The sequence below is a fragment of the Saccharothrix espanaensis DSM 44229 genome, from assembly GCF_000328705.1.
Taxonomy (GTDB): Bacteria; Actinomycetota; Actinomycetes; order Mycobacteriales; family Pseudonocardiaceae; genus Actinosynnema; species Actinosynnema espanaense.
Genome location: NC_019673.1, coordinates 7,069,882 through 7,182,877 on the forward strand (window position 1 = coordinate 7,069,882; position 112,996 = coordinate 7,182,877).

Consider the following 112,996-nt stretch of genomic DNA (forward strand, 5'->3'; position numbering starts at 1 on the left):
CGCCGGTCCCAGTGCACGTGGGAACCGAGGCCGGGCGGCAGGCCGTAGGCGATGACCTCGATCACGCCGCCGACCGTGTCGCCGGCCTCCTTCACCGCCTCCACCTCGGCCACCATCGCCTCGGTGCCGCGCGGGTCGAAGGCGCGCACCGGGCTGGCGTCCACCGCGGCCAGGTCGCCCGGACCGGGGACGGCCGCGTCGGCGGGCGTCTTCGCCTTGCCGATCGACACCACGTGGCTGACCACGTCGACGTCGAAGACCTGCTTGAGGAACTGCCGCGCGACGGTGCCCAGCGCGGTGCGCGCGGCGGTCTCCCGCGCGCTGGCCCGCTCCAGCACCGGACGTGCCTCGTCGAAGCCGAACTTCTGCATCCCGGGCAGGTCGGCGTGGCCGGGCCGGGGCCGGGTCAGCGCCTCGTTGCGGCCGGTCGGCTTGAGCTCGGCCGGGTCGACGGGGTCGGCGGACATCACCTTCTGCCACTTGGGCCACTCGGAGTTGCCGATCCGCACGGCGACCGGGCCGCCCTGGGTCAGCCCGTGGCGCACCCCGCCGAGGATCTCGACCTCGTCGGCCTCGAACCCCATCCGGGGACTGCGGCCGAAACCGAGCCGTCGCCGTTCCAATTGGACGGTCAGGTCGGCAGTGGTGACCTCCACCCCGGCGACCATGCCTTCCAGCACGGCAACCAGGGCCGGTCCGTGGGACTCCCCAGCGGTGATCCAGCGCAGCACGCGCCGAATCCTTCCACAGGCTCACCAGGGTCCCGACATCGACGTGAGCCAGGTCGCCGCCGCGAGGCCGGGTCCGTGCGGCAGCGCGTCGCGCGGCCGGCGCAGCACGCCGACCAGCGTGATCGCGCTCGCGAGGGCGGCCGCCACCGGCAGCGCGAGCCAGGACACCGCCCCGAGCACCGCGCCCAGCGCCCCGGCCAGCTTCACGTCGCCCCCGCCGAGCGCCGCCGGCCGCCACCGGTGCACCGCGAAATGGACCCCGAAGAACACCAGACATCCGATGATTGACCGTTCCAGGTGCGCGCCGGCGAACCACAACACGACTGCGACCGCCGGGTACGCGGGCAGCGTCAAGGCGTTCGGCAGCCTGCCGTGACGGAGGTCCGTAGCCGCGACGAGCACCAACAGCCACGAGAGGAGCAACGGGACGGGTAACCAGCCATCTGGGGCGGGCACCGACGCGGTTATCGCCCACAGCGCGGCTGTAGGCAATGCGCACCACAGCCATCGGACGTTCGCACCACGCGGGATCGCGCGCAGCAGGCTCGCACCCAGGGTGCCGGCGACCAGGCCGGACAGCGGAATGACCATGGGCCCACCGTGCCCACCAGGCCGTTCGGAGCGCAAGAACGGGTTCGACCGGATGGTCCATCCGGTCGAACCCGTTCACGGGCGACGCTGCCCTGGTGTCAGGTCGTGCTCAGCGCTGCCTTCGTCGTGCGCGGCGCTGCCGTGAGGTCGTGCTCAGCGCTGCCAGGAGAACAGCGCGTCACCCGCCGCGACCGGGCCGGGTTCGGCCAGGTCGAGCAGGGCGTCGGCCGTCGCGTCCAGCGCGATGACCGGGCAGATCGGGGCGAACCCGGCCGCTTCCACCTCGGCCGGGTCCCAGGTCACGACCGGCTGCCCGGCCCGCACGACCTCGCCCTTGACCACGTGCAGGGTGAAGCCCTCACCCTTGCGCTTCACCGTGTCGATGCCCAGGTGCACCAGCACCGCGGCACCGTCGCCGGTGGCCACCACGAACGCGTGCGGGTGCAGCGTCACCACCGTCCCGTCCACCGGCGACACCACCTCCGCCGCCGCCCGGTCGGGTTCCACGGCGATGCCGGGCCCCACCATGGCCTGCGAGAACACCGGGTCCGGCACCTCGGTGAGCGCCACCAGCCGGCCGCTGACCGGGCTCGTCACGCGCAACGTCACAGCAGGTCCTCGATGTCGCTCGCGATCGTGTCCGCCTCCGGGCCGACCACGACCTGGACGACGTTGCCCGACCGCATCACACCGTGCGCACCGGCCGACTTGAGCAGCTTCTCGTCCACCAGACTGCCGTCGGTCAGCTCACAGCGCAGGCGCGTGATGCACGGCTCGATCTCCACGATGTTGTCCGCTCCGCCGAGCCCGGCGAGGATCTGCTCCGCCTTGTCGTCAGCCACTTCAAGTCCTCTCTCGACACCTGGGGTGCGGGTGCCACCGCTCGGGCACGGTCCCGTAACGGCGGTTGACACCCGCTTGGCGCGCGGAGCATCCTCCCCGCACCAACTGGTCTAGACCGGAAAGTACCAATCCCGGTCAGGCTTCGCGAGCACCGGGGAGGTGTCATGAACCGCAACGAGATCGTGGACGGGCCCAAGCCCAAGCACGCCCAGCTCAGGGACATCCTGCGGCGCATGGCGGAGCAGGAACTCCCGCCGGGCTCGCCGATCCCGTCCGAACGCGACCTCGCGCAGCAGTACCGGGTGTCCCGGATCACGGTGCGCGCCGCGGTCGGGCAGCTCGTCGCCGAGGGTCTGCTGACCAGGGCGAAGGGGCGCGGCACGTTCACCGCGCGCCGGCGGATGGACGTCCAGCTCTACCTGGAGTCCTTCACCGACGACATGCGGCGGCGCGGCCTGACCCCCACCACCGAGGTACACCGGTGCGCCGACGAGGTCCCGCCGCCGGCGGCGGCGACCGCGCTCGGCGTGCCGCCGCACGAACCCGCGTGCCACCTCGTCCGCCTGCGCCTGGCGGACGGCGTGCCGCTGGCCGTGGAGCGCGGCTGGTACCACCCGAGGATCGTGCCCGAACTGCACCGGCACGACCTCACCGGCTCGCTCTACACGCTCCTGGCCGACACTTACGGCGTGCAGCTCGACCACGCCCGGCAGACCGTGTGGGCCGAAGGCGCCGACCCGGAGACGGCGCGGCTGCTCGGCATCAGGACCGGCGGCCCGCTCCTCGTCTTCCGACGGGTCACCAGCTCCGCCGGCCGCCCCGTGGAGGACATGACGTCCTGGTACCGGGGCGATCTCTACCAGGTGACCATGCAATTGGACCGGACCGACCCGGATTCCGGCCATTATTTCTCCGCCAAGGGAGGTAACCCATGAGCGCCAGCGCCCCACAGGCGGTCGGCGGTCGTGACATCAAGGGACTCGCCACGTTGCAGCGGTTCGGTCGCAGCCTCATGCTGCCGATCGCCGCGCTGCCCGTGGCCGGTCTCCTGGCCCGCCTGGGCCAGCCCGACCTGCTCGGCAAGGACGGGTTGGGCTGGGACAAGGTCGCGGCGGTCATCGGCAACGCCGGCGACGCGATCCTCGGCAACCTGCCGCTGCTGTTCGCGGTCGGCATCGCGATCGGCTTCGCCCGCAAGGGTGACGGTTCCACGGCGCTGGCCGCGGTCGTCGGCTACGTGGTGATGCAGGGCGTCTTCAAGGCGATGTCGCCGCTGGTCCTGGAGATGCCGACCGACCCCCTCGCGAAAGCGCCGCTGATCGACTACCGGGTGCTCGGCGGCATCGTGGTGGGTCTGATCACCGCCTTGCTGTGGCAGAAGTACCACCGCATCAAGCTGCCGCCGTACCTGGCGTTCTTCGGCGGTCGCCGGTTCGTGCCGATCCTGGTCGCGACCGTCATGCTCGTGGTCGGCGTCCTGCTCGGCCTGATCTACCCGTGGTTCAACAGCGGCATCACCGCCATCGGTGAGGCCGTGACCGGCAGCACGGTGATCGGCGCGGGCCTGTTCGGCGTGGTCAACCGCCTGCTCATCCCGCTCGGCCTGCACCACATCATCAACAACGTGGTGTGGTTCCAGTTCGGCGAGTACACCGACGCCGCCGGCAAGGTCGTCCACGGCGACATCCCGCGCTTCCTGGCCCACGACCCGACCGCGGGCACGTTCCAGACCGGCTTCTTCCCGATCATGATGTTCGCGCTGCCCGCCGCCGCCCTGGCGATCGTGCACACGGCACGTCCGGCGCAGAAGAAGCTCATCGCCGGCATCATGGGCTCGGCCGCGCTCACCGCGTTCATCACCGGTGTCACCGAGCCGCTGGAATTCGCGTTCATGTTCGTCGCGTGGCCGCTGTACATCATCCACGCGATCCTCACCGGCACCTCGCTGGCGATCACCAACGCGCTGGGCATCCACGACGGCTTCTCGTTCTCCGCTGGTGCCATCGACATGGCGCTCAACTGGGGCATCGCGACCAAGCCGTGGCTGCTGGTCCTCGTCGGCCTGGTCTACGCGGTGATCTACTACTTCGTGTTCCGCTTCGTGATCGCCAAGTGGAACCTGCGGACGCCGGGTCGTGACGACGACGAGGACCCGGAGGCCGACCCCAGCGTCGTGGAGACCGACGCCGCGGAGACGAAGGAAACCCGGGGCCGGGGCGCAGCACAGCCCTGACCGCGAGAAGCACACACGAAAGGGACGGATCATGCCTGAGCGACGGGTCACCGTGGCGAGCAAGGTCGGACTGCACGCACGCCCGGCCGCACTGCTGGCGAAGGCGGCCGCGGGCCAGCCGGTCAAGGTCACCATCCGCAAGCAGGACGGCGAACCGGTGGAGGCGGGCAGCGTGCTGGGGCTGATGACCCTCGGCGCGATGCACGGGGACGAGGTCGTGCTGGCCGCGGAGGGCGAAGGCGCGGACGACGCGCTGGAGGCCATCGCGTCCCTCATCGCCTCGGACCTCGACGAAGGCTGATCCGAGCGACCGAGGAAGGGCCCTGCTCACGGGAGACGCGAGCAGGGCCCTTCCCGTTTTTCCCCCGATCGTGTGCACTTCGCCACTGCCGCAACGGATGCTCGGGACGGTGTCGGACAGCGCGAAGCCGAGCGTCTTCCGGCTCGACGGCAACCGGGCCGCTCGCCGTCGAGTCGGCCGGCGACGCCTGTTTCAGTCCCCCAGGGGTAAGGGCAGGACGTTGTCCGTCGCGGCGCGCAGCGCGGCGCGCATCGCCGCGCGGGGCGCGGGGTGGCCGGTGAACTGCTCGGACTGGCCGAAAGCCTGGTGCAGCAACATGTCCAGGCCCGTGGCCAGCGTTCGGCCGCGCTTCTCCACGGCGTGGGCCAACGGCGTGGGCCACGGGTGGTAGATCACGTCCAGCACGCACGGCGACTCGGCCAGCGCCGACGCGATCGGCTCCGTCGCCGACGGGGGCACCGTGCTCACCAGCACGTCCGAGGACGCCGCCAGCGCCGCGAAGTCCGTGGTGTCCCAGGACGTCACCGACAACGACACCCCGGCCCGCGAGGCGCACTCCCGGGCCTCCGCCGCCCGCGCGGCCGAGCGCACGACGAGCGCGACCTCCGTCACCCCCACCGACGCCAGCGCGACGAGCGCCGCCGTGGCCGTGCCGCCCGCGCCCAGCAGCACCGCGCGCGACCCGCCGACGAACCCGCAGGCCGCGCGCAACGCGCCCAGCACGCCGTCCACATCGGTGCAGTCCGCGTGCCAACCACCGGGCAGTCGACCACCGGGCAGCTGACCGCCGGGCACCGGTACCAGGGTGTTCGCCGCGCCGACCAGGGTGGCGCGGGGCGTCGCGGACGACGCCACGGCCAGCGCCGCGCGCTTGCCCGGCATCGTCACCGACAGCCCGGCCCAGGACGCGTCCAGACCGGCCACCAGCGCCGGCACCCCCGCCTCGTCGCACTCGACCCGGGTGTAGGTCCAGTCCAGCCCGAGCGCCTCGAACGCGGCGTTGTGCAGCACCGGCGACAGCGAGTGCGACACCGGCGAGCCGATCACGGCGGCCTGGCGGGACATCGTCAGAAGACGCCTTCCTCGCGCGCCTTGTCGGCCAGCCGGTTGTGCTCGTCCAGGTTGTCCGAGAAGCACGACGTGCCGTCCTTCTGGCACTTCACGAAGTACTGCCACGGCCCCTGCTCGGGGCTGATCGCGGCGGCGATCGCCTCGCGGCTCGGCGAACCGATCGGCGTCGGCGTCAGGCCCTTGTTCTTGTAGGTGTTGTACGGCCCGGACCGGTCGCGGTCCTCGTCGCTGGTGGTCACGATCGGCCGGTCCAGCTTGTAGTTGACCGTCGAGTCGAACTGGAGCTCCTGGTCGACCGACAGGCGCTTGTAGATGACCCGGGAGATCTTCCCGAAGTCCTTCTCCAAGCCCTCCTTCTCGATCAGCGACGCGATGGTGAGCACCTCGTAGGGCCGGAACCCGGTGTTCTTGGTGCCCGCCGGGATGCCGTAGCCCTGCAACCGGGCGTTCGACGTCTCGATCACGCTCTTGATCAGCTCGGGGGCCGACGCGCCGGGCTTGAGGTGGTACAGGCCCCGGGTGATCAGGCCCTCCAGCCGGTTCTCCTTGGGCGCGCGGGCGAAGTCGACCTGCGCCCAGTCCGGGATGCCCAGGGCGGCGGCGTCCGCGTTGTCCGCGGCGTCGCGCAGCTCCTGCGCCGTGACGCACTTCTTGACGCCGTCCAGCTCCGCGCACGAGGCGTCGGCCAGCATGGACAGGATGCCCTTGGTGACGCTCTTGCCGTCCGGCGAGGTGATGTCGTGCAGGACGTTGCCGCCCTTGACCTCCAGCGGGACGACCTTGGCCTTGGGGTCGGTCATCCGGTCCACCGCGGTCTGCCCGGACATCTTGGTCTTCATCAGGTAGAAGCCGGGCTGGATGGCGGTGAGCCCGGTGTTCTCCTTGCCGGCCTCGATGAAGGCGCGCGCGCTGGCCACCACGCCCTGCTCCTTGAGCGTGTTCGCGATGGCCGAGACCAGGTCGCCGTCCTTGACCTCGACCACCACGTCGGCCTCGCCCGCGCCCGGGAAGTCCTCGTAGGAGCCGATGCCGCTGAGCACCTGGTACCCGTAGTACGCGCCACCGCCACCGACGACCAGGATGAGCGCGACCACGACCCACAGGATCGTCTTCTTGCGCCTGCGCTTGCTGCGAGCCGCGGCCTTGGCACCGCGGGGGCGTTCGTCGTGGTGCACGTCCTGTTCGCTGAACAACCCGAGGTCGTCGCTCACGTGCGGTCCTTAGCTCCGGGGGCCTGTTCCTCGTCGGCGGAACGGGCCACGTTTCGTGCCCGTGCGTCCAGCCAGGACTGGAGGATCTCGACCGCGGCAGCCTGGTCCACGACAGCACGTTGCTTCTTGCCTCGCACCCCCCGCTCGGCCAGCACCCGGCTCGCGGTGACCGTGGTCAACCGCTCGTCCTGGAGCCGCACCGGGACCGCGACGCGCGCGGCCAACGCCGCAGCGTACGCGGTCGCCGCCGCCGCTGCCGGCCCGTGTCGCCCGGACAGGGTACGGGGCAGGCCGACCACGACCTCCACGACCTCGTGCTCGGCGACGAGTCCGGCCAGGTCCGCGAGGTCCCGGCCGGTCTTCTCGTCCCGGGCCAGGGTAACCAGGGGGGTCGCCAGGAAGGCGCCCGGGTCGCTCAGCGCGACGCCCACCCGCACCGCTCCGACGTCGACGCCCAGCCTCCGACCGAGGCCGGGATCGTCGACGCCGGGACGGTCAGCGCTGGTCAACGGCGCGGTCCACCTCGGCCCGCACGGCGGCCAGGGCCTGGTCGATCCCGGCCGGGTCGGTGCCGCCGCCCTGGGCCAGGTCCGGCTTGCCGCCGCCGCGACCGTCCACGGCCGGGGCGAACGCGGGCACCAGCTTGCCGGCGGCCAGCCCCAGCGAGCGGGCGGCGTTCGTGGTGGCCACCACGAAGCTCACCTTGTCGCCGTCCGGGGCGAACAGCGCCACCACGCCGGCCTTCTCGCCGAGCCGGTTGCGCACCTCGCCCGCCAGCGTCCGCACGTCGCCGGCGGCGATGCCCTCGGGCAGCCGCACCGCGACGACGGCCACGCCGCGCACGTCGAGGGCCTGCTCGGCCAGCGACCCGGCGGAGGACAGCAGCTGGGCGGCGCGCACCCGCTCCAGTTCCTTCTCGGCCGCCCGCAGCCGCTCGACCAGGGCTTCCACCCGGGCGGGCACCTCGGCGTCGGGCACCTTGAGCAGCGTGGCGACGTTCTGCACCAGGGCCCGCTCGCGGGCCAGGTACTGGAACGCCTCGATGCCGACGTAGGCCTCCAGCCGGCGCACGCCCGAGCCCACCGACGACTCGCCGATCACGGTGATCGGGCCGATCTGGGAGGAGTGCTCGACGTGCGTGCCACCGCACAGCTCGCGCGACCACTCGCCGCCGATCTCGACCACCCGGACGGTGTCGTCGTAGGTCTCGCCGAACAGGGCGACCGCGCCCATCTCCTGGGCCTCGCCCATGTCGGTGTAGACCACGCTGACCGGCAGGTCCCGGCGCACGGCCAGGTTGGAGACCTCTTCGATCTCGCTGCGGGTGGACTCGGAAAGACCACCCGTCCAGGCGAAGTCCAGCCGCAGGTAGCCGGGCTTGTTGTAGGAGCCGCTCTGGAGAGCGGACGGGCCGAGCACCTGGCGCAGGGCGGCGTGCACGACGTGCGTGCCCGAGTGGCCCTGCCGCGCGCCGACCCGCCACTCCGGGTCGACCCGGGCCTCGACCCGCTCACCCTCGGCGATCTCGCCGGAGAGCACCCGCACCTGGTGCACCCACAGCTTGCGGGCCACCTTCTGGACGTCCACGACCTCCAGCTCGGCGCTGCCGGACACGATGGTGCCGGCGTCGCTCTCCTGGCCGCCGGACTCGGCGTAGAGCGGCGTGCGGTCCAGCACGACCTCGACGATCTCGCCCTCGCGGGCCGAGCGCACCCGCTTGCCCTCGCGCACGATGCCGCGCAGCGTGGCCTCGGAGGCCAGCTCCTGGTAGCCGGTGAACTCGGTGGCCCCGAGGTCGAGCAGCTCCCGGTAGACGGTCTGGTCGCCGTGGCCGGTCTTCTTGCCGGCGGCGTCGGCCTTGGCGCGGGCGCGCTGCTCGGCCATCAGCTTGCGGAAGCCGTCCTCGTCCACGGTCAGGCCCGCCTCGGCGGCCATCTCCAGGGTGAGGTCGATCGGGAAGCCGTACGTGTCGTGCAGCTGGAAGGCCTTGTCGCCGGGCAGCGTGGCCCGGCCCTCGGCCTTGACCTCGCCCGCGGCGGTCCCGAAGATCCGCTCGCCGGCCTCCAGGGTGCGCAGGAAGGTGTCCTCCTCCGCCTTGAGCACCTGGGCGATCCGCGGGAACCCGCTGACCAGCTCCGGGTAGGTCGGGCCCATGGCGTCGCGGACCAGCTCGGCGAACCGGACCAGCACCGGCTGGTCGATGCCGAGCAGGCGGGCCGAGCGGACGATCCGGCGCAGCAGCCGGCGCAGCACGTAGCCGCGGGCCTCGTTGCCGGGGGTGACGCCGTCGCCGACGATCAGCACGCCGCTGCGGGCGTGGTCGGCGATGACCCGGAAGCGGACGTCGTCCACCGGGTCGACGCCGTACTTGCGCCCCGACAGCTCCTCGGCCGCGCGGATCACCGGGAGCACCAGGTCGGTCTCGTAGACGTTGTCCACGCCCTGGAGCAGGAACGCGACCCGCTCGATGCCCATGCCGGTGTCGATGTTCCGGCTGGGCAGCGAGCCGATCGGCGGGTGGCCGAGCTTGGGGCTGAGCTCGCCGCGCTCGTCCTGCATGAAGACCAGGTTCCAGATCTCCAGGTACCGGTCCTCGTCGACGACCGGGCCGCCCTCCGCGCCGAAGGCCGGGCCGCGGTCGTAGTAGATCTCCGAGCACGGGCCACCGGGGCCGGGCACGCCCATGTCCCAGTAGTTGTCCTTGCCGTCACGGCGCTGGATGCGCTCGTCGGGCAGGTCGGCGACCTTCTTCCAGAGCTCGATGGCCTCGTCGTCGTCCAGGTAGACGGTGACCCAGATCCGCTCCGGGTCGAAGCCGTAGCCGCCGTCGTCCTGGGACTTGGTGATCAGCTCCCAGGCCAGCCGGATGGCCTCTTCCTTGAAGTAGTCGCCGAAGGAGAAGTTGCCGGCCATCTGGAAGAACGTGTTGTGCCGGGTGGTCTTGCCGACCTCGTCGATGTCCGGCGTGCGCACGCACTTCTGGATGCTCGTGGCGCGCTTGTACGGCGGCGGGGCCTCGCCCAGGAAGTAGGGCTTGAACGGCACCATGCCGGCGTTGACGAACAGCAGGTTCGGGTCGTCCAGGATGAGCGAGGCGCTGGGCACGTAGGTGTGGCCGGCGTTCTCGAAGTGCTCGCGGAAGCGCTTGATGATCTCGTGGGTCTGCACGGGTTGTTCCTCGGGTGCGAAGTGGGTTCGGGCGCGGTGAGGCGGGCGACCTCTAGTAGCGGTCGCCCGCCCTGCGCGCTCGCCGACCCGGCGTCTGGCCCGTCTGACGCTCCACGGTGTCGTGCAACTCCTGCTCGCGCTCGGACATCCCGGCGCGGACCTCCGCGCCGAACGACCCGAGCGCGCCGGCCAGCTCCCGCAGGCCCTCGCCGACGTTCGCGCCGATGCCCGCCGGGGTGGCGGCGTGCGCGGCCTGGCCCGCCTTGCGGGTGGCGAACACGCCGGCCGCGATGCCCAGGCCGAACCAGAACAGCCGCCTCATCGCCGGCCTCGCCGGGAGTGCTTCTTCGGCGACTGGCCGGCGCCGCGGCGGGCCCGGATGGCCTTGCCCACGCCGTAGGACAGCGCCGCGGCCTTCACCAGCGGGCCGCCCAGGGTGGCGGTGAACAGCGAGGTCAGCGCCGAGACGTTGCCGGTGACCGCGCGCGCGTTGGCGGTGATCCCGTCCACCCGCTCCAGCTGCGTGTTCACGTGCGAGATCGTGGTGTTCGCGCCGGTGAAGAGCGGGTCGCTGTTCTGGTGCGCCTTGCGGATGGCGATGGTGGCCTCGTCCAGCGTGCGGCCCAGCTTGATCAGCGGGATGGCCAGCAGGATCACCAGCAGCACGAACGCGCCGGCGGCGACCAGCGCGGCGATCTGCCCTGGCGACACGGATCCTCCTGAGAGCTTGCTGGGCGTTGGGGTGTCCAAGGTTACCGTGCGTCGCCCGAATGACGTCTGGTGGATATCGGTTGCGGCTGCCGGAGCCCCTGATCCACTTGTGAGAATTACTCGGATGACCGATGACCAGCGCCGATTCGGTGCCGTAGCGTGATCTTCGCTGTTGGGACCCCCACCAGAGGAGGAACGGCATGGCTCAGGAGAACGAAGCGTACGAGGCCCCGTCCAGCGGTCTGCTGCTCAGCGCGCAGGCGCTGACCGGCGCGGTCGACCGCGGCAAGGCCAACGGTGCCCTCGACGACACCGACGGTGGCCAGGACAAGTGACCTTCTCCACCCTGGCTGGCCTCGTCGCACCGAGCGGGGCCAGCCAGTTCTTCGACGCGGTGCAGGGCCGGACCCACCAGCGGTTCCCCGGCCGGGCGGGGCGGTTCGCCGACCTGCTGCCGTGGTCGGAGGTCAACCGGGTGCTGCGGCAGCACCCGTTGGAGCACCCCCGGCTCAGGCTCGCGCAGGGCGGCGAGGTCCTCCCCGCGCACACCTACACCGAGACCTCCGACACCGCGCCGGTCCCCCGGCTGTCACCCGCGGCGTTCACCGAGAAGATGCGCGGCGGCGCCACCCTGGTGATGGACGCCGTTCACGAACTGTTCGAACCGGTCGGCGAGCTGGCCGCGGCGCTGGAGCACGAGCTGCGCGAACGCGTCCGGGTGAACCTGTACGCGGGGTGGGGCGTCACGCACGGCTTCGACGTGCACTGGGACGACCACGACGTGATCATCGTCCAGGTCTCGGGGCGCAAGCGCTGGCGGCTGCACGGGTCGACCCGGCCCGCGCCGCTGCGCCGGGACGTGGAGCTGCCGCCCCGGCCGTCGACCGAGCCGCTCGACGACTTCGTGCTGGAGGACGGCGACGTCCTGTACGTGCCGCGCGGGCACTGGCACGACGTGTCCGCCGTCGGCGAGGAGTCGCTGCACCTGACCATCGGGTTCAACCGGGCGACCGGTGTCGACCTGGTCTCGTGGCTGGCCGACCAGCTGCGGGCCGAAGAGGCTTTCCGCACCGACCTGCCGCGGTTCGCGAGCAGGGCGGAGCAGGAGGCGCACGCCGCCGTGCTCAGGGCCAAGCTCACCGACCTGCTGGACGCCGGCGTGGTCGCGCGGTTCCTGGCCGACCGGGACGCGCAGGCCCCGGCCCTCCCGCACGTCGGGCTGCCGTGGACGGCGACCCCCGGCCTGCTGCCGCCGGGTGACGAGGCCGAGGTCCGGTTGCTGACCCCGCGCGCGGTGCTTGCCGTCGGTCCGGAGACCGTGACGTTGGCCGCGGCGGGCAAGAGCCTGGTGTTCGCGGCGGCGGCGGGGCCGGTGCTGGAGGTGCTCGTGGGCAGTCCTCGCCACACGGTGAAGTCGCTGGTGGAAGCGGGTGCACCGACCCTCGATCGGGCGACCGTGCGAGCGTTGCTCGCAGAATTGGTCACACAAGGTGTGGTGGGACCGGAGTGATCCGGTAAGCTTAGGTATGCCTAACGTAAGTTCGGGTGGTCTGCCGGGGTGCGCGATCCTCACGCGCCAGCTCGGTGGCGACCCGGCCGGCACAGCGGCGCTCATGACGTCGTGGCTGCTCGTGGAGCAGCCCGGCCCGTGGCCCGCGGACGCGTTGGAGCAAACCCTGGCCGCGGTGTTCGAGCCGGGCCGGTTGGCCGGGCCGCGCGCCGCGGGTCTGCGGACGCTGCTCATCCGGCGGCCCGGCAAGCACCGGCGCGCCGCCGACGCGCCCCGCACCGTCTACCTGGCCAGCGGCGTGCCCGGCAACCGGTGGCTGGAGCGGCTGGAGGTCGCCGACCTCGCCGAACTGGCCTCGCTCGACCTCGGCGCGCTGGCGGCCGGCATTCCCGGCCACGGCGAGCGGGTCGACGGGCCGCTGTTCCTGGTCTGCACGCACGGCACCAAGGACATGTGCTGCGCCGTGCTCGGCCGCCCGCTGGCGGGCGTGCTGGGCGAGAACCACCCCGGCCGGGCGTGGGAGGTCAGCCACGTCGGCGGCGACCGGTGGGCGGGCAACCTGCTGGTGGTGCCGGACGGCTTCCTGCACGGCCAGCTCGACCCGGGCGAGGCGGCGCTGGTGGCCAAGGCCGCGCTGAGCGGCCAGGTGCAGCCCGACCAGCTGCGCGGGCGCACCTCGGCACCGAGCGCGTGGACCCAGTACGCCGAGATCGCGGTGCGCAAGCACCTCGGGCTGCGCGGGCTGGACGCGGCGCTGGGCGTGGCCGAGCGGCCGATCGAGTCCGACGACGGCGAAGCGCGCGTGGTGACAGTGCAGGGCATGGACCACCTGTACGAGGTGACGGTGCACCGGGGTGCCGCGAGCGCGGCCGGCGACAGCCGCTGCTCCGGGCGGATCGCACCCCCCGCGTACACGGCCGGCACGATCAAGACCCTCGCCACCGCCTGACCTGCTTCGACGTGCCGTTCGGCGCGTGGCCCGGCCTGGGGGCAGGTGCGGGCGCGCTTCCCGGCAGGGGTGTCGCCCCGCCCGGGATCCCCGGCCGGACGGGACGACAGGTCCCTACCGGCGGGCCAGCGTGAGGTAGGCGAACCCCATGCTGGTCCGGTACCCCTTGAGCCACCCGTCGCGGTGGTCGTCCACGACCTTCGCGACCTCGGCGGCCTTCGGGTGGTCCGGGTTGGCCAGCAGCCAGCGCTCCCGCCCCGCGCACCAGCGCGACTCGAACGAGTCCCACTCGTCGCGGTTGGCCGTGGCCAGGTTGAGCAGCCGGTAGCCCGCCGCCATGGCGACCTCCACCAGCTCGTCCACCGCGAAGAACTCCTCGCGGGGGAAGATCTCCAGGGCGCGCGCGTTCGGCTCGCTGTCCCAGATGCCGTCGCCGAGCAGCAACCGGCCACCGGGCTTGAGGCGGGTGTGCATGGCCTCCAGTGTCCCCCGCGTGCCGCCCCAGGCGTGGGACGCACCGATCGACACGACCACATCCGCCGGTTCGGCCGCGTACGCGGTGACGTCGGCGCGTTCCAGCCGGACCCGTCCGGTCAGGCCGCGCGCGGCAATGTTCGCGGTGCCGCGGTCGATGGCGTACTCGTCGTCGTCCACGCCCAGGCCGGTCGCGCCCGGCGCGTGCTCGACGGTGCGCAGCAGGAACTCCGCCCAGCCGCAGCCGTAGTCCACGACGGTCGCGCCGTCGAGCGGACCGAGGGTGCCGATCAGGTCGTAGGACTTGCCGTCCGACAAGGGCGAGTTGAAGTCGAGGTAGGCATGGCCGTTGGCCGGAGCATCGATCACGGCGCACACCGTCGCAGATGCGCTGGTGATCGGCACCCGGTTTTTCGCCGGCGGCCTGCTCATGACCGCCTGCGCCCGGCTGCTTGCTCGTGGCGGCCTACTCCTGGCCCCGGATGACGCGGCGGAGCTTGGGCAGGCGCTCGGCGATGTAGCGCTCGGTGCCCCGGCCGGTCGGCTCGTAGTAGTCGCGGCCGACGAGGTCGTCCGGCGGGTACTGCTGGGTGAGCACGCCCTCGGGCACGTTGTGCGGGTACCGGTAGCCCTTCGCGTGGCCGAGCTGCTCCGCGCCCACGTAGTGCCCGTCCCGCAGGTGCGCCGGCACCGTGCCGACCGCGCCTCGGCGCACGTCGGTCATGGCTGCGCCGATCGCCGTGGTCACCGCGTTGGACTTGGGCGCGGTGGCCAGGTGCACGGTCGCGTGCGCCAGGTTCAGCGCGCACTCGGGCAGCCCGATCAGCTGCACGGCCTGCGCGGCGGCGACCGCGGTCTGCAACGCGGTCGGGTCGGCCATGCCGACGTCCTCGCTGGCGTGGATCACCAGCCGCCGCGCGATGAACCTCGGGTCCTCCCCCGCCTCGATCATCCGGGCCAGGTAGTGCAGCGCCGCGTCGACGTCCGAACCCCGGATGGACTTGATGAACGCGCTGGTCACGTCGTAGTGCTGGTCACCCTGCCGGTCGTAGCGCACGGCCGCGCGGTCGACCGTGGCCTCCAGCGTGGCCAGGTCCAGCGACCCGCCGGGGGCGACCGCGTCGGCGGCGGCCTCCAGCGCGGTCAGGGCGCGCCGCGCGTCCCCGCCGGCCAGCCGGACCAGGTGGTCCTCGGCGTCCTGGTCGACGGTGATCGCGCCGGCCAGGCCCCGCTCGTCGGCGACCGCGCGGCGGACCAGCGCGCGCACGTCGTCGTCGCCGAGCGGGCGGAGCTGGAGCACCAGGGAGCGGGACAGCAGCGGCGCGACGACCGAGAAGAACGGGTTCTCCGTGGTCGCCGCGACCAGCAGCACGATCCGGTCCTCGACCGCGCCGAGCAGGGCGTCCTGCTGGGTCTTGGAGAACCGGTGCACCTCGTCGATGAACAGCACGGTCGACTCGCCGGAGCGGACCAGCCGGCGGCGGGCCTCGTCGATGACCGCGCGGACCTCCTTCACACCGGCGCTGAGCGCGCTCAACGCGGCGAACCGGCGGCCGGTGGCCTGGGAGACGAGCGTGGCCAGGGTGGTCTTGCCGGTGCCGGGCGGGCCGTAGAGCATGACCGACGCGGGCGAGGAGCCCTCCACGAGCCGGCGCAGCGGCGCGCCGGGCCCCAGCAGGTGGCCCTGGCCGACCACCTCGTCCAGCGTGCGCGGGCGCATCCGCACGGCCAGCGGCGCGTTGGCCGCGATCCGCTCCGCGCGCTCCTCCTCGGGCACGCCGAACAAGCCCTCGTCGAACAGCCTTTCGTTCACCTGTTCGACTGTAGTCGCCCCGTGCACTCCCGCTGTCCCAGCGTGCAGCGCCGGTTCCCCCGCCGGTCCGCGCGGGCCAGGGTTGGCGGCATGAGCAGGCTGAGTCCGGAGCAGATCGCCCGGCACGCGCACGACGCGGGGTTCCGGGGCGAGGACCTGACGATCGCGGTGGCGGTCGCGCTGGCCGAGTCCGGCGGCGACCCGCGCGCCCACAACCCGAGACCGCCGGACGACTCGTACGGGCTGTGGCAGATCAACATGCTGGGGTCGCTGGGCCCGGCGCGGCGGCGTGAGCTGGGGCTCTCGTCGGACCGCGAGCTGTTCGACCCCCGGGAGAACGCCAAGGCGGCCAACCGGATCTCCGGCGACGGCCGGTCGTGGACCCCGTGGTCGACCTACACCAACGGCGCGTACCGCAAGCACCTGGACGAGGCTCGGCGAGGCGTGAAGGCGTTGGGGCGCACCAACTCCGGCGGCGGCTCCGGCGGCGGTTCAGGCGGGCGCGGCGGGTCGGGCGGCGGGTTCTCGGTCGACGTGGGGGTGTTGCGCGACTACGCGCGGCGCACCCAGAACACCGCCGACGACCTGACCGCGTTGGGCCGCACGCACGTCCGCGAGGTCCGGGAGATCGCCGAGGACAGCTTCGGCGCGGTCGGGAAGCAGTCCGGCTTCGCCACCGCCCTCGACGGGTTCGGCGCGGCGCTGCGCAAGCAGGTCAAGGCCGTCGCGCACAACACCGACGCGCTGGCCGCGTCGGCGGCCAAGTCCGCGCGGGCCTACCGCGACCAGGACGACGACACCGCCCGCTCGCTGAGCTGAAGGATCCGCCGTGGACACGAAAGCCGCCGCGCGGCACTTCGCGGAGAGCATGATCGGGCACCGCAACGCCCTGGCGGGCAAGGCGGAGGACGCCGTCAAGGTCCAGTACGCCCTGCACCAGACCGCGACCGGGCTCACCGACCAGCACGACGACCACGTCAAGGCGTCCAAGACCGTGCTGGAGCACTGGAAGGGCACCCAGTCGGAGGGGTTCGAGAAGCGCTCCGGCAGGCTCGGCCGGCAGCTGCGGGTCACCGCCGACGCGGCCCGCGACGCGGAGCAGGTCGTCGCCGGGGTGAGCGCCGCGCTGACCACCGGGCACACCAGGGCGCGGCAGGCCGTGGACGAGTACCTGGAACGGGCCACCCGCCTGCTCGACGCGGGCGTCGCCGTCGGGACCCGGGCGGCGCTGCTGAAGGCCGTCGCCGCCGCCGCGGACCTGGAACCCCGCTACACCAAGGAAACCGCTGCGGCGCTGCGGCGCGCGCGGGACGAGATGGAGGATGCGGCACGTCGGCTGCGCGCGTTGGAGAAGGAGGTCGAGCACGACGGCGTGGCCGACGCGCGGACGCACCCCACCAAGCCCGCCAAGGCACGGGAACGGGGCCGCGCCCGCACGATCGTCTCCGCCGCCCGGCGCGAGCTGGGCGTGCGGGAGAACCCGCCGGGCAGCAACCGCAACCCGTACGGCCCGACCGCCGCGTGGTGCTCGTCGTTCGCGACCTCCATGTGGCGCAAGGCGGGCGTGGACATCCCGCTGCTGCCGTTCACCGGTGACGTGTTCCGCTGGGGGCAGCGCAACGGCAAGGCGTACACCAAGCTCGGCGACGTGCGCCCCGGTGACGTGCTGCTGTTCGGCACCGGACCGCAGAGCACCGCGACCAGCAAGCACATCGGGATCGTGGAGAAGGTCTCCGGCGGCACGGTGACCCTGATCGAGGGCAACTCCGGCGACGCCGTGCGGCGCAACACCCATCAGCTCAGCTCGGCCACGTTCTACGGAGGGGTGCACCCGTGATCAGCGCGCACGCGCACGACCCGGACCGGGGTGTCGCGGTGGAGGTGGGGCCGGGCGGCGCGCTGCGCGACCTGACCCTGGACGCCCGCGCCCTGCGGCTGGGCCCCGACCTGGCCCGCGCCGTCCTCGACCTGGTCGACGAGGCCACCGCCAAGGCCAACGCGCGGGCCGCCGGGGCGCTCGGCGACCTGGCCGACCTCGGCCTGGGCGTGCCGGACCGGCGGGCCGACGAGGTCGAGGACACCACCCCGACGACGTGGAGGGTCTGATGCTGGGCGAACAGCTGGACGCGATCCGTGCGACGGCGTCCGACGGCGGTGTGACGGTGACCGTGGACCTGCACGGCAAGCCGGTGGGGCTGGAGTTCGCGCGGGAGGCGTTCGCCCGGACGCCGTCGGCGCTCGCGGAGGCCGTGCGGCGGCTGGCCGACCGAGCGGCGGCCGATGCGCTGGCGCAGGGCATGGCCGTGCTGACCGACGTGCTGCCCGCCGGTCTGATCGGTGATCGGTGATCGGTGACGACCCGACCGCCGTGCCAACTCAGGAGATGACCCAGCAGATGACCCAGGAGATGACCACCCGACCGGCGCGGAGCCGGAGCGGGTCTAGGCGACGCCGGCGAGCAGTTCGGACAGCCGGCGGGTGAGCCGGGCGCCGTCCGCCGGGGTGACCAGCACCCACGGGTCGCCCGCCGAGGTCTCGGTGGCCATCGCGTACCGGCCGGCGGTGGTGTCGGTCCAGCTCAGGATCTCCGAGCGGCCGCCCGGACCGGTGCACGCGACCTGGCCGGCGGCGACCCGGCCGGACTCGGCCAGGGTGCTGATCGCGCGGGTCGCCCGCCCGGTCACCCCGCCGGCCGCCAGCGCGCGTTCCAGCCCGAGGTGGCCGGACTCCGCGTAGCCGCGCATCGCGGCGGAGAACACCGCGCGCGGCAACCGCACCTGCTCGCCCGGCCCCGGCACGCCGTCGCCGATCACCCGCGCCATCGCCGCGACGGCGTCGGTGATCGGCTCCAGCGCGACCTCCCGGTCGTCGAGCACCGCGAGCACGCCGCGCGGGCCCCGCACCGACGCCAGCACCCGCCACGGCCGCGGCCGGAACACCAGGGCGTCGACGGACAGCGTGCTGCCGGTCAGGTGGCCGAACAGGTCCTCCAGCTCGGGCGCGGGGCCGCCGTCCTCGGCCAGGCCCGCCGACGCCAGCGCGTGGAACACGTCCACGCCCAGGTCCGCGCGCTCCTCGGCGGTCCCGCCGTGCGAGTCGACCTCCAGCGGGTACGGCGGGTCGCCCACCCCCAGGTCCTCCCACAGCAGGTCGAACTCCAGGTGCGACAGGACGACCGCGGTCGCCGAACGACGTGCCATGCGGGCCGAAGATAGCGGGTGAGGTGGACCGGGTCCGGGCCCGCCGGCCTTACCCTGGCCGGCGTGGACCTCGCCAACGGCCTGCTCACGGTGCGCGCGTCGGGTGCGGCGGCGGCCCGTGCGGCGCTGAACGGCACGTCGGGCCCGCCCGAGCACATCCAGCTGCTGATGGGCTGCGCGGTGCCGCGCGGGCTGCCGCACAGCGGCGCGGAGCTTCGGTTTCCCGATTGCTCGCTGCACGTGCTGCCCGGCGTGGTGCTGCTGACCGTCGCCGAGGCGAAGCTGACCGTCGGGTTCACCGAGCTCAAACCCCTGATGTTCCAACCGGTCCCGGTCGAGGCGGCGCTGCGCTCGGTGTTCGCCGGGGCGATCGCGCACGTCCTGGCCGCCGCGCACGTGCTGGACCCGCACGGCCTGTCGCACCACCTGCTCGGGCTGGCCGAGCTGGTGCTGCGCAGCGCGTTGAAGGCCGAGCTGGACCGGGTCGACGCGCTGGTCGCCCGCCGCCGCGAGGCGCTGGACTACATCCGCGACCACCTGGCCGACCCGAACCTGGGCGCCGACGTCGTGGCCGGTGCCCTGCACATCTCCCGCCGCCGCCTCTACCAGCTCTTCGACGACGGGCAGGGGGTGTCCGAGCGGATCCGGGGGCTGCGGGTGGACCGGGCCAAGGCGCTGCTGGCCGACCCGGCCAAGGCCGGACGGGGCATCGGCGAGATCGCCAGGGACTGCGGTTTCGTCAGCGCCGCGCACTTCTCCCGGACGTTCCGCCAGGTGGTCGGCCGGACGCCGAGCGAGTTCCGCGGCCGGTGAGCCCCGGGTCGTCGAACTCGATCCCGGACACGAACCGCCCGGCCAGGCCCGCGACGTCCAGCCAGCCCCGCCCGGTGGGCGAGTGCAGGGTGAACACCGCGACCCTCGGGTGCGCCGGGTCGGTCACCACGACCTGGAGCTGCGCGCCGGTCCCGGTCACCGGGATGCGTTCCACGATCACCACCGGGCAGCCGGTCGCCGTCACGCCTCTGGTCACGTCGCGGATGGCCGGCCCGTCGAGCCGGACGCCGAGATCGGGGTCGACCGGCCGGTCCACCGGCACCACGCCCGCCATCAGCAGCGCCGGGTCCGCGCCCGGGTGCTCGACCACGGCCAGCAGGCCGCAGCCCGGCCGGTGCGCCAGCTCCGCGGCCTGCGTCGCGGAGACCTCCAGGCCGGGGTCGCGGGTGCCCTTGATCCGGCGCAGCACCGCGAGCAGGTCCGCCGCGGTGCGCTCCGGGGAGCCGAGTGCCACCGGGGTCACCCCCGGCACGGGAGCCAGTCTCACCCGAGGCCCGCCGCGAACGCCTCGGCCGCGCCGCGCCCGGCGGCCGGTCCGGCGGGCCCGAGCAGCACCGACGCCAGTTCCGCGGTGAGCGCGGAGAAGTCGGCGAGGGTGTCCGCCAGCGCCGTGGACGGCTCCTCCGAGCGCAGCCGCTCGGCGACCCGCCGCGCCTCGGCGTGGTGGTCGCGGGCCAGCAGGCGGGCCTCCTCCAGCACCTCGTCCAACCGGCGGGCTATCCCGTCGTGCCGGGCCGTCACCGCCGCGTGCGCCTCGCCGTGGGCGGGGGTGAACGAGGCCAGCGCGGCGCAGCGGTCGACCTCGTCGGCGGCCTCGGCCAGCTCCCGGCGCAGCGCGGTGGCCCGCCGGTCCAGGTCCTCGGCCCGCCGCTGGTTGCCCAGCAGGGTGCCGGCCCAGGCGTCGAGCACCTCCGCCGCGGCCCGCATCGCGCGCCGCACCGCCGTCAACTCCGACACCACCGCCTCCAACCGGGTCCGGAACCCCTCCGCCGCCGCTCCTTCCCAGCCGACCGGGACACCGGGCACGGGCACGTCGAACGCGCAGCGCGCGGCGGCCGCCGCGACGGCACCGGCGTTGCCCGGCGCGGGGTCGAACCCGAGGCCCCGGTAGTCAGCCATGGTCGAGCTCGTCGGCCCGCCGGTAGGTCTCGCCGGTCGCCCGCACCTCGTCGGCGAGCACGCCGAAGTCCAGGCCCCGCACGGTGTCCGCCCACTCGGCGAACAGCCCGGAGACCGCCTCGGACACCCCTTCCGGGCCCAGGTCGCCGACCGGTTCGGCCAGCCCGGACAGCGCGGCGCGCAGGTCGTCGCCGGTGTCGGCGAGCCGGTTCGCGAAGCCCGCCAGCTCGTCCGGGTCGACCCGGAAGCCGCTCATTCGCCGAGCACCGGCGGGAACGCGGGCGGCAGGTCGTCGAGCAGGTCCAGGCCGTTGTCGTAGCGGTTGCGGTGCTCCAGGTCCTCGTCCCGGTTGCCCGGCGCGGCCGGCGGGAACATCCCGTACCCGCCCTGCCCGCCGGCGGTCACCGGCACGACACCGCCGCGCGCCGCGGCACCGCCGGGCACCGCGCCGATCACGCCCGACGAGCCGCCGGGACCGACCGGGCCGAACCCGGTGCCGTAGCCGCCGGAACCGGGGGCGAACCCGCCGTGCCCGCCGGGCGAGCCGGCCGCGTAGCCGCCGGGCACCGCCGAACCGCCGGGCAGGCCCGGGATGCCGAACCCGGCAGGACCGCCGGCCGCCGCGACCGCCGTGGTGTCCGTCGGCCGCGCGCCGGGCACGAGACCGGGCTCAGGCGTGGGCGTGGGCCCGGTAGCGGGTGGAGCCGGCGGGACGGGCGGGGTCGGCGGCTGGGGCGGGGCCTCCGGTCGGACGGGCGGCGGGCGGTGGTCGGGCTCGACCTTCGTGCCCGCGGGGGCGTCGTCGAACAGCGGCAGGCGGTCGTGCTCGTCGCGGCTGGCCTGCTCGTAGGCGTCCATCACCCGCACGGCCTCGGCCTTGGCCGCCCGCTGCTCCTTCTTGGACGGCAGGTGGTCGTCCAGCAGCTGGTCGGCCAGGTACGCGCCCTGCGGGCCGTCCAGGGTGGTCACGTCGTAGCCGTCGCGGAACCACCGCTCGGCGTCCGGGTGCACGGGCACGGGCATCCGCCGGGCCGCCTCGTCCACGGCGTGCGTGTACCCGCCCATCCCGCCGCCGACCTGGTAGGCGCGCTGGGACACCTCGGTCGCCCACTCGGTCAACCGGGACACCGACCCGGCGGCGGCCGAGGAGGACGGGCCGTGCCAGGACTCGACCAGCTTGCGGACCAGCTTCCCGACGTCCTCGGTGGCCTCGGCCACGTCCCGGGCGAGCACCTGCCACTCGTGCGTGCGCCGGCCCATCCGGCCCAGGTCGGCGGACTTGACCATGTCCCACAGCTCGCGGTGGCTGTAGGCGTCCCAGTTGATCTTGCCGAACCGGTCCAGCCGCCGGTTGGCCTTCTTGCGGGCGGAGACCTGGCGCTGGGCCCGGCGCTGCTTCCGGGTGGGCGGGTGGTCGTCGGAGTGCAGCCGGTGCCGGCGCTCCTGCCAGGGCGGGAGGGCGTTCACAGCTTCCTCATCCCCTCGGCCGCGGCCTCGTCCTCGGCGCGGTGGGTGCTGCCGACCTGGCGCAGCGCGGCGCGCAACGCGCCCAGCTCGTCCAGGTAGGACCGCAGCGACGACTGCACACCGCCGTCCTGGCCGCTGCCGCGCAGCCCGAACGCCCGGCGCATGTGCAGCGCGACCGGGCCCTTGCCGTCACCGAAGTGGTCGGCCAGGACGTCGGCGCGGCGCAGGTGCTCGCCCAGGGTGTCGTGCAGCTCGTCCAGTGTGGTGAGGGCGGCGTCGAGTTCGTCGAAGTCGAGCGCGATGCGGTCGCCGTCCTGCGCCACGATCGGCGTCGCGCCGGCCGTCGTGGGCGCGGCGACCCGGGGCGGCGGCGCGGGTCGTCCCCGCCGCTCGCGATCGAGCTCGTCGCGCAACCGCCGGGCGTCCTCGATGCCGCGCACCCTCTCCATGACGCACATCGTGGCGGGCGCGGCGCGCGGCGACCAGACCGGGTGCACAACGGGAGCAGGACGGGTGCACGCACGGACAAACACGAGGTCGCGTCGGGTATGCGGGACGTGCGAGAATCGTCTCCCGTGCCGTCATCCGCCGTTCACGCACGTGTCGTGTTGCTCGCCGGTCCGTCCGGGTCGGGCAAGTCCACCCTCGCCGCCCACCTGGGGTGGCCGGTGCTGCGCCTGGACGACTTCTACCGCGAGGGCGACGACCCGCTGCTGCCGCGCGACGACGCCGGTCGGCCGGACTGGGACGCCGAACAGTCGTGGAACACCGAGGACGCGCTGCGCGCGGTGGTGGAACTGGCCACCACGGGGCGGGTCGAGGCCCCGGTGTACGTGCTGGGCGAGGACCGGCGGGTCGGGTGCCGGGTGGTGGAAGCGGCCGGCCCGTTCCTGGCCGAGGGCCTGTTCGCGGACCGCCTGGTGGCCGGGTGCCGGGAGGCGGGCGTCCTGCTGGACGCGATCGTGCTGTCCCCCAACGCCGTCGTGACGTTCGCGCGGCGCTTCGCCCGGGACGTCGCCGAAGCCCGCAAACCCGTCCCGCTGCTGGTGCGGCGCGGCCTGCGCCTGCTGCGCGGGCAACCGGCCCTGGTCCGGCACTGCGTGGCCGCCGGGATGCGCCGCCTGACACCGCGCGAAGCCCGCACCGAACTCGCCGCCCACCCCACCCCGACCACCACCCCCGCCGACCACTGACCCACGGCCACCGGACCGCCCGCTCGGCGACCGGTCCGGCAGCGACCGGGCGTGCCCCTGAGCGGGTGTCGCTGGCCAGGGCGGGCGTCGCCTCACGGGACGGTGTCTCCTCACGGGACGGGTGTCGCCGGCAGGAACGGGGTGTCAGTCGAGGCGGAAGCCGAAGGGGAGTTCCAGGCGGTGGCGGGCCAGGAGTCCGGTGTCGGCGAGGAGTTCGCGGGTCGGGCCGTCTGCCACCACCACGCCGCCGTCGACCAGCACGCTGCGCGGGCACAGCTGCAACGCGTACGGCAGGTCGTGGGTGACCATCAGCATCGTGCGCTCCAGGCCGAGCAGGACTTCGGCCAGTTCCCGACGGGCCACCGGTTCCAGGTTCGCCGACGGCTCGTCCAGCACCAGGATCTCCGGGTCGCACGCCAGCACCGTCGCCAGCGCCACCCGTCGCCGCTGGCCGCCGGACAGGTGCAGCGGCGAGCGGTCGGCGACCTCGGCCATGCCCACCGCGTCCAGCGCCCGCGCGACCCGGTCGTCCAGCTCCGCGCCGCGCAGGCCGAAGTTCGCCGGGCCGAACGCCACGTCCTGCCGGGCCGTGGGCAGGAAGAGCTGGTCGTCGGGGTCCTGGAAGACCACGCCGACCCGACGCCGGATCTCCCGCAGGTGCGCCTTCGCGACCGGCAGCCCGGCCACCTCGATCCGGCCCTGCCCGCCGCCGAGCACCCCGTTGAGGTGCAGCACGAGGGTGGTCTTGCCCGCGCCGTTCGGGCCGAGCAGCGCGACCCGTTCGCCGGGCTCCACCCGCAGGTCCACCCCGAACAGCGCCTGGTGGCCGTCCGGGTAGGCGAACGCCAGGCGTTCCACGAGCAGCGCCGGCGCGCCCGGCGTCACGCGCACCGGTTCCACCGCCGCACTCCCCCGCCCGTCCGGCAGCCGCCCGGTCCAGCCGCGCGACACCATGGCCAGGTGGACGCGCTCGCCGCGTTCGTAGGAGCGGATGAACAGGCTGCCGACGCCGCGCGCGGTCGCGCCCAGCTGCCACAGGAAGCGCGGGTCGTCGCCGCGCGAGATGCGGGCGACCCGCATCCGCTTCGCCTCGGCCACCACCACGTCGGCGTAGCGGAGCATGAGGGTGGCGATGGTCACCAGGACGCTCGGCAGGCGCAGCCGTTGCAGGCCGAGCAGCAGGTCCTGCGGTGCGGTGGTCGCGGCGAGGGTCAGCGAGACCAGGACGCCGAGCGTGCCCTTGGCGAGGATGTTCCAGCCGGCCAGCGCGCCCTCGACCGAGAGCGGGACGCCCAGGACGTCGGTGGTCGGACCGTGCCCGGTGAACGGCAGCACGAGCGCGAGGACCACGAACGGCAGCTCGATCACCGCGCGCGCGGCGAACCACGTCGGCGGGATCCGCGCGACGAACCACACCGCCGTGATCGCCAGCAGGTAGCCGCCGAACGCCCAGAACGCCTCGCGCGGCGTGGCCACCACGCACAGCACGGCGACCACCGCCGCGACGATCTTCACCTGCGGGGGCAGCCGGTGGACCGGTGAGTCCCCGGCCCGGTGCAGGACCCCCGAGCTCACTCCTTCGCGCTTCTCTTGCGCAGCAACCAGAACAGGCCGCCCGCCACGAGCAGGGTGACCACGACGCCGATCACGCCGGCGAGCCCGGTCAGCCGGTCGTCGCCGCCCACGGTGTAGTCGGCGAGCGGGCCGTTCGCCAGCGGGTGGTCCTCGGCGTGCTCGGCGATGCCGTGCTGCTCGGTGACGTGGTCGAGACCGTCCGGGTTGGAGTCGGCGAAGTAGGAGACCGCGCCCGCGAGCACCAGGCTCACCACCGCGAACCAGACGAAGAAGCGCTTCATCCCTTGAGCTCCAGCTTCTGCGGCGCGCCGCGCACCAGGTACACCAGGTCCGGCCGGGCCGCCGCGACCGCCGTCACGGTGGCCGCGGTGATCACCCCTTCGCCGATCCCGATCAGCACGTGCACCCCGAGGATCGCCGCCGCGACCGTCCCGAAGCCGACCCCGCCCGCGCCGCCGATGGCGTACTCGATGACGAAGCCGAACGAGGCTAGAACGGTGTTGACCAGCGCGGACAGGAAGGCGACCAGGGCGAGGCCGCCTTTGTTGCGCTTGGCGAGCGGCCGCAGCGCCACGGCCGTGAGGTAGCCCACGGCGGTGCCGATGAGAGCCATGTTGGTGACGTTCGCGCCGAGCGCGGTGATGCCGCCGTCGGCGAAGAACAGGGACTGCACCACCAGGACGATCGTCACGCAGAGCGCCCCGACCCACGGCCCGACCAGGATGGCGGCCAGCGCGCCCCCGAGCAGGTGCCCGCTCACGCCGGGCAGGACGGGGAAGTTCAGCATCTGGGTGGCGAACACGAACGCCGCCACCAGCCCGGCCATGGGCGCGGTGCGGTCGTCGAGGTCGCCCCGGGCCTTCACCAGCGCGATCCCGACACCGATGACGGCCACGGCCACGAAGGCCAGCGAGGTCGGCACGTTGAGCAGACCGTCGCTCATGTGCATGGCTACCGGTTCGGACACGGCCCACACGGTAATTGCCAACGACCCGCTGTGGCCAGCGCAGTGCAACAACGAAACCCCCGTGGAGCAGCGCACCGGGTCAACGGCGGCGGAACCAGCCAGTTCACGACCCGGGACCACGTCGCCGAACGCCGTCAGCCGGGAGAACGGCCCTGGCCCGCGACGCCCACGACCCGACCGCCCTCCTCGCCCGCCCACCGCCACCGGCCCACCGACCGGCCCCGCAGTACGCCGGGCGGACCGACGACCGCCACAAGCCGGCCCACAGTGCCCCGACGGACCGCCACCGGACGCCCAGCAGTGCACCGGGCGGAACGCCGACCGCCACAAGCCGGGCTTACAAGTGCCGCGACGGACCGCCACCGGACGCCCAGCGGTGCGCCGGGCGGACCGACGACCGCCACAGGCCGGCCCGCAGTGCCCCGGGCGGGCCGACGGGCCGATCCGGACGTGAAGGAGCCCGAGCGCCGGGGCGGACGACGGGGGCCGGGAGCACGGCGGGCCGGCGGGGTCGCCCAGGGGCTGGTGTGGCGGACGCGACCAGGTCCGGGTGGGACCCCCTATGATCTGCCTGCGATGACTCTTACCGACCTGCTGCCGCCCTCCCCCGACCCCGACCTCCTCTACGAGACCTTCGCCGAGTGGGCGCACGGACGGGGGCTCGAGCTCTACCCCGCGCAGCAGGAGGCGCTGATCGAGATCGTCTCCGGCTCGAACGTCATCCTCAGCACCCCCACCGGCTCGGGCAAGAGCCTGGTCGCCATCGGGGCGCACTTCGCCGCTCTCGCCGAGGGCCGGAAGACCTACTACACCGCGCCGATCAAGGCGCTGGTGTCGGAGAAGTTCTTCGCGCTGATCGACACCTTCGGCGCCGAGAACGTCGGCATGATGACCGGTGACGCCAGCGTCAACGAGTCGGCCCCGATCATCTGCTGCACCGCCGAGATCCTGGCCAACATCGCGCTGCGCGACGGCGCGGAGGCCGACGTCGGCCAGGTCGTGATGGACGAGTTCCACTTCTACTCCGAGCCCGACCGCGGCTGGGCGTGGCAGGTCCCGCTGATCGAGCTGCCCCGGGCCCAGTTCCTGCTGATGTCGGCCACCCTCGGCGACGTCTCGTTCTTCGAGAAGGACCTCACCCGCCGCACCGGCCGGCCGACCACCGTCGTCCGGTCCGCCGAGCGCCCGGTCCCGCTGAACTTCCAGTACGTCACCACCCCGCTGCACGAGACGATCGAGGAGCTCCTGCACGGCCGGGAAGCGCCGATCTACGTCGTGCACTTCACCCAGGCCTCGGCCCTCGAACGGGCCCAGTCGCTGATGAGCGTCAACGTCGCGACGCGCGCCGAGAAGGACGCCATCGCGGCGATGATCGGCCGGTTCCGGTTCACCTCCGGTTTCGGCAAGACGCTGTCCCGGCTGGTCCGGCACGGGATCGGCGTGCACCACGCGGGGATGCTGCCCAAGTACCGCCGGCTGGTCGAGCAGCTCGCGCAGGCCGGCCTGCTCAAGGTCATCTGCGGCACCGACACGCTCGGCGTGGGCATCAACGTGCCGATCCGCACGGTCGTGTTCACCGCGCTGTCCAAGTACGACGGCACCCGCACCCGGCACCTCAAGGCGCGCGAGTTCCACCAGATCGCGGGGCGCGCCGGCCGCGCCGGGTTCGACACCATGGGCACGGTCGTGGTGCAGGCCCCCGATCACGTGGTGGAGAACGAGAAGGCGCTGGCCAAGGCCGGGGACGACCCGAAGAAGCGCCGCAAGGTGGTGCGCAAGAAGGCCCCGGACGGGTTCGTGTCGTGGAGCGACCAGACCTTCGAGCGGCTCAAGAACGCCGAGCCGGAGCCGTTGACGTCGAGCTTCGCGGTCAGCCACGCCATGCTGCTCAACGTGGTCGGCCGGCCCGGTGACACCTTCGCCGCGATGCGCCACCTGCTGGAGGACAACCACGAGGACCGGCCCGCGCAGCGCCGGCACATCCTGCGCGCCATCTCGATGTACCGCGCGCTGCTCGCGGCGGGCATCGTGGAGCGGGACGGGCCGCACATCCGGCTGACCGTCGACCTCCAGGTCAACTTCGCGCTCAACCAGCCGCTGTCGCCGTTCGCGCTGGCCGCGATCGAGCTGCTCGACCGCGAGTCGCCGGCCTACCCGCTCGACGTCCTGTCCGTGCTGGAGTCCACTTTGGACGACCCGCGCCAGGTGCTGTCGGCGCAGGAGCACAAGGCGCGCGGCGAGGCGATCGGCGCGATGAAGTCCGAGGGCATCGAGTACGACCAGCGGATGGAGCTGCTGGAGGAGGTCACCTACGCGAAGCCGCTGGCCGAGCTGCTCGAAGCCGCGTTCACCACCTACCGGCGCGGGCACCCGTGGGTCGCCGACCACCACCTGTCGCCGAAGTCGGTGGTGCGCGACCTGTTCGAGCGGGCCATGACGTTCACCGAGTACGTCTCCTTCTACCAGCTCGCACGCTCCGAGGGCCTGGTGCTGCGCTACCTCGCCGACGCCTACAAAGCCTTGCGGCAGACCGTTCCCGAGGACGCCAAGACCGAGGAGCTCAACGACCTGCAGGAGTGGCTGGGCGAACTGGTCCGCCAGGTCGACTCCAGCCTGCTCGACGAGTGGGAGAAGCTGCGCAACCCCGGCGAGGAGGCGATCGTCGACGACGCGCCGCCCGCGGTCACCCGCAACCCGCGGGCGTTCCGGGTGCTGGTGCGCAACGCGCTGTTCCGCCGGGTCGAGCTGGCCGCCCGCCGCAACTACTACGAGCTGGGGCAGCTCGACGGCGACTCGGGTTTCACCGCGCAGGACTGGCAGGACGCGCTGGAGCCGTACTTCGAGGAGCACGACGAGATCGGGATCGGTCCGGACGCGCGCGGCCCGGCGCTGCTGGTGATCTCCGAGGAGGCCGACCGCTGGGTGGTGCGGCAGATCTTCGACGACCCGGCCAAGGACCACGACTGGGGGTTCATCGCCGAGGTCGACCTGGTCGCGTCGGACGAGAACGGCACGGCGGAGGTGCGGGTCACCGAAGCCGGCGCGCTGTGAATCTTCGGTCCATCCGGTGGTACTCCGGCCCGGAGCGGGGTACCAGCATGTCAACGTCGGGAGGGAGCGGAGGCTGTTGACCCTGTCGCAGGACGAGTTCGGCGTGCTCGGGCCGCTGGTGGTCCGCCGGGAGGGCAGGATCGTCCCGGTCACCGCCGCGAAGCACCGGATCGTCCTGGCGACGCTGCTGCTGGGCGCGAACCGCTCGGTGCCGGCGGGCGACCTGATCCGCCGGGTGTGGGGTGAGACGCCGCCGGACCGCGCCGCGCAGACCCTCCCGGTGTACGTGATGCGGCTGCGCCGGGCGCTGGGCGACCCGCAGCTGATCCACACCACGCCGACCGGCTACCGGATCGACCTGCCGCACGACGCGCTGGACCTGCACCGGTTCGACGCCCTGGCCGAGGAGGGCGCGGCGCGGGCGGCGGCCGACGACTTCGCCGGGGCGTGCGCGGTCTTCGAGCAGGCGCTGGGCCACTGGCGGGGTTCGCCGCTGGCGGACGTGCCGTCGGAGTCGCTGCACGAGACCGAGGCGTCGAACCTGGCCGAGCGCCGGCTGCGGGTGACCTCCGAGCTGATCGACGTGAAGCTGCGGCTGGGCCGCTGCGACGAGGTGATCGCCGACCTGCGCCGGCTGACCGCGCAGCACCCGTTGCGCGAGCAGTTCTGGTCGCAGCTGATGGTGGCGCTGTACCGGGCGGACCGGCAGGCCGACGCGCTGGACGCGTTCCGGCAGGCGAGCACGGCGCTGGCGCGCGAGCTGGGCGTGGACCCCAGCGACGGGCTGCGCGCGGTGCACCACGCGATCCTGACCGGGGACCCGGCGCTGCACCAGCCGGCCGCGAACTCGTGGGCCCCGGTGTCGCAGCTGCCCGCGCCGGTGGGCAACTTCGTCGGGCGCGGGGCGGAGTTGGCGCGGGTGACCGGGTTGCTGACCCGGGCGGCGGCGACGGTCGTGGTGTGCGGGCCGCCGGGGGTGGGCAAGACGGCGTTCGCCACGTCGGTGGGCCACGCGGTGCGCGACCGCTACCCCGACGGCCAGCTCTACGTGAACCTGCGCGGGCACTCGACCTCGCCGCCGCTGCCCACCTCGGCGGTGCTGGCCCGGTTCCTGCGGGCGATGGGCGTGCGCGCGGACCACATCCCGGTGGACGAGGACGACCTGGTGCGCGGCTACCGGGCCCGGCTGCGCGGCCGGAGGGTGCTGATCACGCTGGACAACGCCGCGTCGGTGGAGCAGGTGCTGCCGCTGCTGCCCGGCGAGCCGGGCTGCTCGGTGCTGATCACCAGCCGCAACGAGCTGCGCGACCCGTTGCGCGCCACGCTGGTCCGGCTGGACGTGCTGCGCGGCGACGAGGCGTGGAAGCTGCTGGCCCGGTCGCTGGGGCCGGAGGCGGCGATGGCGCAGTTCGACGCGATCGCCGAGCTGGCACGGCTGTGCGGGTACCTGCCGCTGGCGCTGCGGATCGCGCTGGGCAACCTGGTCGGTCTGCCGCACGCGGACATCGCGTCCTACGTGGACGAGCTGCGCGGCGGCGACCGGCTCTCCGCGCTGGCGGTGGACAACGACGACACGGCGGCGGTGCGGCGGGCGTTCGACCTGTCCTACGCGGCGCTGCGGCCGGCCGCGGCGCGGTTGTTCCGGCTGGTCGGGTTGGCGCCCGGCCCGGACCTCAGCGCGTTCGGCGCGGCGGCCCTGCTGGACGCGCCGGAGGCGGAGGCCCGCCGGCTGCTGGAGGAGCTGGCCTCGGCGCACCTGGTGCAGCGGGTGGGGGTGGACCGGTTCGCGGTGCACGACCTGCTGCACGACTACGCGGCGGACCGGGCGGCGGCGGCCGGCGAGGACGCGGGGTCGGCGCGGCGGCGGCTGTTCGAGTGGTACCTGCGCACCGCGGCCGACGTGGGCAACGTGCTCTACCCGGAGCTGCGCCCGCCGTCCGCGCCCCCGGTGGGCACGGCGCTGACCGCGGACGCGGCGCGGGCGTGGCTGACCGCGGAGCGGCCGAGCGTGCTGGCGGCGACCGAGCACTGCGCGTCGGAGGGGCCGCTGGAGCTGTCGTGGCAGTTGATCGACGCGGTCAGCGGGTACTTCGGCACGCACGGGCACCACGTGGAGTTCGTGCGGGCGATCAGCGCGGCGCTGGGCGCGGCCCGGCGGGCGGGCGACGCGGACGCCGAGACGTCGATGCTGGTGTGGTTGGCGGCCGAGCACCGCAACCTGGGCAACCTGCGCACCGCGCGGCGCTACCTGCGCGAGGCGTCGCCGTCGGGCCGGACGCTGTGGCTGCACGCGGGCCTGGACGGCGTGGTGAACCTGGAGCTGGGCGAGTTCGGGGCGGCGGCCGACGCGTTCTCCCGGATGATGGACCTGACCTCGGTGCTGCCGTCGATCCCGCACATCCGGGTGGGCGGCCTGGCCGGGCTGGGCGCGCTGGACCTGATGCGCGGCGACTACCCGAGCGCCAAGGCGCACCTGCGGGAGGGGCTGGAGCTGGCCCGTGCGGCGGAGGGCGTGAACATGGTCGCGACCTGCGCCGCGTTGCTGGGCCGCTGCCACACCGCGGAGGGCGACTACCCCCGGGCGGTGGCGCTGCTGCGGCAGGCGTTGGCGGACTGGTACCGGACGGGCGCGCGGCACGCCCGCGCGGACGCGATGGCGCACCTGGCGACCGCGCTGTGCCTGGGCGGCGAGCACCCGGAGGCGTTGCGCACCGCGCAGCGGTCGCTGGCGCTGGTGCAGGAGCTGGGCGGCAGCCCGCGCATCGAGTGCGAGGTGCACAACGCGCTCGGCCTGGTGCTGCGCCACCTGGGCAAGCCGGGCCGGGCGGTGGCCGCGCACCTGCGCGCGCTGGAGCTGGCCACGGCGTGCGACTACCGCTACGGGGCGGCCGTGGCGCACCTGCACCTGGTGAAGGCCATGGCGTCCGACGGCCGGCGCGCGGACGCCACCCGACACGCCCGCATCGGCCACGAACTGGCCACCCGCAGCGATTTCGGCGGGATCGCGGCACTGGCCGCCGGCCTGCTCGCCGAGCTGGACTGACCGCGAGCCGCGCTGAAGGCACAACACCGCCGCAGCGCCACCCCCGCCCGACGGCCGGGTCCGCGCGGTGACCTGCGGGGCCGGCGGGTGTGGCCAATCGAGAACACGTTGACCTTGCCGGCGCGGCGGCGGGAGCATGGGTGGTTCCGGTACTACGGCGACTCGGGGGCCTGAGCATGGATTCGGATCCGCACGGTGGTTCGGCGCGGATCCCCGCCGGGGTGCCCACGTCGGCGGCGGAGCTGGCGGACCGGTTGGCGGAACTGGCCCGGCTGGCGAACCGCTGGTCGGAGGCGGTGTCCGAGCTGCGCGAGCCGACCAGGCGGTGGGGCGGGGTCGCGGCGGCGGCCTCGGTGGCGTTGGCGGCCCGCCGGGCGGAGGAGGCGTTCCTCGAACTGGAGGTGACGCTGGGTGATGTCCGGGCCGCCCGGCGGTCATTGCCCTCGGCCGCCCCGAGGGGCGAGGATGACCGTCCAATGGTCTAATCGCCGACGCCGTCGACCCGCATTGGATGCCCATGACGTCTGGACTGCCGTGCCCGGTGTGCGAAGGGCCGGAACGCCGCGGGGCGCTGGAGCGCACGCTCCGGGTGCTCGCGGTGGACGACGAGGCACCGGCCCTGGACGACCTGGTCTACCTGCTCAGGTCCGACCCCCGGGTGGCGCACGTCGAGGGCGTCACGGACGCGACGAAGGCGCTGCGGACGTTGCACCGGGCGATGGACGCGGGCCAGTCGGTGGACGCGGTCTTCCTGGACATCCGGATGCCCGGCCTCGACGGGCTCGACCTGGCCCGGGTGCTGTCCCGGTTCGCCCAGCCGCCGCCGATCGTGTTCGTCACCGCCCACCAGGAGCCCGCGGTCGAGGCCTTCGAGCTCAAGGCGCTGGACTACCTGCTCAAGCCGGTCCGCCCGGAGCGGCTGGCCGAGTCGGTGCACCGGATCGTGCACGAGGTGCTGGACGCCAAGGGCACCGAGCCCGCCGCGCCCGCGCCCACCGACAAGGCACCCGACGTCGGTGACGAGGTCATCCCGGTCGAGCTGGGCGGGATCACCCGGTTCATCCGGCTCGCCGACATCCGGTACGTGGAGGCGCACGGCGACTACGCCCGCCTGCACACGGCCACCGGCAGCGGGCTGGTGCGGGCCGCGCTCAACGGCCTGGAGGAGCGCTGGCGGTCGGCCGGGTTCGTCCGCATCCACCGCAGCCACCTGGTGTCGCTGGGCCACATCGACGAGCTGCGCCTGGAGGACGGGCACCTGAGCGTGAACATCGGCGGCGCGGTGCTGCCGGTGAGCCGCCGGCACGCCCGGCACCTGCGCCAGTTGCTGGTGCGCCGCAACCGGCAGCCGTCGTGACCTCCCCGGAACGGCCGCCGGGGGCACAACGGCCGCCGACCCAGCGCGTGGTGGTGACCAGTCCCCGCACGCGCGCGCCCCGCGCGCCCCGGCCGTACCCGGCGTCGCGCGAGATCGACGAGCAGAGCGACCTGGGCGCGGTCTACATGCGGTCGCTGATCCGCACGCAGCGGCGGCTCGGGCTGCTGCTGTGCGCGGTGGTGTGCGGCAGCGTCGCCGGGCTGCCGCTGGTGTTCACGCTGGTGCCGTCGGTGGCCGCGCAACGGCTGTTCGGGCTGCCGCTGCCGTGGCTGCTGCTGGGCGGCCTGGTGTTCCCGGTGTTCGTCGCGGCGGGCTGGTTCTACGTCCGGCAGGCCGAGCGCGGCGAACGCGAGTTCGCCGAGCTGGTGGAGCGTTCGTGAGCAGTACCTACGGCATCATCGCGGTCCTGGTGGTCGCGGTCGGGACGGTGCTGGTGGGCACGTACGGGCTGCGGGTGTCGCGGACCACCTCGGACTTCTTCGTCGCGTCGCGGACCGTGTCGCCGTGGTGGAACGCCTCCGCGATCGGCGGCGAGTACCTGTCGGCGGCGTCGTTCGTCGGCATCGCCGGGCTGATCTTCGCGCACGGCCCGGACATGCTGTGGTTCCCGGTCGGCTACACGGCGGGCTACCTGGTGCTGTTGGCGCTGGTCGCGGCACCGTTGCGGCGCAGCGGCGCGTACACGCTGCCGGACTTCGCCGAAGCCCGGTTCGGGTCGGCGGCGGTGCGCGCGGTGGCGAGCGTGCTGGCGCTGGGCATCGGCTGGCTGTACCTGTTGCCGCAATTGCAGGGCGCGGGCCTGACCCTGCACACGCTGACCGGTGCGCCGGACTGGGTGGGCGCGCTGGTCGTGGCCGTGGTGGTGACCGCGAACGTCATCTCCGGCGGGATGCGCAGCATCACCTTCGTGCAGGCTTTCCAGTACTGGCTCAAGCTGACCGCGATCGCCGTGCCCGTGGTGTTCCTGGTGATGGCGTGGCACGCGCACGGCGCACGTGACCTCACCGGGCCGGAACTGCCCTCTTTCCCGCACGAGACAACGGTTTCCTTCGACAGCGACACGTCCGTGCACGTCGACGAGCCGGTGGTGTTCCGCGGCGCGGGCGCGGTCGACGGGCAGCGCGTGGACGGCGCGAAGGTGCTGGCCGAGGGCGACCACACCATCGCGGCCGGCTCCCGGCTGGTGTTCCCGGCGGGCGCGGCCGTGCCCCGCGTGTCGTCCATCCCGTTCAACACCAACGAGACGTGGGCGCTGCCGCTGCGCGGCGGCGAGCGCTTCCCGCTCTACGCGGTGTACTCGCTGATCATCGCGACCTTCCTGGGCACCATGGGGCTGCCGCACGTGATCGTCCGCTTCTACACCAACCCGAACGGTCGCGCGGCCCGCCGCACCACGCTGATCGTGCTGGGGCTGCTCGGGGTCTTCTACCTGATGCCGCCGATCTACGGCGCGCTCGGCCGGCTGTACACGCCGGAGCTGCTGATGACCGGCGACACCGACGCGGTGGTGCTGGTGCTGCCCAGCCGGATGGTGGACGGCCTCGGCGGGCAGCTCCTGGGCGCGCTGGTGGCCGGTGGGGCGTTCGCCGCGTTCCTGTCGACGTCGTCGGGTCTGATGGTGTCGTTGGCGGGCGTGCTCAGCCGGGACGTGCTGCGGCTGCGCAGCGTCCGCGCGTTCCGGCTCTCGACCGTGCTCGCCGTGCTGGTGCCGCTGGGGATGACGTTGCTGGTCGGCAAGGTGCCGGTGGCGGACATGGTGGGGCTGGCGTTCGCGGTCGCGGCGTCGTCGCTGTGCCCGCTGCTGGTGCTGGGGATCTGGAGCACCCGGGTCAGCACGGTCGGCGCGGTCGCCGGGATGCTGGCGGGCGGCGTGCCCGCGCTGGTGGCCGGTCTGGTGACGATCAGCGCGGGCGGCGGCAACGTGTTCCTCGCCCGGCCGGCCGCGTGGACCGTGCCGCTGGGGTTCGTCGTGATGTACGTGGTGTCACTGATGACGCCGCGCAAGGTGCCGCCGGGGGTGAACCACGTCATGGTGCGCTTGCACGCGCCGGAGAACCTGGGTCTGCGCAGTCAGGACCGGCTGTGACGGCGATGTGGACGGTGGGCGCGATCCTGTTCGCCGGGCTCGCCGTGGTGGTCACCCTGTGGTGGACTTCCCGCACCCGCAACGATTTTCTGACCCAGGAGCAGCGGATCACGTTCGAGACGCTGCACACCGCGTGGTCGGCCGCGCCGCCGCTGCGCGCCGGGCTGGTGCCGGAGGCGGCGAAGAAGTCCGCGAAGCACCTGCGGACGTTGCTCGGCACGCCGGCGCTGGCGCTGACCGACGAGACCGAGGTCGTGGCGTGGGAGGGCGACGGCGACCACCACTCGCCGGGCGCGATGGACCTGGCCGCCGAGGTGTTCGCCACCGGTCGGACGCGGGCGTTCGACATCGCGTGCGACGAGCCGGACTGCCCGGTGCACACGGCCGTGCTGGCGCCGTTGACGGTGGAGGGGCGCGTGGTCGGCGTGCTGGCGGCGTACAGCCGTGAGCCGTCGGCGGGCCTGGTGCGGGCGACCAACGAGGTGGCGCGGTGGGCGTCGGGGCAGCTGGAACTGGCCGAACTGGACCGCTCGCGGACCCGGCTGGTGGAGGCCGAGGTGCGGGCGCTGCGGGCGCAGATCTCGCCGCACTTCATCTACAACTCGTTGTCCGCCATCGCTTCCTACGTGCGGACGAACCCGGAGCGGGCGCGGACGCTGCTGCTCGACTTCGCCGACTTCACCCGGTACTCGTTCCGGCGGGCCGGTGACTTCACGACGCTGTCGGAGGAGCTGAAGTCGATCGACCAGTACCTGGCGCTGGAACGCGCCCGGTTCGGCGAGCGGCTGAAGGTGACGTTGCAGATCGCACCCGAGGTCTTGCCGGTCACCGTGCCGTTCCTGTGCCTGCAACCGCTGGTGGAGAACGCCGTGCGGCACGGGATGGAGGGCAAGGTCGGGCCGGGCCACATCACCATCCTGGCGGCCGACGCGGGCGAGGAAGCCCACATCACCATCGAGGACGACGGCATCGGCATGGACCCGGAGGCGCTGCGCCGCACCCTCGCGGGCCAGGTAGGCGAAACCGCCGGGATCGGCCTGGGCAACATAGACGAACGCCTGCGCCGCTGCTACGGCGACGACTACGGCTTGGTGGTGGAGACGGCGGAGGGCCTGGGCACGAAGATCAGCGTCCGAGTGCCGAAGTACCAGGCAGGCGTTCACGCCTGAGGCCGCATTCCTGCGGCCGTCATCTTCGCCGCTGCTGGTATTGCAGGGGGCACCACGGACAACCCTCGCCACGGACTGCTCGCTTTCAGATCGCGGCCAATCCCCGGTGGACAGATCCGGGTGCGGATGGCGATCCACGCGAACCTCGTGACACGGAGCAGACACGGGTTCGTCGGCACCTCGATGATCCTCGCCATGCGGCTGCTCGACTCGGCGAACCGTCAACGGGGCTGGGCCTGGCCTTCACAGGTGAGGCACACGTCACTCCGCGATCGACCCGCACCGGTGTGGCACGTCGGCCCTCAGTCGGGACGAGGCGTTGCTCAGCATCGTGGACGGGGTGCGGTTCGCGGTTCGGCAGTTGCGCGGTGCTCGACTTCTTCACCCGCGACCGGCCCGACCAGGCCGTGTTCGTGGACCTGCTGGTGGCGCCGGCGCGCACGACCGACGGCGTGCTCAAGCTGGACGCCGACCCGCTGGTCGACGCCGACCTGCTGTTCTACGACCCGCACGGCGTCGGCTGGTGGTGAACGACCCGCAGTTCCTGTTCTACCTGCGCCAACTGCACCGCGACGACCTGCTCGACCTGGCCGGCAAGCGCTTGCCGGTGCCGCGCGACCAGGTGTTCGTCTGCTACAGCCACCACGACGCGGACTGGCTGCGCCGGGTGCTGGTGCACCTGGCGCCGCTGGAGCGCGACGGCGTGGTCGACGTGTGGTCGGACCGCCGAATCCGGGTCGGCGACCAGTGGCGGGTCGAGATCATCAAGGCGCCGGCGCGGGCACGTGCGGCGCTGGTGCTCATCAGCGCGGACTCGTTGGCGTCGGAGTTCATCAACTCGACCGAGCTGCCCGCGCTGCCGGCAGCCGCCGAGGAGGGCGGGTGCCGGCCGACCTGGCGGGCGAGCTGGGGCGGCTGCTGGGCGGTTAGGGCAGCTCGGCTTCCCGGTTCACCCGCGCGCGCCCCATTCGGTACGGTCGGGCGAGTGTTTCCGCTGCTGGGAGGCGTGCGGCCGGCCCAGCACCGCCTACTGAGAGCAGGTTTCGCGCATGGCGTGTCGGATCGGTGAGCTGGTGCTCGAGTGCCGCGACCCGGAGGTGCTGGCGCGGTTCTGGTGCGAGGTCCTGGGCTTCGTCGTGCTGGAGCGCGAGGCCGGCGAGTGGGTGGAGATCGGGACGCCCGAGGGGTTCGGCGGGCCGCAGCCGACGCTGTTCTTCAGCCGTCGCGACGAGCCCCGGCCGGGCAAGTCGCGGCTGCACATCGACGTCAACGCCACCGACCGCGACCAGGCCGCCGAACTCGAACGCCTGCTGGCGCTCGGCGCGCGCCCGGCCGACGTCGGCCAGACGGGCGAGGAGTCGTGGCACGTCCTGGCCGATCCGGAGGGCAACGAGTTCTGCCTGCTCAAGGCCCGCATCGACCCGCTCTGACGGGTCGGGTGGACGGCGGGGACGGGACCCGCGGGTCCCACCACCCGCCGTCGTGCCCGCCGGGGAAGAGGGTCCTAGCCCGCCGCGCGGGTGCCGCGGCGCTCGGCCGCGTCGAGGACCAGCCGCAGCCACTCGGCGTCGGTCGCCGAGCTCTCCGCCGCCACCCGCCGCAGCCGCAGCCACAGGCCCGCGTCGGTCCACTCCTGGAAGCGCCGGTGCACGGTCGGCACGGTCACGCCGAACGTCGCCGGCAGGTGCCGCCAGGCGCAGCCGCTGGTCAGCACGAACACGATGGCCGTGAAGATGGCCCGATCCGACACCCGGCCCCGGCCCCCGCCCTGCCGGCGCACCTTCGCGGGCGGGATGAGCGGCTCCACCGCGGCCCACAGGGCGGCCGGCACCAGGCGGTTGGCCAGGTGCTCGATCACGTCCGCGTGCGGCGGCTTGGGGGGTGCTTCCGGGGCCCGGCGCACCCACGGCTCCTGGCGCTGGGCGTCGCCGCGCTGGCGGGCGCGCAGCAGGGTCGCCAGCGCCGCCTCGTCCCGCCGGGGCGCGACGGCCGGGTAGGTGTGCTGTTGGGCCTGTCGGGCGATCTCGGCGCCCACCGTGCGGCCGAACGGCTGCGCGGGTCGTGCGTAGTTGCTCATCGGGTCCTCCGCCAGGGGACTGTCGTGATGCCCATCACGCTAGGAAGCCGGCCGGTCACGGGTAACCACGTTCCCGCCGAACGGGGTCAGCAAGCGTCGCGCGGGCCCCATGAAGCGGCTCAACGGCACCCCTGGAGCGACGAACGGGCGAGCGGTCGGTTGTGAGAACGGCTCTCGTCCCGTGCGCGGACGGTTACCCTCGGATCGTGACGCCGCGCCTGCTTGCCACCAGCGACCTGCACGTGACCTATCAGCAGAACCGCGACTTCGTGTCGGCCATCCGACCGCACTCCCCCGACGACTGGCTGATCGTCGCCGGTGACGTGGCGGAGAAGTTCGCCGACGTCGAGTGGGCGCTGGGCGAGCTGCGCAAGCGGTTCGCCAGGGTGGTGTGGTCGCCGGGCAACCACGAGCTGTGGACGGTGAAGGACGACCCGGCCCAGTCCCGGGGCGAGGTGCGCTACAAGCAACTGGTCGAGCTGTGCCGGAGCTTGGACGTGCTCACCCCGGAGGACGAGTTCGCGGTGTTCGAGGGCGCGGGCGGCCCGGTCGCGGTGGCCCCGCTGTTCACCCTGTACGACTACACGTTCCGCCCGGCCGGGACCACCGACAAGGTTTCCGCGCTGACCGCCGCGCAGGACGCCGGCGTGGTGTGCACCGACGAGTACTTCCTGCACTTCGACCCGTACCCGAGCCGCGAGGCGTGGTGCGCGGCCCGGCTGGAGGAGTCCGAGCGCCGGTTGCGCGCCGTGGACGAGTCGTTGCGCACCGTGCTCATCAACCACTGGCCGCTGGTCCGCGATCCCACGTTCGTGCTGCGGTACCCCGAATTCGCGTTGTGGTGCGGTACCGAGCACACCGCCGACTGGCACCTGAAGTACCGGGCGGCCGTGATGGTCTACGGCCACCTGCACATCCCGCGCACGATCCGCAAGGACGGCGTGCGGTTCGACGAGGTGTCGCTGGGCTACCCGCGCGAGTGGCAGCCCCGCGGCTGGACCAAGGCCCCGCTGCTGGACGTGCTGAGGAAGGACGACGCCCGGTGATCACCGACATCCTGCCCGACCAGGTCTCGGCGGTGGACACGTTCGAGGACCACGAGGCGGAGCTGTTCCCCGAGGAGCAGGAGCTGATCGCCAAGGCCGTCGACAAGCGCCGCCGCGAGTTCACCACCGGCCGGCACTGCGCGCGCACCGCGCTGGGCCGGCTGGGCATCGCGCCCGTGCCGCTGCTGCCCGGCGAGAGCCGCGCGCCGACGTGGCCGGCGGGCGTGGTGGGCAGCATCACGCACTGCAAGGGCTACCGGGCCGCGGCCGTCGGGCGCACCGCCGAGCTGTGGACGATCGGCATCGACGCCGAGCCGAACGAGCCGACGCCGCAGGGCGTGCTGGAGGCGATCGCGCTGCCGCCGGAGCTGGCCATGGTGCGCGAACTGGGCGCGGCCGGCGACAAGGTCGCCTGGGACCGGCTGCTGTTCAGCGCCAAGGAGACGGTGTACAAGGCGTGGTTCCCGCTGGCGCGCAGGTGGCTGGGGTTCGAGGATGCGGAGGTGACCCTGAACCCGGACGACGGGACGTTCACCGCGCGGGTGCTGATCGAGCCGCCGGTGGTGGACGGGGTGCCGCTGGACGGGTTCACGGGTCGCTGGCTGGCGCGGGAGGGGTTTGTGGTCACCGCTATCGCGGTACCTGCCTTGACGACCTAGGAGGAGCTGCATGGGCGACGAGGTGGCGCGGCAGGAGTTCACCCGCGAGGACCGCACCCGGTACCGCACGAAGGTGCGCCGGTGCCTGGACGTGTTCGCCCGGATGCTGAGCGAGTCGCGCTTCGAGTTCGAGCGCCCGACGGCCGGCCTGGAGATCGAGCTCAACCTGGTGGACGACGCGGGCGACCCGGCGATGCGCAACGCCGAGGCGCTGGCGGCGATCGCCGACGAGGACTTCGTCACCGAGCTCGGCCAGTGGAACCTGGAGATCAACGTCGCGCCCCGGCCGCTGGGCGAGGGCGGGATCGGCGAGTTCGAGTCGGTGGTGCGCGCGTCGCTCAACGAGGCTGAGCGCAAGGCCCGCGAGGTCGGCTCGCACATGGTGACGATCGGCATCCTGCCGACCTTGCAGGCCCGGCACATGGGGTTGGAGGCGTTGTCGGGCAGCCCGCGCTACACGCTGCTCAACGAGCAGGTCCTCGCCGCGCGCGGCGAGGACCTGCACATCTCCATCGGCGGGGTGGAGAAGCTCCAGATGACCGCCGACTCGGTGGTGCCCGAGGCGGCGTGCACCTCGACCCAGTTCCACCTCCAGGTGTCGCCGGAGATGTTCGCGCCCTACTGGAACGCGGCGCAGGCGATCGCCGGGGTGCAGGTGGCGGTGGGCGCGAACTCGCCGTTCCTGCTGGGCAAGGAACTGTGGCGGGAGACCCGGATCCCGCTGTTCCAGCAGGCCACCGACACCCGCAGCGACGAGTTGAAGGAGCAGGGCGTCCGGCCCCGGGTGTGGTTCGGCGAGCGGTGGATCACCTCGATCTTCGACCTGTTCGAGGAGAACGTCCGGTACTTCCCGGCGCTGCTGCCGATCTGCGACGAGGAGGACCCGGTGCAGGTGCTGGAGCGCGGCGACACGCCGTCGCTGGGCGAGCTGCGGCTGCACAACGGGACCATCTACCGCTGGAACCGGCCGGTGTACGACGTGGTGCGCGACCAGCCGCACCTGCGGGTGGAGAACCGGGTGCTGCCCGCCGGGCCGACCGTGCTGGACACCCTGGCCAACGGGGCGTTCTACTACGGCCTGGTGCGAATGCTCGCCGAGGAGGAGCGCCCGCTGTGGTCGCAGATGTCGTTCAGCGCGGCCGAGGAGAACTTCACCTCCGGCGCGCGGGACGGCATCGACGCGAAGGTCTACTGGCCGGGCCTGGGCACGGTGCCGGTGGCCGAACTGGTGCTGCGGCGGCTGCTCCCGCTGGCGCACGAGGGCCTGGTGAAGCTGCGGGTCGAGCAGTCCGAGCGGGACCGGCTGCTGGGCGTGATCGAGCAGCGCTGCCTCAGCGGCGTGAACGGGGCGACCTGGCAGGCCCGCACGTTCCACCGGCACTACGACCACTCCTCGCTGGACCGCCCCGAGGCGCTGCGCCGGATGCTGCGCACCTACCGGGACCTCATGCACAGCAACGAACCCGTGCACACCTGGCCAGTGGGGTAGGGCCCAGTGGAATAGTGCCCAGTGGGGTAGAGCACCGCGGGTCAGAGCACCGCGGGTTGACCGGGCGCGGCGGCAGCGCTGCCGCGCCCGGTCCGCCCGGTCAGCCGGCCGTGAACAGCTTGGCCGTCTTGGCCGCCATCCACTCCCCCGCCGTGACGCGGCCGTCGCCGGGCGCGTCGTGGTTGGGCTGGAAGAACAGCGGGACGGAGAGCCGGGACGGCGACCCGGGTCCGGCGGGGAGCACGCGGTGCATGGTGGACACCCACCGGCCGCCGCTCCACAACGCCATCAGGTCGCCGATGTTGACCACGAAACCGCCGGGGACCGCCGGCACGTCGCGCCACCGGTCGCCGTCGAGCACCTGGAGCCCGCCCCGGTCGTTCTCCTGGTACAGCACGGTGAGCGCGCCGAAGTCGGTGTGCGCGCCGCGGCGCATCTGGCCGGGCAGCGGCGGGTGCGCGCGTGGGTAGTAGTAGTTGGCGACCAGCGAGGACACGTGCCGGTCGAACCGGCCGGCGAAGTGGTCCTCGGGGTGGCCCAGGGCGCGGGCGGACAGCCGCACCAGGTCGGCGGCGAGGTCCGCCACCACCGCCAGGTACTCCTGCCAGGTGGCGCGGAAGCCGGCCGGGCGGGCGGGCCAGGCGTTGGCGAGCTTCCAGGTCGCCGGGTGGTCGCCGAGCCGGGCACGGGCCCGGTCGTCGAGCTCCCCGGTGGCGTGCACGGCGTAGGCCTCGCACAGGTCGGGCGGCGTGTCCCGGTCGAGGCTGCGTGCGGTGGTGCCGCCGGAGCGGCGGAACCCGGACACCCCGGGGCCCGTCGCGACCAGGTCCTTCTCCGCGTCCGGCAGGGTGAAGAAGTCGTTGGTGACGCGGTGCATCCGGTCGACGAGCGCGGCCGGCACGCCGTGCCCGACCACGACGTAGAACCCGGAGGTCGCGCACGCCCGCCCGATCCGCTCGGCCAGCGCGGCCCGGCCTCGCGGGTGGTCGCGCGAGGACAGGTCGATGATGGGAACGTAGTCGTTCACGAAGTTTTTCCTTTCGTGGCAACGGTGTCGGTCCGGCTGAGCAGCAGCCCGACGAGGAGTGCGCCGGCCAGGAGGATCCCGGCGGCGACGGACAGCGCGGTGGTGTAGCCGCGCACGAGCGCGGCGGGCGGCGCGCCGACGCCGGACGCGGCGGCGGCGACCGTGTTCAGCAGCGCGGTGCCCAGTGCCGCGCCGAGCTGCTGGGACGCGTGGTAGGCGGCGGAGGCCGCGCCCAGGTCGCCGCCGGTGGTGGCGAGCGCGGCGGTCGGCGGCAGCACGCAGCCCAGGCCCAGCCCGGTGAGCACCAGCGCGGGCAGCACGTGCAGCGCCAGGACGTCCGTGCTCTCCGGGGTCACCCGGGTCAGCACCAGCATCCCGGCCGCCGCCACGAGCAGGCCGGGCACGATCAGCGCCACCGGCGCGACCCGGCCGTGCAGCCGGCCCGCGATCAGCGTCGACCCGACCACCGCCGCCGCCGCGTTCACCACCAGCACCAGGCCGGCCTCGACCGGCGGGTACCCGAGCACCGCCTGGAGGTAGTAGCTCATGAACAGGTAGAAGCCGAACACGGCGAGGAACATCAGGGCGATCGCGGCGAACGCCCCGCCGCGCGCCCGGTCGCGCAGCACCCTTATCGGCAGCACCGGGTCGGCGGTCCGCCGCTCGACGGCGACGAACGCGGCGACCAGGGCCACGCCGAGCCCGAGCAGTCCGAGCACGACCGGCGAGCCCCAGCCGCGCCCCTCGGCCTCGGTGAACCCGCACACCAGCGCCGCGAACGCGGCGGCGGCGAGCAGGGCGCCGGGCAGGTCGAGCGAGCCGCCCCGCGCGCGGTCGCGCGGCAGGAACGCCGTGCCCGCCAACGCCATCAACGCCACCGGCACGTTCACGTAGAGGCACCACCGCCAGCTCGCGTACTCGGTGAGCAGCCCACCCGCGATCAGCCCGACCGCCGCCCCGGCCGCGCCGACCGCCGCGAACACCCCCAGCGCCCGCCCGCGCTCCTTCGGCTCGGTGAACGCGATCATCAGCAGCGACAGGCCCGCCGGGGCGAGCACCGCCGCGAACCCGCCTTGCAGCGCGCGGGCCGCGAACAGCACCGGCGGGTTCCAGGCGAGCCCGCCGAGCGCGGACGCGGCGGCGAACCCGGCCAGGCCGAGCGCGAACGCGCGGCGGTGGCCCAGCGCGCGGCCCACCCGACCGCCGATCAGCAGCAGACCGCCGAACGCCAGCGCGTAGGCGGTGATCGCCCACTGCCGGTTCGCGTCGGTCATGCCCAGCGCCCGCTGCGCGGTGGGCAGCGCGATGTTCACGATCGTGCCGTCCAGCACCACGAGCAGCTGGGCGGCACCCACCACCGGCAGCGCCCACCACCGTCGTAGATCCTCCACCGACCATCCCCCTAACTACGTTCGATAGCCTCTAACAACGTTAGTCGCTGCGAACACGGTACTACACTCGCCGGGACGGCAACGGTGGACGGAGTGCGGTGGGCAGCCCGGAAAACGCTCGTGACCAGCACAAAGACGAGGTGCACAGCGTCTGGCTGCGGCCTCGGCGGACGGTGCGGGGCGAGCCGCCGCTGACCCGCGAGCGGATCGTCGAGGCGGCCGTCGCGCTGCTGGACGAGGAGGGCGTCGACCGGCTGACCATGCGCCGGCTCGCGGACCGCCTCGCGGTCTCCGCGCCGTCGCTGTACTGGCACGTCGACACCAAGGACGACGTGGTCGACCTGGCCGTGGACGCGGTGTTCCGCGAACCGCCCGCGGCCGGCGCGGGCTGGCGGGAGGACGTCACCGCCGTGCTGGAGGGGTGGCGGGCCGCGCTGCTGCGCCACCCGTGGGCGGCGGCCGTGCCCGCGCGCCGGCGGCCGGCGATCGGCCCGAACTTCCTGGCGCAGATGGAACACCTGCAGGCCGCGCTGGTCCGCGCCGGGTTCGCCGGGACGGGGCTGTCGGCGGCGACCTGGGCGCTCTACAACCACGTGCTGGGCTCGGCGGCGTCCCAGGCGGCGCTGCGGATCACCGCCGAGGAGCGCCGGGTCGGCCAGGAGCGGCTGCGCGCCGAACGCGACCGCTACCCGACGTTGGCGGACAACGGCTACCTGTACGACGACGACTGGGACGGCAGCTTCAGCACCGGGTTGGCGTACCTGCTCGACGGGCTGGAGGCGCAGATCGGACGTTGAGGCGCACCCCGGTGCGGCTCAGCGGGCCTGGACCGGGATCCGCGGCTCCGCGAACGCCTTCCACGCGGCGACGAGCTCGGGCAGCAGGACGTGCCACGGCAGGACGGCCAGCACCTCGGGCCGGGCGAGCAGGACCAGCCGGCCCTCGTCGCCCGCGTCCAGCCACACGGCCTGGAACCCGGCGGCCCGCTCCGGCGCGCCCGCCACGATCTCGGCGGTCACCCGCGCCAGGTCCGGGCCCGCGACCCGGTGGACGGCGGCGGTGGCGTCGCGCAGCACCCGGTACCCGCGGGACAGCTCCTGGACGGCCTCGGCCAGCCGCCAGTCCCCCAGGCCGGTCCGGACCTGCACCGTCATCGACTCGTACACGGCGGACAGACTATGCGGGACGGGGCCGGGCGCCGGGGACGCGCGATTCGCCTTCCCAATGGATCAGGCGGGGCCGACCTATCACCCCTGGACCTGTCGGTTCCCTGAACGCCGGAACTCCTCCCGGCCACCGTCCGTTTCGACCGATGTGCCGACTACCGCCCTGACCGACACCGCCACCCGAGGCCCCCAGCGCGCGCTCGCGGTCGCCGGAGCGCTCGCCGTGCTGCTGACCGTCGTGATGGTCGGCGCACTCGACGCGCACCGCCTGGCCACCACCACGGTGGGCCTGCGCCGCACCATCTCCGAGTACGCGCTCGGGCCGCAGCGCTGGGTGTTCGACACCGCCGTGCTGCTGCTCGCGGCGGGGTCGGTGGCGATCCTGGCCGTGCTGGTGCGCGGCGGCCTGGCCCGCTGGCGGTCACCGGGCGCGCTGGCGCTGCTGGCCTGGTCGGCGGGCCTGGCGCTGGTCGTGGTGTTCCCCAAGCACGACTGGTCGGTGGGGCCGAGCGCGAGCGGCACGGTGCACCGGGTGGCCAGCTTGGTCGCGTTCCTCAGCCTGCCGTTCGCGGTGGCGCTGCTGGCCCGGCCGTGGCGGCGGGACGCGGTGTGGGGCGGGCACGCCCGGTGGGCGTTCCGGTTCGGTCTGCTCTCCGCGCTGGCGTTCACCCCGATCCTGTACGCGGTGCTGGTGAACGTCGTCGTGGGCACGGCCTGGTGGCGGGTGCTGACGCTGGGGTACGTCGAGCGGCTGCTGGTGGTGGTCGAGGTGGTCGCCGTCCTCGTGCTCGGCCGGTGGGCGATCGCGGTGGCTCAGCCCGCGTACAAGCCGTCCAGCACGTCCCGGTAGCGGCTCTCGATCTCCTTGCGGCGCATCTTCATGCTCGACGTGAGGGTGCCGTCGGCGACGGTGAACTCCTGGTCCAGCACCGCGAACTTCTTGATCGTCTCGTGCCGGGCCAGGCTCGCGTTGGCCGTGTCGACCGCCGAGCGGATCTCGGCGTCGGCGTCCAGGCCGGGCGGGGCGGTGTCCGGGTCGAGCGTGACCAGCGCGACGCAGTAGTTGCGCTGGTCGCCGTGCACCAGCACGTGCCCGATGTAGGGGCTGGCGGCCTTGAGCTTGCTCTCCACGGACTGCGGCGCGACGTACTTGCCCGCCGAGGTCTTGATCAGCTCCTTCTTGCGGTCGGTGATCCGCAGCCGGCCCGCGTCGTCGAGTTCGCCGATGTCCCCGGTGCGCAGCCAGCCGCCGTCCAGCGCGGCCTCGGTCTCCTCGGGCAGGTTGTGGTAGCCGCGCATCACGCCGCGCCCGCCGATCAGCACCTCGCCGTCGTCGGCGATCCGCACCTCGGTGCCGGGCAGCGGCTTGCCGACCGTGCCGAACTCCTGCTCGCCGGGTCGGTTGAGGAACGACGCGGCGGACGACTCGGTCAGGCCGTAGCCCTCCAGGATCGGGATCCCCGCGCCCGCGAAGAACCGGCCGACCTCGGGCGAGAGCGGCGCGGAGCCGGACACGAAGTACCGGATGCGCCCACCGACCCGGTCCCGGAGCTTGGCGAACACCAGCCGATCGGCGACCTTGTTGCGCAGCGTCCACTCCGGGTGCTGCGCGACCTCCTGCGCCCAGCGGAACAGCTTCTCCTTCACCCCGCCCTCGGCGCGCATCGCCGCGCCCACCCGGCTGTGGATCTTCTCGAACACCCGGGGCGCGCCCGCCACGATCGTCGGCCGCAGTTCCGCCAGGTTCTCCGCGATCCGGTCCGCCGAGCCGTCGACGGCGGTCGTCACGCCGGTGGCGATCATCGCGATCTGGAGCACCTTGCCGAACGAGTGGGACATCGGCAGCCACAGGAAGTGCAGGTCGTCGGATCGCAGGACGCCGAGTTCGGCGACGGCCTCGGCGGTGTAGAGCCAGTTGTCGTGGGTCAGCTCCACGCCCTTGGGCACGCCCGTGGTGCCGGAGGTGTAGATCAGGGTCGCCAGGTCCTCGGGCGCGAGCGCGTCGACCATGGCGTCGTAGTCGCCCTCGTCGGCGAACGGCAGGTTGTCGGTGGTGACCACCCGGACGTCGCCCACCGAGCCGACAAAGTCGGGGTCCGCGACCACCAGCACGGCGCCCGAGTCGCGCAGGACGTGCGCGGCCTCCTCGCGGGTGCTGCTCGGGTAGATCGTCGTGGTCACGCCGCCGGCGGCGAGCACCGCGAGGTCGGCCAGCACCCACTCGACGCTGGTCTGCGCCATGAGCGCGACCCGCGCACCGTCCCGGACGCCCAGCCGCCGGAAGCCCAGCGCCTGCCCGCGCACCAGGTCGCCGACCTCCCGCCAGGTCGTCGACCGCCACCGGCCGTCGACGCGGTGCCGCAGGGCCTCCGCGTCCGGGGTGGCGCGCACGCGTTCGCGCAGCAGATCGGGGATGGACCGGGCCATGACGACCTCCAACCGGTGGAGCGGTGCTCTAGAGCGTTACTCTAGTGGGTGTGAGGGCGGACCGTCGGCAATCGGTGCTGGACGCGGCGCTGGCCCTGGTGGAATCCGGGCAGCCGGTCACCATCAGCGCGCTGACCGCGCGTTCCGGGGTGTCGAACGGGAGCATCTACCACCACTTCGGCAACCGGGCCGGGGTGTTCTCGGTGCTCTACGGCGACAGCTTCACCCGGTGCGTCACGGCGATGACGCCGGCGCTGGCGGCGGGCGACGCCCAGAAAGTGGTGCGGGGCCTGGCCGTGCGCTACCTGGACTGGGTCGCCGAACACCCCGGCCGGGCCCGGTTCCTGTACTCCGCGCCGCTCACCGCCGACCCGACGGCCAAAGCGGCGGCGTTCGCGCCGGTCGCGCAGTGGTTCGCCGAGCGGATGGCCACGGGCGAAGTGCGCGAGTTCCCGTTGTGGGCCTTGGACCCCGTGGTGATGGGACCGGCGCACGAGTGCGCGCGGCGGTACCTGCTCGGCGGGTTCGACCTGGCGTCGTCCCGTGATGTGGTGGCGGATGCGGTGTGGGGCGCGGTCTCGCCTCTAGGGTGAGCACATGGCTTCTTGGGGCGACCTCGCCGCGTACGTCAACGACACCTACGACGTCATCTCCGTGCAGGAGGACGAGATCCGGATCCTGTTCAACTTCGAGCAGTTCGACGAGGACGACGAGCGCACCCAGGTGATCATCCTGGTGCGCGAGGTGCTCGACAACATGCACGAGTGGGTCCAGATCGCGTCCCCGATCGGGCTGGCGGCCAACGTCGACCTGCGCGCGCTGCTGGAGGAGGTCGGCAACTCGACCATCGCCTGCGGTGCGGCGATCATGGGCGAGCACGTCGTGCTGCGCCACTCGCTGCCGCTGGTCGACCTGGACATCCACGAGTTCACCGACCCGCTGGCGCTTCTCGCGGGCAGCGCCGACCGGCTGGAGGAGACCTTCTTCGGCGGCGACGCCTACTGAGCGCGGGCGGCCGGCGGCAGGTCGGCGACCGACCCGACCGGCCACGCCCACGGGTCGTCGCCCAGCGCCGCCAGCTCCTCCACCTGCTGCACGCACCACGGCGAGATCGGCCGCACCCCGGCCAGCACGGCGGGCGCGAACTCGGCCCACGGCACCCACTCGAAGTCGTCCACCTCGTCCGGGTTCGGCGTCGGGTCGTGGTCGAGCACCCCCCGGAACACCGGGCACATCTCGTTCTCCACCACGCCGTTGTCCATCACCGCCCGGTAGCGGAACCGGGGCAGCACCAGGTCCAGCGGCACGTCCGCCAGGCCCAGCTCGTCGGCCAGCCGCCGGACCACCGCCGACTCGGCGTCCTCACCCGGCGCGGGGTGGCCGCAGCACGTGTTGGTCCACACCCCGGGCCACGTCTTCTTGTGCAGCGCGCGCCTGGTCAGCAGCAGCCGGCCGGCCGGGGAGAACAGGTAGCTGGAGAACGCCAGGTGCAGCGGGGTGTCCGCGTGGTGCACCTGCGACTTGTCGGCAACGCCGATCCTCGTTCCCGACTCGTCCAGCAACACGACTTCTTCCACGCGGACCACCCTGCCACACCGGCCGCCGTCAGCGCGCGGCGGCGAGCACCCGGGCGTTGCGCACCAACTTCCCGCCCGACGTGCGCGGCAGCACGGGCAGCACGTGCACGCGGTGGGGCAGCTTGAACTCCGCCAGGCGCTCGGTGCACCAGCGGATCATCTCCGCCTCGGTCGGCGCGTCGGCCCCGGCGCTCACGTACGCCTCGACCACCCCGTCGAACACCGCGATCGACTCGGCGACCAGCGGGTGCGAGCGCAGGACCGCCTCGACCTCGGTCAGGTCGACGTTGCTGCCCCGCACCACGACCAGCGAATCGCTGCGGCCCAGCAGCACCAGGCCACCCCGGGCGTCGAACCGGCCCCGGTCCCCGGTGCGCAACCAGCCGTCGGCGTACCGGCGCACGCCGTCGTCGTGCAGGTAGGGCGACTCGTCCAAGGCAACCTCGACCAAGCCGTCACGCACCCGCAGCGTGGTGTCGCTCAACGGCCGGCCCACCGACGGGCGGGACGTGCCGGCGACGTCCAGGGTCAGCGCGCCGGTCTCGGTGGTGCCGAAGCACTCGCCGACGGTGAACCCGTAGCCCCGGGCGAAGCTCTCGGCCACCTCCGGCGGCATCGGCTCGGCACCGGCGAACGCCGCCCGCACGGTGCGCAGCGCGGCCCGGTCCGGCGCCGCCGCCAACCGCGCGAAGTGCACCGGCACGCCGGTGACGAGATCGACCTGGTACCGGGCAGCCGCCCGCTGCACCTCCTCGGCCGACTGACCGGCCGAGAACACCAGGTGCACGCCCTCGGCCAGCGCGTGCAGCAGGCCGCCGAGCAGCCCGAAGCTGGCCGTCATGCTGTTGAGCAGCAGCATCCGCTCGCCGCGCCGCGCCATGCCCTCGGCCGACGCGAACCGCAGCACCTCGCGGACCACCGACTCCGTCGAGCGGCCGATCACCTTCGGCGTGCCGGTCGACCCGGAGCTGAACTGGACCAGCCGGTGCCGGGTCAGCGCGGGCACGCCGTCCGCACGACGCTCGGTGACCAGCTCGAACCGCTCCCGGAACAGCCCGCCGGACCGGCCGGAGGCCCGCACCACGAACTGCGGCCGGGCCAGCGCGTGCTCGACCGCGCGCTCGGCCGGGGTGAACCGCGGGTCCAGCGAGATCACCCGGGCGCCGAGCGTCCACAGCGCCAGCACCACCTCCAGCCGGGTGAAGCTCGGCGGCACCTGCACGGCCACCGTGCTGCCCTCGCCGACCCCGGCGGCGGCGAGCAGACCCGCCTCGCCGGCGACCGCTTCGCGCAGCCGCCCGTGCGTCACGGTGTGCTGGTGGCTGAACACCGGCACGTCGTCGCCGTAGCGGCGCAGCAGGTCGGACACGTACTCGCGCATCGGTCAGGTCTCCTTGCAGAACTCGCCGATGGGGATGCCCACGTGCCGCTGCTCGGTAGCCACGTACCCGAGCAGCTCGTCGCCGCGCCGCAACTCGGTGACGTTGCGGACCTTGCCACCGGGACCGAGCACGCGAACGTGCCAGTCGTCCTGCACGGTCAGGCTGACCGCCACGCCCTCCGGCGAGTGCGCGGTGATCGTCAGGATCGGACGGGACTCCAACTTGGCCCGCCCCACCGTCAACTTGCGCGTCCGACCCTCCGAGTCGACCGCCAGCACCGTGCTCCCAGTGCGCAGCTCGGACAGGTAGTTGGTCCGGTTGTCGGGCCCGAGCACGTACGAGTGCAGTGCGCCCGCGTTGACCCGGAACGGCCGGGTGGGCATGTAGGGCAGCGGATGGGTCTCGCTGCAGCACAGGATGAAACCCGACGAGAACGAACCGACCAGGATGCCCTCGTCCTCCCGGAAGTGCGAGCAGGTGTCCACGCACACCCGGTCGCCCAGGCCGTTGTGCTCGATGCCCTCCACGGTGAGCGTGGTCAGCGTCAACGGCGGCGACGTGGCCTCCAACAAACGCGCCAGCGCGAACACGTCGGCCGCGTCGCGCGGCGCGAGCAGGACCCCGTCCGAGCCGTGTTCCAGCACGTCCAGGACGATCGCCGCCTCCTCCAGGTCGGCGACGACCGTGATCAGCCGGCCCGCCGCGCCGTCGGCGGCGGCGATGACGATCTCCAGCGGGATCTTCGTGGGGTCGGCGAACTCCACGACGGTGTGCTCCAACCGCACCGCCGCCGCGCACGCCAGCTTGAGCGTGCGGTCGTCGGTGACCCGCACGAACGCCGCCGTCGCGGCGAGCCGGTCCAGCCGGTCCTGGTCGTCCACCAGCACCGCGACCAGGTGCGGGCTCTCCACGACGTCCGGTGCGACCAGCACGCGGGCCACCGTGGGCGGCAGGGTGTCCAGCAGGGCGGGGTCGTCGGACACGATCCCGGCGAGCCGGGCGTGCACGGCGGCGTCGACCACGGCTTCGCGGTGCGCCTCGGGAACGGTACGCAGGTCGATCCAGGCGAATTTCACGCCAGACTCCATTTCAGGAAACCGCGCCCGTCATGGCGTGCACGAGCTCGGCGGGGTGGTCGGCGTGGATCACCGACGCGAGTTCCGCGACCAGCGTCATCGGGGCCGGGGAGGTGAACACGCGGCGGCCGACGGCCAGGCCCGCGCAGCCCGTCGCCATCGAGGCGCGGGCGTGGTCGACCAGGCTGCCCCCGGTCGCCGGGCCGCCCGCGACGAGCACCGGGATCGGGCAGCTCGCCACGACCTCGGCCATCCGCTCCACGGGCAGCGCCAGGTTGGTCTTGACCAGGTCGGCACCGAGGTCGACGGCGATGTTGACCACGTGCGCGAGCAGCGCCGGGTCACTGGGGTCCGCGATGCGCGGTCCGCGCGGGTAGACCATCGCGACCAGCGGCACGTTCCACGAGTCGCACGCGTTCGCGACCACGCCGAAGTCGACCAGCTGGCGCTCCTCGGTGTCGGAGCCGATGTTGACGTGCACGCTGACCGCGTCCGCGCCCAGCCGCAACGCCTCCTCCACCTCGCCGACGAGCACCTTGGCGTTGGCGTCGGCCGCGTGCGAGGTGCCCGCGCTCAGGTGCACGACCAGCGCGCAGCCGCCCAGCACCTGCGGGTCCAGGGTGCGCACCCGTCCTTTGTGGACGATGATGGCGTCCGCCCCGCCGACGACGACCGACCTGATCAGGTCGTGCCACCGGTCACGCGGCACGACCGGACCGTCGGAGACGCTGTGGTCCAGCGGGACGAAGAGGTACTTGTCGTCGCGCGGCCGGGAAAGCCGTCGCAGCCGCAACGCTTTCCTCATGTCGCTCACACCTCCGGGGGTCCACCGGCCAGGGCCATGGAGCAGCGTGGTGGAGACCGACTCGTGCGGGGAGGTGACAGCTGGCGATAACTCGGCAGTTATGCACCTCTTGGAGCAACCGGGTACGACGATTCCTCGACGCAGCGTCAACCCCGCACACTCGCACGGTCGGTGTCTGCCGTCATCCGTTTGCCCTAGGCTGCGGAAGTGCACATGGAGCTCAGACATCTCCACGTCGTGCTGACCGTGGCCGAAGCGGGCAGCATCAGCCGGGCCGCCTCCTCGCTCAAGATCGCACAGGCCGGGTTGACCGCGCAGCTCCGCCGCATCGAACGCGGCTTCGGCGGCCCGCTGTTCGTGCGCCGCAGCGACGGCGTGGAACTGACCGAACTGGGCAGGCACGTCGTCCAGCGGTCCCGTGACCTGGTGGAACGTTTCGACGACCTGCTCATCACGGCCCGCCAGATCGCCGCCGAGTCCGGCAGCCTGGGCATCCGCCTGGGCGGCGTGGCCGGGTCGCTGACCCCGCTGCTCGTAGGAGTGGTGCGCGACCTCTCGCCCGACCAGCCGCAGACCACGCACATCGAGCGCAGCTGCGACGCGGTGCTGGAACTGGTGCGTTCCGGCAAGCTCGACGTCGCGCTGGTCGTGGAGTTCCCGCAGAGTCCACTGCGGATTCCCGAACAGGTCGCCTGCCGCCCGGTGGTGACCGAACCGATGCTGGTCGGGATCCCGGCCGGACACCGGTTGTCCGCACGCGCCGAGATCCGCCTGGCAGAACTGGCCGACGAGGACTGGGCCGTACCGGAGGAGAACTACGGAGGCGGCCGCCTGAACCTCCACCTGGCCTGCGAAGCCGCCGGCTTCACCCCCCGCTGCGTGCACTTCGGCGTGGACCCCGCCGCAGCCGCCGAACTGGTGCGTTCAGCCCAGACCGTCGCGTGCTTCTTCCCCACGTCCCAGGAACTGCCCGGCGTGGTCCTGAAGCCGATCGTCGACAACCCCGTTCACCGCCGCGTAACCCTGGTGTGGCAACGAGATCGGCAAGCGGCGGAGTACATCGACGACATCCACACCGCCCTGCTCCAAGCTTACCAGGAACGAGTCTGGAGCCGAGCCCAAAAACAAGCCGCCAAAGGTTTAACCGCAGCCGCCAGCTGACCAACACACCACAGTCCACAGTAGACACCCCGAAACACCCCACCCAACCCGCGTCGTGTCATCCCCGTATGGCCCGCGCGCAGCGAACCGCGCTTTGCCAGGGAGTACAAGCACGCTTTTCGCTTGTACTCCCTGGCAAAGGGTGGTTGTCTCCGACCGGGCCATGCGGGGATGACACGACGCCCACCATCATCCTTGGCGGCTCGCCCGTCCGGCGAGGACGCTCTTCCAGCTTTCCCCGCGCCTCCCACAACCGACCTCACAGGCCGACCTCACACACCGTCCTCATCCCGAGCCGCAAACCGCTCAGCCATCTCGAAATCCCACCAGGCCGCGAAGAACTGGAAGTCCTCCGCCGACCGGTTGACCAGCCGGTGCTCTTCATGAGGCCGGAAGTGCACGATGTCCCCGGCCGCGAAGGGCACCGCGCCCTCGACCGTCACGATCTCGGCCTCCCCCGACACGGCCACCCAGATCTCGTGCTCCCGATGTCCGTGCGTGGATGACGAAGCCCCCGGCCGCACCACGCACCACGACCCGTCGAACGGCGCGTTCACCACCGGCCACGGCATCAACCGGCGTGCCACCAGCCCGTCGTCGCGCACCAGCTCACCCGGATCCAACCTGCGGATCTCCACGGCGCCTACCCGCCCCGAACGGACGATTCCATGCGCTCTCCCCAGCAGAACCGCGCCCGAAATGTGCCGCACGCTATCGCCGGCCCCCACCACCCAGCAAGCGCTTACCGCCGATCAGCCCCATCAACAATCCCTATCTCTCTTCTCCCCCACCCCCACCCCACCTACCGAGCCGCAGCCGCAGCCGCAGCTTTCAAGCAGAAGTCCAACCGCGACCGAGCATCCGCGTCATCCGACACCGCCAGCACCGCCCGGTAGTCCGTCGCCGCTTCGCCGAACCGCCCCACCTTCTCGAACACCACCGCCCGGTTGAACCGCACTTCGGGCAGGTCCGCCAACGCCACCGCCCGGTCGAAGTCCGTCAACGCCCCGTCGAAATCGCCGGCCTCGAACCGGACCTGTCCCCGCAACGCCCACCCCGGCGCGAACCCCGGGTCCGCCCGCAACGCCGCCGACACCACGTCCGAGGCCCGGCGCGGATCTCCCGCCTCCACCAACAACCGCCCCTGCACGCACAGCAGGTGCACGTTGTCCGGCGACAACGCCAATCCGGCCCGGACGTCGTCCCAGGCCCCGTGCGAATCCCCCACCTCGCACCGCAACGACGCCCGGTTCACCAGCGCCGGCACGTGTCCCGGGTCCAGTTCCAGCACGTAGTCGAACGCGGCGAGCGCCCGCCGCACGTCTCCCAGCTCCAGCCACACGTCCGCCAGGTTGTAGTGCACCTCGGGGAACGGCGGCGTCAACGGCAGCACCCGCTCGAACGCCGCCACCGCCTCCTCGTTGCGGCCCAACCGCCGCAACAGGACCCCCTGGTGGAAGTGGTGCTCGAAGAAGCCCGGGTCCACCAGCGCGTTCGCCGAGTGCTCGGCCAGCGCCTCCTCCGCCCTCCCCGCCATCTCCAGCAGCACACCCCGGTTGAGCCGCAGCACCGACCGCAGCAACGGGTGCTCGTCGTCGCCGAAGACCCGGTCCAGCGCGGCGCGACCCTCCTCGATCAGCCGCAACGCCTCGTCCACCCGGCCTTCCCGCATCTCCACCAGCGCCACGCCGTTGCGCGCGAACACCGAGTGGAAGACGCACTCCTGCGGGTCGTCCAGCTCCGCGGCCAGCGCGACCGCCTGGTTCATGAACGCCCGCGCCTGCCGCAGGTCCCGGCGCGGCTCCGGCAGGTGCCGGACGTGCAGCATCGCCATCCCGTACGCCAGGCGCAGCCGCTGGGCCACCCCGTCCACGACCTGCGCCGCCGCCTCGTAGACGACCGCCGCCTCCTCGGCCCGCCCGGCGACGGCCAGCGAGGCCCCGGCCGCTTCGGTGAAGTGCCACCAGTCACCCGAACCCGATCCCCGGTCCACCAGCTCCCGCCCGAGCAGCGCCAGCGACGCCGCCGCGTGGTAGAGCCCGACCTTCCGGCAGTGCCCCAACGCGTGCTTGACGGCCTGCACGCCGGCCTCGGGTCTGCTGCCGCGCACCGCGTGGAACGGGATCGCCCCCAACGCCAACGACTGCTCGCCCAACGCGTACAGCTCCGCGCACCGGACGTCGTGCCGGCGCGCCCGCTCTTCCTCGGGCAGAGCCGAGTACGCCTCGACCGCCGCCGGGTCGTCGGTGGTCCCGTCGCTGCGCACGAAGTCCCCGACCGGGGTGGACTCCACCACGCAGTCCACCCGCCGCGCGTACGCCGGCAGCGCTTCCGCCAACGACACCGCGACCTCGCCCGGCGGGTCGACCACCGGCTCGAACCCGGTCCCCAGCACCAGGACCAACTGCGGGATGTCCTGCCGCCGCAACAACACCGCCAGCAGCTCGCGGTCCGTCGGGTCCGCGTGGTGCACGTTGTCGACGAACAGGGTGCGCGGCGAGTCGCCGAGCGCCGCCAGGTACGCCCGCAGGAAGTCCGCGATGCCGTTGGCGATGTTGCGGGTGTGCAGCCGCGAGTAGTACCTGGTCCGCTGCTCGTCGCCGACCGTCCACTCCAGGGTGGCCCACGCCGTCGGCACCGACACCGCCAGCTCCGGCGCGGCCGTGGCCAGTTCGGTGTTGTGCCGCGCGGCGAGTTCGGGACACCGCGCGAACGCGTCGCCCGCCAGCGCCCGCAACAGGGTCCCGCCGGCGGTGTACGGGCCGCGCAGGCCGCGGTGCGCGTCCACGGCGGCCAGCGCGGGCGGCAGCTCCAACCCGGCCCGCAGCCGGGCGCGGTCGACCGCGCGGCGGCCCCGGAGCCAGAGGTGGTCCGCCATCAGCTCACCAGGGCCGGTACCAGGCACGCCGCAGCGGCCAGGGGCACAGGTCCGGGCAGACGGATCCGGATCTTCTTCATCTTCGGTGGCACGGGAACCTCCACGGAAAACGGCGCGGAGTGCCCGACTTTAGTGGGGGAAAACCAAAAAGGGCAGGATGCCCCCACCCAATCCATAAGGCCGGGCAATAGCACCCAATCAAGACGCCACTCCCGAACCCACCCTCGAACCCACTCCCGAACCCACACCTCCGAGCCCACCCTCCCGAACCCACGCCACTACAGGTCCGAGCCACCCGCACCACGAACCGCTCGGGCTAGTCCGAATGCCGCAGCACACTTTCCACTTCAGTCCGGAATACGTGCACTCCATCCTCACCCTGCGGCGCGCCATGGGCCTGGAGCAGGTGCAACAACGCCACGCCGTTCGCCGACCTGCGCGCCTGCGCGCGGAACGCGAACACGGCCTCGTACACCGTCACCCCCGTCGCCAGCGCCGCCGCCACCGTGGCCAGGAAGCCCCACAGCGCACGACGCCCCGGGTCCGCCACCGCCACCGCTCCCAACGCCGCCGACGACGTGAACAGCAGCACCGTCAGCGCCGTCGTCCACCGACGGGCCGTCGCGTACCGGTCACGGGCCTGCTCGAACCCCGCCAGCCGCTCACCGACCCGGTGCCTGAGGTAGGCCCGGAGGAACTGCTCGCGGTGGTCGTCCACCATGGTCATGATCGGCTCACCGGTTCGTGACGGTGGCGCGCCACCTCGGTCGCCAACTCCCGCGCACGCTCCTCGCGCTCCGCGTCGTCGGCAGCCGGTGGCGCGGCCAGGTGGTCGAAGTACAGGGCGCGCAGCCGCTCGGCCCGCGCCCGCGCGTCGGGGTTCTCCCCGCCGCGCCCCAGCACCGCGAGCACCGCCGCGCCGGCTCCGGCGACCGCCAGCAGCACCCCGGGCCACGACTCGTCCCGCAGCCACGCCTGCAACGCCCCGAACGCGGTGGCCGCGAAGCCGGCGCCGATCGCCAGCACCACCAGCAGCCGCGCCCGCTCCCGCTCGCGCAGCGCCGCCACCTCCTGCTCGTGCAGCACCGGCGCGACGACCTGGTTCGCCTCGTGGATCGCTCCCGCCAGCAACGGGTAGTCCAGCACGTACCCGGGATCGATCACCGGCACCGCCGACGGCTCCCGGAACCGGACCCGGGGCCACACCGACGGCGGTGGCACGTCGGCGTGCAGGGCGTCGCCGGGCTTGCCCGCGAACACCCGGTGCAGCACCGCGACCACCCGGTCCGGCCCTTCGTCCAGGTGCACGACAGCCACCCGGCCGCTGCGCACCAGCACCTCCAGGTCACCGTCGACCTTCCCGCCCGCGATGTCGTCGGCCAGGCCGCCCGTCCCGGCCAGGACCAGCAGCGGCCGGTCCCGCCCCAGGTGGTCGACCAGCGCCGCGCGCGCCCCGTCCTCGCCGCCGACCAGGAACGCCAGGGCCGGACGCCGCGCACCGGCGACCGCCTCGACGGTCCGGAACAGCACCGGCACCTCTTCGCCCCACTGCGAGCCCGGCACCAGCACGGCCGTGTCGTGGTTGCCGTTGAGGCGCACCTCGTCCCCGACCGGCTCCGCGTCGACCGCGACCTTCCCGGACGGCGCGACGCCGACCAGTCGCGGCCACTTGCCGTCCAGCGCGTCGGCGGCCAGGCCGACCAGGTGGGTGATCCCGGTGTCCGCGCCCGCCGTGAGCACGACCGCGTCACGTTGCGCGGCGGCCGCGAGCACGGCTCTGAGCACCGGCAGGACGGCCGCGGCCAGCTCGGCCTCCGGCGCGTCGACCGGGCCGAGCACGGCGAGCACGGGGCGGGCGCGGGGCAGGTGCAGGGCCCGGACCCGGATGTCGGCGTCGGGGTGGGCCAGCCGGCACACCCGCGGACCCGCGGTAGACATGCGGGGCACCCTAGCGCTGCTTCACGCCGATTTCACCCGTCCGGGGGACCAATTTTCGCCCAGGTAGGATTTTGCCGTGCCAATCGACCCCGCCGAGATGGAAATCGCCCTGAAGGTGCTCGCCCAGGTGGAGGAACTGCCCACCGAGCACCCGGACGTGGTGGCCATCCGCCGGGCCACCTCCAGCATCTACAAGACCGTCCGCAAGCGCCGCAAGGCCGACCGCCGGCAGGCGGTGACCGAGGCCGACCGGGCGGTGACCGAGGCGACCGCCACCGGCTCGCCGACCCGCATCGACGACGAGACCCGCGGCGTCCTGCTCCAGGAGCCCGCGCCCGGTTCGCTCGCCGGCACGCTGCTGCGCGCCCGGTCCTGCTACACGTGCAAGAAGCGCTACACCGAGGTGGACGCCTTCTACCACCAGCTCTGCCCGGCCTGCGCCGAGCTGAACCGGAGCAGGCGCGACGCCGGTGCCGACCTGTCCGGCAAGCGCGCGCTGCTCACCGGCGGCCGGGCCAAGATCGGCATGTACATCGCCTTGCGGCTGCTCCGCGACGGCGCGCACACCACCATCACCACCCGGTTCCCGCACGACGCCGTGCGCCGGTTCGCCTCGATGCCCGACAGCGCCGACTGGCTGCACCGGCTGCGCGTGGTCGGCATCGACCTGCGCGACCCCAGCCAGGTCGTGCGGCTGGCCGACTCCGTCGCCGCCGCCGGCCCGCTGGACATCCTGATCAACAACGCCGCGCAGACCGTGCGCCGGTCGGCCGACGCCTACGCGCCGCTGGTCGCCGCCGAGAGCGCGCCGCTGCCGGCCGGCCCGCTGCCCGAGCTGATCACCTTCGGCCACGGCGTGACCGCCCACCCGATCGCCCTGACCAGCGGGTTGTCCGACACCCTCGCCGACCTGCCCGAGGTCACCGCGCTCGCGCTGACCGCCGGGTCCGAGCTGATCGACGCGGGCGGGCTGGTGCCCGACGTGGCCGCCGTGAACAGCTGGGTGCAGCGGGTCAACGAGGTCGACCCCGTCGAACTGCTCGAAGTGCAGCTGTGCAACAGCACCGCGCCGTTCATCCTGATCTCCCGGCTGCGTCCCGCGATGGCCGCCTCGCCCGCGCGCCGCAAGTACGTGGTGAACGTCTCCGCGATGGAAGGCCAGTTCAGCCGCGCGTACAAGGGGCCCGGCCACCCGCACACCAACATGGCCAAGGCCGCGTTGAACATGCTGACCAGGACCAGCGCCGAGGAGATGCTGGAAACCGACGGCATCCTGATGACCGCCGTCGACACCGGCTGGATCACCGACGAGCGCCCCCACCCGACCAAGATGCGGCTGGCCGCCGAGGGGTTCCACGCGCCGCTGGACCTGGTCGACGGGGCCGCCCGGGTGTACGACCCGATCGTGCGCGGCGAGCTCGGCGAGGACCTGCGCGGCTGCTTCCTCAAGGACTACGCGCCCGCTGCCTGGTGAGGGGAACGCGCCGCACCGTGCCGAAAGCGCCCATCCCCCGGTACGAAGGAGCAACGCGCCTGCGCCATCCGGGTATCGAGGTCCACGAACCCGGCCTCGTGTGCGACTCTCCGCCGGTAGGCTGAACCGGTCGTTGCACGGGGGTGGGCATGGGTCGCGGGCGGGCAGATCACGCCGCCACCCCGTGCCGCTCATCTCCACCACGCCACCCACCCTCAGCGCCGGCGCACCCCACAGCGCACCCCACAGCGCACCCCACAGCGCACCCAGCGTCACACCCCACGGCGGCCAGGAGATGAACGCACCGCGCCGTCCCATCAACCCGTTCCCGCTCCCGGGCTGGGAGAGCACGCCGATGCGCCCGCTGCGCCCGTGGGAGCGCGAGGCCCACCGCGACTACTACGTCGACGTGGACGGCGCCGAGAGCGCGTTCCAGGAGTTCCAGCAGGAGGTCGGCGACCTGACCGGCGTGCTGGAGGACGGCCGCCTGGTGCTCGTCACCGGCGACTCCGGCTGCGGCAAGACCGCGCTGGTCAACCGGTGCGCCGACTGGACCGTGCTGGAGCTGGGCAGGCGCGACCTGCGCGGGGTCGTGGTCGACCTCACCGGGTGCCTGCCCGAGGACGAGGAGCTGTCCATCCACGAGCGCACCGTGCAGGTGTGCGACCAGCTGTTCGACAAGCTGGTCGACCACGGGGCGATGAGCCCGCAGGCGGCCGACACGCTGCGCGGTGACCGGGACAACCCGAAGCGGATCTTCCCGCGGCTCGGCCGGGCGCTCAACGACGACGTGGTGCTGCTCGTGCTGCTGCCCTCGCCCAACGAGCTGCTCGACGAGGTCATCCGGTACGCGCGCCAGCTGCGCAGCCCGCGGGTGCTGTTCTTCGCCGAGTCCGCGTTCTTCGACGCTGACGACCTCGCCGAGCTGGTCCGCCGGCTGGAGACGTGGGTGCCGCCGATCACCCTGCTGGTCGGCAAGCTGGAGGACGGCGACCCCGGCCGGTTCGCCGACGACCGGCTGGTCCGGCACACCGGAGTGGGAATTTATCCACGACTGAGCGATCAGGCGGCCGAATTGCTCGGCCGGATATGTCAATCGGTCGCGATGGTGCAGCGAATCCTGCACGGGACCTACGAGCGGAAGCTCGAAGCCGGCCTAAGCTACACCGAAGCCGACCAGGTGACGGTGGACGACATCCGGGCGTACCTCAACGGACTGGGGATGCAGCCATGAACGGCAGCGACGAGCTCCCGCACCTGCGGAAGAACCCCTTCTCGCCGATGGCGGTCGCGCTGATCATCGATGACGTCGAAGACGATTTCGACGCGGTCGACGTCACCATCCCCACCGACGCCGCCCGGCAGGCGATCGCCCACCTCGACGGGTACCTGCGCGCCGAGCCGGGGGCCGGCACCGTGCTCGCGGTGCTCGGCGACTACGGCACCGGCAAGACCCACCTCGCCGTCCGCCTGGTGCGCCACGCCCGCAAGGCGCTCGACGACCCGTCGCGCGCGCTGTACCTGGAGGCGACCGCCGAGAGCTTCGTCGAGCTGTACCGGCGGTTCATGCAGCGGCTCGGCCGTGACGGCGTGCGCGCGCAGGTCAGCGACTACTACGCCGACATCGTCGCGGAGTCGTTGCAGAGCACCGGGTTGACCGAGGACACGGTCGAGTGGCTGGGCAGTCGCAGCATGGAGCCGCAGGAGGTCGTGGAGCGGCTCGGTCTCATGGAGAGCGCGCTGCTGCGGACCGTCCAGGACAAGCTGCGCCAGGTCACCAACAACAAGGACTTCGGCACCGCGCTGACCTTGTTGCTGCGGCCCGGGTTCGAGCACGCGGTGTGGTCGTGGCTGCTGGGCGGCGCGCCGGACCAGGTGCTGGTGGAGCGCGGGATCACCGCGCCGATCGACACCGAGGTCGCCGCGCTGGAGGCGATGGGCGTGTTCGCCCTGCTGTTCGGCGGCCGGCAGCGGCGGTTCGTGCTGGCCGTGGACGAGTTGGACAAGATCTTCTCCGCCGACAGCCGGCCGCAGGCGCGGACCATGGCCGCGTTCCAGACCCTGTTGCAGGTGTTCGCGAAGGCCGGGGCGTGCCTGGTGCTGTGCGGGCTGCCGGAGTTCAGGGCCGTGCTGTCACCGGCCGTGCGGCAGCGCATCCCGTACACCGTGACCATGTCCGGGCTCGGTCACGCGCAGGTGCGCGAGTTCGTCCTGCGCGCGCAGGAGGCCGTGACGGGTGTGTCGGCGCTGGCCCCGTTCACCCCGGAGACGGTGCGCTACCTGCGGGACGTGGCCGGCGGCAACACCCGCAACGTGGTCCGCCTGTGCCACCGGGTGTTCCGGCTGGTGGACGACCGGGCGAACGCGACCGGCGACCCGGACGTGACCGCGACCGACGAGATGGTGCGGCAGGCCGCGCGCGACCTGTTCGGTTCGTTGAGCGCCGACGACCTCGACGGTTCGGTGCGCCGGCTGCTGGACGCCAACGGGTGGGAGTACTGGCGCAACCACCTGCTCGGGTCGGGCGAGGAGTCCATGGCGGACTTCTGGATCACCTTCCCGGACCGCGACGGCGGGTGCGCGGTGCTGGTCACCGAGTCCCTTCTGGACAACGCCGACGTGACCACCGTGATGCGGCGGGTCTCGGCGGTGCGCGAGGCGGAGTCCGACGCCGAGGTCGTGCTGGTGGTCAACGGCGTGCTGGCGGACGGCGTGGCGATCCAGTTGCGCGAGCCGCTGGGGCGCGAGCCGCTGGTCTACTCGGAACGGACGTTCGCCGACGACTTCACGGCGCTGGTCGGCGCGGCCGGCATCGTGCTGACCGGCGAGACCGCGCAGGACCCGGTGAGCGCGCTGCGGCAGCGGATGGACCAGCTGAGCCGGCAGCAGTCGAGCATCTACGGGTTCATCGAGCAGTTGGCGGAGCACGTGGACGGGGTCCGCACGTCGTCGGACCGGCAGTTCTCGGCGATCGGCCGGCAGCTGGCCCTGCTGGTCGGCTCGACCCCCGCGCGGGAGGCGGCCGACCACCGCCTGCCGGGCGAGGTGGAGCGGCTGTTCCGGGCGGCGGCCGACGCGCTGGAGGGCCTGATCCAGGTCGACCTGATGCTCAACGAGGCGTTCGACTTCGCGCCGGCGACCACGCAGGAGGCCGTGCACCGGCGGTTGCGGACGCCGGAGTTCACCGACGCGGCGGCCAAGGCGGTGTTCCTGCAGAAGTCGGTGCTGGCCTTCCGCGGCGCGGTGGCCGACTGGTACCGGTCGCAGGGCGAACCGGGGTCGTCGGTCTCGCCCGACGCGGAGGACCGGCTGGAGCAGCTGTGCGGCATCTACGACGACATCGTGGAGTTCCTGCCGCTGTTCGACCTCGACCCGCTGTTCGGCCTGCCGCCGTGGAGCGCGCGGTCCGGTGGCCTGGTGGCCGACGTGAACCAGACCGCCCGGCGCAACCAGGTGCACGAGGCGCTGCGCAACCTCAGCCCCCGCGTGCGCCGCGCCGTGCTCAAAGCCTCGCACTCGCGCTGACTCGCGCGCCGACTCGCGGCTACCGGGCCTGCCCCAGCCGCCGGAACGCCGCCGCCGGCACCGCCCGCGGCACCGGCCGCAACTCCGACACCTCACCGCCACCCGAACCACCACCAGCCGAGCCACCCGATTCGGCTCCCGAACCGGGCTCGACAGGGGGCTGGAACCGGTCGTACGCGCCGTTGGCCAGCGCGTGCACCAGGTTCACCACGACCACCGCCGGGGCGACCACCGCGATGGCCCCCGGGAACTTCGGCTCCAGCAGCAGCGCCAGGATGATCGCCGTCAGCCCGTTCTGCTGCCCCAGGCACAGCCGGACCCGGTCGCCGCGCCACCTCCGGGGCAGCGTCAACGCCCAGGCCACGACCACCTGCGACAGGTACGCCGCCGCCCCCAGCAGCGCCCCGACCAGGGCCAACGCCCACGAGAACGCCGAAGCCAGCACCAGCCCCACGGCCACCGTGGCGGCGAACAGCCCGACTTCGGCCAGCCCGTCGACCCACCGCCCGAAGTCCGGCCGGAAGAACAACCCGATCAACGCCAGGGCGAGCAGCAGCGAGGACTGCACCGCGACGTACCCCACGGCCAGCACCACGACGCCCAGCAGCGCCCGCACGACCACCCGGCGGACCCGCCCGTCACCACCCGCGAACCGCCCGCGCGCGAACCGCCACACCAGCCACGCCCCGCCCGCCAGCGCGAGGTTGAGCACGAAGTTCAGGGTGAACGCCCCGAACCCGCCGACAGCACCATCGACCCCACCACTGCCCTGCCCACCCAGGGCACCGCTCTGGATGGCGAACGAGGTGATGTAGACCGTCAGCAGCACCGTGATCGGGTCGTCGAACGAGGCCCAGGCCGCCAGCAGCGCCTTCGCCGACGCCGACATCCGCGACTTCGCCCGCACCGCCGCCACCGACAGCGGGTCGATCTGGGCGACCGCCACGGCCAGCACCAGGTGCCACGGCTCGCGGTACACCAGGTACATCACGCCGAAGATCAGCACGACCTTCGCCAGCACACCGAGAGTGACCGCGGCGACTACCGTCCGCAATTCACGGCGGAATTCGGCGATGTCGATTCCACTGGTGCTCGCGTACAAGCCGAATCCGAGCAAGGCGGTGATGAAGAATCCATAAGCCGTGGAATCCTCGACTTCACGCAGGCCGAACGCCCAGGCGAATACCCAGCCCACGCCAAGTGCGGACAGGAGCACGACCGAACGAACAGCGGGCGTCACCATTCCACCGTAGGTAATACCCGCACTCCCATCAAGGCCCGGATGGAGTGAGTCGATCGGCCAACGAGGACATTCGATCATCCGCCTCCGCGACGCGGGACTGGTCGATCGTCACGCCCGCCACGTATTCCCCCGGACCGAGCCGGTAGTAGTACACCGCGCCCATCTCCACGTCCAGCACCGCCCGCACCAGCAGCCCGCCGACGACCGGCCGCACGGCCCGGTTCAGCCTGGTCGCCACCTCGCCCAGCTCGCGCAGGAACCCGAGGTAGAACCGCCGGCGCGCCTCGACCGAGACCTCCTTGAAGTACGGCCCCAGCGCCGGGTCGGCCAGGTGGTCGACCATGGCCAGCACGTCGCCCCCCGCCACGTGCGCCACCACGTGCAGGTCGTCGACCCGCGCCGCCTCGACGCACTGCGCGAGCGCGCCCTCCCCGGCCGTCACGAACGGTTCCCGCGCCCCCGCGCCGGGCAGCGGCACGACCTCGCCGAAGGTCTCCCACCCGCCGGGGTTGAGCGAGCCCAGGCTCAGCTCCGACCGCAGCACGGTCGCGAGCCCCGCCACCGCCCGGTCCGCCTCGTCCACCGCGGGGTGGCCGAACAGCGGACCGGTGCCCGCGTGGTCCAGGACCAGGCCGACGACGTGCTCGGCGGGCACCACCGAGTCGCAGAACAGCGCGCCTTCCTCGGTGTGCAGCACGGTCCGGATCAGCCGGCCGGTGCGCACCTCCTGCAACGCCCGGTCCAGCGCGTTGGCCTGGAACGTCAGGTGCCGGCCCAGCCGCTTGAGCTCGTCGCGCCGGGTCCCGCCCGGCAGGGCGTCGGGCACGGTCGGCGGCTCGGCCAGCGCGTCGACGCCGAAGTCGAACACGCCGCTGCTGTAGTGCGCGAGGTAGTGCAGCGCCGGGCTCTTCACGACCGCCGCGCGGCACGCGTGCCGGGTGGTGTCGAACTCGGGGCCGAGGTGCTCGGCCGCCTCCTCGTACAGCTCCACGCTGCTGCCTCCTGCGCGCTCAGGTGTGCGGTGCGGACCAGGTGTGCGGATCAGGTGTGCGGGATGTCGACGTCGCACTCCCGCCAGTCCTGCTCGGCGGGCTGTGCGGCCAGGCGCAGGTCGTGCGCCGCCACGGCGGTGTGCGGGTGGTCGGGCCCGAGGAACTCCACGCAGTCGGCGTGCGCCTCGGCGATCTGCCGGGCCGCCTCGTCGACGTCGCCCGCCGCCGAGCGGACCCGGGCCTCGTCGACCGCCGCCGCGAGCGTCCACGGGTGCGTGTCGCCGAGCCGGGCGCGCAGGGTCTCCGCCGCCGACGAGGTGTTGGCGACCGCGCCGGCGTGGTCGTTCGCGGCGCGCAGCGCCAGCCCCAGGCCCAACCGGCACAGCGCGACGAACGGGTGGTGGTCGCGGACGCCGTCCAGTCCCCGGAAGCCCTCCAGCGCGGTCCGGGCCAGTTCCACGGCCAGTTCCGGCTCGCCGCCGACCCGCCGGTGGTCGGCCGAGAAGCTCAGCGCGCAGCCCAGCGTGTACGGGTGATCGGGGCCGATGACCTCCCGGTAGTCGCGCAGCGCCTTGCCGGTGCGCTCCTTGGCCGCCCTGGTCCGCCCGGCCAGCCGCAGCGCGATGGCGTAGTTCCAGTGCACGCCGATCTGGGTCTGGTTGAGCTCCGGGCGCAGGCTCTGCAACTTCTGCGACGCCACCAGCAGCGCGTCCAGCGCCTCGGGGTAGCGGCCGAGCTCTCGCTGGTAGAGCCCGATCTGGGCGAGGGTGGCCCAGGTGAACTCGTCGCGCTCGCCGAACAGCCGCCGGCGCCGGGCGAAGTTGTCCTCCGCCAGCGCCAGCGCGCCCGCCGGGTCGCCGGACAGGAACATCGAGGAGGCCAGGTTGTTGGCCGCGCGCCGGGTGTCGGGGTGGTCCTCGCCGAGCACCTCGCGCAGGCCGGTCCAGGTGGCCTGGTCCTCCACCAGCGCCTCGGTGAACAGGCCCAGGCCGCGCAGGTCGCCGCCGCGGCCGCGGGCGGTGATCAGCGGCTGCGGGTGCGACAGGTCGAGGGCGCGGCGCTGGCGGCTCAGCGCCAGGTCGTCCAGCCGCAGCGCCTCGGCCGGCTCGCCGAGCACCCGGTGCACGTTGGCCAGCTGGGCGGCCAGCCGGTTGCGCAGCGGGTCGTCCGGGCCGAACCGCTCCGTCCACGACTCCAGCAGCTCGTGGCCCGGCTCCAGCGCCGCCCGCCGCACGCCCGCGCCGCCGTCGGTGAACAGGAACCGCGCCTGGTTGACCAGCCAGCGCCGGACCTCCGGGGCGTCGCTGCGCAGCGCGCCGGACGGGAACACGTGCTGCTGGAGCTCCTGGAACCGGCTGCGCCGGGTGGGCGACTTGTCCTCCACCTCGGTCGGCGCGAACGCGGCCAGCGCGGCCAGCGCGTCGGCCTGGCGGGCGTCCCGCTCGGCGGCGGGCATCCCGGCGCGCAACGCCCGCTGGACGACCCGGTGCAGCCGCAGCGAGTACTCGTCGCCCCAGTCGACCCGGAACAGGCCGTGCCGCGCGCCCGCCCACAGCACCCGGTCCACCTCCCCGGCGTCCAGCGCGAGCGGCTCGGCGTCCCCGCCGCCGATCGCCACCAGCCGGTCCAGGAACGCCGGCGAGCGGACCAGCCCGAGGTCCACGCCCTGCGGCGAGAGGAACGCGCAGAGCCGGGCGAGCAGCACCGCGACCCGGCCGATCCCGTTCTCCCGCAACGACCCGGTGACCACCTCGACCACCCGGGCGACGCTGTCCGCGCCGGACCGGGCGAGCCGGTCGAAGAAGGTCCGCACGGCCCACCCGGCGGCGTCCGCGGCGGTCGCGCCCGCGCCCGCCTCGGCGCGCGCGGTCTCGGCCAGCCACGACCCGGCCAGGTCCAGCGCCAGCGGCAGGTGCCGCACCTCCTCGGCGACCCGCCGGGCGTCCTCCAGGGTCAGCCGGGGCACCCGGTCCAGCAGCAGCGCCGTGCTGTCCGCCGCGATCATCGGCGCCAGCTCGACCGCCGGCGCGCCGGCCGCGTTCGAGGTGATCAGCACGTGGCCGGACGTGCCGGGCGGCAGCAGGTCGGCGATCGCGTCGAGGTCGTCGGCGTTGTCGTAGACGAGCAGGAACCGGGCGTAGGTCGGGTCGTTGGCCAGCCGGTCCAGCGCGGTCAGCGAGCCGAAGTCGGTGGAGCCGGGCAGCCGCAGCCGGACCGCCAGCTCGGCCAGGCCCAGCTGCACGGACTGCCGGTCCTGCGCGGAGAGCCACCACACCGCGTCGTAGGCGGCGGAGAACCGGTAGGCGTACTCCAGCGCGAGCTCGCTCTTGCCGACGCCGGGTTCGCCGTTGAGCGTGACGACCGCGCGCTCCTCGCCCGCGTCGGTGAACTCGTCGCGCAGCGCCTCGACGTCCTCGTCGCGCCCGACGAAGCCGCGGTGGCGCGGCGGCAGCCGGAACACCACCGGGTGCGAGCCGGGGACGCGCATCGGCGCGTCGTGCGCGCTGCCGGGCCGGTCGATCAGGCCGAAGTGGCCCAGCAGCTTGGCGCTGAGCGTGGCCGGCAGGTGCGCGTGCACCGACAGGCCGGCCTGGTCCTGGTCCTCTTCGGCGAGCAGGAGCCGCAGCGCGCCGGCGGGCACGTCGGCGTCGTCGCGGTGCGGTGAGACCAGCACGACCACGCCGTCCGCCGGCCGGGCCTCGGCGAACGGCACGACCTGCGCGCCCGCCCGCTCCAACTGGCCGCGCACCCAGTCCGCCCACGCCCGGTCGCGCGCCGCGTAGGCGATCGCGACCCGGTCCGCGTCGGCCTCCGAGGCCAGCCCGAACACCCGGCGGTAGCGGGCCCGCAGCACCGCCGGGACGGGCGCGCACACCGTCACCGAGCCGCCGCTGACCGCCGCCGCGAGCCGCCCGTACTGGGCCTCCAGGCCACCGCCGCCGCTGGGCTCCTCGGCCAGGATCGCCAGCAGCGGGTCGAACGCGTCGAACGGCCGGTAGGGGATCTCCACCGTGCCGCCGTCGGGCACCCGCTTGGCCTGCCCGGCCAGCAGCTCGGCGAACGCGGCGTGGATCTGCGAGCGGATCCGCTGGGCGCGGGTCTGCTCGGCGTCGTCGAACAGGGTCGCCACCGGCACCACGTCGATCCGCAGCGGGGCGCGCTTGCGGACCTGCGCGGCGAGGTCGGCGGCGTCGGCGATCGCCCTCGGGCGCGGCCGGAAGCAGACCACGACCAGTTCGCACAGCGTGGCGATCAGGGTCAGCGACTCCTCGGCCACGCCGGTCGGCGCGTCGATCAGCACCTGGTCGTAGTCGGACTCGGCGAGGCGGGCGCGCAACCCGGCGATCGCGCCCGCGTCGCCGTGCCGCGACTCGGGGCGCGGCCGGCCCGCCGCGTCGGTCGGCACCGGCGCGACCACGTCGATGTGGCCGGTCGCGGCCGGCGTCGGCTGCGCGAACCGCTCCGCGACCGGCGGCAGGTCGTCCTCGTGGGCCGGGTCGGCGTGGTAGGCGGCGAGCAGCGCGCGGCTGACCGCGTCCGGTAAAGCCTGGCGGGACACCAGGAACGGCTCCAGGTACTCGCGCACCCGGGGCACCTCGGAACCCCAGTCCACGACCAGCACCCGTTGGCCGGCCGCCGCCAGCACCCAGGCCAGGTTGGCCACCGCGCTGGTCCGGCCGGTGCCGCCGGTGGCCGACAGGAACGCCGTGACCCCGGTGTGGCCCTGGCCCGCGCTGCTGCTCATCGGCTCTCCAGATCGGCGGTGGAAAGGGGGTCTGCGGCTCATCGGACAGCTGCGGCGAACCGCTCATCGAGCCGCCGCGGCGGACCGCTCATCGGACAGCTGCGGCGAGCCGCTCATCGGGCCGGTCGGCGGCGAGCCGCTCACCGGCGGTCGGCCCGTGGCTACAGCGAACTCTCGAAGGCGGCGAACCGGTTGGGCATCTCGGCGTTCTCGGCGAGGATCCGGTGCAGCGCGGCGCGCAGCGCGGTGTCGGGCAGTTCGGCCAGCCGGGCCAGGTCGACTCCGGTGACGTCGAGGAGTTCGGACTCCAGGACTGGTTCCTCAGCCATCTCCCACAACCCCCTCACCGCAAAGCTGCGGGTTTGTCCGCAGTGCGCTGATCCCATCCTAGTGCGCGGCAACGGGGAATGCGCCGAATCCTCCGATTGGCGGAAGTCGCGGCCGGTCCGATGTGTTTGGTTGTCCGGGGGCCGATGGATCGGGGGGTGCATGGCGGCACGACCGTTCCGGCAGTTCGTGGTGAAGGTGCACAGTCGATGCAACCTCGCGTGCGACTACTGCTACGTCTACGAACTCGCGGACTCCGGTTGGCGTTCCCGGCCGCGCGCGATGTCGCCGGCGGTGGTCGCGCACACCGCCGAACGGGTGGCGCGGCACGTGCGAGCGCACGCGTTGTCCGACGTGGAAGTCGTGCTGCACGGCGGAGAACCCCTGTTGTTCGGTCCGGCGCGGATCGAAGCGCTGGTCCGCGGGTTCCGGGCGGCGGTGCCCGCGCGGGTCCGGTTCTCCGTGCAGACCAACGGAACCCTGCTCGACCGGCCGCTGCTGGAGCTGCTGCGGGCCTTGGACGTGCGGGTCGGCGTGAGCGTGGACGGCGACCCGGCGGCGCACGACCGGCGGCGGGTCCGGCCGGACGGGACCGGCAGCTGGTCGGCCGTCGAGGCGGGGCTGCGGCTGCTCACCGAGGAGTTCCGGCCCGTTTTCGGCGGCCTGCTGTGCGTGCTGGACGTGCGCGCGGACCCGGTCGGGACCTACGAGTCGTTGCGCGAATTCGCGCCGCCGGTGGTGGATTTCCTGTTGCCGCACGGGAACTGGTCCGCGCCGCCGGCCGGGCGGGTCGCCGGTGACCCGGCAACGCCTTACGCGGATTGGCTGATCGCGTTGTTCGAGCACTGGTACCGTGCGCCGGAAACGCGCGTCCGGTTGTTCGAGGAGTTGTTGAACGTTGTACTGGGCGGCCGTTCCGGCGTGGAGGGCATCGGATTGACGCCGAGCGCGCAGATCGTGGTGGAAACCGACGGCGCGATTTCGGTGTCGGACATCCTGGCGTCGTCCTCGCCGGCAGCCGCGGCCACCGGTCTGCACGTGCTGCGCGACGATTTCGACCGCGCGCTCACCGCGCCGGAGGTGGTCGCGGACCGGGCCGGCCGGGCCGCGCTGTCGGCGACCTGCCGGTCGTGCGAGGTGGTGGCGGCGTGCGGCGGCGGGCTGCGCGCGCACCGGTTCGCCGCCGACGGCTTCGACCACCCGTCGGTGTACTGCCCGGACCTGTACCGGTTGGTCACCCACGTCCGCGACCGGGTCGCGGCGGACCTGGCGGCACCGGCGTGACGGTCCGCCCGTGGCGGCTGTCGGCCGCGGACTTCGCCGCGCTGTCGCGGGGTGAGGGCGGTGCCGGCGCGGCCCGCGCGCTGCGGCTGGCCCGGCGCAGCCGGACGTCCCTGCTGGTCCGGATGATCGCCGCCGCGCCCGAGGCGCGTCCGGCCTACCGGCTGCTGGTGGACGCCGAGCGGGCCAGCCCCGGCGCGGTCACCCGCGTGCTGGACCACCCGTCGGTGGGCGCGTGGGCCACCCGGACCGCGCTGGCGCTGCGCCGTGCCGAGCCGGCCCGGCCCGAGGAGCTGGCGTTCGTGGCCGCCGCGGCGGCGATCCGGGCGGGCGTCCCGGCGGCCGTGGACTTCCCGGACGTCCCGGTGTTCGCGCTGCCCTCGCTCGGCGTGGCCGACCCGGCGAACCTGGACTACGACCCGCTGCCCGAGGTGGCGCTGGGCCCGCACGTGCTTCAGCTGGACGTCTGGGCCGGTGGCGGGGTGCCGCCGGGGCTGGCCGTCGCGGCGGACGTCGACGTGGCGCGGTGGCGGCCGGCGGTGGCCGCCGCCTGGGACGTGCTGGCCGCCGACCACCCGCCGATGGCCGCCGAGCTCGCCGAGCTGGTGACCGTGCTGACGCCGATGCCGCCGTCGCCGACCGGGACCAGCAGCGCGACCGCCGCCGACGCGTTCGGCTGCGTGTTCCTGTCGTTGGCGCCCGACCCGGAGACGCTGGCGGTGACCCTGGCGCACGAGGCCCAGCACACCAAGCTGGTGGCGCTGATGGACCTGTTCCCGCTGCTGCTGCCGGACCGGCGGGAGATCTACTACGCGCCGTGGCGGGAGGACCCGCGCCCGCTGGCGGGCCTGCTGCACGGGACGTACGCGCACCTGGGTGTGGCGGCGTTCTGGCGGACCCGGCCCGGCCTGGCCGCGCAGACCGAGTACGCCCGGTGGCGCGCCGCCGCCCTCGACACCGCCGAGACGCTGCTGGCCAGCGAGAAGCTCACCGCGACCGGGCACGCGTTCGTGACCGGGATGGCGACCGTCCTGCGCCGCTGGTGCGCCGAGCCGGTGCACCCGGAGGCCCTGGCGCTGGCGACCGCCGAGGCCCAGGCCCACCGCGAACGCTGGACGGCCCGCTGACCCCGTCGCCGGCCCCACCGCCCCGGCGGGCAGTCCTCGGTGGATCGTCCCGTTCCGACACCCCCGCGACTCGCCGGGGGTGGTCCACCGGGCGGGGCCGCCGGGCGGCGATACTGCCCGCCATGCTCACCGCCGACGGCCGTCTCGTGCACTCCCCGGCCGACCTGGTGGACCTGCTGGAGTGTGAGCACCGCAGCCGCCTCACGCTGGCGCTGGCGCTGGGCGTGCCGGGCACCCCGCAGCCCGACGAGCGGCAGGACCTGCTCGCCGCCAAGCACGGGATCGCGCACGAACTGGCCGTGCTGGAGCGGTTCCGGGCGCGTTGCGACGTGGTCGAGATCGCGCAGCCCGCGCCGACGCACGAGGCGCTGACCAAGGCCGCCGCCGAGACCCGGCAGGCCCTCGATGCCGGCGCGGAGGTCGTCTACCAGGGCGTGTTCTACGCCGACGGCTTCCACGGCCGCGCCGACTTCCTGGTCCGCACCGACCGGGGCTACGAGCCGCACGACGCCAAGCTGGCCCGGCACGCGACACCGGCCTCCGTCGTGCAGCTGACCGCCTACGCGTACGCGCTGGGAGCCTGCGCCGGACCGGAGATGCACCTGCTGCTGGGCGACGACAGCGTGCGGACGTTCCGGGTCGCGGACTTCCTGCCGGTCGTGCGCAGCCTGCGCGAACGCTTGCGCGACAGCCCCGAACCGCCGGCCCGGTCGTGGGACGACGAACGGCCCGCGTGCGCGACGTGCCGGTTCAGCCGCAGCTGCGCGTCCGGCCGGGAACGCGACCGGGACCTGTCGCTGGTCGCCGGGATCCGCACCGACCAGCGGCGCAAGCTCGTCGCGGCCGGGCTGGGCACGATCGACGCGCTGGCCAACGCGGCTCGCGAGGACCGGCCGCAGACGATGTCCGCCACCACCTTCACCGGCCTGCGCGCGCAGGCCGCGTTGCAGGTCATCCAGGACGACTCGCGCACCTCCGACGACCCGATCGGCAAGGTCGCCTACGAGGTGATCACGCCCGAGGCGCTGGCCGAGCTGCCCGCGCCGAGCACCGGCGACCTGTTCTTCGACATGGAGGGCGACCCGTTCGCGCTCAACGGCGAGGGGCTGGAGTACCTGTTCGGGATGGTGACGCCGGAGGAGGAGTTCACCCCGTTCTGGGCGCACACCCGGCCGCAGGAGAAGGCGGCGTTCGAGCGGTTCGTGGACTTCACTACCGCGCGGCTCGCGGAGCACCCCGGCGCGCACGTCTACCACTACGCGCCCTACGAGGTCAGCGCGCTCAAGCGGCTGGCCGCGCTGCACGGCACGCGGGAGGAGGCCGTCGACCACCTGCTCCGGTCAGGGTCCCTGGTGGACCTGTACGCGGTGGTGCGCAAGGCTTTGCGGGTCTCGCAGCGGTCGTACTCGATCAAGTACCTCGAACCGCTGTACATGCCCGCGCCGCGCGACGGTGACGTCACCAACGCCGTGTCGAGCATCGAGGCGTACGAGGAGTTCCTGACCCTCAACGAGGCGGAGGACGTCGGGCGAGCCGAGGAAGTGCTCGACGGGATCGCCGAGTACAACAAGTACGACTGCGTGTCGACGCGCCGGCTCTACCGGTTCCTTCTGGAGGTCCGGCAGGAGGCCGGGATCGAGCCGCACGTCGCCGAACAGTCCTTTGTGGACGAGATCGAGGACGAGATCGCCGCGCAGCGCCGGGCCGAGCGCGCGGAGCGGATCGCGGCCGTGGTCGACCCGCTGCTGGCGGGGCTGCCGGACAACCCCGCCGACCACACCGCCGACGAGCGGGCGCGGGCGCTGCTCGCGGCGGCCGTCGGCTACCACCGGCGGGAGACCAACCCGGCCTGGTGGGACTTCTTCCGACAGGTCGCCGCGCCGCTGTCGGAGCTGGAGTCGGACAGCGCGTGCGCGGTGCCGGTGTCGGTGCGCGCCGAGGACTGGGCGATGCCGTCCGGGCGGGTGCGCAAGGCCAAGCGCGAGGTGCGCGTGCGGTGCGACCCGGACCGGCCGCACCCGTTCACCACCGGCGACCAGGTGCGGCTGCTCTACCCGGGCACGCCGAACCGCACCCGGGACGCGGTGGTGCTCGGCGAGTCGGCCGAGGACATCGTGCTGGTGGAGAGCGTCGCGCCGGACGACGTGGACGGCGACCGGCCGGCGGCGGTGCTGCCCGGCAGCCCGGTGCGGCCCTCGCCGAAGGACGAGGCGGTGTACGAGCTCGCGCGGATGGTCGCCGAGTCGCTGCCCGTGCTCCCGCCGCACCCCGGCGTCGACCTGGCGCGCCGGGCCTCGCCCCGGCTGCGCGGGCTCGCGGAACTGCCCGCCGGCGGTGACGTGATCGCGGACGTCATCGAGGCGGTCGACCGGCTCGACGGGTCGGCGCTGGCCGTGCAGGGGCCGCCCGGGGCCGGGAAGACCTACCTCGCCGGGCGGCTCATCGCGCACCTGGTGCGCGGCGGGCGCAGCGTCGGGGTGACGTCGAACAGCCACAAGGCCGTGGAGAACGTGCTGAGCGCGGCGCAGGCGGCCGGGCGCGAGCTGGGCGTGCCGATCCCGACCGCCAAACGGCCCAAGGGCACCCCGGCGAAGGACTGCACGTGGGAGCAGCCGAAGGACAACCCGGCGCTGGTCCGGTGGCGCACCGACCAGGGCGCGGGTCACCTGGTCGGCGGCACGGCGTGGACGTTCGCCAACGCGGCGGTCCGCGAGCAGCCGTTCGACGTGCTGATCGTGGACGAGGGCGGGCAGTTCGCGCTGGCCGACGCGCTGGCCGTGTCGACGTGCGCGCGCAACCTGGTGCTGCTCGGCGACCCGCAGCAGCTGCCGCAGGTCGTGCAGGGCACGCACCCGGCGGGCGCGGACGCGTCGGCGCTCGGCCACCTGATCGGTGACGCCGACGTGATCCCGGCGGAACTGGGGTACTTCCTCGACCAGACCCGGCGGATGCACCCCGACGTGTGCGAACCGGTGTCGCGGCTGTCGTACGCGGGGCTGCTGCACGCGCACCCGACGACGGCCGCGCGCGGCGTGGACGGGCTGGTGTCCGGGGTGTACGTGCACGAGGTGGAGCACCGGCACAACACCACCAGCTCCGTCGAGGAAGCGGCGGCGGTCGTGGAGATCGTGAAGTCGCTGATGGGTCGCATGTGGACGGACGGGGTGAACGCGCGGCCGCTGGACGACTCGGACGTGCTGGTCGTGGCGCCGTACAACCTCCAGGTCCGGTTGGTGCGCCGGGAACTGGAACGATCCGGGTACGAGCACGTGCGGGTCGGCACGGTGGACCGGTTCCAGGGGCAGGAGGCCCCGGTGGTGGTCACCACGATGACGTCGTCGGCGGCCGTCGACCTGCCGCGCGGACTGGACTTCTTGCTGTCCCGCAACAGGGTGAACGTGGCGCTGTCCCGTGCGCAGGGTGTCGCGGTGGTGGTGTGCTCACCGCGCCTGGTCGAGGCGGACATCCGCGGCGTCGACCAGTTGAGATTGGTGTCCGGGATGATCGGGCTCACCGGCGAGGCGCGCCCGTGGCCCATCGACGGCATCTATGCCCAAAGGCTATGACTCCATCCGGTCAAGCGCTCTTACTGTGAAAACCGCGAGAACCTTCCACCCTGCACCGAAGGAGATCGTGTGACCGGCAAGTTGCTGCGCCTCGCCCTCGGGGCGCTGTTCACCTCCCTCGCCCTCGTGGGAACCAGCCTGACCACCGCGGCGACGGCGGCACCCGCCGCGCCGTCCGCGCTGGCCAGGACCGTCTACTACAGCGCCTCCGGGTACTCGGCGGAAGCCGACCAGGCCGCGCAGATCTGGAACTCCAGGGTGCCCAACCTGCGGCTCGTCCGCGGCGGCAGCGCCACCATCCGAATCGCCGCGACCAACGGCGGCGGCTCCCGGGCCTACCCCTGCGGGCTCGGGTGCGCCACGATCTACATCGACAACCGCGACGTTGCCGCGGGCAACTACGCGCTGCGGATCGTGGCACACGAGATCGGGCACGGCCTGGGGCTGCCCGATACGTACAACGGCATCTGCTCGTACCTGATGTCGGGCGGCAGTGCGGGCACGTCCTGCCGCAACGTGTACCCGAACGCCCAAGAGGCGAACCGGGTGAACCAGCTCTTCGCGGGTCGCGCTGTCGCGGCCGTGGGCAACCCCGAGGTCTACGCGAGGGGCTGAGCTGGTCGAAGTGTTCCGGGGTGTGGTGGCGGAACGCACTCCCCACCACCACACCCGCCCTGATCGTCCGGATCCGACGGCCGACGCTCGGCGGCCGGGGCCGGCGGAGCCGGACGAGAAGACCAGGGCACCGTGAACGACCGTGCCGGACAGGCCTCCCGCCTGTCCGGCACCGTCACGTCCGCCTTCCGATACTCCGACCTGCCGGCACTCCGAGCTTCCGGCACTCCCGGCCCACCCTCGGACCGGGTGGCCGGGACCCGCGCGCCGGTCGGCGCGCGGCACCGGACAGGTCAGGACTTCGGCAGGCCGGGCGGGTTGACCTCCGAGGCGGTGACGGCCTCGTTCTCCAGGCCCCAGCGGGCCAGGACCTCGCCGTACTTGCCGTTCTCGATCAGGTGGTCGAGCGCCTCCGCGACCGGTTCCACCAGGCCGCTGCCCTTCTTCGTGGTGGCCGCGATCTTGCCCGGGAGCTCGCCGCCGCCGGAGATCGTGCCGATCACCTCGGTCTTGCCCGACGTGACCGCGTGGTACGCCGACACCGGGTTCGGGCCGAGGTAGGCCTCGATCCGGCCCGACTCCAGCGCCAGGTAGTAGTCCGACGCGTTCTGGAAGTACTTTATGTCGGTGGGCTTGAGGCCCGCGGCCTCGTTCTTCCGGCTCCACTCCACCAGGATCTTCTCCTGGTTGGTGCCTGAGCCGACGGCGATCGTCCGGCCCGCCACGTCCTCGGGTCTGGTCACCCGCCACGAGTCGCCCTTGCGACCCTCGAACGCCAGGGTGTCCAGCCGGTAGGTCGCGAAGTCGTACTTCTCCTTGCGCGCCTCGGTCACCGTGATGTTCGACAGGCCCAGCGGGTACGCCCCGCTGTCCAGGCCGACGAACAGGTTCTCCCAGGAGGTGACCTCCAGTCGCGGCTCCAGGCCCAGCACGCCGGCGATGAGCACCGCGATGTCGGTCTCCACGCCGATGATCGTCTTGTCGTCGCTCGCGTAGAACCGCAGCGGCGGCGCGGTCGTGGACGAACCGCCCACCACCAGCTTGCCGGTCTGCCGGACGGACTCCGGGACCTTGGCGGCGATCGCGTCGACCTTGGTCGCGGTGATCCGGTCCTGCTGCGGGCTCAGGTTGACGGTCTTGCCGCCGGCGACGACCTTGTCCTCGGTCACCGCCCCGTCGGCACCCGCGCACGCCGCCAGCGCCAGGGCCGCCGCCGCGACGATTCCGGTGATCTTCCCTGCGGACACGGTGTTTCCTCTCAGAGCACTTTGGACAGGAACGCGCGGGTGCGCGGTTGTTGCGGATCGTCGAGCACCTGGCCCGGCGGCCCCTGTTCGACCACCACGCCGCCGTCGAGGAAGACGACGGTGTCGGCGACCTCGCGGGCGAAGCCGACCTCGTGGGTCACCACGACCATCGTGGTCCCGCTGCGGGCCAGGTCCTTGATCACGTCGAGCACCTCGCCGACCAGCTCCGGGTCCAGCGCGGAGGTGGGCTCGTCGAACAGCAGGACCTTCGGCTCCAGCGCCAGCGCGCGGGCGATGGCGACCCGCTGCTGCTGGCCGCCGGACAGGTGCCTGGGGTAGGCGTCCTCCTTGTCCGCCAGGCCGACCCGGGCCAGCAGGGCGCGCGCCCGGGTCCGGACCTCGGCGACCGGGCGGCGTTGGGCGGACACCGGGGCCTCGACCACGTTCTCCAGCACGGTCAGGTGCGGGAACAGGTTGAAGTTCTGGAAGACGAACCCGATGTGCGTGCGCTGCTTGAGGATCTCCCGCTCGCGCAGCTCGTGCAGCTTGTCGCCGACCCGGCGGTAGCCGACCAGGTCGCCGTCGATGCTCACGTGGCCCCGGTCCACCTTCTCCAGGTGGTTGATGGTGCGCAGCAACGTCGACTTGCCCGACCCGGACGGCCCGAGCACCACCACGACCTCGCCCGCCCGGACCTCCAGGTCGACGCCGCGCAGCACCTCGTTGGCGCCGAAGCTCTTGTGGATCCCACGCAGGTCCACCATCACCTCGCCCACTTCCAACCCCCCTTGTCGCGCGTCGAACCCTTGGCGTAGCGCTTCTCCACGTAGTGCTGAACGACCGACAGGAGGGTGGTCAGCACGACGTACCAGACGGTCGCGACCATGAGCAGCGCGACGACCCGCGCGTTGCGCCCGTACACCACCTGCACCTGGTAGAACAACTCGCCGATGGCCACCACGGACACGATCGACGTGCCCTTGAACAGGCTGATGACCTCGTTCGCGGCGTTCGGCAGGATCGACCGCATCGCCTGCGGCAGCACGATCCGGCGGAACTGGCGGGACTTCGGGATGCCCAGCGCCGCCGCGGCCTCCAGCTGGCCGTGGTCGACCGAGATGATGCCGGAGCGGACGATCTCCGCCGCGTAGGCCGCCTGGTGCAGGCCCAGGCCCAGCACCGCCGCGCCCATCGGGCTGATCAGGTCCTTGGTGTCGACGCCGAAGAACGTCGGGCCGAACGGGATCCCGAACTCCAGTTCCTGGTAGAGGTAGGAGATGTTGAACCAGAACAGGACCTGCACGATCAGCGGGATGGACCGGAACGCCCAGATGTAGGTCCAGGACACGCCGGCCAGGAACCTGCTGTGCGACAACCGCATCAGCGCGAGCACGATGCCCAGCGCGAACCCGATCGCGGTGCCGTGGAGGGTCAGTTCCAGGGTCACGCCGACCGCGCGCAGGATGGACTCGGCGGTGAAGTAGCGGGCGAAGGTCGGCCAGTCCCAACCGGGGTTGGTGACCAGGCCGTTGACGAACTGCGCCAGCAGGACGAGGACGACCACGACGCCGACCCACCGCCACGGGTGGCGGGCGGGCACGACCTTGAGCCGGGAGAGGTCGTCGTCGGGGGCGCGCAGGCGTGGTTGTGCGGACACGCTCATGGTGGGGTCCTTCGACAGAGCCCGCCGAGCACGACGGCACCGGAGGGCCGGTTACCGCGCGGCGGGTGTGGGGCCAGCGGGTGTGGGGGGGCGAGCGCCGGTCAGCCGCGGCGACAGATCGCGCTGGAGACCCGGCCGTAGTCGACGTGCCTGCGGGAGCAGAGGACGGCCATTCGCGCTCCCCTTCCAGGCTTGTGTTGACGATTCGTTGCACGGAGCCGGTTTCACACGACTGGACGAGAAGTTGCCACTTCGCCCGCTCTCGAACAAGAGTGCCCACCTGCTGAAACCACTATGTGTCGCCGGTTGACAAGGCCGCGCATCACTCGAATCGACCAATGTCGGGCGTGAACGGGCGGTGACACCGGGCCGTATGCCGGTTGCGCCCGCCATCGCACTCGCACCTCCGCGCGCGGAGGCATTTATGTCGTATTCCGACGAGGATTCCTCCCGCTACGACATTTCTCCGACTCCGTCCACGACCCGTTCTCACGAATCCCGCCGATGGCGCACGAGCGTGGGACGGTCGGATGCGAAGCAGGGGCGTTCGGGCGAACCGGCCTTCCACCACCACGCGCGCCGGGTCGGAACCTCTCCCGGCCGGTTCGCATCCCGCCCACCAGGAGTAGCAAACGCAGCCCGTCCGGACCGTCGACGGCAGGGTCCAGAAGCTCCGGTGCTGTGCCGTCCAGCCGCGTGGTCCCGGGGTGTCAGTGCACGGCCACCAAGTAGATGCCGTAGCCGGCGACCGCGGCGCACACCAGGAAGCACGCGGCCGGGACGACGCGGTTGCCGCGCGATGTGGCGGCCAACCCTGCGGAGAACAGCGCCACGGTGCCCGCGCCGAGCGCGAAGGAGACCAGGAAGACCTGTCCCAGGGCGGTCCAGTCGAGGTGCACGGCGGTTCTCCTCACGCGGCGTGGTTGACGTTGTGCGCGCCCACCGGATCACGGCGGGACAGGGTCCAGCAGACCGCCGCGACCACGACGCCGGCGACCGCGACCGCGAGCACGCCGACCGGTCCCCGCGCGGCGGTCTCGCCGGCGAGCGCCCCGACGAGCGCGGCGGCGGGCAGGGTGAGCAGCCAGGCGACGGCCATCCGGCCGGCGACGGTCCAGCGCACGTCGGCCAGGCGCTTGCCGACGCCCGCGCCGACCACGCCGCCGGCGCACACGTGCGTGGTGGACAGCGCGAACCCCAGTTGCGACGACGTCAGGATCACGGTGGCCGCGGCGGTCTCGGCCGCGAAGCCCTGCGGCGGTTCGATGTCGGTGATGCCCTTGCCCAGGGTGCGGATGATCCGCCAGCCGCCCAGCCACGTGCCGAGCGCGATGGCCGTGCCGGCGGACACGATCACCCACAGCGGCGGTTCGGCTCCGGCGGGCAGCGCGCCGGCCGTGATCAGGGTGAGCGTGATGACGCCCATCGTCTTCTGCGCGTCGTTGGTGCCGTGCGCCAGCGACACCAGCGACGCCGACGCGATCTGGCCGTACCGGAAGCCGCGCGTGGCGGCCTTCGCGCGGCGGGTGATCCGGTAGGCGAGGAAGGTCGCGGTGCCGGCGACGACGGCCGCGATCACCGGCGACGCGACGGCGGGCACCAACACCTTCTCCACCACCGCGGCGAACCGCACCGCGTCCGCGCCGGCCGCGACCCACGTCGCGCCGATCAGCCCGCCGAACAGCGCGTGCGACGAACTCGACGGCAGGCCCAGCAGCCAGGTCGCCAGGTTCCACACCACGGCCCCGACCAGCCCGCCGAACACGATCGCCGGCCCGATCCGGGCCTCGTCGACCAGCCCGCTGGAGATGGTCCGCGCCACCTCGATCGACAGGAACGCCCCCACCAGGTTCAACACCGCCGACACGGCGACCGCGACGCGCGGCGACAGCGCGCCGGTCGCGATGGACGTGGCCATCGCGTTGGCGGTGTCGTGGAACCCGTTGGTGAAGTCGAACGCCAATGCCGTCAACACCACGACGACGACAACCACATCCACGCCAACACCTCCGCACACCGACGACGTCCGCCTGGGTTGCCGGGCGCGGTGAACGCGCCGACATGCCCGGGTGAACACCCGCCGCCCGGTCCGGGAAGTGCGCTGCCCGCGTCCGGAGGGCCGGACGCGGGCAGGTGGGCGAGGAGGGTCAGACGGTGGCCAGGGCCGGGTAGTCGGTGTAGCCGCGCTCGTCGCCGCCGTAGAACGTCGAGGTGTCCGGGGTGTTGAACGGGCCGCCGGAGGCCAGCCGCTCGGGCAGGTCGGGGTTGGCCAGGAACAGCGCGCCGAACGCGACCGCGTCGGCCGTGCCGTCCGCGACCAGGCCGAGCTCGGCGGGCCCGGTCACGCCGCCGGGGGTGTGCGGGTTGAGGATCAGCGCGGAGCGGGAGCGCTCGCGCAGCTCCCGGGTCGACTCCCGGTCGCTCTCCAGGACGTGCAGGTAGGCCAGGCCGACCGGGTCGATCGCGTCGACCAGCGCCGGGTACAGCTCGCGGTGGTCGTGCTCGGCGATGTCGTTGTAGGTGTTGGCCGGCGAGATGCGCAGGCCCAGCCGGTGCGCGCCGATGGCGTCGGCGACGGCCTCCACGACGGCGACCGCGAACCTGGTGCGGCCGGCCACCGAACCGCCCCACCCGTCGGTGCGCAGGTTGGTGTTGGGCGCGAGGAACTGGTGGATGAGGTAGCCGTTCGCGCCGTGCAGCTCGACGCCGTCGAAACCAGCGGCCACGGCGTTGCGCGCGGCGGCGGCGAAGTCGGCGACGGTGGCCTCGATGTCGGCGTGGCTGAGCTCGACCGGCGTGACGAAGTCGGCCATCGACGTCCCGGTGAACACCTGGCCCGCCGCGCGCACCGGCGACGCGCCGACCGGGTGCAGGTCACCGGCCAGCAGGCTGGGGTGGCCGATCCGGCCGGTGTGCATGAGCTGGGCGAAGATCCGGCCGCCGGCGGCGTGCACGGCGTCGGTGACGCCCCGCCACGCCTCGACCTGCCCGGCGGAGTGCAGGCCGGGGGTGTCCGGGTAGCCCTGGCCGACCGGGGAGGGCTGGATGCCCTCGGTGATGATCAGCCCGGCGGACGCGCGCTGGGCGTAGTACTCGGCCGTGGCCTGCGTCGGCGTCGTGCCGTACGCGCGGCTGCGGGTCATCGGGGCCATCACGACGCGGTTGGGCAGGCGGGTGCCCGCGAGGTCCAGCGGGTCGAAGGCGGTGGTCATCTCTGGGTCCTCCGGCAAGTGGCGACGAGTGCCTGTCGGACGATCACCCGGCAGGCACATGCCTGTCCGAACAGGCATTTACCTGTTCGAACAGGTATCACCCGATGGATGTTCCCGTCGTGATCACGATCACTCCTGGTACGGCCGTACAATTAGAGTCATGGCTGGTCAGGCAGCGAAACCGACGAGTGTCCCCGTTCCGTCGACCGCGGTGTACGGGCCGATCAGCCATGCCATCTTCCGGATCGCCCGCCTGCACCGGATGCTCGCGGGCCAGCTGCTGCGCGAGGCCGGCCTGCACCCCGGCCAGGAGCTGGTGATGATGCACCTGTGGGACAGCGGGCCGCGCCGGCAGGCCGAGCTGGTCGACGTGCTGGACTCCGACTCGGCCACCATGACCCGCACCGTGCAGCGGCTGGAACGGGCCGGGTTCGTCCGCCGCACCCCCGACCCGACCGACCGGCGGGCCACCCTCGTCGAGGCGACCGCCGCGAGCCAGGCGCTGCGCCACCAGGTCTGCCGGATCTGGCAGGAGCTGGAGGAGGCCACCACGGCGGGCTGCCCGGACGTCAAGCGCGGCGAGTTCCTGCGCACGCTGGAGCAGCTGGAGTGCAACCTGGTCACCCGGACCGGCCGCTCCCCGCTGCCGCAGAGCGCCGCCACGACCGGCAGCGGCAGGGCCGCCGGACATTCGACCGTGACCGACACCAGGTAGCCCACCGCGGCCGACTTTTCGCCCGGTTGTCATGCCGCTGACCCCTATCGGGTGAACGTGAGGTAGAACATGCCGGTGCAACGGTGGGTGTTCGCGGTGCTGGCGCTGGCGCTGGCGACGGCGGGGTGTTCGACGCCGGTCGCGGGCAAGCCGGTCGCCGGTCCGGTCACGGTGGAGGGCGCGGCCCCCGAGGTCGTGCGGTGGATGAACAACTTCTGCGGCGTCGCCAACTACATGGTCGCCTCCGGCGGGGTCAAGTTCGACCAGCCGCCCGCCGACCCGGTCGCCGCCAAGAAGGCGATCAGCGACGCCCTGGGCCGCGTGGTCGACGTGCTCAACGTCGCCGTGCACGACCTCGAGGAGCTGACCCCCGCCCCGGTGACGGCCGCGGACGCCGCCGTCGAGGTGATCGTCGAGCCGCTGTCCAAGGCACGGGACAAGTTCGTCTCCGCCAAGTCCACCGTGGACGGCGCGGCGGAGCTGACCACCGACGTGTTCTCGGCCGTGATGCAGAACATGACCGAAGCGGTGTCGGTGATGAACGAGGCCGTGGAGAAGATGTCCGTGGTCAAGCTCCCCGACACCTTCACCACTGCCGCCGAGCAGGCCGAGAACTGCAAGAAGTAGGGCTCAGAGCCGGCCCCGGCGGACTGCCCGCGCGTCTGCCTGGAACCTGGTCCGCGCGCCCGCCCGGTCCATCAGAGCCGACTTGAACGGCAGGGTCGGCGTCACCGGGGCCCGCTCCCCCACCGCCTCCGATTCGGCGGTCCCCTCCAGCCGGCCGGGAACCGTCACGCCCGCCCCGGAGCACCGTCACGCCCGCCCCTGGGCACCGGCGCGTCCACCCCCGGCCACCTGCGGTTTCCGCAACACGGCGGAGTGCCGGCAAATCTGGGGGCACACCCCCCATGTGCGGGATCCCGTCGCGTGACACTTTTGCAACGTGATCCCGTCCGCCGTAGACCGGCTCCCCGCCTCCTGGTGGCACCGCGGCGTGCGCGGCGGGTCCCACGAACTGGTCGCCCCACGAGGGCGGCCGGCATGGGCCGCGTTCGTGGAACGCGCCACCGCGACCGCGGCCCATGCAACATTCCCCGGCGGCGACTGGGACGAGGCGTTCGCGTTCGCGCTGCGCCCCCTGGTCGACGCCGCGCGGGCGCAGGACGCCCGGCTGGACGACGACTTCGGCCGCCGGCTCGGCCTGCGCCTGGCCCGCCTGGCGGCCCGCGCGCTGGTGCTGGAGCTCAACCTGGAGCGGCTGGCGCACCGGCTGGTGGGCGAGACCCCGCAGGAGCGGTTCGCGCACTTCGTGCAGCACCTCGACCTGGCCGACCTGGTCGCCAAGTACCCGGTGCTGGCCCGGCTGCTCGGCCAGGCGTGCCTGCACGCCGTGGCCGCGCACCGCGAACTGCTGGACCGGTTCGCCGCCGACCGCGGCACGATCGTGCGCACCCTGCTGGACGGCCGCGACCCGGGTCGGGTGGCGCAGGTCGAGACCGGTCGGGGCGACGCGCACCAGCACGGCCGGTCGGTGGCCGTGCTGACCTTCGAGGACGGCCGCCGGGTGGTCTACAAGCCGCGGCCGGTGGCGCTGCACGCCCGGTTCGGCGAGCTGGTGGCGTGGTTCGACGGGCACACCAGGCTGGGGCTGCGGGTGCCGCGCGCGGTCGCCCGGGAGACGCACGGCTGGCTGGAGTTCGTGGACCAGGCGCCGTGCGCGGACGTGACCGAGGTGGGCCGCTTCTACCACCGGCTGGGCGCGCTGATCGCCCTGCTGTACGCGGTGGACGGCACCGACATGCACTACGAGAACCTGATCGCGGCGGGCGACCAGCCGGTGCTGGTGGACGTCGAGACGCTGTTCCACCCGACGGTCGGCATCCCGGCCGACCCGGCGGTGCGGGCGCTGGCCCGGTCGGTGCACCGGACCGCGGTGCTGCCCCGGGTGCTGCTCGGCGAGCACGGCGCGCTGGACATCGGCGGCATGGGCGGCGACCACGGCGAGCTGTTCCCCGCCGACGGGGTGGCCTGGCTCAACCCCGGCACCGACCGGATGCGGCTGGTCCGCAGGCCGGCGCCGATGCCGCCGGCGCGCAACCGGCCGTCGGTGGCGGGCGTGGAGGCGGAGCCCGCCGACTACCAGGGCGCGCTGCTGGCCGGGTTCCGCACCGGCTACGACGCCCTGTTCGACCACCGCGCCGAACTGCTCGGCGACGACGGCCTGCTGGCCGGGTTCGCCGACCTGCCGGTGCGGTTCGTGCCCCGGATGACCCAGCTCTACGCGACCCTGCTGGACGAGTCGACGCACCCGGACGCGCTGCGCGGCGCGCCGGACCGCGACCTCGCGCTGGACGTGCTGTGGGACGAGTCGGCCGAGGACGCGCTGCGCGCCCTGGTGCCGCACGAGCTGACCGACCTGTGGGCGGGCGACGTGCCGCTGTTCACCACCCGGCCGGGCAGCCGGGACGTGTGGTCGGCGGGCGGCGAGCGGCTGCCGGACCTGCTGCCGGAGTCCGGGCTGGAAGCGGTGGCGCGCAAGGTCGCCGCGCTGGACGAGGTGGACCGGCACGACCAGCAGTGGCTGATCAGCGCCGCGCTGGCGAGCCGGCCCCGGCCTGTGGACCACCGCTCGGGCGCGGGCGTCCCGGCCCCGCTGGAGGCGGGCATCCCCGACCCGCAGCGGCTGCTGGTGGCCGCGTGCGGGATCGCCGACGAGGTGCTGGCGCGGGCCAGCACCGACGGCGGGCGGGTCAACTGGGTGGGCCTGGAACTGGTGGACGACCGGCACTGGGCGGTCGCCGCGATGGGCGCGGGCCTGTCCAACGGCTACCCCGGGGTGGCGTTGTTCCTGGCGCAGCTGGGCGCGCTGACCGGGGCCGGGCGCTACACCGCGTTCGCCCGGGAGGCGATCGCGCCGGTGCCGGGGCTGCTGCGGTCGTTCGCGGCGGACACCGAGCTCGCGGTGGCGGTGGGCAGCGGCGCGTTCCACGGCCTGGGCGGGATCTGCTACGCGCTGGCCCGGCTGTCGACCCTGCTCCAGGACGACGAGATCACCGGCTGGCTGGCCGAGGCCGTCGCGGTGGCCGAGCAGGTCGAGGCGGTCGGCGAGGACCCGGCGAACATCGTGGAGGGCTGGGCGGGCGGGCTGGCCGCGATGCTGGCCGTGCACGCCGAGACCGGGCTGCCCGCGGCCGAACGGCTGGCCCGGCGCTACGCCGCCCGGCTGATCGCGGCCAACCCCGGCGGCGACGGCTTCGCGCGCGGCCGGGCGGGCGTCGGCTGGGCCATGCTGCGCTACGCCCGGCACGCCCGCGACCAGCGCCACGGCGTGGCCGGTCGGGCGAACCTGCGCGCGGATCACGCGCTGCGGCAACGACTCCTGGACGTCGGCGAGGCCGACCACAGCTGGTGCTCTGGCCTGTCCGGCGCGGTGCTCGCGCACGCCGCGCACCCCGACCAGCCGGTCGACACCTACACGCTGCACCTCGACCGCTGCCTCAACGCGCTGGCGGTGCACGAGCCGTTGCGCGACCTCAGCCTGTGCCACGGCGAGCTGGGGGTGCTTGAATCGCTGGCGGTGCTGGCCGAACGCGGGCACGATCTGGCCACGGCCATGCTGACCCGGCGCGCCGGACTCGTCCTCGGCGCGATCGACCAGTACGGGGCGCGGTGCGCGACGCCGGGCGGTGTGCCGTCGGCCGGTCTGCTCACCGGTCTGTCCGGGATCGGGTACGGACTGCTCCGCCTCGGCTTCCCCGAGCGGGCGCCGTCCGTGCTCCTGCTCGAAACCCCTGCCAATCCCTACCCTCGCAAGGAGAACCCCCGATGAGCAACGCCAACCACGACGAGGTCACGACCTGGGACGACGGCCAGGACGGCGACCACCCCGCCGGGGAGATGGCGCTGTCCCGCAAGTCCAAGACCGGCGCCCGCGCCCGCGCGCTGGCGGGTCTCACCCTGGCGGTCGGCGCGTACGTCGTCGTCGCCGCCGGCCTGGCCGACAGCACGTCGGTGAGCGCGCCGGTCACCTACTGACCTCCCGCCGGGACCACCCCGGCCGGAGCGGGTCGACACCCGCCGGACTGCCCGCCCACACTGGGGGTGCGGGCAGTCCGGCGCGGGCTTGACTAAGGTCGGGCCATGCAGACCCGCGCGCCGGTCGTGGTCGGCCGCGACGACGAACTCCGGGTGTTGGCCCGGACGCTGACCGACGCCGCCGCCTGTCGCGGGCGCGCCGTCTTCCTGGTCGGCGAGGCCGGGATCGGCAAGACCAGGCTGGCCCGGGTGGCCGCGGGCGCGGCGTTCGACCGCGGGATGCGGGTGCTGCGCGGTCGCGGCTCGACCATCGGGCCGATGGTGCCGTTCCGCCCGCTGGCCGAGGCGCTGATGTCGTTGCTGCGCGGCGGTGACGCGCCGGACCTGCGCGAACTGGGCCCGTACCAGCCGGTGCTGGGCCGGCTGGTGCCCGAGTGGGGCGGCGAGCCGCAGGCGGGCCACTCCATCGTCGTGCTCGCCGAGGCGGTGCTGCGGCTGCTGGCCGTCGTCGGCCGGGTCCGGCCGTGCCTGCTGGTGCTGGAGGACCTGCACGACTCGGACGCCGAGACGCTCGCGGTCATCGACTACCTGGTGGACAACCTCGACCAGGTGCCGGCCGCGCTGCTGGTCACCGCGCGCGCCGACCCCGGTCCGACGCTGGACGTGGTGCGGCTGGCCGCGCAGCGCGACGCCGGGTCGCTGCTGGAGCTGCGCCCGTTGCGCGAGGGCGAGGTGCGCCGGATGGTGGCGTCCTGCCTGGAGGTGGACGAGGCCGAGGTGCCCGAGGCGGTGGCCCAGCGGCTGTGGTCGGACAGCGCGGGCAACCCGTTCGTCGTCGAGGAGATGCTGCACGGCCTGGTCAGCGGCGGCCTGCTGGTGCGCGGGCCGGCCGGCTGGCAGGTGCTGGGCGAGCTGCGGATCAACGTGCCGACGGCGCTGGTCCGCTCGATCGCGCACCGCACCGACCGGCTGGGGCCGCAGGGCCGCGAGCTGCTGTCGGTGGCGGCGGTGCTGGGCCACCGGTTCCCGCTGTCGGTGCTGCGCGCGGTGACCGGCATGGACGACCACAGCCTGCTCACCCACCTGCACGCGGGCGTGGCGGCGCAGCTGGTGACGCCGGACGAGCCGGTGCCCGACTGGTACGCCTTCCGGCACCCGCTGACCGCCGAGGCGCTGCTCGCGCAGCTCACCCCGACGCACCGGGCGGACGTCTCGCGGCGCACCGCGGACGCGGTCGTGGAGCTGCACCCCGGGCTGCCCGGCGAGTGGTGCCCGCTGGTGGCCTCGCTGCGGCTGGACGCGGGCCAGAACGCCGAGGCGGGCGCGCTGCTGGCCGAGGCCGGCCGGCGGGCGCTGGCCGACGGCGCGGCGGGCTCCGCGGTGCGGCTGCTCGACCACGCGCACCGGCTGCCGCTGGGCCGGGTCGACGTGGGGCTGCGCGCGGACGTGCTGGCGTCGCTGCTGCCGGCGCTGGGCGAGGCGGGCCAGTTCGAGCGGGCGTTCGCGCTGCAGGACGCGGTGGCCGAGCTGAGCGCGGCCGGTCTGGACCGGGTGCGCCGCGCCGAGCTGCACACCGGGCTGGCGAAGGTGGCCTGGCTGGCCGGCCGCGAAGAGGACGGCATGGCGCAGGTGGAGGCCGCGCGGTCGCTGCTCGGCCCGGACGCCGACGACGCGCACTCGGCCCGGCTCGACTCGGTGGAAAAGTTCCTGACCCTCGACGCGCGGCTGCCGGACCGGATCGCTAAGCGGAGCTGCTGGCCCGCCGGGCGGCCGAGGCGGCCCGCCGGGCGGCGCTGCCCGAGGTGGGCTGCGAGGCGTGGCAGCTGCTCGGCATCCTGGCCCGGGAACGGGACCTGGGCGAGGCCACCGACCACTTCACCCGGGCCCGCCGGCTCGCCGAGGAGCACCGGCTGCCGATCCAGCGGATCTACGCCGTGGTGCGGCTGGCCGGGCTGGACTGGCTGGCCGACGGCTCGGCGGCGGAGCTGGTCGAGGCGCGCGAGGAGGCGCTGCGGGTCGGCGCGATCACGGTGGCCTACAACGTCGACGCGATCCTCGGGCTGGACCTCGTGCTGCGCGGGCAGTACCAGGCGGCGCGCGAGCAGCTGGCCCGCTGCGGCGAGGGGACCCGCCGGCTGCAACTCAAGTCGATGACGCTCTACGTGCTGATGGCCCAGGCCACCGCCGCCGCGCACCAGGGCCGTCGGTCCGAAGTGGACAGTGCGCTGGCGGAGTTCACCGCGCTGGGCGGGGTCGGCTCGCAGGAGCGGCCGCTGTGCTTCGGCCTGGCGCGGGCGTTCTGCGCGCTGATGGAGGAGGACCGCGACCTCGCCGCCCACGACGTGGCGCGGGCGATGGCCTACGAGGCGGAGACGCCGACCACGTTCCACCTGTCCGGCACGCACGGCCTGCGGCTGCTGCTGGGCGCGCTGTCCGGCGCGCTGGACCACGCGGCGTACCGGGAGATCACCCGTTCGGCGGCGGCCGGGATGCGGTGGAACCGGGTGTTCGGGCAGTTCGCGCTGGCCGTGCTGCACGGCCGGGAGGGCCGGGAGGCCGAGGCCGCCGCGGCGGTGCGGGCGGCCCGGGACGCGGCGTCGATCTACCCGCTGGCCCGCCACCTCGGGCTGCGCCTGGTCGCCGAGGCGGCGGTGGCCGACGGCTGGGGCGAGCCGGTGGCCTGGCTGCGCGGCGCGGAGGAGTACTTCCACCAGGCCGGCGCGACGGCCGTGGCCAGCGCGTGCCGGGGCCTGCTGCGCCAGGTGGGCGCGTCGGTGCCGCAGCGCCGGACGGGGTCCGACCAGGTGCCCCGGGAGCTGCGGGCGCTGGGCGTGACCGTGCGGGAGTTCGAAGTGTTCCGGCTGATGGCGGGCAGGCTGGGCAACAAGGCGATCGCGACCCGGCTGCACATCTCGCCGCGCACGGTGGAGAAACACGTGGCCAGCCTGATCACCAAGACCGCGCAGCCGGACCGGGAGTCGCTCAGCGCGTTCGCCGCCGACCTGGGACCCTCCGACCGGCCCTAGCCGGGGCGCGGGGCGGGGCGCTAGGAACTGCACCGTGAGGATCCTCTTGGCACTGGTGCTGATGGTGGTCATGGGCGGTGTCGTCGGCGTCGGCGGCGTGGCCCAGGCGTCCGAAGAGCCGTACCGCGACCCCGACGTGACGCGGGGTCCGTGCGCGTACACCAAGACCCCGGACGACCCGGCGGCGCGGCCGGTGAAGCTCCCGCCGGACCCGAGGCGCACGCCGGACCGGGGCCGGGTCGAGGTGCTGCTCAAGACCAACCAGGGCGACATCCCCCTGGTGCTCGACCGCGCGCAGGCCCCGTGCACCGTCCAGAGCTTCCTGCACCTGGTGGAGAAGAAGTTCTACGACGCGACCACGTGCCACCGGCTGACCGCGTACCCGACGCTCAAGGTGCTGCAGTGCGGCGACCCGAGCGGGACCGGCGAGCGCGGCCCCGGCTACAAGTACAAGGACGAGCTGCCGACGAACCTGCCGCCCGCGCCGAACGACCCGACCGGCGAGCGGCGGATCTACCCGCGCGGCACGCTGGCGATGGCCAACGCGGGCCCGGACACCAACGGCAGCCAGTTCTTCCTGGTGACCGCGGACAGCACGCTGCGGCCGAACTACACGGTCTTCGGCAAGATCAAGCCGGAGGGCCTGCGCACCCTGGACAAGGTCGCCGCGTCGGGCATCAAGCCCACCCCGGACAACCCGGCCCCGGTCGACGGCAGCCCGGCCAAGCCGGTGGACATCAAGCGCGCCAAGAAGGACTGCTGACCTGTCACCGGGGCACCGCGGCGGTGCGGTGCCCCGGTGACGGGTTCGAGCGATGGCCGCGAGTGGACGTGCTCAGCGCGCCGCGTCCGTGGCGAGGCGGGAGTAGACGAGCACGTCGGCGCGGCGGGTGCCGAAGGTGAGGAAGCTGCGCAGCCTCCCCTCCAGCAGGTAGCCGTTGATCTCCAGCACTCGTCGCGACCCGTGGTTGTCCGGCTCCACCCACGCCTCGACGCGCGCGAAGCCGCCGACGTTCAGGCCCCAGGCGGTCGTCAGCGCGATCGCGCGGGAGGCGATCCCCCGGCGGCGGGCGGCGGGGACGATCCAGTAGCCGATCCCGGCGACGCCGTCCTGCGGGCGCAGCATCAGGTTGACGTGCCCCACCGCCTGGTCGGTGTGCTGCTCGGCGATCGCCATCGACACGCCTTCCCCCGACGTGCGCCGCGCGTGCTGACGGGCGATGTAGGCCAGGCCCGCCTCGAGGGTGTAGCGCGCGGGAACGGTGGTGCCCTGCGGGATTCGGGGGTCCCGGGATGCCTGCTCGACGCACGACAGGTCCGTGTCGCGCCACGGGCGCACGCGGACGACGCCATCGTCGAGCGGGTCCGGAGAAGCCAGATCGGTCACGGTCGGCCATTTCAGCACAACGCAGCGCAAGCGTCATCCGGATTGGACGGTTCTCGGCTTGATCGACCGGGGTGGACGACGGGCTCAGCTCCCGCGCGAGGTGTCGCCGCGCCCGAGCCGACCTCGGTCACCGCGTCGGTGCGACGATCCTGAGGTCGGTGTTCCAGTTGGTGAACCGGTGCTGGGTACGCTGGAAGATGTTGTCCTCCAACGTCTTGAGCACCTGCTCCACCCGCACCGGCAGGCCGCCGGGCCCGACCCAGAGCACGGCCGTCGCGGTGAAGCCGGACTCGTAGGCCGCCAGCAGCTGGGACCGGTGGGTCACGTCGGAGGTCTGCTCGGCCTGCGACCGCAGGTCGACCAGCATGGTGTAGCGGTGGGTCGGCACGCCGTCGAGCGACTCGTCCCCGGTCTCCACGACCAGCGAGCCGCGCAGCGCCGAGACCACCGAGCGCGGGTCCACCTCGTCGGCGAGGCCGTCCACGGCCACCCCGGACTTCACGCCGGCGCGGTCGGTGCGCCCGAGCCTCGTCCACGAGCCGCCGTCGGAGCGCAGGTAGCCGGCGTCGGGGAGCACCACGACCTCCACGTTGTCCTCACGCAGCATGACCAGCCGGGCGTCCCGGGACCGGACCAGGCCGCCCTCGGCGCGCACCTTGCGGCCGGACATCGCGGTCTCGGCGTCGAACCGCACCGAGTACTGGCCCTCCACCCTGGCCACCAGCGACGTGACCAGCGACGAGGCGTCGCGCGCCACGGGCTCCAGGGTCGGTTCCGGCACCGCTGTCCGGCTCGCGCACCCCGCCGCCAGCACGACGCACAGCAGCAACGGGACCGCGGACCAGCGCATGATTTCCCCCACGAAACGGATCAACGGCAACCATCTTCGCGCACCCGCGCGACATAAGGAGTGCGAACCCGCAAACTACCTGGGCTACCGTTCGGCGTATGCCCCACGTGCTTTCGGTGAACATCGGCGCGCGCGCCGACTTCGAGCCCGCGGTGATCGGCCACACCGGTCACGACAAGCGGCCGGTGTCCGGCGCGGTCCGGATCAGCGCCCCGGCCGGCCCCGGGAGCGGCCTGGCCGGCGACCACATCTCCGACGGGCGCAGCCACGGCGGACCGGACCAGGCGGTGTACGCCTACTCCCGCGAGGACCTCGACACCTGGTCCGCGGAACTCGGCCGCGACCTCGCACCGGGCATCTTCGGCGAGAACCTGACCACGGTGGGCGTCGACCCGACCAACGCCGTGGTGGGCGAGCGCTGGCGGATCGGCGGCACGCTGCTCCAGGTGACCGACCCGCGCATCCCGTGCCGCACCTTCGTGGGCGTGATGGACGTACAGGGCTGGATGAAGCTGTTCACCGAACGCGCGCTGTGCGGCACGTACTTCCGGGTGCTGGAGCCGGGTTCGGTGACGGCCGGTGACGAGATCGTGCTGGTCGACCGGCCGGACCACGACGTGACGGTCCAGCTCGTGTTCCGGGCGCTGACCCTGGAGCCGGAGCTGCTCCCCCGGTTGCTCGCGGTCGCCCCGCACCTGACCGAGAAGACCCGGGCGAAGGTGCGCCGCCGGCTGGGCGCCGCGGTCTGACGACCGCGCGGCGGCGGACCCGGGGCGTCCCGGGTCCGCCGCGGCGGGGGCTCAGCCGAGCGCGGACAGCTTCTCGAACTGCTCGTCGGTCAGCTCGATCGAGCGGGCCGCGGTGTTCTCCTCCAGGTGCGCGACCGACGACGTGCCCGGGATCGGCAGCACGACCGGCGAGCGGCGCAGCAGCCAGGCCAGCGCGAGCTGCGCGGGCGTGGCGCCGTGGTCCTTGGCGGCGGTGTCCAGCACGCCGCCGGGGCGGGCCAGTTCGCCGGTGGCGACCGGGAACCACGGGATGAACGCGATGTTGTGCTCGGTCGCGTAGTCGAGCACCGCCTCGTGCCGCCGGTTGGCCAGGTTGTACAGGTTCTGCACGCTGGCGATCGGCACGACCTCCCGGGCCGCCGCGAGCTGCGAGACGTCCACTTCGGACAGTCCGATGTGCCGGATCTTGCCCTCGTCGCGGAGCTTCTTGAGCTCGCCGACCTGGTCCTCCAGCGGCACCTCGGGGTCGATCCGGTGCAGCTGGAACAGGTCGATCCGCTCGACGCCGAGCCGGCGCAGGCTGGTCTCCAGCGCCTGCCGCAGGTAGAACGGCTTGCCCAGCGTGTGCCACTCGTTGGGGCCGGTGCGGACCAGGCCCGCCTTGGTCGCGACGACCAGGTTGTCGGCGTAGGGGTGCAGCGCCTCCCGGATGAGCTCCTCGTTGACGTGCGGCCCGTACGAGTCGGCCGTGTCGATGAAGTCGATCCCGAGTTCGACGGCCCGCCGCAGCACGGCGAGCGCGTTGTCCCGGTCGGCCGGCGGGCCCCAGATGCCCTCGCCGGTCAGCCGCATCGCGCCGTAGCCGAGCCGGTTGACCGTCAGGTCCCCGCCCAGCGAAAAGGTCTCGGACACCTCTGGTGCTCCTCTGTCAGGTTGACGGACGTCCCCACCGCGCCAACTCCGCGCGGGCCCCGTGTTGTTCCCGATCCCGGGACCGGGTTCGGCCGGTCCCGGCAGCCGGGACCGGCGGCAGGTGCCGGGGAGGCCGGGGTCAGCGGGTCTTGGCGACCAGGGTCAGCACGTCGTACTTGGCGACCGATTCGCCCTTCTGGTTGACCAGGTCCGCGTCCCAGCGCACCTCGCCGTAGTCCTGGTCCTCGCGCGGGGTGATCTGCTTGGCGGTGAGCGTCACGGTGAGCTCGTCGCCGGGGAACGTGGGGGTGAGGAAGCGCAGGTTGTCCAGCCCGTAGTTGGCCAGCACCGGGCCCGGCTCGGGCGAGACGAACAGGCCGGCGGCGAACGACACCACCAGGTAGCCGTGCGCGACCCGACCGCCGAAGAACGGGTTGGCGGCGGCGGCTTCCTCGTCCATGTGCGCGTAGAACGTGTCGCCGGTGAACGACGCGAAGTGCTCGACGTCCTCCAGCGTCACGGTGCGCGGCCCGGCCACCACCGAGTCGCCGATCCTCAGCTCCGCCAACGACTTGCGGAACGGGTGCTCGGCGGACTCGGTGCGCTCGGCCCCGGCCGTCCACTGGCCGGTGACGGCGGTGAGCACCCGCGGGCTGCCCTGCACGGCGGTGCGCTGGAGGTGGTGCAACACGCCCCGGATGCCGCCCATCTCCTCGCCGCCGCCCGCCCGGCCGGGCCCGCCGTGCACCAGGGCCGGCAGCGGCGAGCCGTGACCGGTGGACTCCTTGGCGTCGTCGCGGTCGAGCACCAGCAGCCGGCCGTGCCAGGGGGCCACGCCGAGCACGACCTCGCGGACGAACGACGTGTCGTAGCTCACCACCGAGCCGACCAGGCTGCCCGCACCCCGGGCGGCCAGTTCCACGGCGTGGGCGGCCCCGGAGTAGGGCAGCAGCGTGGAGACCGGGCCGAACGCCTCGACCTCGTGCGGCTGGGCGCGGTCCGGGTCGGCCTTGAGCAGCACCGGCGAGAGGAACGCGCCGCGCTCGGCGTCGGCGTCGACCACCTCGACGGTGTCCGGCGACCCGTAGACCACCTCGCCCGCCTCCAGCAGCGTCTTGAGCGAGCGGCGCACCTCTTCGCGTTGCTCCAGCCCGGCCAGCGCGCCCATCCGCACCGACTCGTTGGCCGGGTTGCCGATCACGACCTCGGCCAGCCGGGCTCGGGCGGCCTCGGCGACGTCGTCGAGCAGCTCGGCGGGCACCAGCGCGCGCCGGATCGCGGTGCACTTCTGGCCGGCCTTGGTGGTCATCTCGCTGACCAGCTGCTTGACGAACAGGTCGAACTCGGGCGTGCCGGGCGTCGCGTCGGGGCCCAGGATGGAGCAGTTCAGCGAGTCGGCCTCGGCGTTGAACCGCACCGACGAGCGGATCACCGCCGGGTGGGTGCGCAGCAGCTGCGCGGTGGAGGCCGAGCCGGTGAAGCCGACCAGGTCCTGCGCGGTGAGGTGGTCGAGCAGGTCGCCCGCGCTGCCCGAGACGAGCTGCACCGAGCCCTCCGGGAGCAGGCCGGAGGCGAGCATCAGCTCGACCAGCTTCTCGGTGATGTACGCGGTCTGCGAGGCGGGCTTGATCAGCGACGGGACGCCGGCGACGAACGCGGGCGCGAACTTCTCCAACGGGCCCCACATCGGGAAGTTGAAGGCGTTGATCTGCACCGCGACCCCGCGCAGCGGCGTGCCGATGTGCCGGCCCACGAACGTGCCGCCGCGGCTGAGCGGCTCCAGAGCGCCGTCGACGTAGACGGTGTCGTTGGGCAGCTCGCGCTTGGCCTTGCTCGCGTAGGTGAACAGCACGCCGATGCCGCCGTCGACGTCGATCAGCGAGTCGGTCCTGGTCGCCCCGGAGCGGGCCGACAGCGCATACAGCTCCTCGCGGTGTTCCCGCAGGTAGGAGGCCAGGGCCTTGAGCAGCGCGCCGCGCTGGTGGAAGGTCAGCTCGCGCAGCGCGGGCCCGCCGGTGCGCCGGCCGTGGTCCAGCGCCGCGGCCATGTCGACGCCCGCCGACGAGATGCGGGTGATCTCCTCGCCGGTCACCGCGTCGTGCAGCGGCGCGCCCTCGGCGGACGACGTGTGCCAGCGACCGGAGACGTAGCTGCGCAGCATGGCCATCGGTGGTCGACCTCCTTGTCGGTGCCGGTGGGTGTCCCGGCTTACCGGACAGTAAAGCCCCACTACTTTCATCGTGGCTTGATTCAAGCTGATGGAGCAACCTCGGGCGCGCCGCCGCCCGAGTGACGGGAGTACCGCCGAGGACACGGGTTCTGGTAGAAGCGACAGCCGATCACCGGCATCGGCGGCGTCGCCGGCGGAAGTGGGCCGTTGCGGCATGATTCGCCCATGCACGAGCTGATCAGGTCCGAGGCCGCCGCCGCCGAGCAGCGCCGCGCGCTCACCGAACCCGTCGTGGCGGCGCTGGTGTCGTCGGGCACCACCCGGTCGCTCGCGCCCGCCCGGCTCGGCGGCCGGGAGCTGGACCTGCCGTCCTGGCTGGTCGAGATCGAGGCGCTGGCCAGGGCGGACGGCTCGACCGGCTGGACCGCGATGACCACCGGCGCCACCTCGGCGCTGTCCTGGTACCTGACCGACGACGGCGCCGAAGAGGTGTTCGGCTCCCCCACGTCGGTGATCGCCGGGACGGCCGCGCCGGCGGGCACGGCGGTCGCGGCCGACGGCGGGTACCGGGTGACCGGCCGGTGGGGCTGGGGCAGCGCCGTGCCGCTGTGCGACTGGGTGGCGGGCGGCGCGCGCACCGACGGCGGGGCCACGTTCGCGATCTTCCGGCGCGCCGACGTGACCGTGCACGACACGTGGCACGCCGCCGGTCTGCGCGCCACCGCCTCGCACGAGTGGGAGGCGGCGGACGTGTTCGTGCCCGCCCGGCGCGCGGTGTGGCCGGCGGGCGTCGAGGTGTCCGGACCGCTGCCGAGGTTCCCGTTCACCGCGTTCCTGGCGCTGGGCGTGGCGGCGGTGGGTCTGGGCGTCGCGGCCCGCGCGGTCGAGGAGGTGGAGGCGCTGGCGGTGGTCAAGACCCCGCAGCACACGGCCGTGCCGCTGGCCGAGCAGACCGGCGCGCAACTCGACCTGGCCACCGCCGAGGCCCGGCTGTCGGCCGCGCGGGCGTTCCTGCACACCGAGGTCGCGGCCCGGTGGGCGGACGCGGTGGCGGACGTCCCGGCGTCGGTGCCCGACCGCGCCCGGCTGCGGCTGGCGTGCGCGCACGCGGCGGCCGAGTCGGCGACGGTGACCCGGCTGGCCTTCGACGTCGGCGGCGGCAGCTCGGTGTTCGAGACCTCCGCGCTCCAGCGGTGCCTGCGCGACGCGCACGTGGCCGCGCAGCACGGCCTGGTGTCGCGGCGGCTGTTCGAGACCTACGCGAAGGTGCGGCTGGGCGTGGCGACCGACACGGCCCGGCTGTGATCGGAATCCCGGCCCGCGCCAGGGCGTTGCACGGGGTGTGAAGCTCTCCGTCCTGGACCGGTCCCGCACCCGCGAAGGCGGGACGCACGCGCAGGCGTTGCGCGACACCGTGGAGTTCGCCCGGCAGGCGGAAGTCCTGGGGTACCACCGGTTCTGGGTGTCCGAGCACCACGGCGTGCCCGGTGTGGCCGGGTCCGCGCCGACGGTGCTGGCCGCCGCGGCGGCCGCGCGGACGTCGGAGATCCGGATCGGCACCGGCGGCGTGATGCTGCCCAACCACCGGCCGCTGGTGGTGGCCGAGCAGTTCGGCGTGCTGGAGTCGCTGTTCCCCGGCCGGATCGACATGGGCCTGGGTCGCTCGGTGGGCTTCACCGAGCCGGTGCGCCGCGCGCTCGGGCACGGCAAGGACGACGCGGCCGAGTTCGGCGTCCAGCTGGACGAGTTGCTGTCGTACTTCACCGGCGACGCGGCCGTGTCCGGCTACCCCGCGACCGGCCTCGCGGTGCCGCCGTTCGTGCTGGCGACCGGGGCGGGCGCGCAGGTGGCGGCGTCACACGGCCTGCCGCTGGTGATCGGCGCGATCCGCGGCGAGCAGGCGATGGTCGAGGCCATCGACGGCTACCGAGCCCGGTTCCGGCCGTCGCGGTGGGCGCGGGAGCCGTACGTGGTGGTGTCGACGGCGGTCGCGGTGGCCGAGACGACCGAGGAGGCCCGGCGGCTGCTGCTGCCCGAGGCGTGGTCGATGGCGTACTCGCGAACCCGGGGCGAGTTCCCCGCGCTGCGGTCGCCGGCGGACGTCCTGGCGACGCCGATGACCGACCGCGAGCGCAAGTACTTCGAGGAATCGTTGCGCGGCACCATCTTCGGCACGCCGACGGAGGCTTCGGCGGAACTCGACGGCCTGGTCCGCCGGACCGGCGCGGACGAGGTCCTGCTCACCACCAGCACCTACGACCGCACGGCCATGCTGACGTCCTACCGCCTGCTGGCCCAAACCCTGCCGACCCAGCCCCTGCTGACCACGACAGCCTGAGCCGGGCCGCTTCCCGCACCCGACCCAGGCGTCTGCCCGGTCAGCGGTCGCGCTGCTGCTCCGCCAGGAACCGCTCGAACTCCGCACCCAGCTCATCCGCGCTGGGCAACGGCTCGTCCTCGTTGACCAGCAGGTTCTCCGACGCCTCGGTGAACGCGTCGTACTGGCGCTCCAGCGCCTCCACGACCTGCGCCACCTCGTCGGACTCGGCGACCTGGCGGGCGATCTCGGCGTCCGTGCGACGGGCCGACTCGGTCAGCGCGGCGGCGGGCACGATCAGCCCGGTGGACCGGGTCAGCGACTCCAGCAGGCCCAGCGCGGCGGCCGGGTACGAGCCCTGCGCGAGGTAGTGCGGCACGTAGGCGGCGAAGCCCATCGCGTCGTGACCGGCCTCGCCCAGGCGCAGCTCGATCAGCGCCGCGAGGTTGCCGGGCACCTGGACGCGGCTGAACGGCGACTTCTCGGTGACCAGCTCGGGCCGGGTGGCGTGCGAGATGACCGAGAGCTTGCGGGTGTGCGGGACCCCCATCGGGATGCCGTGGAAGCTCACCGCGAGCCGCACGCCCCACCGTTCCACCAGGATCCGCACGGCGGCGGCCACGGCCTCCCACCGCCGGTCCGGCTCGGGGCCGGTCATCAGCAGGAACGGCGTGCCGACCGAGTCGTGCAGCAGGCGGACCACCAGCTCCGGCGCGTCGTAGGACTCCCAGCGGTCCGTGGCGTAGCCCATCGTGGGCCGCCGGGCGCGGTAGTCGATCAGGTCGTCGACGTCGAACCGGGCCACCACCCGGTGCTCGTGCACCTCGAGCAGGTGGTCGACCACCGCGGACCCCGCCGCGCCCGCGTCCATGAAACCGTCGAAGTGGTGCAGCAACACCGCTCCGGTCAGATCCGGGACGTCGGAGTCGACCTCGAACAGATCCCCCGGGTCCAGCGCCACCGCAAGCCTCCTCAGCTAGTCCTCCCCCGGTAGAACACCACCCCGCCCCAGATCCATTCCCCGATCCCGCCCCGATCCGAACCCGGCCGGCACACCCCCGCCCCGCCCGGCTCGCCCTGGACCGTTCGCGCCACCGCGAACAGCCCGAATGCGCATTCCGGACAAGTCAACCGCCGCTTGCGTTCGCCAACCACGCCGGTGCCGCCACACGCGTCGGTGCAGGTCGGTCGAGCCCTTGTCCCCTGGCGCGGAGCAGCGAAGTAGCGGGTTCGGGTCGGCCGGGTCCGGTGTGCTTGACCTCGATCCAGGTCGAGGTCCTAGTTTTTGCCCATGGACATGGAAACCACGGCTTGGATGTCGCTCTACCACGTGACCAACGCGCAGGACGACCGCCGGCCGTTCTCCAAGGCCACGCTCAAGCGCATCTGGACCTTCGCCCGCCCGCGCCGCGGCCGGCTCGCCCAGTACCTCGGGCTCAGCGTCGTCATCGCGATCCTCGCCGTCGTCACCCCCGTGCTGGCCGGGCGGATCGTGGACGCCATCGTGCGCGGGTCGGCGTTCGACGTCGTGCTGGGGTTGAGCGGGCTGATCGCGGGGATCGCGGTGGTCGAGGCGGTGCTCGGGCTGGTCGCCCGGTGGTTGTCGGCGAGCATCGGCGAGGACCTCATCCTCCACCTGCGCACCACCGTGTTCGACCACGTCCAGCGGATGCCGATCGCCTTCTTCACCCGCACCCGCACCGGCGCGCTGGTGAGTCGGCTGAACAACGACGTGATCGGCGCGCAACGGGCGTTCAGCGACACGCTCTCCAGCGTCGTCGGCAACCTCGTCACGCTCGTCCTCACCCTCGTGGTGATGATCGGCCTGTCCTGGCAGATCACGCTGCTCGCCCTCGTCCTGCTCCCGATCTTCGTGCTGCCCGCCCGCCGCATGGGGTCCCGCCTCGCCCGCCTCGAACGCGAGGCCGCCAACCACAACGCGACGATGAGCACGCAGATGACCGAGCGGTTCTCCGCCCCCGGCGCGACGCTGGTCAAGCTGTTCGGCCGGCCGTCGCAGGAGTCGGCCGAGTTCGCGACCCGCGCGCGCCGCGTCCGCGACATCGGCGTGCGGTCGGCGATGGTGCAGTCGGTGTTCCTGACCGCGCTCACGTTGGTCTCGGCGCTGGCGCTCGCGCTCGTCTACGGGCTCGGCGGGTTCTTCGCACTCAAGGGTCAACTCGACGCCGGTTCGGTGGTCGCGCTCGCCCTGCTGCTCACCCGGCTCTACGCCCCGCTGACGGCACTGGCCAGCGCCCGCGTCGAGGTGATGAGCGCGCTGGTCAGCTTCGAGCGGGTGTTCGAGGTGCTCGACCTCAAGCCGTTGATCTCCGAGCGGCCCGACCCCGAGCGGGTCCCGGACGGCGCGGTGTCGGTGGAGTTCGAGAACGTCTCGTTCGCCTACCCGTCGGCGGACAAGGTCTCGCTCGCCTCGCTGGAGGAGGTCGCCGTGCTGGACACCCGGGGCGGGGTGCAGGTGCTGCACGACGTCTCCTTCCGCGCCGAGCCCGGCCAGGTCGTGGCGCTGGTGGGGTCGTCGGGTGCGGGCAAGTCCACGATCGCGTCGCTGCTGCCCCGGCTCTACGACGTCGACGGCGGTTCGGTGAAGCTGTCCGGCGTGGACGTCCGCGACCTGTCCGCGCAGGAGATCCGGGACACGCTCGGCATGGTCACCCAGGACGGTCACCTGTTCCACGAGTCGATCCGCTCGAACCTGCTGCTCGCGCGCCCGGAGTCGACCGACGAGGACCTGTGGGACGCGCTGCGCCGCGCCCGGCTCGCCGACCTGGTCCACTCGCTGCCCGACGGGCTGGACACGGTGGTCGGCGAGCGCGGCTACCGGCTCTCCGGCGGTGAGCGCCAGCGGTTGACCATCGCGCGGCTGCTGCTGGCCCGGCCGCGCGTGGTGATCCTGGACGAGGCCACCGCCCACCTGGACTCGACCTCCGAGGCGGCCGTCCAGGCGGCGCTGACCGAAGCGCTGGCCGGCCGCACCGCCGTGGTGATCGCGCACCGGCTCTCCACGATCCGGGCGGCCGACCTGATCCTGGTGGTGGAGGACGGCCGGGTCGTGGAGCGGGGCACGCACACCGACCTGCTGGCCGCCGGCGGCCGGTACGAGGAGCTGTACCGGACGCAGTTCGCGCAGGAAGCCGTCGGGCAGGGGGCGTCGGCGGTCTGAGCCGCGCCGGGAGCCGGCCAGGAAGCCCGGGGCGGACCGGAGCGTCAGCGGATGAGTGAGGTGGCGGCGTCCTCGGGACCGGCGGACGCCGTCAGCTCGTCCGGCACCGCGACGATCTTGCGCTCCTCGTGGGTGAAGTGGTTCGCCGGCAACGCCGCCACGGTGTCCACTTCGGACTGCACGGTCACCGGGTCGGGGTCGGGGCCGGCGAGAACGTCCGCGAGGCGCACCAAGGCGTCGGTCACCCTTCCGCCAAGCCCTCGACCAGCCCTTCGAAGTGGGGTTTCATCGACGGGTAGTAGGAGTCGAACTCGGGCAGCGGGGTGCCGGCGCGGGACGCGACGAGCATGTCGAGGTAGTACTCCCAGCCCGGACCGATGTCGCCGACGCCTTCGACGGTCTGTAGGTGGTGCACGAACTTCAGCTCGGTCACACCGTCCACTTCGGACAACAGGAACTCCATCCGCCAGACGCCGTTGACGTCGGTGGTGGACACGGCCAGGCGCATCGGCGGCTCGCACGCCTCGACGCGGGCCTCCATCCAGGGCTGCTCCTCCTCGTAGGCCATCTGGATCTTGATGGTCCGGCCGGGCGCGGCCTCGCCCTCCCAGCGGCCGAACCACCGGGCGGTGCGCTCGGATTCGGTGACGCTGGCCCAGACGTCCTCCGCGTGCGCGCGGAACGTGCGGGTCAGCACCAGGTCGTGCTTCTCGCCGACGCGGAACAGCCGGCCGGTGGGGGGATTGGTCATGCGGTGTTCTCCTCTCGCCGGTCCGCGCCCCGCTCGCGGCGCGTCCGGTAGACCTCGGTTTTCAGGGCGTCGAGGTGGTGCTCCCACCCGGCGGGCCGCAGGAACGGGGCCAGCCAGTCGGCCAGCCCGGCCAGCGGGGCCGGGTCGAGCAGGTAGATCCGCTGCCGGCCCACGACCTCGTCGCGCACCAGACCGCACTCCCGCAGCACCCGCAGGTGCCGGCTCACGGCAGGGCGGCTGATCTCGAACCGGCTCGCGATCTCCCCGGCGGACAACCGCGACCCCCGCAGCAGGACCAGGATCTCCCGCCGCACGGGGTCCGCGATCGCGCCGGCCACCTCGTTCACGAACGAAAGCGTAACTGATGGGTTACACGTCTGGCAAAGGCGCAGTCCACGGGCTTGGACAGGGCCGGGAACGGCCGGGGTCACGCGTCCGGCAACGACCTCAGGTAGGCGCTCAGCGCCCGGTAGTACGGCAGCACGGTGTCGAGGTCGGCGTACTCGTCCGGCCCGTGCTGACCGTCCCCGCCGACGCCGAAGATCACCGCGTCGACCCCGCGCTGGTAGAAGAACCGGGAGTCGGCCGCGCCGTGCTTGCGCAGGAGGTCACCGGAGTACCCCTGCGCGCGGGCGGCGGCTCGCAGGGCCGCCACGTCGACGCTGTCCGGGTCGGCCCGGTGCGGCGGCTCGACCGAGCGCACCGCCACCGGCAGCCCGCACAGGTCCGACAGGTGCCGGGCCACCTCGTCGGCGTCCCGGCGGGCGAAGTCGGCGTCCTCGGGCGGGAACCGGATGTCCAGCCACGCGGAGGCGTCCGCCGGGATCTGGTTCACAGCGGTGTTCGACGTCTCGACGCGCGCCACGTTCACGGTCGTCCGCCACGCCTCGGAGGTGGCCTGCGGGTACGCGTCGAGCACCGCTCCCAGCGCCCGCACCAGCTTCACCAGCGCGTTGTCCCCCAACCACGGGTACGCGCCGTGCGCGGCCCGCCCGACAGCGTCGATCCGGGCGTTGACCAGCCCTTTCGACTCCGTCACCAGTCGCAACGCGCTGTGCTCGCCGATCACCGCGAACCGCGTCGAGACGCCCTGGTCGAGCTGGTGCCGGGTGCCGTCGCGCCCGCCCACCTCCTCGTCGGTGACCAGTTGCAGCCCCACCGGGAACGGCGTCGGCACGTCCCGGAACACCAGCGCCAGCACCAGCGCGGACAGCTTCATGTCCTGCGCGCCGCGCGCGTGCAGCCGCGAGCCCTCCCGGCGCGGCTCGAACAGCTCGGGCGCGCCGGGCACGACGTCGAGGTGGGCGTTGAACAGCACCCGGAACTCCGGCCGGGTCGCGCCCCGGTAGACCAGCGCGCTGGGTTTCCCGCCGGACTCGAACCGCTCGACGGTGAAACCGGGCCCGACCGCGCCGAGCACGTGGTCGAGGGCCTTGGCCAGCTCGGCCGGCCGGTCGGCGGTGGAGGGGATGCGCAGCAGGCCGTCGGCCAGGGTCAGGAACTCGTCCAGGTCCACGGCGCCATCCTGCCGCAGGAACCGTTACCGCAGTTGCTCTTCCTGGGCGCGCCGCACTGCCTCCACCCGGTTGCGCGCGCCGAGCGTCTGCATCGCGGACTGGAGGTGGGTCTTGACCGTGTCGCGGGTCAGCCCCAGCTCTTCGGCGATCTCCGGGTTGGCCCGCCCGCGACGATCCGCCGCGACTGCGCCACCAGGTCGGTGTCGGTGACGTCCTTGCGCAGGCAGCCGTGCGCGCCGCCGTGCAGCGCCGCCGAGAGCGCGGCGTGGTCGTCGTCGTAGGCGGTGAAGATCACCACGCGGGCAGTCGGCGCGACGGCGGTGATGCGCGGCAACGCCTCGCTGCCCAGCATGTTCGGCACCACCGCGTCCCGCGCGGTGCGCGCCGACCCGACGACTCGATGTCCGGCGTCGCCGACACCAGCGAGCGCACCCCGTCGCACACCACGGGGTGGTCGTCCACCACCAGGATCCTCACGGGCGCTCCGCGGGGTCCGGGCCGGCCGAACCGAGGATGGCCGCGGCCTGGCGGCGCATCTCGACCTTGCGGACCTTGCCGGTGACGGTCATCGGGAACTCCGCCACGACGTGCACGTACCGGGGGATCTTGTAGTGGGCCAGCTCGCCCGCGCAGAACTCGCGGACCGCCTCGGCGGTCAGCGGGGCCGCGCCGGGCCGCAGCCGCAGCCACGCCATCAGCTCCTCGCCGTACTTGGCGTCGGGCACGCCGATCACCTGCGCGTCGAGGACGTCCGGGTGGGTGTGGAGGAATTCCTCGATCTCGCGCGGGTAGACGTTCTCGCCGCCCCGGATGACCATGTCCTTGATGCGCCCGGTGATGCTGACGTACCCGTCGTCGTCCATCACCGCCAGGTCGCCGGTGTGCATCCAGCGCGCCGGGTCGATCGCCTCGGCGGTCTTGTCCGGCTGCTCCCAGTAGCCCAACATCACCGAGTAGCCCCGGGTGCACAGCTCGCCGGGCGTGCCGCGCGGCACCGTGCGGCCGTGCTCCGGGTCGACCACCTTGACCTCCAGGTGCGGCCCGACGCGGCCGACCGTGGCGACCCGGCGGTCCAGCGCGTCGTCGCGGCGGGTCTGGGTGGACACCGGGGACGTCTCGGTCATGCCGTAGCAGATGGAAACCTCGCGCATCCCCATCCGCTCCACGACCTGCTTCATCACCTCGACCGGGCACGGCGAGCCGGCCATGATCCCGGTGCGCAGCGACGACAGGTCGTGGCTGTCGAACGAGGGGTCGGCCAGTTCGGCGATGAACATCGTCGGCACGCCGTAGAGCGAGGTGCAACGCTCGTCGGCGACTGCCTTCAGGGTGGCGGCGGGGTCGAACGCGGGGGCGGGGAGCACCACGCACGCGCCGTGCGTCGTCGCCGCCAGGTTCCCCATGACCAGCCCGAAGCAGTGGTACAGGGGAACGGGAAGGCAAATGCGATCGTCCACAGTGTACCCGAGCAGCTCGCCGACGAAGTACCCGTTGTTCAGGATGTTGTGGTGCGACAGGGTCGCGCCCTTGGGGAACCCCGTGGTGCCGGACGTGTACTGGATGTTGATCGGGTCGTCGGCGGACAGCTCCGGCCACTCCGGCAGGTCCGACGAGTGCAGTTCGGTCCACTGTGGACTGTCGAGCAGCACGACCTGGCGCAGAGCCGGGCAGCGCGGCCGGACCTGCTCGATCATCCCGGCGTAGTCGGAGGTCTTGAACGAGGTGGCGGCGACCAGCGTCCGCACCCCGGACTGGGCGAGCACGTACTCCAGCTCGTGCACCCGGTAGGCGGGGTTGACGGTGACCAGGACGGCACCGATCCGCGCGGTCGCGTACTGGGTCAGGAACCACTCGGCGCGGTTGGGCGCCCAGATGCCGACCCGGTCGCCCGGCCGCACCCCGGACGCCCACAGCCCGGCCGCGACGGCGTCGACCTCGGCGACCAGCTCGCGGTAGGTCCAGCGGCGGCCGGTGGCGCACTCCACGAGCGCCTCGCGCCCGCCGTGCGCCTCGGCGGCGCGATCGAGGTTCGCCGCGACGGTGTCGCCCAGCAGCGGCACTTCCGAGGTGCCCGAGGAGTAGCTCAGGTCCGCCATCACGGCAACGTACCGCAGGTAGCGGCCCCGCGATCCCTCCAAGTGGAGACGTCGCCGGAGGCCGTCAGGGCAGCTCGCAGCGCAGCACCGAACCGCCGTCCTCGACGCACAGCAGGCTCAATGCACAAGGTGGCGGACACCGTGGCCGGCGCGGTCGGCGTGCCGTTCGTGCACATCGCGGTGATGGCGTGGCGCGGGGTGCGGAGGCGGTCGTCCTGGGGATGCACGGAGATCACGCTCCTGGTCGTCCAGGACGTCTGCGCCGTGCCGCTGGCCGATTCGACGCGCAGTCACGCCGAGGCCGTGGCGCACGCGCTCGTCCCGTAGCGCGGGCGACTCCGTACCGGTCCACGAGGGTGACCGCGACACCGGATTCGCGCAGGGCCTCCAGGATCAGTTCCAGGTAGATGCCGTCCAACGACGCCCGGGACGCCGCGAACTCCCGCCAGACGATCTCCGCCGGCGGCGGCGCCGACCCGTCGGACAGGCACTCCGCGAGGGCGTCGAGGCTCGCCCCGCAGTGGCCGCCGGGTCCGTGGACCGCCTCGCCCAGCGCGCAGTAGAACGCCGTGTTCGTGGTGATGGCCGCGCCGTCCAGGTGCACGACACCACCCACCTCACGCCGGACGGCGTCGCGGGTCGGGGTGTCGCGGGTCGCGTGGTACCAGGAGTTCTGCGCGACGGCCAACCAGGTGTCCTGGTGGGCGGGCGGCAGGCCCAGCCACTCCCCTCGGCCAGCGGAACGCCCGACGCCCACCGCCGCCAGATCCGTTCGGCCGCCGGGCACTCGCAGCGGTTGTGGAAGATCCGGCACGACACGCTGTCCGGCGGGGCCGCCCCGGCGTTCCCGAGCGCCACCCGGCCGACGGAGTACTCGCCGACCTGACGGCCCAGCGGGTCCACGATCTTCAGCGCGGCGTCCTCGGTGCGGCGGAGGGCGCGGCTCACCTGGTGCACACCCCGGAAGAGCACTTCCGGGTGCTCCTCCTCCGGGTCGACGAAGAACCCGTCCACGTCCTCTGCCGCGACCAGCACCGAGCCGGTCCCATCATCGTGCACCCGGCCACGGTGAGTCATGCCGGAATCGGGCTAGGCGAGGGTTTTCTGGTACGCCACGGTGGTCGGCGGGCCTCGGTGGAACGCGCGGACCCGGTAGCTCGCGCGCTTCTCGCTCGGCAGGGTGACCAGCCCGAACGACGTGACATCCGGGTCGAGGGTCGCGACGACCGAGTACTCCCCGGCGCCGGCGGGCCGGGCCTCCAGCAGGTAGCCGTCCTCGCCGACCGCCCGGTCGGTCCAGCTGAACAGGATCCCGTTGGCGTGCCGGGCTTGCGCCCGCAGGCCGGCGGGGGCCGCGTCCGGAGACCGGACGGGGTGGCCGCCGGGCCGGCCCTTGCGCGGTTCGGCCCACCCGTGGGAGTCCTCCGCCGGCACGTCGTCGCCCGGCGGGAGCGCCACCTCCACCGGCTCGGACGCCGGCCCGAAGTACGGCCGGACCCGGTAGTAGCAGCGGGTTTCCGGGACCAGGTCGGGGTGCTCGTAGGAGTTCTCGCCCGGTTGGGCGTAGTGCAGCACGGTGTACTCGCCGTCGGGGTCGTCGGCGTACTCGACGGTCTGGCCCGCCGCGCCGGGGTCCGGGTTCCAGGTCAGGTAGACGTCGGTCGGCGCGGTGAGCACGGCGGTCAGCCCACCGGGCCCCGGCCCCGCGCACGCGGCCAGGAGCAGCAACGGGACGAGGAGCACGCGCGCCAGTACCGGATTCCGCTTCGCACGACCGTGATCCGGTTTCGGCCGCCGCTCGTGCGGCAGGCCCCGAACCAGTCGCCGCCGCGTCCAACCACCGGGACGCCGGATTTCGGAGAGCCGAACGTCGGGGAGCGAGGCGACCACTCGCGGGGACATGCGGACCTCCTCCGGCTCCGCGGAACGCGGGCCGCGACAGCCGAGGCGGTGGCGCAGGTCACTGTATGGGGTGCGCGGCGATGTCGGCAAGGCGCTCGGGCGGCTCGGGAACCCGCGGTACGGCAGAGTGGAGGGCATGGACCTGACACCGCGTGGGATCTTCGGGCTGGCCCGGACGACCGTCGAGACCGCCCTCTCCGTCCCCGGCCGGGTGCTCGGCCTGCTGGAGGCCGCCGAAGACGTGGTGCGCCGCGCCGACACCCTGGTGGCCCGCACCGAGCGGGTGCTGGACAAGACCGAGAACCTGGTGGACCGAGCGGGCGCGGTGACCGCGATCGCGGAGACCGTGACCGACGACGCCGGCCGCACCGTCCGCACGTCCCGCGAGCTGATGGACTCCTACGCGCCGCTCGCCCAGCGCGCGCACCCGCTCGCGCAGCGGTTCGTGGAGGAGCTCTCGGCGCACGAGGTGGACGCCGCGATCGAGCTGGTGGACCAGCTCCCGGTGCTGACCAAGCACCTGATCGAGGACGTCCTGCCGATCATGTCCACTTTGGACAAGGTGGGCCCGGACATCCACCAGCTGCTGGAGGTCACCAACGACGTGCGGCAGGCGATCCTGGGCATTCCGGGGTTCGCGTTCCTGCGCAAGCGCGGCGAGGACAAGGAAGACGACTGACACTCACCGCGTTTCCACGGGTCAAAGGAAAAACCCATTTGGGTGTGAGTTCAGGCCCGCAGCGCGTCCTCGGCGGCCCGGAGGTGCTCTACGCGCAACCCGGTCGCCGGATCGACGGCGATCAGCGCGGTGATCTCGCGCCGGCGGGCCAGGAACGCCTCGCGCGCCGACCGGTACAGGTCGAAATCGTCGTCGAACCACGCCAACGGCCGGCCGGCGGCGAACCGGCCCACCGCCGCGTACTTCCACACCGGTCGGCCCTCGTAGGCGCGCAAGCCGATCACGGGCAGGTCCGGCAGCCCCAGCGCGGGACCGACGGTGGTGTTCGCGCGGTGCTCCCACGACGTCGCCCACGCCAGGTCCGCGTCCAAGTGGGCGGCGAGGTCGAGCAACGCGGTGCCGTGCGCGGCGTTGAGCCACGCGTGCTGAGTCCGGCGACGCCACCGGGACAGCCGCCAGCGGTGTTCGACGTACCCGTCCGGCGGCGTCTTCGCGGCCCACGGGTTGAGCGGGCCGTCGACGTCCAGCAACAGCAGCGGTCGCATCTCCGGCACCTCCCAGGACCAACCTAGTACGCCGTCCGCGCGAGTCCGCTGCCCGCCCGGTGCGGATTCCGCCGGCCGGGGAACGGGTAGCCCGTCGGCATGAAGTGGCGAATCGTTGTGGCGGTCGCTGGTGTGCTCGCGGTCGCGGCGCTGGTCGCGGCGTTCCTCGTGGTCCCCCGGTTCGGCACGGACACCATCGACCGGAGCCAACCGGCGGTGCTCCAGTCGTTGCGGGACCTGAGCCAGTTCCACGCCGCCGCCGGCGAGTACCAGGTGGTGCTGGACATCGAGCGGGACGTCCAGTTCGTGCCGGCGGCGCTGGCCGGGCAGCGGACGCTGTTCGTGGCGGCCGGGTCGGTCAACGCCTACGTGGAGTTCGAGGACCTCGCCGAAGGTGCGCTGAAGGTCTCGGCGGACGGCAAGTCGGTCGAGGTCGACCTGCCCAAACCGGTGCTGGACAAGCCCAACCTGCACCAGGACCGGTGTTACGTGTTCGCCCAGGAACGCGGCCTGATCGACCGGCTCGCCTCGATCGTCGAAGCGCCGGACCAGCAGCCGTTCTACGTGGCCGCGGAGCAGAAGATCGCCGACGCGGCACGGGAGTCCGGGCTGGCCGAGCGCGCCGCGGAGAGCACCCGGCGGATGCTCACCGGGATGCTCGGCGGTCTCGGCTACCAGGTCCGGTTCACCGACACCGACTGATCCCGCCCGAGCGCACCCGCCACCGACGCCGACCGGCCACGCGGCGGTCGGCGTAGGCTCACCGCCTGATGAGACGCAAGCTCCGGCCGCCGCTGCCCCAGCGCCACGGCCTCGACCCGGCGCGGCTGCGGCTGCCCGACGAAGGCCCGTGGGCCACGATCCGCGACCACCTGGTGGCGCGGCTGCCCAGGGTGGCGCCGGAGCGGATCGACGTGCTGCTGGCCGAGGGCCGGATCGTCGACCTGGCCGGCCCGATCGCCCCGGACGCGCCGTTCGCGCCCGGCACGTCGGTGTGGTTCCACCGCGACCTGCCCGACGAGGTGCCGGTCCCGTTCGAGATCGGGGTGGTGCACCGCGACGACGCGATCCTGGTCGTGGACAAGCCGCACTTCCTGGCCACGATCCCGCGCGGCAGCCACGTCGTGCAGACCGCGCTGGTCCGGCTGCGGCGGGAGTTCGGCCTGCCGGACCTGGTCCCGGCGCACCGGCTGGACCGGGTCACCGCCGGTCTGGTGATGTTCGTGGTGGACCCGAGGCTGCGCGGGAAGTACCAGACGATGTTCCGCGATCGCCTGGTGCGCAAGGAGTACGAGGCGATCGCCCGGCACGACCCGGAACTGGGGCTGCCGCGCGTGGTGCGCAGCCGGATCGTGAAGGTGAAGGGCGTCATCACCGCGCAGGAGATCGAGGGCCCGCCGAACGCCGAGACCCTGGTGGAGCTGCTGGAGCACCGGGCCGGCTGGGGCCGCTACCGGCTCACCCCGACCACCGGGCGCACCCACCAGCTGCGCCTGCACCTGGCGGGCCTGGGGGTGCCGATCCGGCACGACGACTTCTACCCGGTGCTGCGCGACAAGCCGCTGGACGACTTCACCGACCCGTTGCAGCTGCTGGCGAAGGTTTTGTCGTTCACCGACCCGGTGACCGGCGTCGAGCACCGGTTCACCAGCCGGCTGCGGCTGGACCTCTAGCGCGCGGCGGGTCGCCCGGCGCTCCAGCGCGCCGCGGGTTGCCCGGCGGCACGGCGGACCGGCCGGACAACCCGGGTTCCCGACCGGGTCCCGGCCGGGGCGGTGCTGCTACTCCAGGTACCCGAGCATCTGCGCGATCTGGCCGGTGCGGGACTGGAAGATGCGCTCCGCCATGGCTTTCGCCTGCGGGTTCACCCCGCCCTCGCGCTCCAGCTTGGCCATCTCGACGGCGTTGTGCTGGTGGGCGATGAGCAGGTTCAGGAAGGCTTTCTCGAACTCGCCGGACGGCGTGGTGCCCAGCGCCGCGATGGACTCCGGGCTGGTCGAGTGGTCGCCGCCGTGCCCCGCGTGCAGCTGCGGGTTGTCACCGGCGGACTCGGGCTGCTTCCAGTCCTGCAACCACTTCAGCATCGAGTCCACTTCGGACAGCTGGGTGACCTCGATCGCCGAGGCGAGGGTCTTGACTTCCGAGCGCACGGGCTTGTCGTGGGCCATCTTGACCAGTTCCAGGCCGGTGCGCTGGTGCGGCACCGACATCTGCAGGAACATCACGTCGACCGGGTTGAAGTCGTTGGTCTCCACCACGGTGGACACGGGTCCGGTGGGCGCGGCCACCAGGTCGGTGCCGCCGAGGCCGCAACCGGCCAGCAGCAGCAGGCCGGCCAGCGCGGCTGTGAGGCGTCGCAAGGTCGTCCTCCTTGTCAGCACTGGGAATCCCGGACAGCGGGAGTCCACTACTGGGGAATCCGGCGGCGGGAGCCGGGCCGGTGATCAGCACCGGGGGTTCAGCGCCGGAAGGCCCGCCCGCGCCCGGAGAGGGCGGCGCGGACGGGCTCGGCTCCGACGTGCTTACAGCCGCTGCCAGAGGGAGGCGGTGTTCGGCGGCTCCCAACCGGTCAGCGAGGTGTGGCCCTGGATGCAGCGGAAGGACGAACCGCCGTAGGTGACCTGCGCGCCGACCGCGTACGAGACGCCGGCCGCCCACGTGCCGCCTGCGGGCGGGGTCGTGGTCGTCGTCGGCTGGGTCGTCGTGGTCGGGCGCGTGGTGGTCGTGGTCGGCCGGGTGGTGGTCGTCGGGTCGGGACCGCCGGGGCCGACCTGGAGGTCGACGCAGGAGTAGAACGCCATCGGGGTGTCCGCGATGTTCCACACCGCCAGCATCTTGATGCGACCGGTCCGGCCGCCCAGGTTCACGTTGTGGGTGACGGTCGAGCCGGGCTGCCGGCCGCCGTCGTTGACCTCGGCGACCTTGCTGCCGCCGATGAAGTACTGCCACGTCGTGGTGGCGTGGCGGGCGGTGATCGTCCACGTGAAGGTCGCGTTGTTGCCGACCGTGGTGGCCGGCCACGCCTTGCTGTCGTCGCTGAGCGGAGCCCACCGGCTGTCACCCGCGTGACAGTTCTGCTGGCCCTTGGCGCCTTCCACGCTCTGCGGTTCGTAGACGACGGCCCCGCAGTTCGAGACACGGCCCTGCGCGCAGTTCGCCTGCCGGCTGGGCGGCGAGGAGATGTAGCCGTGCGCGCTGGCCGTGCCCGCCGACACCACGACGATGAACGGGGCGATGCCCACGCCGGCGAGCACCGCCGCGAGCTTGCGTTTGAAGGTCATTGTCCAGCTCCTTCGGAGGAAACCCCGAGAGGTTTCCAGGGCAGGGTCCAAATCCGCGGCGGCCGGATTGACACCGGGTGACAGCCCGCAGGTGAGTCGT

Annotated in this window: 114 protein-coding genes and 2 pseudogenes (1 of these 116 cut by a window edge); 53 read left to right on the forward strand and 63 right to left on the reverse strand. The window is 73.2% G+C overall.

Annotated features, from left to right (window positions below):
- The 4 genes from aroC to BN6_RS30505 all read right to left on the reverse strand — a co-directional run.
- Positions 1–731, reverse strand: the 5' portion of a protein-coding gene (aroC, locus tag BN6_RS30490) for a chorismate synthase (RefSeq protein WP_015103687.1). 469 nt of this gene lie to the left of the window's left edge; only the first 731 of its 1,200 coding nucleotides appear in the window; it begins with the start codon at positions 729–731; the stop codon falls past the left edge of the window.
- Positions 732–752: 21 nt separating this feature from the next.
- On the reverse strand, positions 753–1,322 hold the full coding sequence (locus tag BN6_RS30495) for a prepilin peptidase (RefSeq protein WP_041314599.1): 570 nt from the start codon (positions 1,320–1,322) through the stop codon (positions 753–755).
- 153 nt (positions 1,323–1,475) lie between these two features.
- Positions 1,476–1,931, reverse strand: coding sequence for a PTS sugar transporter subunit IIA (locus tag BN6_RS30500; protein WP_015103689.1), 456 nt, complete (start codon positions 1,929–1,931; stop codon positions 1,476–1,478).
- Positions 1,928–2,164, reverse strand: a complete 237-nt coding sequence (locus tag BN6_RS30505; RefSeq protein WP_015103690.1) for a glucose PTS transporter subunit EIIB — start codon at positions 2,162–2,164, stop codon at positions 1,928–1,930. The genes BN6_RS30500 and BN6_RS30505 overlap by 4 nt, the downstream gene beginning before the upstream one ends.
- Before the next feature lie 165 nt (positions 2,165–2,329).
- Between BN6_RS30505 and BN6_RS30510 the strand changes: the two genes are divergently transcribed.
- From BN6_RS30510 to BN6_RS30520, 3 genes are read left to right on the forward strand one after another with little or no spacing between them, the layout of a single operon-like run.
- Positions 2,330–3,100 (forward strand): GntR family transcriptional regulator, encoded by a 771-nt coding sequence (locus tag BN6_RS30510; RefSeq protein ID WP_015103691.1) that lies wholly within the window; start codon positions 2,330–2,332, stop codon positions 3,098–3,100.
- Positions 3,097–4,398 (forward strand): PTS transporter subunit EIIC, encoded by a 1,302-nt coding sequence (locus BN6_RS30515; RefSeq protein WP_015103692.1) that lies wholly within the window; start codon positions 3,097–3,099, stop codon positions 4,396–4,398. Before BN6_RS30510 ends, BN6_RS30515 begins: the two co-directional genes overlap by 4 nt.
- A gap of 31 nt (positions 4,399–4,429) precedes the next feature.
- Entirely contained in the window at positions 4,430–4,699 is a 270-nt protein-coding gene (locus tag BN6_RS30520) for an HPr family phosphocarrier protein (protein ID WP_015103693.1), read from the forward strand.
- 192 nt (positions 4,700–4,891) lie between these two features.
- Here BN6_RS30520 and BN6_RS30525 read toward each other — a convergent pair whose 3' ends face one another.
- From BN6_RS30525 to BN6_RS30550, 6 genes are read right to left on the reverse strand one after another with little or no spacing between them, the layout of a single operon-like run.
- Positions 4,892–5,764: a shikimate dehydrogenase gene (locus tag BN6_RS30525; protein WP_041314604.1), complete on the reverse strand. Its 873-nt coding sequence runs from the start codon at positions 5,762–5,764 to the stop codon at positions 4,892–4,894.
- Between the two features lie 2 nt (positions 5,765–5,766).
- On the reverse strand, positions 5,767–6,981 hold the full coding sequence (gene mltG, locus BN6_RS30530) for an endolytic transglycosylase MltG (protein ID WP_015103695.1): 1,215 nt from the start codon (positions 6,979–6,981) through the stop codon (positions 5,767–5,769).
- Positions 6,978–7,490, reverse strand: a complete 513-nt coding sequence (ruvX, locus tag BN6_RS30535; RefSeq protein ID WP_015103696.1) for a Holliday junction resolvase RuvX — start codon at positions 7,488–7,490, stop codon at positions 6,978–6,980. Before ruvX ends, mltG begins: the two co-directional genes overlap by 4 nt.
- A complete protein-coding gene (gene alaS / locus BN6_RS30540; protein WP_015103697.1) occupies positions 7,477–10,149 on the reverse strand; it encodes an alanine--tRNA ligase in 2,673 nt (890 codons plus the stop codon). Before alaS ends, ruvX begins: the two co-directional genes overlap by 14 nt.
- A 52-nt stretch (positions 10,150–10,201) precedes the next feature.
- On the reverse strand, positions 10,202–10,471 hold the full coding sequence (locus BN6_RS30545) for a hypothetical protein (RefSeq protein ID WP_015103698.1): 270 nt from the start codon (positions 10,469–10,471) through the stop codon (positions 10,202–10,204).
- Entirely contained in the window at positions 10,468–10,860 is a 393-nt protein-coding gene (locus BN6_RS30550) for a DUF948 domain-containing protein (protein WP_015103699.1), read from the reverse strand. The genes BN6_RS30545 and BN6_RS30550 overlap by 4 nt, the downstream gene beginning before the upstream one ends.
- A 200-nt stretch (positions 10,861–11,060) precedes the next feature.
- Between BN6_RS30550 and BN6_RS49820 the strand changes: the two genes are divergently transcribed.
- The 3 genes from BN6_RS49820 to BN6_RS30560 are packed head-to-tail and all read left to right on the forward strand — an operon-like array spanning position 11,061 to position 13,319.
- Entirely contained in the window at positions 11,061–11,195 is a 135-nt protein-coding gene (locus BN6_RS49820) for a hypothetical protein (RefSeq protein ID WP_015103700.1), read from the forward strand.
- A complete protein-coding gene (locus BN6_RS30555; RefSeq protein WP_015103701.1) occupies positions 11,192–12,370 on the forward strand; it encodes a cupin domain-containing protein in 1,179 nt (392 codons plus the stop codon). Before BN6_RS49820 ends, BN6_RS30555 begins: the two co-directional genes overlap by 4 nt.
- Before the next feature lie 16 nt (positions 12,371–12,386).
- Positions 12,387–13,319: a sucrase ferredoxin gene (locus tag BN6_RS30560; protein WP_041314609.1), complete on the forward strand. Its 933-nt coding sequence runs from the start codon at positions 12,387–12,389 to the stop codon at positions 13,317–13,319.
- A 114-nt stretch (positions 13,320–13,433) separates the two neighbouring features.
- Here BN6_RS30560 and BN6_RS30565 read toward each other — a convergent pair whose 3' ends face one another.
- Together BN6_RS30565 and BN6_RS30570 are read right to left on the reverse strand one after the other, a co-directional pair.
- Positions 13,434–14,162 carry an SAM-dependent methyltransferase gene (locus BN6_RS30565; RefSeq protein WP_063641973.1) on the reverse strand — a complete coding sequence of 243 codons (729 nt, stop codon included), beginning with the start codon at positions 14,160–14,162 and terminating at the stop codon, positions 13,434–13,436.
- Positions 14,163–14,259: 97 nt separating this feature from the next.
- Positions 14,260–15,606: a replication-associated recombination protein A gene (locus BN6_RS30570; protein WP_041314612.1), complete on the reverse strand. Its 1,347-nt coding sequence runs from the start codon at positions 15,604–15,606 to the stop codon at positions 14,260–14,262.
- Positions 15,607–15,696: 90 nt separating this feature from the next.
- On the opposite strand from BN6_RS30570, the gene BN6_RS30575 reads away from it, so the two are divergent.
- Genes BN6_RS30575 through BN6_RS30590 form a run of 4 tightly spaced genes read left to right on the forward strand, consistent with a single transcriptional unit; the run spans position 15,697 to position 17,954 of the window.
- Positions 15,697–16,425, forward strand: a complete 729-nt coding sequence (locus BN6_RS30575; protein ID WP_015103705.1) for a type VII secretion target — start codon at positions 15,697–15,699, stop codon at positions 16,423–16,425.
- Positions 16,426–16,435: 10 nt separating this feature from the next.
- Positions 16,436–17,443: a CHAP domain-containing protein gene (locus BN6_RS30580; RefSeq protein WP_015103706.1), complete on the forward strand. Its 1,008-nt coding sequence runs from the start codon at positions 16,436–16,438 to the stop codon at positions 17,441–17,443.
- Complete coding sequence (locus tag BN6_RS30585) at positions 17,440–17,712, forward strand: hypothetical protein (protein ID WP_015103707.1); 273 nt, start codon at positions 17,440–17,442, stop codon at positions 17,710–17,712. The genes BN6_RS30580 and BN6_RS30585 overlap by 4 nt, the downstream gene beginning before the upstream one ends.
- The gene (locus tag BN6_RS30590; protein ID WP_015103708.1) at positions 17,712–17,954 is read left to right on the forward strand and encodes a hypothetical protein; all 243 of its coding nucleotides are present in this window, start codon (positions 17,712–17,714) and stop codon (positions 17,952–17,954) included. Before BN6_RS30585 ends, BN6_RS30590 begins: the two co-directional genes overlap by 1 nt.
- A gap of 93 nt (positions 17,955–18,047) precedes the next feature.
- On the opposite strand, the gene BN6_RS30595 is transcribed toward BN6_RS30590, so the two are convergent.
- Positions 18,048–18,806, reverse strand: coding sequence for an ESX secretion-associated protein EspG (locus tag BN6_RS30595; protein ID WP_015103709.1), 759 nt, complete (start codon positions 18,804–18,806; stop codon positions 18,048–18,050).
- A 63-nt stretch (positions 18,807–18,869) separates the two neighbouring features.
- Between BN6_RS30595 and BN6_RS30600 the strand changes: the two genes are divergently transcribed.
- Positions 18,870–19,619, forward strand: a complete 750-nt coding sequence (locus tag BN6_RS30600) for a helix-turn-helix transcriptional regulator (protein WP_231904796.1) — start codon at positions 18,870–18,872, stop codon at positions 19,617–19,619.
- On the opposite strand, the gene BN6_RS30605 is transcribed toward BN6_RS30600, so the two are convergent.
- From BN6_RS30605 to BN6_RS30625, 5 genes are read right to left on the reverse strand one after another with little or no spacing between them, the layout of a single operon-like run.
- Entirely contained in the window at positions 19,546–20,094 is a 549-nt protein-coding gene (locus tag BN6_RS30605; protein ID WP_197540211.1) for a hypothetical protein, read from the reverse strand. The genes BN6_RS30600 and BN6_RS30605 overlap by 74 nt on opposite strands.
- A gap of 29 nt (positions 20,095–20,123) precedes the next feature.
- Entirely contained in the window at positions 20,124–20,759 is a 636-nt protein-coding gene (locus BN6_RS30610) for a hypothetical protein (protein WP_015103712.1), read from the reverse strand.
- Entirely contained in the window at positions 20,752–21,015 is a 264-nt protein-coding gene (locus BN6_RS30615) for a WXG100 family type VII secretion target (protein ID WP_015103713.1), read from the reverse strand. Before BN6_RS30615 ends, BN6_RS30610 begins: the two co-directional genes overlap by 8 nt.
- A complete protein-coding gene (locus BN6_RS49825; protein ID WP_015103714.1) occupies positions 21,012–22,226 on the reverse strand; it encodes a PPE domain-containing protein in 1,215 nt (404 codons plus the stop codon). Before BN6_RS49825 ends, BN6_RS30615 begins: the two co-directional genes overlap by 4 nt.
- Complete coding sequence (locus tag BN6_RS30625) at positions 22,223–22,675, reverse strand: hypothetical protein (RefSeq protein ID WP_051075799.1); 453 nt, start codon at positions 22,673–22,675, stop codon at positions 22,223–22,225. The genes BN6_RS49825 and BN6_RS30625 overlap by 4 nt, the downstream gene beginning before the upstream one ends.
- A 156-nt stretch (positions 22,676–22,831) precedes the next feature.
- Between BN6_RS30625 and BN6_RS30630 the strand changes: the two genes are divergently transcribed.
- Positions 22,832–23,419, forward strand: a complete 588-nt coding sequence (locus BN6_RS30630; protein ID WP_231904797.1) for a uridine kinase family protein — start codon at positions 22,832–22,834, stop codon at positions 23,417–23,419.
- A 144-nt stretch (positions 23,420–23,563) separates the two neighbouring features.
- Here the strand turns inward: BN6_RS30630 and BN6_RS49230 are convergent, their stop codons facing one another.
- The 4 genes and pseudogenes from BN6_RS49230 to BN6_RS30645 all read right to left on the reverse strand — a co-directional run bounded on the left by BN6_RS49230 (position 23,564) and on the right by BN6_RS30645 (position 25,961).
- The gene (locus BN6_RS49230; protein WP_408005344.1) at positions 23,564–24,319 is read right to left on the reverse strand and encodes an energy-coupling factor ABC transporter ATP-binding protein; all 756 of its coding nucleotides are present in this window, start codon (positions 24,317–24,319) and stop codon (positions 23,564–23,566) included.
- A gap of 42 nt (positions 24,320–24,361) precedes the next feature.
- Positions 24,362–24,994, reverse strand: a pseudogene (gene cbiQ / locus BN6_RS49235) (cobalt ECF transporter T component CbiQ); the annotation flags it as partial.
- A complete protein-coding gene (locus BN6_RS30640; RefSeq protein ID WP_015103718.1) occupies positions 24,991–25,275 on the reverse strand; it encodes a PDGLE domain-containing protein in 285 nt (94 codons plus the stop codon). The pseudogene cbiQ and the gene BN6_RS30640, both read right to left, overlap by 4 nt.
- Positions 25,272–25,961 carry an energy-coupling factor ABC transporter permease gene (locus BN6_RS30645; protein ID WP_015103719.1) on the reverse strand — a complete coding sequence of 230 codons (690 nt, stop codon included), beginning with the start codon at positions 25,959–25,961 and terminating at the stop codon, positions 25,272–25,274. The genes BN6_RS30640 and BN6_RS30645 overlap by 4 nt, the downstream gene beginning before the upstream one ends.
- Positions 25,962–26,537: 576 nt before the next feature.
- On the opposite strand from BN6_RS30645, the gene BN6_RS30650 reads away from it, so the two are divergent.
- The 10 genes from BN6_RS30650 (at position 26,538) to BN6_RS30690 (ending at position 38,118) form a co-directional block, all read left to right on the forward strand.
- Positions 26,538–29,012 carry a DEAD/DEAH box helicase gene (locus BN6_RS30650; RefSeq protein WP_015103720.1) on the forward strand — a complete coding sequence of 825 codons (2,475 nt, stop codon included), beginning with the start codon at positions 26,538–26,540 and terminating at the stop codon, positions 29,010–29,012.
- A 76-nt stretch (positions 29,013–29,088) separates the two neighbouring features.
- Positions 29,089–32,055 (forward strand): AfsR/SARP family transcriptional regulator, encoded by a 2,967-nt coding sequence (locus BN6_RS30655; protein ID WP_015103721.1) that lies wholly within the window; start codon positions 29,089–29,091, stop codon positions 32,053–32,055.
- 176 nt (positions 32,056–32,231) lie between these two features.
- A complete protein-coding gene (locus BN6_RS30660) occupies positions 32,232–32,540 on the forward strand; it encodes a hypothetical protein (protein ID WP_051075800.1) in 309 nt (102 codons plus the stop codon).
- A gap of 32 nt (positions 32,541–32,572) precedes the next feature.
- Positions 32,573–33,412 carry a LytR/AlgR family response regulator transcription factor gene (locus BN6_RS30665; RefSeq protein WP_197540212.1) on the forward strand — a complete coding sequence of 280 codons (840 nt, stop codon included), beginning with the start codon at positions 32,573–32,575 and terminating at the stop codon, positions 33,410–33,412.
- Between the two features lie 53 nt (positions 33,413–33,465).
- The gene (locus BN6_RS30670; protein ID WP_231904798.1) at positions 33,466–33,813 is read left to right on the forward strand and encodes a DUF485 domain-containing protein; all 348 of its coding nucleotides are present in this window, start codon (positions 33,466–33,468) and stop codon (positions 33,811–33,813) included.
- A complete protein-coding gene (locus BN6_RS30675; protein WP_015103725.1) occupies positions 33,810–35,519 on the forward strand; it encodes a sodium/solute symporter in 1,710 nt (569 codons plus the stop codon). Before BN6_RS30670 ends, BN6_RS30675 begins: the two co-directional genes overlap by 4 nt.
- Before the next feature lie 5 nt (positions 35,520–35,524).
- Entirely contained in the window at positions 35,525–36,688 is a 1,164-nt protein-coding gene (locus tag BN6_RS30680) for a histidine kinase (RefSeq protein WP_015103726.1), read from the forward strand.
- A 368-nt stretch (positions 36,689–37,056) separates the two neighbouring features.
- Positions 37,057–37,218 carry a hypothetical protein gene (locus BN6_RS47060; protein ID WP_158509464.1) on the forward strand — a complete coding sequence of 54 codons (162 nt, stop codon included), beginning with the start codon at positions 37,057–37,059 and terminating at the stop codon, positions 37,216–37,218.
- A complete protein-coding gene (locus BN6_RS42615; RefSeq protein WP_051075801.1) occupies positions 37,212–37,757 on the forward strand; it encodes a toll/interleukin-1 receptor domain-containing protein in 546 nt (181 codons plus the stop codon). The genes BN6_RS47060 and BN6_RS42615 overlap by 7 nt, the downstream gene beginning before the upstream one ends.
- Positions 37,738–38,118, forward strand: coding sequence for a VOC family protein (locus tag BN6_RS30690; RefSeq protein WP_015103728.1), 381 nt, complete (start codon positions 37,738–37,740; stop codon positions 38,116–38,118). The genes BN6_RS42615 and BN6_RS30690 overlap by 20 nt, the downstream gene beginning before the upstream one ends.
- Positions 38,119–38,204: 86 nt before the next feature.
- Here BN6_RS30690 and BN6_RS46125 read toward each other — a convergent pair.
- Positions 38,205–38,546 (reverse strand): annotated as a pseudogene (locus BN6_RS46125) (transposase); the annotation flags it as partial.
- Between the two features lie 422 nt (positions 38,547–38,968).
- Between BN6_RS46125 and BN6_RS30700 the strand changes: the two are divergent.
- From BN6_RS30700 to BN6_RS30710, 3 genes are read left to right on the forward strand one after another with little or no spacing between them, the layout of a single operon-like run.
- Positions 38,969–39,811: a metallophosphoesterase family protein gene (locus BN6_RS30700; protein WP_197540402.1), complete on the forward strand. Its 843-nt coding sequence runs from the start codon at positions 38,969–38,971 to the stop codon at positions 39,809–39,811.
- Positions 39,808–40,470 carry a 4'-phosphopantetheinyl transferase family protein gene (locus BN6_RS30705; protein WP_015103731.1) on the forward strand — a complete coding sequence of 221 codons (663 nt, stop codon included), beginning with the start codon at positions 39,808–39,810 and terminating at the stop codon, positions 40,468–40,470. The genes BN6_RS30700 and BN6_RS30705 overlap by 4 nt, the downstream gene beginning before the upstream one ends.
- 10 nt (positions 40,471–40,480) lie before the next feature.
- A complete protein-coding gene (locus BN6_RS30710) occupies positions 40,481–41,959 on the forward strand; it encodes a glutamate--cysteine ligase family protein (protein WP_015103732.1) in 1,479 nt (492 codons plus the stop codon).
- A 100-nt stretch (positions 41,960–42,059) separates the two neighbouring features.
- Here the strand turns inward: BN6_RS30710 and BN6_RS46130 are convergent, their stop codons facing one another.
- Entirely contained in the window at positions 42,060–42,986 is a 927-nt protein-coding gene (locus BN6_RS46130) for an isopenicillin N synthase family dioxygenase (protein ID WP_015103733.1), read from the reverse strand.
- Positions 42,983–44,377 (reverse strand): MFS transporter, encoded by a 1,395-nt coding sequence (locus tag BN6_RS46135; protein ID WP_015103734.1) that lies wholly within the window; start codon positions 44,375–44,377, stop codon positions 42,983–42,985. Before BN6_RS46135 ends, BN6_RS46130 begins: the two co-directional genes overlap by 4 nt.
- 98 nt (positions 44,378–44,475) lie before the next feature.
- Between BN6_RS46135 and BN6_RS30725 the strand changes: the two genes are divergently transcribed.
- Positions 44,476–45,174: a TetR/AcrR family transcriptional regulator C-terminal domain-containing protein gene (locus BN6_RS30725; RefSeq protein WP_015103735.1), complete on the forward strand. Its 699-nt coding sequence runs from the start codon at positions 44,476–44,478 to the stop codon at positions 45,172–45,174.
- 18 nt (positions 45,175–45,192) lie between these two features.
- Here BN6_RS30725 and BN6_RS30730 read toward each other — a convergent pair whose 3' ends face one another.
- Complete coding sequence (locus tag BN6_RS30730; RefSeq protein WP_015103736.1) at positions 45,193–45,543, reverse strand: hypothetical protein; 351 nt, start codon at positions 45,541–45,543, stop codon at positions 45,193–45,195.
- 148 nt (positions 45,544–45,691) lie between these two features.
- Between BN6_RS30730 and BN6_RS30735 the strand changes: the two genes are divergently transcribed.
- Positions 45,692–46,393 (forward strand): DUF998 domain-containing protein, encoded by a 702-nt coding sequence (locus BN6_RS30735; protein ID WP_231904799.1) that lies wholly within the window; start codon positions 45,692–45,694, stop codon positions 46,391–46,393.
- Here the strand turns inward: BN6_RS30735 and BN6_RS30740 are convergent.
- Positions 46,357–47,970, reverse strand: coding sequence for an AMP-dependent synthetase/ligase (locus BN6_RS30740; protein ID WP_015103738.1), 1,614 nt, complete (start codon positions 47,968–47,970; stop codon positions 46,357–46,359). The two genes, BN6_RS30735 and BN6_RS30740, sit on opposite strands and share 37 nt — an antisense overlap.
- 50 nt (positions 47,971–48,020) lie before the next feature.
- Here BN6_RS30740 and BN6_RS42620 point away from each other — a divergent pair, with 50 nt between their 5' ends.
- Positions 48,021–48,563 (forward strand): TetR/AcrR family transcriptional regulator, encoded by a 543-nt coding sequence (locus BN6_RS42620; RefSeq protein ID WP_158509465.1) that lies wholly within the window; start codon positions 48,021–48,023, stop codon positions 48,561–48,563.
- A gap of 4 nt (positions 48,564–48,567) precedes the next feature.
- Positions 48,568–48,975: a type III secretion system chaperone family protein gene (locus tag BN6_RS30750; RefSeq protein WP_015103740.1), complete on the forward strand. Its 408-nt coding sequence runs from the start codon at positions 48,568–48,570 to the stop codon at positions 48,973–48,975.
- Here the strand turns inward: BN6_RS30750 and idi are convergent.
- Genes idi through BN6_RS30770 form a run of 4 tightly spaced genes read right to left on the reverse strand, consistent with a single transcriptional unit; the run spans position 48,969 to position 52,810 of the window.
- Entirely contained in the window at positions 48,969–49,547 is a 579-nt protein-coding gene (gene idi / locus BN6_RS30755) for an isopentenyl-diphosphate Delta-isomerase (protein ID WP_015103741.1), read from the reverse strand. The genes BN6_RS30750 and idi overlap by 7 nt on opposite strands.
- A 28-nt stretch (positions 49,548–49,575) precedes the next feature.
- Entirely contained in the window at positions 49,576–50,928 is a 1,353-nt protein-coding gene (locus BN6_RS30760; protein ID WP_015103742.1) for a class I adenylate-forming enzyme family protein, read from the reverse strand.
- Between the two features lie 3 nt (positions 50,929–50,931).
- Positions 50,932–52,005: a 3-dehydroquinate synthase II family protein gene (locus BN6_RS30765; protein WP_015103743.1), complete on the reverse strand. Its 1,074-nt coding sequence runs from the start codon at positions 52,003–52,005 to the stop codon at positions 50,932–50,934.
- 13 nt (positions 52,006–52,018) lie between these two features.
- Positions 52,019–52,810 carry a 2-amino-3,7-dideoxy-D-threo-hept-6-ulosonate synthase gene (locus BN6_RS30770; protein WP_015103744.1) on the reverse strand — a complete coding sequence of 264 codons (792 nt, stop codon included), beginning with the start codon at positions 52,808–52,810 and terminating at the stop codon, positions 52,019–52,021.
- 213 nt (positions 52,811–53,023) lie between these two features.
- Here BN6_RS30770 and BN6_RS30775 point away from each other — a divergent pair, with 213 nt between their 5' ends.
- Positions 53,024–53,971 carry a LysR family transcriptional regulator gene (locus BN6_RS30775; RefSeq protein ID WP_015103745.1) on the forward strand — a complete coding sequence of 316 codons (948 nt, stop codon included), beginning with the start codon at positions 53,024–53,026 and terminating at the stop codon, positions 53,969–53,971.
- Positions 53,972–54,243: 272 nt separating this feature from the next.
- Here BN6_RS30775 and BN6_RS30780 read toward each other — a convergent pair whose 3' ends face one another.
- The 4 genes from BN6_RS30780 to BN6_RS30795 all read right to left on the reverse strand — a co-directional run bounded on the left by BN6_RS30780 (position 54,244) and on the right by BN6_RS30795 (position 58,787).
- Positions 54,244–54,702: a cupin domain-containing protein gene (locus BN6_RS30780; protein ID WP_231904800.1), complete on the reverse strand. Its 459-nt coding sequence runs from the start codon at positions 54,700–54,702 to the stop codon at positions 54,244–54,246.
- A gap of 71 nt (positions 54,703–54,773) precedes the next feature.
- Positions 54,774–56,849, reverse strand: coding sequence for a tetratricopeptide repeat protein (locus BN6_RS30785; protein ID WP_015103747.1), 2,076 nt, complete (start codon positions 56,847–56,849; stop codon positions 54,774–54,776).
- Positions 56,850–57,165: 316 nt separating this feature from the next.
- Positions 57,166–57,576, reverse strand: coding sequence for a hypothetical protein (locus tag BN6_RS47065; protein WP_015103748.1), 411 nt, complete (start codon positions 57,574–57,576; stop codon positions 57,166–57,168).
- Positions 57,573–58,787 carry a hypothetical protein gene (locus BN6_RS30795; protein ID WP_015103749.1) on the reverse strand — a complete coding sequence of 405 codons (1,215 nt, stop codon included), beginning with the start codon at positions 58,785–58,787 and terminating at the stop codon, positions 57,573–57,575. The genes BN6_RS47065 and BN6_RS30795 overlap by 4 nt, the downstream gene beginning before the upstream one ends.
- A 76-nt stretch (positions 58,788–58,863) precedes the next feature.
- On the opposite strand from BN6_RS30795, the gene BN6_RS30800 reads away from it, so the two are divergent.
- The 3 genes from BN6_RS30800 (at position 58,864) to BN6_RS30810 (ending at position 63,786) form a co-directional block, all read left to right on the forward strand.
- A complete protein-coding gene (locus BN6_RS30800; RefSeq protein WP_015103750.1) occupies positions 58,864–60,261 on the forward strand; it encodes an SDR family NAD(P)-dependent oxidoreductase in 1,398 nt (465 codons plus the stop codon).
- 295 nt (positions 60,262–60,556) lie between these two features.
- On the forward strand, positions 60,557–61,495 hold the full coding sequence (locus tag BN6_RS30805) for an ATP-binding protein (RefSeq protein WP_015103751.1): 939 nt from the start codon (positions 60,557–60,559) through the stop codon (positions 61,493–61,495).
- Positions 61,492–63,786 carry a hypothetical protein gene (locus BN6_RS30810; protein WP_015103752.1) on the forward strand — a complete coding sequence of 765 codons (2,295 nt, stop codon included), beginning with the start codon at positions 61,492–61,494 and terminating at the stop codon, positions 63,784–63,786. The genes BN6_RS30805 and BN6_RS30810 overlap by 4 nt, the downstream gene beginning before the upstream one ends.
- 19 nt (positions 63,787–63,805) lie before the next feature.
- Here the strand turns inward: BN6_RS30810 and BN6_RS30815 are convergent, their stop codons facing one another.
- The 4 genes from BN6_RS30815 to fxsA form a co-directional block, all read right to left on the reverse strand.
- Positions 63,806–64,981: a hypothetical protein gene (locus BN6_RS30815; protein WP_148303094.1), complete on the reverse strand. Its 1,176-nt coding sequence runs from the start codon at positions 64,979–64,981 to the stop codon at positions 63,806–63,808.
- Between the two features lie 76 nt (positions 64,982–65,057).
- Complete coding sequence (locus tag BN6_RS30820) at positions 65,058–66,020, reverse strand: hypothetical protein (protein ID WP_041314632.1); 963 nt, start codon at positions 66,018–66,020, stop codon at positions 65,058–65,060.
- Positions 66,021–66,070: 50 nt separating this feature from the next.
- Positions 66,071–69,766 carry an FxSxx-COOH system tetratricopeptide repeat protein gene (fxsT, locus tag BN6_RS30825; RefSeq protein WP_015103755.1) on the reverse strand — a complete coding sequence of 1,232 codons (3,696 nt, stop codon included), beginning with the start codon at positions 69,764–69,766 and terminating at the stop codon, positions 66,071–66,073.
- A gap of 161 nt (positions 69,767–69,927) precedes the next feature.
- Positions 69,928–70,095 carry an FxSxx-COOH cyclophane-containing RiPP peptide gene (gene fxsA, locus BN6_RS47070; RefSeq protein ID WP_015103756.1) on the reverse strand — a complete coding sequence of 56 codons (168 nt, stop codon included), beginning with the start codon at positions 70,093–70,095 and terminating at the stop codon, positions 69,928–69,930.
- Positions 70,096–70,255: 160 nt separating this feature from the next.
- On the opposite strand from fxsA, the gene BN6_RS30830 reads away from it, so the two are divergent.
- The 4 genes from BN6_RS30830 to BN6_RS30845 all read left to right on the forward strand — a co-directional run bounded on the left by BN6_RS30830 (position 70,256) and on the right by BN6_RS30845 (position 76,682).
- Complete coding sequence (locus BN6_RS30830; RefSeq protein WP_015103757.1) at positions 70,256–71,377, forward strand: FxsB family cyclophane-forming radical SAM/SPASM peptide maturase; 1,122 nt, start codon at positions 70,256–70,258, stop codon at positions 71,375–71,377.
- Positions 71,374–72,501: an HEXXH motif domain-containing protein gene (locus BN6_RS30835; RefSeq protein ID WP_015103758.1), complete on the forward strand. Its 1,128-nt coding sequence runs from the start codon at positions 71,374–71,376 to the stop codon at positions 72,499–72,501. The genes BN6_RS30830 and BN6_RS30835 overlap by 4 nt, the downstream gene beginning before the upstream one ends.
- A 122-nt stretch (positions 72,502–72,623) precedes the next feature.
- Complete coding sequence (locus tag BN6_RS30840; RefSeq protein ID WP_015103759.1) at positions 72,624–76,067, forward strand: TM0106 family RecB-like putative nuclease; 3,444 nt, start codon at positions 72,624–72,626, stop codon at positions 76,065–76,067.
- Positions 76,068–76,136: 69 nt separating this feature from the next.
- The gene (locus BN6_RS30845) at positions 76,137–76,682 is read left to right on the forward strand and encodes a snapalysin family zinc-dependent metalloprotease (protein WP_015103760.1); all 546 of its coding nucleotides are present in this window, start codon (positions 76,137–76,139) and stop codon (positions 76,680–76,682) included.
- A gap of 293 nt (positions 76,683–76,975) precedes the next feature.
- On the opposite strand, the gene BN6_RS30850 is transcribed toward BN6_RS30845, so the two are convergent.
- From BN6_RS30850 to BN6_RS30875, 6 genes are all read right to left on the reverse strand, one after another.
- On the reverse strand, positions 76,976–77,929 hold the full coding sequence (locus BN6_RS30850; protein ID WP_015103761.1) for an ABC transporter substrate-binding protein: 954 nt from the start codon (positions 77,927–77,929) through the stop codon (positions 76,976–76,978).
- A gap of 11 nt (positions 77,930–77,940) precedes the next feature.
- On the reverse strand, positions 77,941–78,693 hold the full coding sequence (locus tag BN6_RS30855; RefSeq protein WP_148303449.1) for an amino acid ABC transporter ATP-binding protein: 753 nt from the start codon (positions 78,691–78,693) through the stop codon (positions 77,941–77,943).
- Positions 78,693–79,592 carry an amino acid ABC transporter permease gene (locus BN6_RS30860; protein ID WP_015103763.1) on the reverse strand — a complete coding sequence of 300 codons (900 nt, stop codon included), beginning with the start codon at positions 79,590–79,592 and terminating at the stop codon, positions 78,693–78,695. The genes BN6_RS30855 and BN6_RS30860 overlap by 1 nt, the downstream gene beginning before the upstream one ends.
- Positions 79,593–80,302: 710 nt before the next feature.
- A complete protein-coding gene (locus BN6_RS30865) occupies positions 80,303–80,491 on the reverse strand; it encodes a hypothetical protein (protein WP_015103764.1) in 189 nt (62 codons plus the stop codon).
- Positions 80,492–80,502: 11 nt separating this feature from the next.
- Positions 80,503–81,591 (reverse strand): inorganic phosphate transporter, encoded by a 1,089-nt coding sequence (locus tag BN6_RS30870; protein WP_015103765.1) that lies wholly within the window; start codon positions 81,589–81,591, stop codon positions 80,503–80,505.
- Positions 81,592–81,739: 148 nt separating this feature from the next.
- The gene (locus tag BN6_RS30875) at positions 81,740–82,804 is read right to left on the reverse strand and encodes an alkene reductase (RefSeq protein WP_015103766.1); all 1,065 of its coding nucleotides are present in this window, start codon (positions 82,802–82,804) and stop codon (positions 81,740–81,742) included.
- 160 nt (positions 82,805–82,964) lie between these two features.
- On the opposite strand from BN6_RS30875, the gene BN6_RS30880 reads away from it, so the two are divergent.
- Positions 82,965–83,519, forward strand: coding sequence for a MarR family winged helix-turn-helix transcriptional regulator (locus BN6_RS30880; RefSeq protein WP_084672812.1), 555 nt, complete (start codon positions 82,965–82,967; stop codon positions 83,517–83,519).
- A 69-nt stretch (positions 83,520–83,588) separates the two neighbouring features.
- The gene (locus tag BN6_RS42625) at positions 83,589–84,146 is read left to right on the forward strand and encodes a hypothetical protein (protein WP_015103768.1); all 558 of its coding nucleotides are present in this window, start codon (positions 83,589–83,591) and stop codon (positions 84,144–84,146) included.
- A 3-nt stretch (positions 84,147–84,149) separates the two neighbouring features.
- On the opposite strand, the gene BN6_RS47075 is transcribed toward BN6_RS42625, so the two are convergent.
- Positions 84,150–84,314, reverse strand: a complete 165-nt coding sequence (locus tag BN6_RS47075) for a hypothetical protein (RefSeq protein ID WP_015103769.1) — start codon at positions 84,312–84,314, stop codon at positions 84,150–84,152.
- A 148-nt stretch (positions 84,315–84,462) separates the two neighbouring features.
- Between BN6_RS47075 and BN6_RS30890 the strand changes: the two genes are divergently transcribed.
- From BN6_RS30890 to BN6_RS30905, 5 genes are all read left to right on the forward strand, one after another.
- Entirely contained in the window at positions 84,463–87,348 is a 2,886-nt protein-coding gene (locus BN6_RS30890) for a type 2 lanthipeptide synthetase LanM family protein (RefSeq protein WP_015103770.1), read from the forward strand.
- Positions 87,345–87,554 carry a hypothetical protein gene (locus BN6_RS30895; protein WP_015103771.1) on the forward strand — a complete coding sequence of 70 codons (210 nt, stop codon included), beginning with the start codon at positions 87,345–87,347 and terminating at the stop codon, positions 87,552–87,554. Before BN6_RS30890 ends, BN6_RS30895 begins: the two co-directional genes overlap by 4 nt.
- A 105-nt stretch (positions 87,555–87,659) precedes the next feature.
- Positions 87,660–89,708, forward strand: a complete 2,049-nt coding sequence (locus tag BN6_RS30900) for an ATP-binding protein (protein WP_015103772.1) — start codon at positions 87,660–87,662, stop codon at positions 89,706–89,708.
- 710 nt (positions 89,709–90,418) lie between these two features.
- Positions 90,419–90,580, forward strand: a complete 162-nt coding sequence (locus BN6_RS49240; RefSeq protein ID WP_231905449.1) for a LuxR C-terminal-related transcriptional regulator — start codon at positions 90,419–90,421, stop codon at positions 90,578–90,580.
- A gap of 61 nt (positions 90,581–90,641) precedes the next feature.
- Positions 90,642–91,343, forward strand: a complete 702-nt coding sequence (locus BN6_RS30905; RefSeq protein WP_041318715.1) for a peptidylprolyl isomerase — start codon at positions 90,642–90,644, stop codon at positions 91,341–91,343.
- 72 nt (positions 91,344–91,415) lie between these two features.
- Here the strand turns inward: BN6_RS30905 and BN6_RS30910 are convergent, their stop codons facing one another.
- Positions 91,416–91,967, reverse strand: coding sequence for a GNAT family N-acetyltransferase (locus BN6_RS30910; protein WP_041314641.1), 552 nt, complete (start codon positions 91,965–91,967; stop codon positions 91,416–91,418).
- A 127-nt stretch (positions 91,968–92,094) separates the two neighbouring features.
- On the reverse strand, positions 92,095–92,817 hold the full coding sequence (locus tag BN6_RS30915; RefSeq protein WP_015103776.1) for a hypothetical protein: 723 nt from the start codon (positions 92,815–92,817) through the stop codon (positions 92,095–92,097).
- A 98-nt stretch (positions 92,818–92,915) separates the two neighbouring features.
- On the opposite strand from BN6_RS30915, the gene BN6_RS30920 reads away from it, so the two are divergent.
- The gene (locus tag BN6_RS30920; RefSeq protein ID WP_015103777.1) at positions 92,916–93,566 is read left to right on the forward strand and encodes an MOSC domain-containing protein; all 651 of its coding nucleotides are present in this window, start codon (positions 92,916–92,918) and stop codon (positions 93,564–93,566) included.
- Positions 93,567–93,617: 51 nt separating this feature from the next.
- Here the strand turns inward: BN6_RS30920 and BN6_RS30925 are convergent, their stop codons facing one another.
- Both BN6_RS30925 and paaZ read right to left on the reverse strand, forming a co-directional pair.
- Entirely contained in the window at positions 93,618–94,457 is an 840-nt protein-coding gene (locus BN6_RS30925) for an aldo/keto reductase (protein WP_015103778.1), read from the reverse strand.
- 139 nt (positions 94,458–94,596) lie between these two features.
- Positions 94,597–96,624 carry a phenylacetic acid degradation bifunctional protein PaaZ gene (gene paaZ, locus BN6_RS30930; protein WP_015103779.1) on the reverse strand — a complete coding sequence of 676 codons (2,028 nt, stop codon included), beginning with the start codon at positions 96,622–96,624 and terminating at the stop codon, positions 94,597–94,599.
- A gap of 228 nt (positions 96,625–96,852) precedes the next feature.
- On the opposite strand from paaZ, the gene BN6_RS30935 reads away from it, so the two are divergent.
- Together BN6_RS30935 and BN6_RS30940 are read left to right on the forward strand one after the other, a co-directional pair.
- Positions 96,853–97,932, forward strand: a complete 1,080-nt coding sequence (locus tag BN6_RS30935) for an acyl-CoA dehydrogenase family protein (protein ID WP_015103780.1) — start codon at positions 96,853–96,855, stop codon at positions 97,930–97,932.
- Between the two features lie 37 nt (positions 97,933–97,969).
- On the forward strand, positions 97,970–98,965 hold the full coding sequence (locus tag BN6_RS30940; protein ID WP_015103781.1) for an LLM class flavin-dependent oxidoreductase: 996 nt from the start codon (positions 97,970–97,972) through the stop codon (positions 98,963–98,965).
- A gap of 40 nt (positions 98,966–99,005) precedes the next feature.
- On the opposite strand, the gene BN6_RS30945 is transcribed toward BN6_RS30940, so the two are convergent.
- Positions 99,006–99,905 (reverse strand): proteasome assembly chaperone family protein, encoded by a 900-nt coding sequence (locus BN6_RS30945; RefSeq protein ID WP_015103782.1) that lies wholly within the window; start codon positions 99,903–99,905, stop codon positions 99,006–99,008.
- A 330-nt stretch (positions 99,906–100,235) separates the two neighbouring features.
- On the opposite strand from BN6_RS30945, the gene BN6_RS30950 reads away from it, so the two are divergent.
- Positions 100,236–102,125: an ABC transporter ATP-binding protein gene (locus BN6_RS30950; RefSeq protein ID WP_041314645.1), complete on the forward strand. Its 1,890-nt coding sequence runs from the start codon at positions 100,236–100,238 to the stop codon at positions 102,123–102,125.
- Between the two features lie 44 nt (positions 102,126–102,169).
- On the opposite strand, the gene BN6_RS30955 is transcribed toward BN6_RS30950, so the two are convergent.
- The 7 genes from BN6_RS30955 to BN6_RS30980 form a co-directional block, all read right to left on the reverse strand.
- Positions 102,170–102,370: a hypothetical protein gene (locus BN6_RS30955; RefSeq protein ID WP_041314648.1), complete on the reverse strand. Its 201-nt coding sequence runs from the start codon at positions 102,368–102,370 to the stop codon at positions 102,170–102,172.
- On the reverse strand, positions 102,367–102,876 hold the full coding sequence (locus tag BN6_RS30960) for an SRPBCC family protein (RefSeq protein WP_015103785.1): 510 nt from the start codon (positions 102,874–102,876) through the stop codon (positions 102,367–102,369). Before BN6_RS30960 ends, BN6_RS30955 begins: the two co-directional genes overlap by 4 nt.
- A complete protein-coding gene (locus BN6_RS30965; protein WP_041314651.1) occupies positions 102,873–103,223 on the reverse strand; it encodes a metalloregulator ArsR/SmtB family transcription factor in 351 nt (116 codons plus the stop codon). The genes BN6_RS30960 and BN6_RS30965 overlap by 4 nt, the downstream gene beginning before the upstream one ends.
- 80 nt (positions 103,224–103,303) lie before the next feature.
- Complete coding sequence (locus BN6_RS30970) at positions 103,304–104,392, reverse strand: M20 family metallopeptidase (RefSeq protein WP_015103787.1); 1,089 nt, start codon at positions 104,390–104,392, stop codon at positions 103,304–103,306.
- A gap of 24 nt (positions 104,393–104,416) precedes the next feature.
- Positions 104,417–104,542 carry a LuxR C-terminal-related transcriptional regulator gene (locus BN6_RS50310; protein ID WP_408005345.1) on the reverse strand — a complete coding sequence of 42 codons (126 nt, stop codon included), beginning with the start codon at positions 104,540–104,542 and terminating at the stop codon, positions 104,417–104,419.
- Positions 104,521–104,835 (reverse strand): response regulator, encoded by a 315-nt coding sequence (locus BN6_RS30975; protein ID WP_051075806.1) that lies wholly within the window; start codon positions 104,833–104,835, stop codon positions 104,521–104,523. Before BN6_RS30975 ends, BN6_RS50310 begins: the two co-directional genes overlap by 22 nt.
- 31 nt (positions 104,836–104,866) lie before the next feature.
- Positions 104,867–106,489 carry an AMP-binding protein gene (locus tag BN6_RS30980; RefSeq protein ID WP_041318721.1) on the reverse strand — a complete coding sequence of 541 codons (1,623 nt, stop codon included), beginning with the start codon at positions 106,487–106,489 and terminating at the stop codon, positions 104,867–104,869.
- Between the two features lie 120 nt (positions 106,490–106,609).
- Here BN6_RS30980 and BN6_RS47310 point away from each other — a divergent pair, with 120 nt between their 5' ends.
- Entirely contained in the window at positions 106,610–106,816 is a 207-nt protein-coding gene (locus BN6_RS47310) for a hypothetical protein (RefSeq protein ID WP_041314654.1), read from the forward strand.
- Here BN6_RS47310 and BN6_RS50315 read toward each other — a convergent pair.
- Complete coding sequence (locus BN6_RS50315) at positions 106,722–107,246, reverse strand: barstar family protein (protein ID WP_408005268.1); 525 nt, start codon at positions 107,244–107,246, stop codon at positions 106,722–106,724. The two genes, BN6_RS47310 and BN6_RS50315, sit on opposite strands and share 95 nt — an antisense overlap.
- Between BN6_RS50315 and BN6_RS47080 the strand changes: the two genes are divergently transcribed.
- On the forward strand, positions 107,148–107,375 hold the full coding sequence (locus BN6_RS47080) for a hypothetical protein (protein ID WP_162164596.1): 228 nt from the start codon (positions 107,148–107,150) through the stop codon (positions 107,373–107,375). The two genes, BN6_RS50315 and BN6_RS47080, sit on opposite strands and share 99 nt — an antisense overlap.
- A gap of 203 nt (positions 107,376–107,578) precedes the next feature.
- Here the strand turns inward: BN6_RS47080 and BN6_RS30995 are convergent, their stop codons facing one another.
- Complete coding sequence (locus BN6_RS30995; RefSeq protein WP_231904801.1) at positions 107,579–108,232, reverse strand: fibronectin type III domain-containing protein; 654 nt, start codon at positions 108,230–108,232, stop codon at positions 107,579–107,581.
- A 295-nt stretch (positions 108,233–108,527) separates the two neighbouring features.
- Between BN6_RS30995 and BN6_RS31000 the strand changes: the two genes are divergently transcribed.
- A complete protein-coding gene (locus tag BN6_RS31000) occupies positions 108,528–109,070 on the forward strand; it encodes a hypothetical protein (protein ID WP_041318726.1) in 543 nt (180 codons plus the stop codon).
- 50 nt (positions 109,071–109,120) lie between these two features.
- Here the strand turns inward: BN6_RS31000 and BN6_RS31005 are convergent, their stop codons facing one another.
- Positions 109,121–109,615 (reverse strand): HAD domain-containing protein, encoded by a 495-nt coding sequence (locus BN6_RS31005; protein ID WP_041314660.1) that lies wholly within the window; start codon positions 109,613–109,615, stop codon positions 109,121–109,123.
- Between the two features lie 99 nt (positions 109,616–109,714).
- Here BN6_RS31005 and BN6_RS31010 point away from each other — a divergent pair, with 99 nt between their 5' ends.
- Entirely contained in the window at positions 109,715–110,317 is a 603-nt protein-coding gene (locus tag BN6_RS31010; protein WP_015103794.1) for a DUF4230 domain-containing protein, read from the forward strand.
- Between the two features lie 68 nt (positions 110,318–110,385).
- Entirely contained in the window at positions 110,386–111,288 is a 903-nt protein-coding gene (locus BN6_RS31015; protein ID WP_015103795.1) for a pseudouridine synthase, read from the forward strand.
- Positions 111,289–111,396: 108 nt separating this feature from the next.
- Here BN6_RS31015 and BN6_RS31020 read toward each other — a convergent pair whose 3' ends face one another.
- Positions 111,397–111,975 (reverse strand): DUF305 domain-containing protein, encoded by a 579-nt coding sequence (locus BN6_RS31020; RefSeq protein WP_231904802.1) that lies wholly within the window; start codon positions 111,973–111,975, stop codon positions 111,397–111,399.
- 162 nt (positions 111,976–112,137) lie between these two features.
- A complete protein-coding gene (locus BN6_RS31025; protein WP_015103797.1) occupies positions 112,138–112,896 on the reverse strand; it encodes a lytic polysaccharide monooxygenase in 759 nt (252 codons plus the stop codon).
- Positions 112,897–112,996: the final 100 nt, after the last annotated feature.

Bases quoted from the DNA above. Each gene is read 5' to 3' on its own strand.
- BN6_RS30775 (WP_015103745.1), top strand. From the start codon at position 53,024: ATGGAGCTCAGACATCTCCACGTCGTGCTGACCGTGGCCGAAGCGGGC.
- BN6_RS30770 (WP_015103744.1), bottom strand. From the start codon at position 52,810: ATGAGGAAAGCGTTGCGGCTGCGACGGCTTTCCCGGCCGCGCGACGAC.
- BN6_RS30665 (WP_197540212.1), top strand. From the start codon at position 32,573: ATGACGTCTGGACTGCCGTGCCCGGTGTGCGAAGGGCCGGAACGCCGC.
- BN6_RS30810 (WP_015103752.1), top strand. From the start codon at position 61,492: ATGAACGGCAGCGACGAGCTCCCGCACCTGCGGAAGAACCCCTTCTCG.
- BN6_RS30920 (WP_015103777.1), top strand. From the start codon at position 92,916: ATGCCCCACGTGCTTTCGGTGAACATCGGCGCGCGCGCCGACTTCGAG.
- paaZ (WP_015103779.1), bottom strand. From the start codon at position 96,624: ATGGCCATGCTGCGCAGCTACGTCTCCGGTCGCTGGCACACGTCGTCC.
- BN6_RS30960 (WP_015103785.1), bottom strand. From the start codon at position 102,876: ATGACCAATCCCCCCACCGGCCGGCTGTTCCGCGTCGGCGAGAAGCAC.
- BN6_RS30760 (WP_015103742.1), bottom strand. From the start codon at position 50,928: ATGCGCGAGTACGTGTCCGACCTGCTGCGCCGCTACGGCGACGACGTG.
- BN6_RS49820 (WP_015103700.1), top strand. From the start codon at position 11,061: ATGGCTCAGGAGAACGAAGCGTACGAGGCCCCGTCCAGCGGTCTGCTG.
- BN6_RS30900 (WP_015103772.1), top strand. From the start codon at position 87,660: ATGCAGACCCGCGCGCCGGTCGTGGTCGGCCGCGACGACGAACTCCGG.
- BN6_RS30590 (WP_015103708.1), top strand. From the start codon at position 17,712: ATGCTGGGCGAACAGCTGGACGCGATCCGTGCGACGGCGTCCGACGGC.
- BN6_RS30855 (WP_148303449.1), bottom strand. From the start codon at position 78,693: ATGGTGGACCTGCGTGGGATCCACAAGAGCTTCGGCGCCAACGAGGTG.
- BN6_RS49240 (WP_231905449.1), top strand. From the start codon at position 90,419: ATGGCGGGCAGGCTGGGCAACAAGGCGATCGCGACCCGGCTGCACATC.
- BN6_RS30860 (WP_015103763.1), bottom strand. From the start codon at position 79,592: ATGAGCGTGTCCGCACAACCACGCCTGCGCGCCCCCGACGACGACCTC.
- BN6_RS30660 (WP_051075800.1), top strand. From the start codon at position 32,232: ATGGATTCGGATCCGCACGGTGGTTCGGCGCGGATCCCCGCCGGGGTG.
- BN6_RS30880 (WP_084672812.1), top strand. From the start codon at position 82,965: ATGGCTGGTCAGGCAGCGAAACCGACGAGTGTCCCCGTTCCGTCGACC.
- BN6_RS30520 (WP_015103693.1), top strand. From the start codon at position 4,430: ATGCCTGAGCGACGGGTCACCGTGGCGAGCAAGGTCGGACTGCACGCA.
- BN6_RS30680 (WP_015103726.1), top strand. From the start codon at position 35,525: ATGTGGACGGTGGGCGCGATCCTGTTCGCCGGGCTCGCCGTGGTGGTC.
- BN6_RS30615 (WP_015103713.1), bottom strand. From the start codon at position 21,015: ATGAGCGGCTTCCGGGTCGACCCGGACGAGCTGGCGGGCTTCGCGAAC.
- BN6_RS30795 (WP_015103749.1), bottom strand. From the start codon at position 58,787: ATGTCTACCGCGGGTCCGCGGGTGTGCCGGCTGGCCCACCCCGACGCC.
- BN6_RS30935 (WP_015103780.1), top strand. From the start codon at position 96,853: ATGCACGAGCTGATCAGGTCCGAGGCCGCCGCCGCCGAGCAGCGCCGC.
- BN6_RS30750 (WP_015103740.1), top strand. From the start codon at position 48,568: ATGGCTTCTTGGGGCGACCTCGCCGCGTACGTCAACGACACCTACGAC.
- fxsT (WP_015103755.1), bottom strand. From the start codon at position 69,766: ATGAGCAGCAGCGCGGGCCAGGGCCACACCGGGGTCACGGCGTTCCTG.
- BN6_RS31015 (WP_015103795.1), top strand. From the start codon at position 110,386: ATGAGACGCAAGCTCCGGCCGCCGCTGCCCCAGCGCCACGGCCTCGAC.
- BN6_RS30560 (WP_041314609.1), top strand. From the start codon at position 12,387: ATGCCTAACGTAAGTTCGGGTGGTCTGCCGGGGTGCGCGATCCTCACG.
- BN6_RS30515 (WP_015103692.1), top strand. From the start codon at position 3,097: ATGAGCGCCAGCGCCCCACAGGCGGTCGGCGGTCGTGACATCAAGGGA.
- BN6_RS30950 (WP_041314645.1), top strand. From the start codon at position 100,236: ATGGACATGGAAACCACGGCTTGGATGTCGCTCTACCACGTGACCAAC.
- BN6_RS30710 (WP_015103732.1), top strand. From the start codon at position 40,481: ATGGGCGACGAGGTGGCGCGGCAGGAGTTCACCCGCGAGGACCGCACC.
- BN6_RS30510 (WP_015103691.1), top strand. From the start codon at position 2,330: ATGAACCGCAACGAGATCGTGGACGGGCCCAAGCCCAAGCACGCCCAG.
- BN6_RS31010 (WP_015103794.1), top strand. From the start codon at position 109,715: ATGAAGTGGCGAATCGTTGTGGCGGTCGCTGGTGTGCTCGCGGTCGCG.
- BN6_RS31000 (WP_041318726.1), top strand. From the start codon at position 108,528: ATGGACCTGACACCGCGTGGGATCTTCGGGCTGGCCCGGACGACCGTC.
- BN6_RS42625 (WP_015103768.1), top strand. From the start codon at position 83,589: ATGCCGGTGCAACGGTGGGTGTTCGCGGTGCTGGCGCTGGCGCTGGCG.
- BN6_RS30980 (WP_041318721.1), bottom strand. From the start codon at position 106,489: ATGGCGGACCTGAGCTACTCCTCGGGCACCTCGGAAGTGCCGCTGCTG.
- BN6_RS30905 (WP_041318715.1), top strand. From the start codon at position 90,642: ATGGTGGTCATGGGCGGTGTCGTCGGCGTCGGCGGCGTGGCCCAGGCG.
- BN6_RS30525 (WP_041314604.1), bottom strand. From the start codon at position 5,764: ATGTCCCGCCAGGCCGCCGTGATCGGCTCGCCGGTGTCGCACTCGCTG.
- fxsA (WP_015103756.1), bottom strand. From the start codon at position 70,095: ATGGCTGAGGAACCAGTCCTGGAGTCCGAACTCCTCGACGTCACCGGA.
- BN6_RS47310 (WP_041314654.1), top strand. From the start codon at position 106,610: ATGCACAAGGTGGCGGACACCGTGGCCGGCGCGGTCGGCGTGCCGTTC.
- BN6_RS30830 (WP_015103757.1), top strand. From the start codon at position 70,256: ATGGCGGCACGACCGTTCCGGCAGTTCGTGGTGAAGGTGCACAGTCGA.
- BN6_RS30875 (WP_015103766.1), bottom strand. From the start codon at position 82,804: ATGACCACCGCCTTCGACCCGCTGGACCTCGCGGGCACCCGCCTGCCC.
- BN6_RS30785 (WP_015103747.1), bottom strand. From the start codon at position 56,849: ATGGCGGACCACCTCTGGCTCCGGGGCCGCCGCGCGGTCGACCGCGCC.
- BN6_RS30575 (WP_015103705.1), top strand. From the start codon at position 15,697: ATGAGCAGGCTGAGTCCGGAGCAGATCGCCCGGCACGCGCACGACGCG.
- BN6_RS31005 (WP_041314660.1), bottom strand. From the start codon at position 109,615: ATGCGACCGCTGCTGTTGCTGGACGTCGACGGCCCGCTCAACCCGTGG.
- BN6_RS31025 (WP_015103797.1), bottom strand. From the start codon at position 112,896: ATGACCTTCAAACGCAAGCTCGCGGCGGTGCTCGCCGGCGTGGGCATC.
- BN6_RS30640 (WP_015103718.1), bottom strand. From the start codon at position 25,275: ATGAAGCGCTTCTTCGTCTGGTTCGCGGTGGTGAGCCTGGTGCTCGCG.
- BN6_RS30610 (WP_015103712.1), bottom strand. From the start codon at position 20,759: ATGGCTGACTACCGGGGCCTCGGGTTCGACCCCGCGCCGGGCAACGCC.
- BN6_RS30740 (WP_015103738.1), bottom strand. From the start codon at position 47,970: ATGGCCCGGTCCATCCCCGATCTGCTGCGCGAACGCGTGCGCGCCACC.
- BN6_RS30495 (WP_041314599.1), bottom strand. From the start codon at position 1,322: ATGGTCATTCCGCTGTCCGGCCTGGTCGCCGGCACCCTGGGTGCGAGC.
- BN6_RS30545 (WP_015103698.1), bottom strand. From the start codon at position 10,471: ATGAGGCGGCTGTTCTGGTTCGGCCTGGGCATCGCGGCCGGCGTGTTC.
- BN6_RS30805 (WP_015103751.1), top strand. From the start codon at position 60,557: ATGAACGCACCGCGCCGTCCCATCAACCCGTTCCCGCTCCCGGGCTGG.
- BN6_RS30915 (WP_015103776.1), bottom strand. From the start codon at position 92,817: ATGCGCTGGTCCGCGGTCCCGTTGCTGCTGTGCGTCGTGCTGGCGGCG.
- BN6_RS30895 (WP_015103771.1), top strand. From the start codon at position 87,345: ATGAGCAACGCCAACCACGACGAGGTCACGACCTGGGACGACGGCCAG.
- BN6_RS30625 (WP_051075799.1), bottom strand. From the start codon at position 22,675: ATGGAGAGGGTGCGCGGCATCGAGGACGCCCGGCGGTTGCGCGACGAG.
- BN6_RS47065 (WP_015103748.1), bottom strand. From the start codon at position 57,576: ATGACCATGGTGGACGACCACCGCGAGCAGTTCCTCCGGGCCTACCTC.
- BN6_RS30690 (WP_015103728.1), top strand. From the start codon at position 37,738: ATGGCGTGTCGGATCGGTGAGCTGGTGCTCGAGTGCCGCGACCCGGAG.
- BN6_RS30595 (WP_015103709.1), bottom strand. From the start codon at position 18,806: ATGGCACGTCGTTCGGCGACCGCGGTCGTCCTGTCGCACCTGGAGTTC.
- BN6_RS30840 (WP_015103759.1), top strand. From the start codon at position 72,624: ATGCTCACCGCCGACGGCCGTCTCGTGCACTCCCCGGCCGACCTGGTG.
- BN6_RS30650 (WP_015103720.1), top strand. From the start codon at position 26,538: ATGACTCTTACCGACCTGCTGCCGCCCTCCCCCGACCCCGACCTCCTC.